105 protein-coding genes and 2 tRNA genes (1 of these 107 only partly in view) are annotated in these 112,545 nt (G+C 65.0%); 41 read left to right on the forward strand and 66 right to left on the reverse strand.

The window, feature by feature from the left end:
- From EYS42_RS00005 to EYS42_RS00015, 3 genes are all read right to left on the reverse strand, one after another.
- The coding region (locus tag EYS42_RS00005) for an Ig-like domain-containing protein (protein ID WP_130965825.1) at nt 1–5,773 on the reverse strand (5,773 nt) is incomplete at its 3' end.
- A 233-nt stretch (nt 5,774–6,006) separates the two neighbouring features.
- Nucleotides 6,007–6,441, reverse strand: coding sequence for a DUF1841 family protein (locus tag EYS42_RS00010; protein ID WP_130965826.1), 435 nt, complete (start codon nt 6,439–6,441; stop codon nt 6,007–6,009).
- A 7-nt stretch (nt 6,442–6,448) separates the two neighbouring features.
- Nucleotides 6,449–6,796 (reverse strand): FKBP-type peptidyl-prolyl cis-trans isomerase, encoded by a 348-nt coding sequence (locus EYS42_RS00015; protein WP_130965828.1) that lies wholly within the window; start codon nt 6,794–6,796, stop codon nt 6,449–6,451.
- A gap of 121 nt (nt 6,797–6,917) precedes the next feature.
- Here EYS42_RS00015 and EYS42_RS00020 point away from each other — a divergent pair, with 121 nt between their 5' ends.
- Nucleotides 6,918–7,559 (forward strand): response regulator, encoded by a 642-nt coding sequence (locus EYS42_RS00020; RefSeq protein ID WP_130965830.1) that lies wholly within the window; start codon nt 6,918–6,920, stop codon nt 7,557–7,559.
- A 35-nt stretch (nt 7,560–7,594) separates the two neighbouring features.
- On the opposite strand, the gene urtE is transcribed toward EYS42_RS00020, so the two are convergent.
- The 5 genes from urtE to urtA form a co-directional block, all read right to left on the reverse strand.
- A complete protein-coding gene (gene urtE / locus EYS42_RS00025) occupies nt 7,595–8,299 on the reverse strand; it encodes an urea ABC transporter ATP-binding subunit UrtE (RefSeq protein ID WP_130965832.1) in 705 nt (234 codons plus the stop codon).
- 9 nt (nt 8,300–8,308) lie between these two features.
- The gene (urtD, locus tag EYS42_RS00030) at nt 8,309–9,205 is read right to left on the reverse strand and encodes an urea ABC transporter ATP-binding protein UrtD (RefSeq protein ID WP_130965833.1); all 897 of its coding nucleotides are present in this window, start codon (nt 9,203–9,205) and stop codon (nt 8,309–8,311) included.
- On the reverse strand, nt 9,202–10,341 hold the full coding sequence (urtC, locus tag EYS42_RS00035) for an urea ABC transporter permease subunit UrtC (RefSeq protein ID WP_130965835.1): 1,140 nt from the start codon (nt 10,339–10,341) through the stop codon (nt 9,202–9,204). The genes urtD and urtC overlap by 4 nt, the downstream gene beginning before the upstream one ends.
- A 10-nt stretch (nt 10,342–10,351) precedes the next feature.
- Nucleotides 10,352–11,893, reverse strand: a complete 1,542-nt coding sequence (urtB, locus tag EYS42_RS00040; protein ID WP_130966480.1) for an urea ABC transporter permease subunit UrtB — start codon at nt 11,891–11,893, stop codon at nt 10,352–10,354.
- A gap of 270 nt (nt 11,894–12,163) precedes the next feature.
- The gene (urtA, locus tag EYS42_RS00045; protein ID WP_207301076.1) at nt 12,164–13,441 is read right to left on the reverse strand and encodes an urea ABC transporter substrate-binding protein; all 1,278 of its coding nucleotides are present in this window, start codon (nt 13,439–13,441) and stop codon (nt 12,164–12,166) included.
- A 226-nt stretch (nt 13,442–13,667) separates the two neighbouring features.
- Between urtA and EYS42_RS00050 the strand changes: the two genes are divergently transcribed.
- From EYS42_RS00050 to EYS42_RS00070, 5 genes are all read left to right on the forward strand, one after another.
- On the forward strand, nt 13,668–14,444 hold the full coding sequence (locus tag EYS42_RS00050; RefSeq protein WP_130965836.1) for a YoaK family protein: 777 nt from the start codon (nt 13,668–13,670) through the stop codon (nt 14,442–14,444).
- A gap of 15 nt (nt 14,445–14,459) precedes the next feature.
- Entirely contained in the window at nt 14,460–15,206 is a 747-nt protein-coding gene (locus EYS42_RS00055; RefSeq protein WP_130965838.1) for a fused MFS/spermidine synthase, read from the forward strand.
- Nucleotides 15,207–15,218: 12 nt separating this feature from the next.
- Nucleotides 15,219–15,581: an SRPBCC family protein gene (locus tag EYS42_RS00060; protein ID WP_130965839.1), complete on the forward strand. Its 363-nt coding sequence runs from the start codon at nt 15,219–15,221 to the stop codon at nt 15,579–15,581.
- A 16-nt stretch (nt 15,582–15,597) separates the two neighbouring features.
- Nucleotides 15,598–16,128, forward strand: coding sequence for an NUDIX domain-containing protein (locus tag EYS42_RS00065; protein ID WP_130965840.1), 531 nt, complete (start codon nt 15,598–15,600; stop codon nt 16,126–16,128).
- A gap of 103 nt (nt 16,129–16,231) precedes the next feature.
- On the forward strand, nt 16,232–17,578 hold the full coding sequence (locus EYS42_RS00070; protein ID WP_130965841.1) for a dicarboxylate/amino acid:cation symporter: 1,347 nt from the start codon (nt 16,232–16,234) through the stop codon (nt 17,576–17,578).
- 71 nt (nt 17,579–17,649) lie between these two features.
- Here EYS42_RS00070 and EYS42_RS00075 read toward each other — a convergent pair whose 3' ends face one another.
- Nucleotides 17,650–18,624 (reverse strand): response regulator transcription factor, encoded by a 975-nt coding sequence (locus EYS42_RS00075; protein WP_130965843.1) that lies wholly within the window; start codon nt 18,622–18,624, stop codon nt 17,650–17,652.
- 81 nt (nt 18,625–18,705) lie between these two features.
- Entirely contained in the window at nt 18,706–22,242 is a 3,537-nt protein-coding gene (locus tag EYS42_RS00080) for a hybrid sensor histidine kinase/response regulator (protein WP_130965845.1), read from the reverse strand.
- A gap of 51 nt (nt 22,243–22,293) precedes the next feature.
- Here EYS42_RS00080 and EYS42_RS00085 point away from each other — a divergent pair, with 51 nt between their 5' ends.
- The 7 genes from EYS42_RS00085 to ureG all read left to right on the forward strand — a co-directional run bounded on the left by EYS42_RS00085 (nt 22,294) and on the right by ureG (nt 27,097).
- Nucleotides 22,294–22,596: an urease subunit gamma gene (locus EYS42_RS00085; protein WP_130965846.1), complete on the forward strand. Its 303-nt coding sequence runs from the start codon at nt 22,294–22,296 to the stop codon at nt 22,594–22,596.
- Nucleotides 22,597–22,698: 102 nt separating this feature from the next.
- Complete coding sequence (locus EYS42_RS17005; RefSeq protein WP_165456582.1) at nt 22,699–22,869, forward strand: hypothetical protein; 171 nt, start codon at nt 22,699–22,701, stop codon at nt 22,867–22,869.
- Entirely contained in the window at nt 22,866–23,183 is a 318-nt protein-coding gene (locus tag EYS42_RS00090; protein ID WP_245503442.1) for an urease subunit beta, read from the forward strand. Before EYS42_RS17005 ends, EYS42_RS00090 begins: the two co-directional genes overlap by 4 nt.
- Nucleotides 23,184–23,214: 31 nt before the next feature.
- Nucleotides 23,215–24,942, forward strand: coding sequence for an urease subunit alpha (gene ureC, locus EYS42_RS00095; RefSeq protein WP_130965848.1), 1,728 nt, complete (start codon nt 23,215–23,217; stop codon nt 24,940–24,942).
- 14 nt (nt 24,943–24,956) lie between these two features.
- The gene (ureE, locus tag EYS42_RS00100) at nt 24,957–25,679 is read left to right on the forward strand and encodes an urease accessory protein UreE (protein WP_130965849.1); all 723 of its coding nucleotides are present in this window, start codon (nt 24,957–24,959) and stop codon (nt 25,677–25,679) included.
- Nucleotides 25,680–25,682: 3 nt separating this feature from the next.
- Nucleotides 25,683–26,453, forward strand: a complete 771-nt coding sequence (locus EYS42_RS00105) for an urease accessory protein UreF (protein ID WP_130965850.1) — start codon at nt 25,683–25,685, stop codon at nt 26,451–26,453.
- Entirely contained in the window at nt 26,450–27,097 is a 648-nt protein-coding gene (ureG, locus tag EYS42_RS00110; protein ID WP_130965851.1) for an urease accessory protein UreG, read from the forward strand. Before EYS42_RS00105 ends, ureG begins: the two co-directional genes overlap by 4 nt.
- On the opposite strand, the gene EYS42_RS00115 is transcribed toward ureG, so the two are convergent.
- Genes EYS42_RS00115 through EYS42_RS00135 form a run of 5 tightly spaced genes read right to left on the reverse strand, consistent with a single transcriptional unit; the run spans nt 27,084 to nt 31,849 of the window.
- Nucleotides 27,084–28,457, reverse strand: a complete 1,374-nt coding sequence (locus EYS42_RS00115; protein WP_130965852.1) for an ATP-binding protein — start codon at nt 28,455–28,457, stop codon at nt 27,084–27,086. The two genes, ureG and EYS42_RS00115, sit on opposite strands and share 14 nt — an antisense overlap.
- The gene (locus tag EYS42_RS00120; RefSeq protein ID WP_130965853.1) at nt 28,454–29,125 is read right to left on the reverse strand and encodes a response regulator; all 672 of its coding nucleotides are present in this window, start codon (nt 29,123–29,125) and stop codon (nt 28,454–28,456) included. The genes EYS42_RS00115 and EYS42_RS00120 overlap by 4 nt, the downstream gene beginning before the upstream one ends.
- A complete protein-coding gene (locus tag EYS42_RS00125) occupies nt 29,097–31,073 on the reverse strand; it encodes an LTA synthase family protein (RefSeq protein ID WP_130965854.1) in 1,977 nt (658 codons plus the stop codon). The genes EYS42_RS00120 and EYS42_RS00125 overlap by 29 nt, the downstream gene beginning before the upstream one ends.
- Nucleotides 31,070–31,576 carry a cytochrome b/b6 domain-containing protein gene (locus EYS42_RS00130; RefSeq protein WP_130965855.1) on the reverse strand — a complete coding sequence of 169 codons (507 nt, stop codon included), beginning with the start codon at nt 31,574–31,576 and terminating at the stop codon, nt 31,070–31,072. Before EYS42_RS00130 ends, EYS42_RS00125 begins: the two co-directional genes overlap by 4 nt.
- Nucleotides 31,577–31,579: 3 nt before the next feature.
- Nucleotides 31,580–31,849 carry a PepSY domain-containing protein gene (locus EYS42_RS00135; protein WP_130965856.1) on the reverse strand — a complete coding sequence of 90 codons (270 nt, stop codon included), beginning with the start codon at nt 31,847–31,849 and terminating at the stop codon, nt 31,580–31,582.
- Between the two features lie 139 nt (nt 31,850–31,988).
- Here EYS42_RS00135 and EYS42_RS00140 point away from each other — a divergent pair.
- Nucleotides 31,989–32,063 (forward strand) — tRNA-Arg (locus tag EYS42_RS00140).
- A gap of 49 nt (nt 32,064–32,112) precedes the next feature.
- Here EYS42_RS00140 and EYS42_RS00145 read toward each other — a convergent pair.
- On the reverse strand, nt 32,113–32,934 hold the full coding sequence (locus tag EYS42_RS00145) for a hypothetical protein (RefSeq protein WP_130965857.1): 822 nt from the start codon (nt 32,932–32,934) through the stop codon (nt 32,113–32,115).
- 161 nt (nt 32,935–33,095) lie between these two features.
- Nucleotides 33,096–33,380 (reverse strand): H-NS histone family protein, encoded by a 285-nt coding sequence (locus EYS42_RS00150; RefSeq protein ID WP_130965858.1) that lies wholly within the window; start codon nt 33,378–33,380, stop codon nt 33,096–33,098.
- Nucleotides 33,381–33,536: 156 nt separating this feature from the next.
- On the opposite strand from EYS42_RS00150, the gene EYS42_RS00155 reads away from it, so the two are divergent.
- Genes EYS42_RS00155 through EYS42_RS00165 form a run of 3 tightly spaced genes read left to right on the forward strand, consistent with a single transcriptional unit; the run spans nt 33,537 to nt 37,466 of the window.
- Nucleotides 33,537–35,252 (forward strand): methyl-accepting chemotaxis protein, encoded by a 1,716-nt coding sequence (locus EYS42_RS00155; RefSeq protein WP_130965859.1) that lies wholly within the window; start codon nt 33,537–33,539, stop codon nt 35,250–35,252.
- Between the two features lie 38 nt (nt 35,253–35,290).
- Nucleotides 35,291–36,034 (forward strand): metallophosphoesterase family protein, encoded by a 744-nt coding sequence (locus tag EYS42_RS00160; protein ID WP_130965860.1) that lies wholly within the window; start codon nt 35,291–35,293, stop codon nt 36,032–36,034.
- Nucleotides 36,024–37,466, forward strand: a complete 1,443-nt coding sequence (locus tag EYS42_RS00165) for a serine/threonine protein kinase (protein WP_130965861.1) — start codon at nt 36,024–36,026, stop codon at nt 37,464–37,466. Before EYS42_RS00160 ends, EYS42_RS00165 begins: the two co-directional genes overlap by 11 nt.
- A gap of 12 nt (nt 37,467–37,478) precedes the next feature.
- On the opposite strand, the gene EYS42_RS00170 is transcribed toward EYS42_RS00165, so the two are convergent.
- The 6 genes from EYS42_RS00170 to EYS42_RS00195 form a co-directional block, all read right to left on the reverse strand.
- Nucleotides 37,479–38,261, reverse strand: a complete 783-nt coding sequence (locus EYS42_RS00170; RefSeq protein WP_130965862.1) for a hypothetical protein — start codon at nt 38,259–38,261, stop codon at nt 37,479–37,481.
- 106 nt (nt 38,262–38,367) lie between these two features.
- Entirely contained in the window at nt 38,368–39,363 is a 996-nt protein-coding gene (locus EYS42_RS00175; RefSeq protein WP_130965863.1) for a PEP-CTERM sorting domain-containing protein, read from the reverse strand.
- Nucleotides 39,364–39,463: 100 nt separating this feature from the next.
- Nucleotides 39,464–41,785: a DNA topoisomerase IV subunit A gene (gene parC / locus EYS42_RS00180; protein ID WP_130966482.1), complete on the reverse strand. Its 2,322-nt coding sequence runs from the start codon at nt 41,783–41,785 to the stop codon at nt 39,464–39,466.
- A 49-nt stretch (nt 41,786–41,834) separates the two neighbouring features.
- On the reverse strand, nt 41,835–42,224 hold the full coding sequence (locus tag EYS42_RS00185) for a DUF2177 family protein (protein WP_130965864.1): 390 nt from the start codon (nt 42,222–42,224) through the stop codon (nt 41,835–41,837).
- A gap of 66 nt (nt 42,225–42,290) precedes the next feature.
- Complete coding sequence (locus EYS42_RS00190) at nt 42,291–43,202, reverse strand: FkbM family methyltransferase (RefSeq protein WP_130965865.1); 912 nt, start codon at nt 43,200–43,202, stop codon at nt 42,291–42,293.
- 106 nt (nt 43,203–43,308) lie between these two features.
- Nucleotides 43,309–43,632 carry a DUF2834 domain-containing protein gene (locus tag EYS42_RS00195; RefSeq protein WP_130965866.1) on the reverse strand — a complete coding sequence of 108 codons (324 nt, stop codon included), beginning with the start codon at nt 43,630–43,632 and terminating at the stop codon, nt 43,309–43,311.
- Nucleotides 43,633–43,794: 162 nt separating this feature from the next.
- Between EYS42_RS00195 and EYS42_RS00200 the strand changes: the two genes are divergently transcribed.
- From EYS42_RS00200 to EYS42_RS00220, 5 genes are all read left to right on the forward strand, one after another.
- Nucleotides 43,795–44,571, forward strand: a complete 777-nt coding sequence (locus EYS42_RS00200) for a fumarylacetoacetate hydrolase family protein (protein WP_165456583.1) — start codon at nt 43,795–43,797, stop codon at nt 44,569–44,571.
- A gap of 85 nt (nt 44,572–44,656) precedes the next feature.
- The gene (locus EYS42_RS00205; RefSeq protein WP_130965868.1) at nt 44,657–44,890 is read left to right on the forward strand and encodes a hypothetical protein; all 234 of its coding nucleotides are present in this window, start codon (nt 44,657–44,659) and stop codon (nt 44,888–44,890) included.
- 67 nt (nt 44,891–44,957) lie between these two features.
- A complete protein-coding gene (dbpA, locus tag EYS42_RS00210; protein ID WP_130965869.1) occupies nt 44,958–46,355 on the forward strand; it encodes an ATP-dependent RNA helicase DbpA in 1,398 nt (465 codons plus the stop codon).
- Nucleotides 46,356–46,357: 2 nt separating this feature from the next.
- On the forward strand, nt 46,358–47,722 hold the full coding sequence (locus tag EYS42_RS00215; protein ID WP_245503443.1) for a DEAD/DEAH box helicase: 1,365 nt from the start codon (nt 46,358–46,360) through the stop codon (nt 47,720–47,722).
- 97 nt (nt 47,723–47,819) lie between these two features.
- Nucleotides 47,820–48,629: a PEP-CTERM sorting domain-containing protein gene (locus EYS42_RS00220; protein ID WP_130965870.1), complete on the forward strand. Its 810-nt coding sequence runs from the start codon at nt 47,820–47,822 to the stop codon at nt 48,627–48,629.
- Between the two features lie 94 nt (nt 48,630–48,723).
- Here the strand turns inward: EYS42_RS00220 and EYS42_RS00225 are convergent, their stop codons facing one another.
- Entirely contained in the window at nt 48,724–50,742 is a 2,019-nt protein-coding gene (locus tag EYS42_RS00225; RefSeq protein ID WP_130965871.1) for a DNA topoisomerase IV subunit B, read from the reverse strand.
- Nucleotides 50,743–50,881: 139 nt separating this feature from the next.
- On the opposite strand from EYS42_RS00225, the gene EYS42_RS17460 reads away from it, so the two are divergent.
- Nucleotides 50,882–51,553, forward strand: coding sequence for a PEP-CTERM sorting domain-containing protein (locus tag EYS42_RS17460; protein WP_425358855.1), 672 nt, complete (start codon nt 50,882–50,884; stop codon nt 51,551–51,553).
- Here EYS42_RS17460 and fliR read toward each other — a convergent pair.
- From fliR to fliF, 13 genes are all read right to left on the reverse strand, one after another.
- Nucleotides 51,453–52,214 (reverse strand): flagellar biosynthetic protein FliR, encoded by a 762-nt coding sequence (gene fliR / locus EYS42_RS00235; protein ID WP_130965873.1) that lies wholly within the window; start codon nt 52,212–52,214, stop codon nt 51,453–51,455. The genes EYS42_RS17460 and fliR overlap by 101 nt on opposite strands.
- A gap of 30 nt (nt 52,215–52,244) precedes the next feature.
- Complete coding sequence (gene fliQ / locus EYS42_RS00240) at nt 52,245–52,514, reverse strand: flagellar biosynthesis protein FliQ (protein ID WP_130965874.1); 270 nt, start codon at nt 52,512–52,514, stop codon at nt 52,245–52,247.
- Nucleotides 52,515–52,530: 16 nt separating this feature from the next.
- Nucleotides 52,531–53,283 carry a flagellar type III secretion system pore protein FliP gene (gene fliP, locus EYS42_RS00245; protein ID WP_130965875.1) on the reverse strand — a complete coding sequence of 251 codons (753 nt, stop codon included), beginning with the start codon at nt 53,281–53,283 and terminating at the stop codon, nt 52,531–52,533.
- Nucleotides 53,280–53,630 (reverse strand): FliO/MopB family protein, encoded by a 351-nt coding sequence (locus tag EYS42_RS00250; protein ID WP_245503444.1) that lies wholly within the window; start codon nt 53,628–53,630, stop codon nt 53,280–53,282. The genes fliP and EYS42_RS00250 overlap by 4 nt, the downstream gene beginning before the upstream one ends.
- A 28-nt stretch (nt 53,631–53,658) precedes the next feature.
- Nucleotides 53,659–54,123 (reverse strand): flagellar motor switch protein FliN, encoded by a 465-nt coding sequence (gene fliN / locus EYS42_RS00255; RefSeq protein WP_130965876.1) that lies wholly within the window; start codon nt 54,121–54,123, stop codon nt 53,659–53,661.
- Complete coding sequence (gene fliM / locus EYS42_RS00260; RefSeq protein ID WP_130965877.1) at nt 54,116–55,120, reverse strand: flagellar motor switch protein FliM; 1,005 nt, start codon at nt 55,118–55,120, stop codon at nt 54,116–54,118. The genes fliN and fliM overlap by 8 nt, the downstream gene beginning before the upstream one ends.
- Nucleotides 55,121–55,155: 35 nt before the next feature.
- Nucleotides 55,156–55,803 (reverse strand): flagellar basal body-associated FliL family protein, encoded by a 648-nt coding sequence (locus EYS42_RS00265; protein WP_130965878.1) that lies wholly within the window; start codon nt 55,801–55,803, stop codon nt 55,156–55,158.
- Between the two features lie 103 nt (nt 55,804–55,906).
- Nucleotides 55,907–57,388 carry a flagellar hook-length control protein FliK gene (locus tag EYS42_RS00270; protein WP_130965879.1) on the reverse strand — a complete coding sequence of 494 codons (1,482 nt, stop codon included), beginning with the start codon at nt 57,386–57,388 and terminating at the stop codon, nt 55,907–55,909.
- A gap of 41 nt (nt 57,389–57,429) precedes the next feature.
- Complete coding sequence (gene fliJ / locus EYS42_RS00275) at nt 57,430–57,897, reverse strand: flagellar export protein FliJ (RefSeq protein WP_130965880.1); 468 nt, start codon at nt 57,895–57,897, stop codon at nt 57,430–57,432.
- 25 nt (nt 57,898–57,922) lie between these two features.
- On the reverse strand, nt 57,923–59,350 hold the full coding sequence (gene fliI, locus EYS42_RS00280; RefSeq protein WP_130965881.1) for a flagellar protein export ATPase FliI: 1,428 nt from the start codon (nt 59,348–59,350) through the stop codon (nt 57,923–57,925).
- Complete coding sequence (locus tag EYS42_RS00285) at nt 59,347–60,486, reverse strand: FliH/SctL family protein (RefSeq protein WP_130965882.1); 1,140 nt, start codon at nt 60,484–60,486, stop codon at nt 59,347–59,349. Before EYS42_RS00285 ends, fliI begins: the two co-directional genes overlap by 4 nt.
- On the reverse strand, nt 60,473–61,468 hold the full coding sequence (gene fliG, locus EYS42_RS00290) for a flagellar motor switch protein FliG (protein WP_130965883.1): 996 nt from the start codon (nt 61,466–61,468) through the stop codon (nt 60,473–60,475). The genes EYS42_RS00285 and fliG overlap by 14 nt, the downstream gene beginning before the upstream one ends.
- A 9-nt stretch (nt 61,469–61,477) precedes the next feature.
- Nucleotides 61,478–63,265: a flagellar basal-body MS-ring/collar protein FliF gene (gene fliF / locus EYS42_RS00295; protein ID WP_130965884.1), complete on the reverse strand. Its 1,788-nt coding sequence runs from the start codon at nt 63,263–63,265 to the stop codon at nt 61,478–61,480.
- A gap of 206 nt (nt 63,266–63,471) precedes the next feature.
- Between fliF and fliE the strand changes: the two genes are divergently transcribed.
- From fliE to bamC, 5 genes are all read left to right on the forward strand, one after another.
- Nucleotides 63,472–63,825, forward strand: coding sequence for a flagellar hook-basal body complex protein FliE (gene fliE / locus EYS42_RS00300; protein WP_130965885.1), 354 nt, complete (start codon nt 63,472–63,474; stop codon nt 63,823–63,825).
- A gap of 51 nt (nt 63,826–63,876) precedes the next feature.
- Nucleotides 63,877–65,169, forward strand: a complete 1,293-nt coding sequence (locus EYS42_RS00305; RefSeq protein ID WP_130966485.1) for an MFS transporter — start codon at nt 63,877–63,879, stop codon at nt 65,167–65,169.
- Between the two features lie 38 nt (nt 65,170–65,207).
- Nucleotides 65,208–65,339, forward strand: coding sequence for a hypothetical protein (locus EYS42_RS17400; RefSeq protein ID WP_280960168.1), 132 nt, complete (start codon nt 65,208–65,210; stop codon nt 65,337–65,339).
- Nucleotides 65,340–65,451: 112 nt separating this feature from the next.
- Nucleotides 65,452–66,333 carry a 4-hydroxy-tetrahydrodipicolinate synthase gene (gene dapA, locus EYS42_RS00310; RefSeq protein WP_130965886.1) on the forward strand — a complete coding sequence of 294 codons (882 nt, stop codon included), beginning with the start codon at nt 65,452–65,454 and terminating at the stop codon, nt 66,331–66,333.
- A 28-nt stretch (nt 66,334–66,361) separates the two neighbouring features.
- On the forward strand, nt 66,362–67,501 hold the full coding sequence (gene bamC, locus EYS42_RS00315; RefSeq protein ID WP_130965887.1) for an NlpB/DapX family lipoprotein: 1,140 nt from the start codon (nt 66,362–66,364) through the stop codon (nt 67,499–67,501).
- Nucleotides 67,502–67,646: 145 nt separating this feature from the next.
- Here the strand turns inward: bamC and EYS42_RS17010 are convergent, their stop codons facing one another.
- From EYS42_RS17010 to EYS42_RS00330, 3 genes are all read right to left on the reverse strand, one after another.
- Nucleotides 67,647–67,871 (reverse strand): hypothetical protein, encoded by a 225-nt coding sequence (locus tag EYS42_RS17010; RefSeq protein WP_165456584.1) that lies wholly within the window; start codon nt 67,869–67,871, stop codon nt 67,647–67,649.
- A 154-nt stretch (nt 67,872–68,025) separates the two neighbouring features.
- Nucleotides 68,026–68,550, reverse strand: a complete 525-nt coding sequence (locus tag EYS42_RS00325; protein ID WP_130965888.1) for a hypothetical protein — start codon at nt 68,548–68,550, stop codon at nt 68,026–68,028.
- A 44-nt stretch (nt 68,551–68,594) separates the two neighbouring features.
- The gene (locus tag EYS42_RS00330; protein ID WP_245503486.1) at nt 68,595–69,701 is read right to left on the reverse strand and encodes a JmjC domain-containing protein; all 1,107 of its coding nucleotides are present in this window, start codon (nt 69,699–69,701) and stop codon (nt 68,595–68,597) included.
- 181 nt (nt 69,702–69,882) lie between these two features.
- On the opposite strand from EYS42_RS00330, the gene EYS42_RS00335 reads away from it, so the two are divergent.
- A complete protein-coding gene (locus EYS42_RS00335) occupies nt 69,883–70,425 on the forward strand; it encodes an FKBP-type peptidyl-prolyl cis-trans isomerase (RefSeq protein ID WP_130965890.1) in 543 nt (180 codons plus the stop codon).
- 85 nt (nt 70,426–70,510) lie between these two features.
- On the opposite strand, the gene dut is transcribed toward EYS42_RS00335, so the two are convergent.
- Both dut and coaBC read right to left on the reverse strand, forming a co-directional pair.
- Nucleotides 70,511–70,960: a dUTP diphosphatase gene (gene dut / locus EYS42_RS00340; protein ID WP_130966486.1), complete on the reverse strand. Its 450-nt coding sequence runs from the start codon at nt 70,958–70,960 to the stop codon at nt 70,511–70,513.
- 25 nt (nt 70,961–70,985) lie between these two features.
- Entirely contained in the window at nt 70,986–72,215 is a 1,230-nt protein-coding gene (gene coaBC, locus EYS42_RS00345; RefSeq protein WP_130965891.1) for a bifunctional phosphopantothenoylcysteine decarboxylase/phosphopantothenate--cysteine ligase CoaBC, read from the reverse strand.
- A gap of 204 nt (nt 72,216–72,419) precedes the next feature.
- Here coaBC and EYS42_RS00350 point away from each other — a divergent pair, with 204 nt between their 5' ends.
- The 3 genes from EYS42_RS00350 to EYS42_RS00360 are packed head-to-tail and all read left to right on the forward strand — an operon-like array spanning nt 72,420 to nt 75,364.
- Entirely contained in the window at nt 72,420–72,977 is a 558-nt protein-coding gene (locus tag EYS42_RS00350; protein WP_130965892.1) for a GbsR/MarR family transcriptional regulator, read from the forward strand.
- Between the two features lie 3 nt (nt 72,978–72,980).
- Nucleotides 72,981–74,351, forward strand: a complete 1,371-nt coding sequence (locus tag EYS42_RS00355; RefSeq protein ID WP_130965893.1) for a cytochrome ubiquinol oxidase subunit I — start codon at nt 72,981–72,983, stop codon at nt 74,349–74,351.
- Nucleotides 74,352–74,356: 5 nt separating this feature from the next.
- Nucleotides 74,357–75,364, forward strand: a complete 1,008-nt coding sequence (locus EYS42_RS00360) for a cytochrome d ubiquinol oxidase subunit II (protein ID WP_130965894.1) — start codon at nt 74,357–74,359, stop codon at nt 75,362–75,364.
- A gap of 11 nt (nt 75,365–75,375) precedes the next feature.
- On the opposite strand, the gene EYS42_RS00365 is transcribed toward EYS42_RS00360, so the two are convergent.
- The 4 genes from EYS42_RS00365 to alaS all read right to left on the reverse strand — a co-directional run bounded on the left by EYS42_RS00365 (nt 75,376) and on the right by alaS (nt 81,401).
- Nucleotides 75,376–76,413, reverse strand: a complete 1,038-nt coding sequence (locus tag EYS42_RS00365) for an AraC family transcriptional regulator (protein ID WP_165456585.1) — start codon at nt 76,411–76,413, stop codon at nt 75,376–75,378.
- A gap of 112 nt (nt 76,414–76,525) precedes the next feature.
- Entirely contained in the window at nt 76,526–77,419 is an 894-nt protein-coding gene (locus tag EYS42_RS00370; RefSeq protein ID WP_165456586.1) for a metal-dependent hydrolase, read from the reverse strand.
- Between the two features lie 238 nt (nt 77,420–77,657).
- Nucleotides 77,658–78,560 (reverse strand): metal-dependent hydrolase, encoded by a 903-nt coding sequence (locus EYS42_RS00375; RefSeq protein ID WP_130965897.1) that lies wholly within the window; start codon nt 78,558–78,560, stop codon nt 77,658–77,660.
- A gap of 213 nt (nt 78,561–78,773) precedes the next feature.
- Entirely contained in the window at nt 78,774–81,401 is a 2,628-nt protein-coding gene (gene alaS, locus EYS42_RS00380) for an alanine--tRNA ligase (protein WP_130965898.1), read from the reverse strand.
- A gap of 229 nt (nt 81,402–81,630) precedes the next feature.
- On the opposite strand from alaS, the gene EYS42_RS00385 reads away from it, so the two are divergent.
- Nucleotides 81,631–83,127, forward strand: a complete 1,497-nt coding sequence (locus tag EYS42_RS00385; RefSeq protein ID WP_130965899.1) for an NAD-dependent succinate-semialdehyde dehydrogenase — start codon at nt 81,631–81,633, stop codon at nt 83,125–83,127.
- A 38-nt stretch (nt 83,128–83,165) separates the two neighbouring features.
- On the opposite strand, the gene dacB is transcribed toward EYS42_RS00385, so the two are convergent.
- The 3 genes from dacB to EYS42_RS00400 form a co-directional block, all read right to left on the reverse strand.
- Nucleotides 83,166–84,608 (reverse strand): D-alanyl-D-alanine carboxypeptidase/D-alanyl-D-alanine endopeptidase, encoded by a 1,443-nt coding sequence (gene dacB, locus EYS42_RS00390; RefSeq protein ID WP_130965900.1) that lies wholly within the window; start codon nt 84,606–84,608, stop codon nt 83,166–83,168.
- Between the two features lie 45 nt (nt 84,609–84,653).
- Nucleotides 84,654–84,727 (reverse strand) — tRNA-Gly (locus EYS42_RS00395).
- A 73-nt stretch (nt 84,728–84,800) separates the two neighbouring features.
- Nucleotides 84,801–85,565: a PEP-CTERM sorting domain-containing protein gene (locus EYS42_RS00400; protein ID WP_165456587.1), complete on the reverse strand. Its 765-nt coding sequence runs from the start codon at nt 85,563–85,565 to the stop codon at nt 84,801–84,803.
- Nucleotides 85,566–85,818: 253 nt separating this feature from the next.
- On the opposite strand from EYS42_RS00400, the gene trmB reads away from it, so the two are divergent.
- Complete coding sequence (gene trmB / locus EYS42_RS00405; RefSeq protein ID WP_130965902.1) at nt 85,819–86,541, forward strand: tRNA (guanosine(46)-N7)-methyltransferase TrmB; 723 nt, start codon at nt 85,819–85,821, stop codon at nt 86,539–86,541.
- Nucleotides 86,542–86,631: 90 nt separating this feature from the next.
- Here the strand turns inward: trmB and EYS42_RS00410 are convergent, their stop codons facing one another.
- From EYS42_RS00410 to EYS42_RS00430, 5 genes are all read right to left on the reverse strand, one after another.
- Entirely contained in the window at nt 86,632–87,435 is an 804-nt protein-coding gene (locus EYS42_RS00410) for a peptidylprolyl isomerase (protein WP_130965903.1), read from the reverse strand.
- Nucleotides 87,436–87,500: 65 nt separating this feature from the next.
- Nucleotides 87,501–87,776, reverse strand: coding sequence for a BolA family protein (locus tag EYS42_RS00415; protein ID WP_130965904.1), 276 nt, complete (start codon nt 87,774–87,776; stop codon nt 87,501–87,503).
- Nucleotides 87,773–88,414 carry a septation protein A gene (locus tag EYS42_RS00420; RefSeq protein WP_130965905.1) on the reverse strand — a complete coding sequence of 214 codons (642 nt, stop codon included), beginning with the start codon at nt 88,412–88,414 and terminating at the stop codon, nt 87,773–87,775. The genes EYS42_RS00415 and EYS42_RS00420 overlap by 4 nt, the downstream gene beginning before the upstream one ends.
- Nucleotides 88,415–88,433: 19 nt before the next feature.
- The gene (msrB, locus tag EYS42_RS00425) at nt 88,434–88,832 is read right to left on the reverse strand and encodes a peptide-methionine (R)-S-oxide reductase MsrB (RefSeq protein WP_130965906.1); all 399 of its coding nucleotides are present in this window, start codon (nt 88,830–88,832) and stop codon (nt 88,434–88,436) included.
- A gap of 35 nt (nt 88,833–88,867) precedes the next feature.
- The gene (locus EYS42_RS00430; protein ID WP_130965907.1) at nt 88,868–90,436 is read right to left on the reverse strand and encodes a protein adenylyltransferase SelO; all 1,569 of its coding nucleotides are present in this window, start codon (nt 90,434–90,436) and stop codon (nt 88,868–88,870) included.
- Nucleotides 90,437–90,571: 135 nt separating this feature from the next.
- Between EYS42_RS00430 and EYS42_RS00435 the strand changes: the two genes are divergently transcribed.
- Together EYS42_RS00435 and EYS42_RS00440 are read left to right on the forward strand one after the other, a co-directional pair.
- Complete coding sequence (locus tag EYS42_RS00435) at nt 90,572–91,414, forward strand: undecaprenyl-diphosphate phosphatase (RefSeq protein WP_130965908.1); 843 nt, start codon at nt 90,572–90,574, stop codon at nt 91,412–91,414.
- A 17-nt stretch (nt 91,415–91,431) separates the two neighbouring features.
- A complete protein-coding gene (locus EYS42_RS00440) occupies nt 91,432–92,277 on the forward strand; it encodes a ferritin-like domain-containing protein (protein WP_342635506.1) in 846 nt (281 codons plus the stop codon).
- A 105-nt stretch (nt 92,278–92,382) separates the two neighbouring features.
- Here the strand turns inward: EYS42_RS00440 and EYS42_RS00445 are convergent, their stop codons facing one another.
- From EYS42_RS00445 to rimP, 10 genes are all read right to left on the reverse strand, one after another.
- Entirely contained in the window at nt 92,383–95,241 is a 2,859-nt protein-coding gene (locus EYS42_RS00445; protein WP_207301077.1) for a YncE family protein, read from the reverse strand.
- Nucleotides 95,242–95,478: 237 nt separating this feature from the next.
- On the reverse strand, nt 95,479–96,381 hold the full coding sequence (xerD, locus tag EYS42_RS00450; protein WP_130965910.1) for a site-specific tyrosine recombinase XerD: 903 nt from the start codon (nt 96,379–96,381) through the stop codon (nt 95,479–95,481).
- Entirely contained in the window at nt 96,368–97,018 is a 651-nt protein-coding gene (locus EYS42_RS00455; RefSeq protein ID WP_130965911.1) for a chalcone isomerase family protein, read from the reverse strand. The genes xerD and EYS42_RS00455 overlap by 14 nt, the downstream gene beginning before the upstream one ends.
- 140 nt (nt 97,019–97,158) lie before the next feature.
- Nucleotides 97,159–98,277 carry an enoyl-CoA hydratase/isomerase family protein gene (locus EYS42_RS00460; protein ID WP_130965912.1) on the reverse strand — a complete coding sequence of 373 codons (1,119 nt, stop codon included), beginning with the start codon at nt 98,275–98,277 and terminating at the stop codon, nt 97,159–97,161.
- 103 nt (nt 98,278–98,380) lie between these two features.
- Nucleotides 98,381–100,213 carry a translational GTPase TypA gene (gene typA / locus EYS42_RS00465; protein WP_130965913.1) on the reverse strand — a complete coding sequence of 611 codons (1,833 nt, stop codon included), beginning with the start codon at nt 100,211–100,213 and terminating at the stop codon, nt 98,381–98,383.
- Nucleotides 100,214–100,267: 54 nt separating this feature from the next.
- A complete protein-coding gene (gene truB, locus EYS42_RS00470; RefSeq protein WP_245503445.1) occupies nt 100,268–101,263 on the reverse strand; it encodes a tRNA pseudouridine(55) synthase TruB in 996 nt (331 codons plus the stop codon).
- Between the two features lie 12 nt (nt 101,264–101,275).
- Nucleotides 101,276–101,641 (reverse strand): 30S ribosome-binding factor RbfA, encoded by a 366-nt coding sequence (gene rbfA, locus EYS42_RS00475; protein WP_130965915.1) that lies wholly within the window; start codon nt 101,639–101,641, stop codon nt 101,276–101,278.
- A 96-nt stretch (nt 101,642–101,737) separates the two neighbouring features.
- Entirely contained in the window at nt 101,738–104,809 is a 3,072-nt protein-coding gene (gene infB / locus EYS42_RS00480) for a translation initiation factor IF-2 (RefSeq protein WP_130965916.1), read from the reverse strand.
- Between the two features lie 65 nt (nt 104,810–104,874).
- Nucleotides 104,875–106,353: a transcription termination factor NusA gene (gene nusA / locus EYS42_RS00485; protein ID WP_130965917.1), complete on the reverse strand. Its 1,479-nt coding sequence runs from the start codon at nt 106,351–106,353 to the stop codon at nt 104,875–104,877.
- Nucleotides 106,350–106,937 (reverse strand): ribosome maturation factor RimP, encoded by a 588-nt coding sequence (rimP, locus tag EYS42_RS00490; protein WP_130965918.1) that lies wholly within the window; start codon nt 106,935–106,937, stop codon nt 106,350–106,352. Before rimP ends, nusA begins: the two co-directional genes overlap by 4 nt.
- Nucleotides 106,938–107,388: 451 nt before the next feature.
- Here rimP and fabI point away from each other — a divergent pair, with 451 nt between their 5' ends.
- Both fabI and infA read left to right on the forward strand, forming a co-directional pair.
- A complete protein-coding gene (gene fabI / locus EYS42_RS00495; protein ID WP_130965919.1) occupies nt 107,389–108,174 on the forward strand; it encodes an enoyl-ACP reductase FabI in 786 nt (261 codons plus the stop codon).
- A gap of 310 nt (nt 108,175–108,484) precedes the next feature.
- Nucleotides 108,485–108,739 carry a translation initiation factor IF-1 gene (infA, locus tag EYS42_RS00500; RefSeq protein ID WP_130965920.1) on the forward strand — a complete coding sequence of 85 codons (255 nt, stop codon included), beginning with the start codon at nt 108,485–108,487 and terminating at the stop codon, nt 108,737–108,739.
- Nucleotides 108,740–108,765: 26 nt separating this feature from the next.
- Here the strand turns inward: infA and EYS42_RS00505 are convergent, their stop codons facing one another.
- Nucleotides 108,766–109,743 (reverse strand): GlxA family transcriptional regulator, encoded by a 978-nt coding sequence (locus tag EYS42_RS00505; RefSeq protein WP_130965921.1) that lies wholly within the window; start codon nt 109,741–109,743, stop codon nt 108,766–108,768.
- Between the two features lie 107 nt (nt 109,744–109,850).
- Between EYS42_RS00505 and EYS42_RS00510 the strand changes: the two genes are divergently transcribed.
- The 3 genes from EYS42_RS00510 to EYS42_RS00520 all read left to right on the forward strand — a co-directional run bounded on the left by EYS42_RS00510 (nt 109,851) and on the right by EYS42_RS00520 (nt 112,014).
- Nucleotides 109,851–110,759: a glutathione S-transferase family protein gene (locus EYS42_RS00510; RefSeq protein ID WP_165456588.1), complete on the forward strand. Its 909-nt coding sequence runs from the start codon at nt 109,851–109,853 to the stop codon at nt 110,757–110,759.
- A 58-nt stretch (nt 110,760–110,817) separates the two neighbouring features.
- Nucleotides 110,818–111,597: a glutathione S-transferase family protein gene (locus EYS42_RS00515; protein ID WP_165456589.1), complete on the forward strand. Its 780-nt coding sequence runs from the start codon at nt 110,818–110,820 to the stop codon at nt 111,595–111,597.
- 150 nt (nt 111,598–111,747) lie between these two features.
- Nucleotides 111,748–112,014 (forward strand): DUF4404 family protein, encoded by a 267-nt coding sequence (locus EYS42_RS00520; protein ID WP_130965924.1) that lies wholly within the window; start codon nt 111,748–111,750, stop codon nt 112,012–112,014.
- Between the two features lie 11 nt (nt 112,015–112,025).
- On the opposite strand, the gene EYS42_RS00525 is transcribed toward EYS42_RS00520, so the two are convergent.
- Nucleotides 112,026–112,545, reverse strand: partial view of an ABC transporter ATP-binding protein gene (locus EYS42_RS00525; RefSeq protein ID WP_130965925.1) — the 3' portion only. Its footprint extends 1,379 nt past the window's final position; 520 of the gene's 1,899 nt are visible here — the last part of the coding sequence; its start codon lies off the right edge, out of view; its stop codon occupies nt 112,026–112,028.

Below are 112,545 nucleotides of genomic sequence, written 5' to 3' on the forward strand. Positions count from 1 at the left end.
TCGGGCTGACTTCGGTCGTGCCGTCGGTGACGGTGTAGGTGAAGCTGACGTCACCGTTGAAGTTCGCCGCGGGCGTGAACGACAGCACCGGCTTGTTCGTGGCCGGATCCAGCACCAGGCTGACCGTACCGTTGGCCACAGCCACCGGCGCACCACCCAGCGTGATGGGCTTGCCATCGACTTCGGTGATGCTCAGCACGTCACCCAGGTCGGCGTCGCGGTCGTTGGCCAGCACGTCGATCAGCACCGGCTGGTCTTCGTTGGTCGTGGCCTGGTCGTTCGAGCCGGCCGGCGAGTCGCTCACCGGCTTGACGTCGATCGTGAAGGTGTTCGGGGTGGCGTCGGCGCCGATCGTGGCGGCCTGGCCGGCCACGCCGGTGATGACCGCAAAGTCGAACTTGGCGTATGCCGTGCCGTTCTCGTCGGCCGCCGGCTTGAACACCAGCTTGCCGGCCGCAATGTCAGCGGCCGAGACTTCCTGGCCAGCCGTCACAGCCACGCCATCGAGCAGCAGTGCGCCCTTGGTCGGCACCGTGGTGATGCGCACGGCCTGCAGGCTGTCGCCTGCGTCCACGTCGGTGGCCTTGAAGTCGCCCGACAGGAACACGTAGCTGCCGTCTTCGTCGATGACACGTGTCTCGTTCTGGCTCTCCGGCAGGTCGTTGACCGGGTTGACCGTCACGCGCACTTGCGTCTCGGTCACGCCACCCTTGCCGTCGTCGATCAGCACGGTGAAGACGTCTTCACCGTTGTAGTTCGGCGCCGGGGTGTAGGTCCAGCTGCCGTCGGTATTGACCGTCACGGTGCCGTGTTGCGGCTGCTTGGCCGCGTCGGTGCTCAGGGCGTAGGTGGGCTTGTCGCCGTCCACATCGGTGGCCGTGACCGTGCCAGACACCGGGGTGTCTTCGTTGGTGGTGGCCACGAACTTGTTGGTCACCGGGTCGAACTCGGGGTCTTCCGGGTTCGGGGTGGGCAGGTCATTCTTCGGTGCAATGGTCACCGTGATGCTGGCCTGCTGCGGCACCGAGCCCGGCTGGCCGTCGCTCACCGTGTACGGCACGTCGAAGCTGCCGTTGAAGTTCGGCTCAGGCTTGAACTCCAGCGAGCCATCGGGCTTCATGCTCACCGTGCCCTTGCCGGCAATCACCACCGGCTGCGTCACGCTGATCGGCTGCCCGTTGACCGTCAGGATGGTCAGCGGGTTGTTCTCCGGGTCGGTGTCGTTGGCACGCGGGTCGAAGCTGAACGGCGTGTCTTCGTCGCCGCCGACCACGTCGTTGCGCGCCACCGGCGCATCGTTCACGCTGTCGACCGTCACGTTCACGTTCGCCACATCGGTGGTGGTGCCGTCGCTGACGGTGTACGTGAAGTTCAGCGGGCCCACGTAGTTGGCCACCGGGTCGATCGTCACACGGCCGTCTTCCGACACCACCGTCAGCGTGGCCACCTTCTGGCCGTTGACCAGCAGGTCCACCGTGTCACCGGCCTTGACGTTCGCGCCGTTGATCTGCGTGAGCTTGAGCGGCTCGCCATCGACATCGCTGTCGGCATCGCCACTGATGTTGTTGTTGGCCTTGTCGGCAATCAGGTTCACCGTGGTCGGCGTGTCTTCCACCACCACGTAGCTGTTGTCCACCGCATCCGGGGCGTCGTTGGCGCCGCCCACGTTGATGGTCAGCGTCGAGCCAGCCGTCAGGCCCGCTGCGTCACGCACGGTGTAGCTGAACACGTCCTTGGCGGTTTCGCCATCGTCGAGCTTTTGCGCTTCGGCGTTCGGGGTGTAGGTGTACGAGCCGTCGGCCTTGAGCGTCAGCGTGCCGTACAGGCCCGCAATCGGCTGGCCCACCGTGCCCACCACCACCGAGCCGTCGGCTCGGGTGAAGCTGATGGCCGAGACGCTGAGCTGGTCGCCCGCGTCGGCATCGCTGTCCTTGCCCGTGGCGGCGTCGCCGCTGCGGATCACGCCGTTGGCCGCCGGGATGTCCAGGCTGCCGTCTTCGCTCACGCTGCGCTCGTCAGGGGCAGCCACCGGGGCGTTGTTGACGTTCGAGACGTTCAGCGTGAAGGTGTTCGGCGCTGCGTCAAAGGCGCCGCTGGTGTCCTGCACCGAGAACGTGAAGCTGCCGTACGGCGCGCCGTTCTCGTTGGCATCGGGCACATAGGCCAGCTTGCCTGCGGCCAGGTCGGCCGCGCTGATCACCTGGCCTGCCGTGACCGGCACGCCATTGAGCTGCAGGCTGCCATCGGTCGGCAGCGTGTCGATGCGCACGGCCTTCAGGGCGTCGCCATCAACATCGGTCAGGCCCAGGTCTTCGCCCTTGACCACGTACGGCACGTCTTCCTGCGTGGCGCGGGTGACGTCGGCGCCTTCCGGCGTGTCCGACACCGGCTTGACCGACACCGACACGGTCGGGCTGACTTCGGTCGTGCCGTCGGTGACGGTGTAGGTGAAGGTGACGTCACCGTTGAAGTTCGCCGCGGGCGTGAACGACAGCACCGGCTTGTTCGTGGCCGGATCCAGCACCAGGCTGACCGTGCCGTTGGCCACAGCCACCGGGGCACCACCCAGCGTGATGGGCTTGCCATCGACTTCCGTGATGCTCAGCACGTCGCCCAGGTCGGCGTCGCGGTCGTTGGCCAGCACGTCGATCAGCACCGGCTGGTCTTCGTTGGTCGTGGCCTGGTCGTTCGAGCCGGCCGGCGAGTCGCTCACCGGCTTGACGTCGATCGTGAAGGTGTTCGGGGTCGCGTCGGCGCCGATCGTGGCGGCCTGGCCGGCCACGCCGGTGATGACCGCAAAGTCGAACTTGGCGTATGCCGTGCCGTTCTCGTCGGCCGCCGGCTTGAACACCAGCTTGCCGGCCGCAATGTCAGCGGCCGAGACTTCCTGGCCAGCCGTCACAGACACGCCATCGAGCAGCAGTGCGCCCTTGGCCGGCACCGTGGTGATGCGCACGGCCTGCAGGCTGTCGCCTGCGTCCACGTCGGTGGCCTTGAAGTCGCCCGACAGGAACACGTAGCTGCCGTCTTCGTCGATGACGCGTGTCTCGTTCTGGCTCTCCGGCAGGTCGTTGACCGGCGTGACGTTCAGGTTCACCACCGTGGTGGTGACGCCGCCCTTGCCGTCATCGATCGTGACCGTGAAGCTGTCCGGGCCGTTGTAGTTCGGCGCCGGGGTGTAGGTCCAGGTGCCGTCACCATTGACCACCACCGTGCCGTGCTTGGGCTGCTGGGCCGGGTTGGTGCTCAGACCATAGGTCAGCGGGTCGCCATCGACGTCGCTGCCCACCACCTTGCCCGACACCGGAGTGTCTTCCGGCGTGGCCTTGTTGTAGTTGTTGACGATCGGGTCGTAAGCATCGGGCTCGTCCGGGTCAGGCTGAGGCACCGGCTTGTCGTTCACGGCCGTCACCGCGATGGTGGTGGTGGCCACGTTCGAATCCGATGTGCCATCATTGACCACGATGGTCAGGTTTCGCGGCGTTTCGCTGGGCCTGTCCGAGGAGTTCGAGAATGTGATGGCCTTGAGTGCCGCCTGGTAGTCGGCCAACGAGGCCACCCCACTGATCTCGATCACGTTGCCCGTGACCGTGAAGCTCAGGCCTGCGGGCAAGGTGCCCACTGAAAGCACATCACCGGCTTGTGGGTTGGTCAGGGTGACGGTGGCCTTGGCCAGGTTGCCTTCGCGGTCGGTGACCTCAACGTCGGCATCGACAATGCCCACGGGAGCGCCCTGCTCGGTATAGCTTTGTGCAAACCCGGTGCCTGCGACACCGGCTGAATCATTCTTGTCGAGGTCGAGGGTGGGCGTGTCGTTCTCGTTGTCGAGGATCTGGCCAGAGCCCTCCACCGGCGAAGCGTTACCGATCGTGCTGACGCTGAGCACCAAAGCCTCTGGGCTCTCAACCAGGGTGTCGTCGGTGGTCGGCACACGCACCAAGAAGGACGTCGCCCCCTCCGGCACAGTCACCGAGAACTCGTTGGGCAACAACGCTGTCGCGCTCACCCAGGTCTGGCCGTTGTCGAAGCTGACCTCCACCACAGGCGCCAGGATGTCGTCGCTGGTGTCTGCCGGGTCTTGCGCATCGAACACCTGCTGCTTCAGGTCAGCGCCCAGATCGGCACTGCCGGAAAGCGCGAAAGACGCCGTCATGCCGCGCGGCGCGGCCGACTCCAGGTTCACGCTGTAGATCAGGTTGCCGCCTTCGACCACCTGCGGCGAAGACACCGTGCTGACCGCTGGCACGTCCACATCGGTGATCACACCGGTGCCAACGCCCTTGCCCACCGCGGCCGGCGGCACCTGGGCGCCCCCCGGCAGCGTGACCGGGTCAATGCTGACGATCTCGACCTGGAAACTCTCGGCACCCTCCGGGATGTCGTCGAAGTACAGGGCAACATCGATCGGGGCACGCGTTTCACCGGCCTTGATGGTGACGGGGAAGCCCTGGAAGCCGCCAAGGTCGTCGGCGTCAGAGGCTGAGCCGCTGACGGTGCGCAGGTACACCGTGATGTCTTGATCGGCCGGGCGGCTGAGTGTGAGCTCAAAACGTGCGTCGCCACCTTCGGCGCCGCTGGCGTCGGAAATGGACAGCACCGGCGGGTTGTCCAGGATGCTGGCCGTGCCCGTGCCGTCGCCGATCACTGCCTGACCGGCAAGCACCGAACCGATGACCACGCTGTAGGTTTCGGTGCTTTCGGTGACCTGGTCCTGGCGCAGGCCGATCTGAACGACCACGCTGGTCTGACCTGCGGGGATGGTGACGTCGAACTCCTGCTGCTGCAGATCTTGCACGCTGTCGGCGGTGCCACTGACCGTGCGCAGACGCAGCACGGTGTCCTGAGCGCTGGGACGATCCAGGCGCAGCGTGAAACTCGACAGCCCCCCTTCGCTGGCGGGTTCGGCATCGGAAATCGACACCACCGAGGCCGGGTCGGCGTCGGTGATGGTGCCCTGGCCTTGCAAGGCCGTGCCTGTGTCGGTACCGGCCGACAGGCTCAGGCCCTCGACACCTTCACCACTGACGCTGTCCAGAACGGTGGGTACGCGCACCACCACACCCGTGGCGCCCACAGGCACCACCACGGAAGCCGCCTGGTTGCCGTCCAGCGCGACGGTCTGGAAAGTGGCACCGTTGTCGAAGCTGACCTCGATGGGTGCGCTGGTGTCCGAGCCCACGGTGGCCGTGCCACTGTTGAGCTGCAGGTTCAGCACGGTGGGGCTGGTGGTGGCGCGGTCCAGTGCAATGTTGAACACCAGACCCTGGCCTTCAACGGCCGTGGCCGGGCTGATGGATTGCACCGCGGCGTCGTCCAGGGGGTTCGGGGCGGCAAACAGCTCGTCTTCCAACGTGCCGTTTTCAGGCACTTCGAAGTTGCCACGGTCGGTGCTGTAGGTGAAGCTCTGCGGAGTCACGTCTTCCTGGACGCGGTCGACACGCAGGCCCGGGCGCAGGCCGCCCCCCCCTTCACCACCCGCCAGACCGGCCGCAGCGGCAGCATCTTCGTCGCCGCGCTCGATGGCCGCCAGGGTCTGCTCCAGGTCATCGCCCTGGGCCAGCACCGGCTTGTCTTTCTGGGGCTCGACCTTCACTGGCTTGCCCTTGGCTGGCGTGATTTCCAGCCCGCCGTTCTTGTCGGTGACGATTTCCTCGCCCTTCTTGATTTCATCCCCCACCTTGACAGGCTTGAGCTTGCCGGAAGGCAGACGCACAAAGGCAGCGCCCCAGACGCCGGTCACGGTACCAGTGGAAGATTTGGCGAGGATAGGCATACGAGTCCCATTACCCAGGAAAACGGAATGGAACCGAGTGTAAACAAGCCCCCTGGCGCGGTGTGCCAAAAGTCATGCAAACCCCGGATTCGGGTGCCATAAGTCACACAAATGAGGAATGCACCTCGCCATAAGGAATGGCATTTTTCGTGCGCAAGGTCACAGCTTGTCCGGAAAAGTCAAAAAGGGCGCCACCAGGGCGCCCTTTTCCGGGGTTGCAACCAATGCCGCGGTCAGCGGGTGGCCCGTGCCAAAACGTTGGCAATGTAGGCCTCCCCGTCGGGCGGTAAGCCACTGCGCTGAGACGCCCAGATCATTTCACCCAGGGCTTCCATGACTTCGTGGTGCGCCTCATGCAGAGACTGCCGTCGAGCCGCGAGTTTCTCGACTGCCGCACGAATGCCTCGGGGCTGGTCGATGCTGACCTGTTCGGTGATCGACAGGTGCATGGACAGGTGCAGGAACGGGTTGGTGCGCCCTTCTTCCACCTGAAACTGTGCCGCCAGGGCCGCCTCCACATCGATCAGATCGATGTGGTACTCGGGATGCTGCTCGATCCAGTCGGCTGCCAGCGTTTCCAGGGGCGTCAGGGGCTGCCCCGCCTGGCGCTTGCCCCAGGTCTCGCAGAAGAACCGCCGGACATCCGACTGGCTGGGCGTGGCAAACATGCGGTGATCAGACTTCCAGCAGTTCGACTTCGAACATCAGGGTGGCGTTGGGGGGGATCACGCCGCCTGCGCCGCGGGCACCATAGCCCAGGGCTGGGGGGATGACCAGCACGCGGGTGCCACCGACTTTCATGCCCTGCACACCTTCGTCCCAACCCCGGATCACGTGACCGGCCGCGAGAGGAAACTCGAAGGGATCGTTGCGGTCCTTGCTGGAATCGAACTTGGCGCCCTTCACCCCGTTCTCATACAACCAGCCGGTGTAATGCACGGTGACATACTGGCCGGCCTTGGCAACGGCGCCGCTGCCTTCCACGGTGTCTTCGTATTGCAGGCCTGAGGGCGTGGTGTTCATGGCGTGACTCTCGCTAGATGGAAACAAAGATGGAAAGGCGCAGAGTCTACGTCAGCCAGAAAAGGGCCGCCAGTGGTGGGCCATCGCCTAAAATCTGTGCAACTGTTCTCAGCCCTCCGCCATGTCCTCTGTGCCCAACGCCCCCGACCGACGCCAGGAAGCCCTGAGCCCTCGCCAGCAGGAAGTCTGTGACCTGATCGTGGAAGGTCTGACCAGCAAGGCCATCGCCGAGCGCCTGGGCACCACTGTGCACACGGTCAAAGCCCACCGCGCCGAGGTGATGCGTCGCATGGGCGTCGATTCGGTGGCCGAACTGGTGAGGGTGTGCCTGGCCGAGCGTGACACCAACGCCCGAGTCAACGTCCTGCCGCCGGCGCAAGCGCCCCAGATCGAAGGCCCGATCCGCGTGCTGGTGGTGGAAGACCAGCCCCTGTTCCGCGACATGCTGACCAGCAGCCTGGCCGCCTTTGGCCATGTGGTGCGCAGCCTGGAAAACGGCCGCGAGCTGGAACGGGTGTTTGACGAGTTCCAGCCACACATCATCTTGCTGGATGTGAACCTGAACGCCGACGAAAACGGCCTGGACCTGGCCGTGCGCATCCGCCGTCGCAGCCGCTGCGGTGTGGTGTTCATGTCGTCCAACGGCCGCGTGGAAGACCGCGTGGCCGCATTGGAGCGTGGCGCCGACGCCTATTTCGTCAAGCCGATCAGCTTCGTCGAGCTGAACATGGCCCTGCGCAACCTGGTTCAGCGCCTGCACTGAGGCACCGGCGCTGAACCTGCCTTTTCACAGCGGCGTCAGATCGACATCAGCTGGCGCACACCATCGGCTTCCATGCTGTCGCCACGACCTCGGCGGATGATTTCGCCGCGCTCCATCACCAGATACTGGTCGGCCAGCTCGGCTGCAAAATCGTAGAACTGCTCGACCAGAACCACCGCCATCTTCTGGCCATTCAGGCCTTCGTCGGCCAGCTTGCGGATGGCCCGCCCGATGTCCTTGATGATGCTGGGCTGAATGCCCTCGGTGGGCTCGTCCAGGATCAGGATCTTGGGGCCTGCGGCCAGGGCTCGGGCAATGGCCAGCTGCTGCTGCTGCCCCCCTGACAAGTCGCCGCCTCGGCGATGCATCATCTGCTTGAGCACCGGGAACAGCTCGAACAGCTGCTCGGGCACCGGCGTGCTGCCCGGCTTGCTGGCCAGGCCCATCTGCAGGTTTTCAGCCACCGTGAGGCGCCCGAAGATTTCCCGCCCCTGGGGCACATAGCCCACGCCCAGGCGCACACGCTCGTAAGGCTTGAGCTTGTCGATGCCCTGCCCGTCCAGGCTGATGCTGCCTGACTTGATGGGCACCAGGCCCATCAGGCTCTTGAGCAAGGTGGTCTTGCCCACGCCATTGCGGCCCAGCACCACCGTGACCTCGCCCACCTTGGCCTCGAAATCCAGGCCACGCAAGATGTGCGAGCCCCCGTAGTACTGGTTGACGGCTTGAACTTTCAGCATGTTGTCTCCTCAGCGGCCCAGGTAAACCTCGACGACCTTGTCATTGGCCTGCACCTCGGCCAGCGTGCCCTCGGCCAGCACCGAACCTTCGTGCAGCACGGTCACCTTCTTCTTGCCGGCGGTGGCACCCTGCGTGGTCAGCTCGTGGATGAACTTCATGTCGTGCTCGACCACCACCAGCGAATGCGCGCCTTCCAGCGACAGGAACAGCTCGGCCGTGCGCTCGGTTTCTTCGTCGGTCATGCCGGCCACAGGTTCGTCCAGCAGCAGCAGCTTGGGGTCCTGCATCAGCAGCATGCCGATCTCGAGCCACTGCTTCTGGCCATGCGACAGCAGACCGGCTGTGCGCTGGGCCTGGTCCTTCAGGTGGATCAGCTGCAGCATGGCCGAGATGCGGTCCAGCTGCTCACCGCTGAGCTTGAAGAACACCGAGGCACGGGCACGGCGGTCGGCCTTGAGGGCCAGCTCCAGGTTCTCGAACACGCTGAGGTGCTCGAACACCGTGGGCTTCTGGAATTTGCGGCCGATGCCCTTTTGGGCGATGTCGTTTTCACGCATGGTCAGCAGGTTCAGCGTGGAGCCGAAAAACGCTGTGCCACTGTCGGGCCGGGTCTTGCCGGTGATGACATCCATCATGGTGGTCTTGCCGGCGCCATTGGGGCCGATGATGCAGCGCATCTCGCCAACCGCGATGTTCAGACAGAGCTTGTTGAGCGCCTTGAAGCCGTCAAAACTCACCTCGATGTCGTCCAGGTAGAGGATGGAGCCGTGGGCCAGGTCCAGCGCCCCAGGTTCCAGCACCCGCCCGTAACTGGCCTCACGCCCGCCCGATTCGCCCGCATTGGTGGGCGTGTTCATGGCCCGCACCAGCGTGCGGGCGCCTTCTTCCATCAGGTCGGGGGTCATGCTTTCACCTCAGCGTTCTTGTTGAAGAGCTTGCGCACGCCGCCCACGATGCCCTGGGGCAGGTACAGGGTCACAGCCACGAACAGCGCGCCCAGGAAATACAGCCAGTACTCGGGGAACTCGACCGTGAACCAGCTCTTGGCGCCGTTCACGAAGAAGGCACCGATGATCGGGCCGATCAGGGTGGCCCGGCCACCCACCGCCGCCCAGATGGCGATTTCGATGGACGCCGCCGCCGACATCTCGCTGGGGTTGATGATGCCCACCTGCGGCACATACAGAGCACCGGCAATGCCGCACATCACGGCCGACAGCGTCCAGATGGCCAGCTTGTAGGCCAGCGGGTTGTAGCCGCAGAACATGACACGGTTTTCGGCGTCGCGGATGGCTTGCAGCACGCGGCCGAACTTGGTGTTCACCAGCCAGCGGGCCATCAGGAAGAAGCCGATCAGCGTCAGGCCCGTGATGACGAACAACACCATGCGGGTAGACGGCTGGGCCAGCGGGATGTCCAGGATGCGCTTGAAGTCGGTGAAGCCGTTGTTGCCGCCGAAACCGGTTTCATTGCGGAAGAACAGCAACATGGCTGCAAACGTCATGGCCTGGGTGATGATCGAGAAATACACCCCCTTGATGCGGCTGCGAAAGGCAAAGAAGCCGAACACGAAGGCCAGCAGGCCAGGCACCAGCACCACCAGCAGCATCTGACCGATGAAGCTTTCGCTCAGGGCCCAGTGCCAGGGCACTTCCTTCCAGTCCAGGAAAACCATGAAGTCGGGCAGGTCACTCTTGTAGCTGCCGTCACGCCCGATCTGGCGCATCAGGTACATGCCCATGGCATAGCCCCCCAGCGCGAAGAACAGGCCATGGCCCAGCGACAGGATGCCGGTGTAGCCCCAGATCAGGTCCATGGCCAGCGCACAAATGGCGTAGCACATGATCTTGCCGATCAGGGCCACGGCAAAGTCCGACAGATGCAAAGGCGAGCCCTCCGGCACCACCAGGTTCAGCAGCGGCACCAGCAAGGTCACGGTGATCACGGCGGCCATCAAAGCCGTCCAGCCCTTGGCGCCCAGGGCGCTGCGGGGGACGGTGATGCCGGCCGTGGGAGAGATGGCATTCAGAACAGCACTCATTTGTGTCTCCTCAGGCTTCGGCACTGCGGCCCTTCATGGCGAACAGACCTTGCGGGCGCTTCTGAATGAAGATCACCACGAAGACCAGCACAAAGATCTTGGCCAGCACGGCGCCGGTCCAGCCCTCCAGGAACTTGTTGATCATGCCCAGGCCGAGGGCTGCGTACACGGTGCCTGCGATCTGGCCCACGCCCCCGGTGACCACCACCATGAACGAGTCGACGATGTAGCCCTGCCCCAGGTCAGGGCCCACGTTGCCGATCTGGGAGAGCGCGCAGCCCGCCAGGCCTGCAATGCCGGCCCCCAGCGAAAAGGCCATGGTGTCGACCCGGGCGGTGTTGACACCCATGCACGAGGCCATGGGGCGGTTCTGGGTGACCGAGCGCACAAACAGGCCCATGCGTGTCTTGTTGATCAGCAAGGTCATGCCCACCAGCACCAGCGCCGCGAACACGATGATGGCCAGGCGGTTGTAGGGCAGCGTGAGGTTGCTGAACAGGTCATATCCGCCCGACATCCAGCTGGGGTTCTCGACCTGCACGTTCTGGGCACCGAACACCGTGCGAACGGCCTGCATCAGGATCAGACTGAGGCCCCACGAGGCCAGCAGCGTTTCCAGGGGGCGACCGTACAGGAAGCGGAACACGGTGCGCTCCAGGGCGGCGCCGACCAGCGCAGAAGCCATGAAGGCACAAGGAATCGCCACCACCAGGTACCAGGCGAACTGGTCGGGCAGGTACTGGCGGAACAGGTTCTGGATCACAAAGGTGGCGTAGGCGCCGATCATGATCAGCTCGCCGTGGGCCATGTTGATCACGCCCATCAGGCCGTAGGTGATGGCCAGACCCAGCGCGGCCAGCAGCAAGATCGATCCCAGGCTGATGCCGGTGAACAAAACACCCACGCGCTCGCCCCAGGCCAGCGTGGCGTTGACCTCTTCAAGGGCCATGCGCAGGGCCTGCTGCACGGCCTTGTCGGCTTCGCCGTCCTCGGCCAGGCGCTCCATCAGCAGGGCGCGAGCACCTGGGGTGCCCTGACCGCCCAGGGCCTGTGCGGCCTCGATGCGGCGCGCAGGATCTGCAGCCTGCAGCAAGGCCTTGGCGCGCACCGTCTCCAGTTGCGCTTTCAGGGCCGGATCCTGCTCGGCCGCCAGGGCCTTGTCGATGATGGGCAGCTTCGATTCATCTGCAGCGGCGGCCAGGGCCTCCACGGCCTCCTGGCGCAGCGCCACGTCGGGTGAGCCCAACTTGCCAGCGGCCAGGGCCGCCTCGATCTCGCTGCTCATCCGGTTGTTGTTGACCACGTCTTCCGCCCCCTCGGGCAGCGGCACGACCTGGCCTGTCACGGCATCCTTGGCGACCTCACCGTCAACGATGAACACCTTCTGGCCGGCCACCTTCACGCTGTCAGCCATCAAGGCCTCCAGCAAGGGGCTCAGGGCCGGGTCATTCTTGGGCAGCAGCTTCTGCAGGGCAGCGATGCGGGCATCGTTGTCGCCGGCAGAAACCGACAAGGCCTCTTCCATCGTCAAGGCGTGTGCGCCAGTGGGCATCAGGGCCCCCAGCAGGCAGCTCAGGCTGCACGACACGCCCAAGGCCCAGCGTCGCCATGCGGCGGGCCGGGCTGCGGTCTCAGCGTTGTATCGGTTCACAGGTCGGTCCTTGTTCGCCATGTTCGAAATTGCAGAAAAAAAACGCCCCTCGGGTGACGCCCGAGGGGCGAACCGCTCTGCTTCATGGTTCATCCCGTCAGGCCTGGCGCCACGTGGCACCAGGCGCGAGGACGGGCACTCGCATCAGGCTGGCCCCAGGCCAGCCGAAGATCACTTGCCTTCCGGCTCGTCCTTCTTCTTGTCGTTGCCAGGGATGTAGGGGCTCCAGGGCTGGGCCTTGACCGGGCCAGGGGTCTTCCAGACCACCTTGAACTGGCCGTCAGCCTTGACCTCGCCAATGAACACCGGCTTGTGCAGGTGGTGGTTCTTCTCGTCCATCTTGGACATGAAGCCGCCCGGGGCCTTGAAGGTCTGACCGGCCATGGCAGCAATGACCTTGTCGGTGTCGGTGCTGCCAGCCTTCTTGACGGCCTGGGCCCACATGTTGATGCCGATGTAGGTGGCTTCCATCGGGTCGTTGGTCAGGGGCTTGTCCTTGTGACCGGCGATGTTCTTGGCCTTGGCGTAAGCCGACCACTTCTTGATGAACTCGTCGTTGGCGGGGCTCTTGACCGACATGAAGTAGTTCCAGGCGGCCAGGTGGCCCACCAGCGGCTTGGTGTCCACACCGCGCAGCTCTTCTTCACCCACCGAGAACGCCACCACCGGCACGTCCTTGGCCTTCAGGCCCTGGTTGCCCAGTTCCTTGTAGAAAGGCACGTTCGAGTCGCCGTTGATGGTCGAGACCACGGCGGTCTTCTTGCCTTCCGAAGCGAACTTCTTGATCTTGCCGATGATGGTCTGGTAGTCGGAGTGACCGAAGGGGGTGTACTCCTCCATGATGTCCTCGTCCTTCACACCCTTGGACTTCAGGAAGGCACGCAGGATCTTGTTGGTGGTGCGGGGGTACACGTAGTCGGTGCCCAGCAGCACGAAGCGCTTGGCCGAACCGCCGTCCTTGCTCATCAGGTACTCGACGGCGGGGATGGCCTGCTGGTTGGGGGCAGCACCGGTGTAGAACACGTTCTTCTCGAGCTCTTCACCTTCGTACTGCACGGGGTAGAACAGCAGGCCGTTGTTTTCCTTGTAAACCGGCAGCACCGACTTGCGCGACACCGAGGTCCAGCAGCCGAAGGTCACGGCCACCTTGTCTTGCGTCAGCAGCTGCTTGGCCTTTTCGGCAAACAGGGGCCAGTTCGAGGCCGGGTCAACCACCACGGGCTCCAGCTTCTTGCCCAGCAGACCACCCTTGGCGTTGATCTCGTCGATGGCCATCAGGACGGTGTCCTTCAGCACGGTTTCCGAGATGGCCATGGTGCCGGACAGCGAGTGCAGCACACCCACCTTGATGGTGTCAGCGGCCTGGGCCATGGTCGAGAAAGCCAGGCCAGCGACGCCCAGGGCGACTGCGGTGAGGGACTGGGCGGCGGCGCGACGGGTGATGTTCATGTGAAAACGCTCCTTGGAAGCGAGTTGGGATCAAGTGGGTTGGCTTGTCTCCCATCAACAACTGCTTTGAAGGCAACTCATTGATCGGATGTGTTCAGTGTGCCGAGCCACCCCGGATCGCGAAATACGCCACATGGCGTATGCGGGCGGCGGCTGGCAGCCAGCTGGATCAGGCATGGACCTTGCCGAGGCAAGGGTTCTAGAATGAACACACACCGCTGAGCCCATGCCCAACAACCTTTACCTCCGTCTGGCCGCCCGTGAGCGCGACCGGCGCACCAACGTGGCGCTGGGCACCATCCTGGCGGCGGTGGCGGGCGCCATCAATGCCGGCGGGTTTCTCGCGGTGCACCGCTATACCTCGCACATGACCGGCATCGTCTCGGAGATTGCCGATTCGCTGGTGCTGGGGCAGATGGCCTACGCCATGGCCGGGCTGTCGTCGCTGATCGCCTTCATGCTGGGCGCCGCCACCACCGCCGCGCTGGTCAACTGGGCGCGCCGGCAAGACCTGCACAGCGAGTACGCCATCGCCCTGCTGGTCGAAGCCCTGCTGCTGGTGCTGTTCGGCCTGCTGGGGGCCAACCTGGAGTTGCTGGTCGATGTGTTTGTGCCCTCGACCGTGCTGCTGCTGTGCTTCCTGATGGGACTGCAGAACGCCATGATCACCAAGGTGTCGAAGGCCGAGATCCGCACCACGCATCTCACGGGCGTGGTCACCGACCTGGGCATCGAGATCGGGCGCATGCTGTACTGGAACCGGCCCGAGCCCGGCCAGAGCCTGCCACCCGTGCAGGCCGACCGCAGCAAGGTGAAACTGCTGTGCCTGATCCTGACAGGCTTCTTCCTGGGCGGGCTGGTGGGAGCCTGGGCCTTCAGCCACATCGGCTTTGCAGCCACCTTGCCCATTGCCGTCCTGCTGGTGGCGCTGGCCCTGCCGCCGCTGTGGCGAGACCTGCTGCGGCTGATGCCAGGCCACCACGGCACCCGCCACCTGCCCTGATCCTGAAAGCCTGGTTTGGATTTCCCCCGCCTGCACCGCAACCGACAGACCCTGTCCTTGACCTTCGGCTCCGACCTGCTGCAAAGCTGCATGAAGGTCGATGCGCCCACCGAACTGGTGCTGGAGTACACCCGCGCCCTGATGGCCTTCTTGCTGGTGCACCCGCAGCCGGCGCGCGTGCTGATGGTGGGCCTGGGCGGGGGCTCGATCGTGCGCTACATGCAGGCCCACCTGCCCGACACCCACCTGACCGTGGTCGAGATATCGCCCGACGTGATCGACCTGCGCGATGAATTCGACGTGCCCGCGGACGGCCCCACCCTGAGCGTGGTGTGTGCCGATGGTGCGCGGTACATGGCCCGAACCGACCTGCTGCCGTTCGATGCCATCCTGATCGATGGGTTCACGGCCGAAGGGCAACCCCCTGCCCTGGCCACACCGGCGTTTTACCGCGCGTGCCGGGCGCGTCTGGCGCCTGACGGCTTGCTGATGATCAACCTGCACGCGGCAGAACCCGCCCTGAGCGAACACCTCAAGCGCCTTCGCAAAGCCTTGGGCAGCGGAGTGTTCGACCAGACGGTGGACGACGGAGACAACCAGGTGGTCATGGCCGCGGCAGAACCTGTGTGGCAGGCCCTGGCGGCCGACTTTCAAACCCGCTGGACGCAGCTGGCCGAGGTGCACCAAAGCACCCTGGGGTCTTCCGCAGGTCGGCTCGAAAGAGCCCTTGTCAGGCGTTATCCTGCGCGGCTCAGCGAATGAAGTTTCAAGACGATGACCGGATCCTGCCTGGGTGATGCACAGACCATCACCGTGACCATCGATTGCGCCGCCCAGACGGTGTACGACGCCGTGCGTGACCCCGTGCGCCTGAGCCAGTGGGCCAGCGGCGTGGAAGCGGCCGTGGTGATCACCTTCGCGCCCGACAACAACCAGGGCGTGCTCGACCATGAGGTCTACCTGCCCGATGGCCGCCGCGTGAAGGTGCCCATGCGCGTGGTGCCCCTGCGCGGCCGCAGCGTGCTCACGCTGACCCTGTTCCGACAGCCCGGCACCAGCGACGATGAGTTCCTCGACGATGTGCAGTGGGCCCAGCGAGACCTGGAAGCCCTGCGCAACCTGCTCGAATCGTACTGACCCTTCAGACCCGGCCATGGCCTTCACCTTCTGCCCCCAATGCGCCACCCCGCTGGTCAACCGGCAAGAAGGTGAGCTGCCCCGGATGGCCTGCCCGGACGACACTTGCGGCTTTGTGCACTGGGACAACCCCACGCCCGTGGTGGCGGCCATCGTGGAGCACGAAGGCGAGCTGATCCTGGCCCGCAACAAGGCCTGGGCCGTGCCCTTCTTTGCCTTGATCACCGGCTTTCTGGAGCGCAGTGACCCCAGCCCGGCCGAAGCCGTGATGCGCGAAGTCAAGGAAGAGCTGGGCCTGGACGCGCAAGGTGCTCATTTCGTGGGGCACTACCGCTTCGAGCGGCAGAACCAGATCATCCTGGCCTACCACGTGCCGGCCACGGGTCAGATCACCCTGGGCGAAGAGCTGGCCGAGTACCGCCGCATTGCACCGGCCAAGGCCCGCTACTGGCCGGTGGCCACCGGGCTGGCGCTGCGCGACTGGCTGATCAGCCAGGGGCATCAGCCACAGGCCTTCGAGGTGCCCGACCCTCGCCCCAAGCCCTGAGGCGCACCGGGCCACACGCCCGGATGTTGGTTCCCACAATAGCGACATCGCACGCTCGTGCGTATCGTGCGGCACTTTCGAAACACCAACGAAAGCGTCCACCATGTCGTCGCCACAAGCGCGCAAGCCTCTCTACCAATCCCTGTACGTCCAGGTGCTGGTTGCCGTCATCATCGGCATCGCCCTGGGTCATTTCGCCCCTGAAACCGGCGCAGCCATGAAGCCGCTGGGCGACGGCTTCATCAAGCTGATCAAGATGATCATCGCGCCCATCATCTTCTGCACGGTGGTGGTGGGCATCGCCGGCATGGAAGACATGAAGCGCGTCGGCAAGACCGGCGGCATGGCCCTGCTGTATTTCGAAGTGGTGTCGACCATCGCGCTGGTGATCGGTCTGGTGGTGGTGAACCTGGTGCAACCGGGCCAGGGCATGCACGTGGACCCCAGCACGCTCGACACCAAGGGCATTGCGGCCTACACCGAGCCCGGCAAGATGAAGGGCACGGTCGACTTCCTGCTGGGCGTGATCCCCACCTCGGTGGTGGATGCGTTCGCCAAGGGCGACATCCTGCAGGTGCTGCTGTTCTCGGTGCTGTTCGGCTTCGCCCTGCACAAGTTCGGCGGTCGCGGCACCATGGTGTTCGATTTCATCGAGAAGCTCTCGCACGTGCTGTTCGACATCGTCGGCATCATCATGAAGGTGGCCCCCATCGGCGCTTTCGGCGCCATGGCCTTCACCATCGGCAAGTACGGCGTCGACTCGCTGGCCTCGCTGGGCAAGCTGATGGGCGTGTTCTACCTGACCTGCCTCGTGTTCATCTTCGGTGTGCTGGGCTTCATCGCCAGGATGCACGGTTTCAGCATCGTCAAGTTCATCCGCTACATCAAGGAAGAACTGCTGATCGTGCTGGGCACCTCGTCGTCTGAATCGGTGCTGCCGCGCATGATGGAAAAGCTGGAAAACCTGGGCGCCCGCAAGTCGGTGGTCGGCCTGGTGATCCCCACGGGCTACTCGTTCAACCTGGATGGCACCTCGATCTACCTGACCATGGCCGCCGTGTTCGTGGCCCAGGCCACCGACACACCCATGACGCTGACGCAGCAACTGACCCTGCTGGCCGTGCTGCTGCTGACCTCCAAGGGCGCCGCCGGCATCACCGGCAGCGGCTTCATCGTGCTGGCCGCCACGTTGTCGGCCGTGGGCCACGTGCCTGTGGCGGGGCTGGCGCTGATCCTGGGCATCGACCGCTTCATGTCGGAAGCCCGCGCCCTGACCAACCTGATCGGCAACGGCGTGGCCACGCTGGTGGTGGCCAAGTGGACGGGTGACCTCGACATGGACAAGCTGAACCAGGGCCTGAACCACCCGACCGAACAGGCCGCCCAGGCCCCGGAAGAGATCCTGGACCAGCAGGTGAGCACCATGCACATCAAGCAGGAAGCCGTCTGAGGAACTTGCTGAAGCTTCGCCGATCTGGCTCCAAGGCGCCCTGCAGGGCGCCTTTTTCATGGCCCTGCGGCTCAGCGCATCTTCAAAGCGGCTACCCGGCTCATGGCCAGGCCGGCCGCGGCGGTGCGCGTTTCAACGCCCAGCTTGGCGAAGATGTGTTCCAGCTGCTTTTTGACGGTGGCCGGGCTGCTGCCCAGGATGTCGCCGATGTCGCGGTTGGTCTTGCCCTTGACCACCCAGTACAGGACTTCACCCTCACGGGCCGTGAGGCGGAACTCCTGGGTGATGGCGTCAATGGCGGCCTGGTCAGAGCTCTCGCGCATGACCAGCAACCATTCGTCGTCGCCCACAGGCTCATGCAAAGCCACGGTCAGGCGCCGTGCGGCCTGGTTCACCACCCACTGCGGAGCGGCGGGCAACACCCCGGCCGCCTCGCCCCCCATGGCGCTCAAGGCTGCGGAAACCTCGGCCACGGCACCTTGCAGCCAGATCACCAGCTCTTCAGGGGCCACCGATTCGGGTGCATCGAACCACGACAGCATCAGCTTGCGCGCCAGCGGGGTCTGCCACAGCACCCGGCCATCGCTGACCCGTACCGTGATCGAGGCATGGCCGAAGGCATCGAGGGCGTTGCGGGCCTGCCGTGCCTGTCGCGCGCTCTGCATGTGGGCTTCGATGCGGGCCAGCACCTCGCGAGGACGCAGCGGCTTGACCACGTAATCGACCCCACCGGCCTGAAAGGCCGCCACCACGTGCTCGGTCTCGGACAGGCCGGTCATGAACACGATGGGGATGTGGGCGGTTTCCCCCTGGGCCTTCAGGCGCCGCGCCACCTCGAAACCGTCAATACCCGGCATGACGGCATCCAGCAAGATGATGTCGGGCACCACTTGCGCCGCGCGCTGCAGCGCGGCTTCCCCGTGCGTGGCGACCAGCACGGTGTAGCCGGCCTCATCGAGGGCGTCGTGCAGCAAGGAGAGATTCTCCGGCACATCGTCCACGATGAGCACGACATCGGTGCGGCTGCGATCGAGGCTCTCAAGCATGGTGGCAGGACAAGGGCAGTTCAGGCACGACAAAGGGTTGCAGCCAGGCCCGGTCAGGCCTGACGAAAGGCATTGTGAGGCTCATGGCGCCTCAGCCGCTTGTTCGGTGCCCCCCGGTTTGGAGGCCTGCTGAGCCAGCGCTGCGCCCACCGCCGAGGCCAGCAGATCAAGCTGAAAGCCTTTGGCCATGAGCCGCAGACGCTGCACAAACGCTTGAGCGCCTGGCTCGGCCGCCGCGATGCGGTCCAGTGCCTTGTGGATGCCGCGCACATAGCCCGTGTGGATCTGCTCTTCCAGCTCGCGCAGGTGGGGCTCGCTGGGCAGGGTTTCGGGCAGATCGGCCTGCATCGGCGTACGCACCGTGCGAGGCTGCACCGGATCGGCCTCGATCCACTGCAGTTGAAGGCGCCGACCCAGCCAGTCGAGCAACTCGCTCACGCGCACCGGCTTGACCAGGAAGTCTTCTGGTGTGATTCCCACATCGTTGTCCAGTCCCTTGTCAAACGCATTGGCCGAGACGATGGCTGCCGGCGCCTGGCTCAAAGCCTCCTGGTGGATGGCCCTCAGGGTGGCCCAACCGTCCAGCCCCGGCATGGCCAGGTCCATGAACAAGGCATCAGGCATCAAGGCCGACGGACCATTGCGCAGGTGCAGCAAGCATTCATCCCCCGAGGCAAAGGTCTGCACCTCGAAACCCAGCGGCGTGAGGATGCGCAACAGCAGGCCGCGGTCGGCCTCCTCGTTGTCGACCACCCACACACGCCGGCGCTCGCCCACATAGCCCGTGCGCTGCCCACGCACGGCCGGTCGCTCGCCCAGGCTGGCACGCACCTGCGGCAGAAACAGCCGGATGCGGAACAAAGTGCCCTGCCCCACCTGGCTGGTCACCGTCATCTCGCCCCCCATCAGGTCGGTCAGCATTTTGGAGATCGTCAGACCCAGCCCTGTGCCGCTGGCCGAGGCTCCGGCGGCCGATGAGCCCCGCGCAAAGGGCTCGAAAATGCGGGCCAGCTCATCGGGCGCAATGCCAGGGCCGGTGTCCGAAATGTCGATCTGCGCCATCTCGCGGGCATAGCGCACCTTGAAGCTCACCTCGCCCTGGCTGGTGAACTTCACGGCGTTGCCCAGCACATTGATGAGGATCTGGCGCACGCGGCGTTCGTCGGCTCGAACTGCCTCCGGCAGGTGGGGGTCGATGTCGGCCACAAAGCGCAAGCCCTTGCTGCGCGCCTCGTGCGCGCTCAGGCTGGTGATCTGGTCCAGCAGGTCGGCCAGACGCACGGGGCGCGGCTCCAGCGTGAGCTTGCCGCTTTCGATGCGGGCAATGTCCAGCGTGCCCTCGATCAGCGAGAGCAGGTGGTCGCCTCCACGCTTGATGATGCCCACCCCGTGTCGCACATGCTCGGGCAAGGCCTGGTCTTCGTCGAGCAGCTGCGCATAGCCCAGGATGGAATTCAAGGGCGTGCGCAACTCGTGGCTGATGGTCGAGATGTAGCGGCTCTTGGCGTGGTTGGCCTGATCGGCCTGCTGCTTGGCCTGCTGCAGCTTTTCGTCGGTGATGCGGTGCGACTCGATCTCGCGCACCAGCAGGTGGGTCTGCCGGTTCGACTCTTCCTGGGCCACCTGCCGGCTTTTGTGGGCCAGCACCAGCCACCAGCCCAGCACCCCGGCCACCAGCAGCAGCACCGAGAACACCTTGAGCAGCGCGCCCTGCAGCCAGTCGGTCATGTCGGTGGCCGACAGCATCATGCCCACATCAAGATCACGCACCTGCTGCTGGTAGACCATGCCGAACAAGCCGCCCAGCAAGGCCGACATCACCACCATCACCAGCAGGAAATGGCCCAGCTCGGTGTCCAGCCGGTGCCACAGACGCTCGGGCAACAGGCGGCGAGCCACGGCGCGCCACTGGTCAGACCACCGAGCCTGCGGCTTGCAAAGGTCTTGGCAGCGCGCATCGAGCGAGCAGCACAAGGAACAGATGTACCCCTGGTAAGCCGGGCAATGGGCGGTGTCGTCGGCTTCGTACTCGCCCTCGCACACCGTGCAGCGGTGCAAGGCCTTGATGCGGATGACCTGGCTGAGCGGCCGACCCTCCGGCCAGGGTGACAAGGGCGCGCGGGCCAGGTAGTAACGCCCCTTGGTTCCCCAGGCCAGCAAAGGCGACACCACCAGCGCCGTGACCAGGGCAATCAACGCCGAAAAAGCCTGGGCCATTTCACCCATCCAGCCCACGTAGGCCACCACCGACAGCAAAGAGGCTGCCCCCATGGCCCCCACCCCCACCGGGTTGATGTCATACAGGTGGGCGCGCTTGAACTCGATGCCTGGCGGCGACCAGCCCATGGGCTTGTTGATGACCAGGTCGGCCACCACGGCCATCATCCAGGCAATGGCCACGTTGGAATACAGGCCCAGCACCTTGCCCAGCGCCTGGAACACGTTCAGCTCCATCAGCATCAGGGCGATGAGGGTGTTGAACACCACCCACACCACCCGGCCCGGGTGGCTGTGAGTGAGGCGCGCAAAGAAGTTCGACCAGGCCAGCGAACCGGCGTAGGCGTTGGTGACATTGATCTTGAGCTGAGAGATCACCACGAACAGGGCCACCGCCGCAATGGCCCAGGTCTGGTTGGGGAAGATCTTTTCCCAGGCCACCAGGTACATCTGATTGGGGTCAAGCGCACGGTCGATCGGCACGGCGAACTGGATAGCCAGGAACGCCAGCAACGCCCCGCCCAGCATCTTCAGCACCCCGGGAATGATCCAGCCTGGCCCGCCCATGAACACGGCGGCGTACCAGCGCACACGCCTGCCGCGGCGTTCCTCCGGCATGAAGCGCAGGTAGTCGGCCTGCTCACCCATTTGCGTGATCAGGGCAATGCCCACCGTCATGGCCGTGCCGAAGCCCAGCCAGTCGAAGCCCGGGTGGTCGCCATCGCCACCGGCATAGGCCGACAGATCACTCCAGATGTTCGGGTGGTCACGGAACACATAGATGAATGGCAGCACCAGCATGACCAGCCAGATCGGCTGAGTGATGAGCTGCAAGCGGCTGATGGTGGTCACACCATGGGTGACCAGCGGGATGACCACCACCGCGCAGATCAGGTAGCCCCAGGCTGGCGGGATGTCGAAGGCCAGCTCCAGGGCATAGGCCATCACGGCCGCCTCCAGCGCAAAGAAGATGAAGGTGAAAGAGGCGTAGATCAGCGAGGTGATGGTCGAGCCGATGTAGCCAAAGCCCGCCCCCCGGGTGAGCAAGTCCATGTCGACCCCATGCCGCGCGGCATAGACGCTGATGGGCCAGCCGGCCAGCAGGATGATCAGGCCGGTGGCCAGGATGGCCCAGAACGCATTGACGAAGCCATGCTCGACCAGCAGCGTGGCCCCCACAGCCTCCAGCACCAGGAAAGAGGCCACCCCGAAGGCGGTGTTGGCCACGCGCCATTCGGTCCAGCGGCGGGCCGAGCGGGGCGTGAAGCGCAGGGCATAGTCTTCCAGGGTCTCGGTGGCGACCCAGCTGTTGTAGTCGCGCCGCACCTTGATGACCCGCTGCAGGGCCTGCCCGCCGGCATCTTCACCGGAAGGCTGTGCATCTTGGTCTGGCTTTTGCATGATGGAGGCTGACACAGCGCCAGGTATCGCAAGTTCGATGCCGCCCACACCATGGAACTCACCCCACGCGAAAAAGACAAGCTGCTGATCTTCACGGCAGCGCTCCTGGCCGAGCGCCGCAAGGCCCGGGGCCTGAAGCTCAATTACCCGGAGGCCGTGGCCCTGATCACGGCCGCCATCATGGAAGGCGCACGAGACGGCAAGACCGTGGCCGCCCTCATGAGCGACGGCAAGACCGTGCTCACCCGCGAAGACGTGATGGACGGCGTGGCCGAGATGATCCCGGAAATCCAGGTGGAAGCCACCTTCCCGGATGGCACCAAGTTGGTGACAGTGCACCAACCCATTGCATGACCGGTCACCGAATCTCCATCACACACCACCTTTGTGCACTTAAGGCGTCTTGACGCCCTATCCTGAAACACATTCGCCGCCCTGAGCATCCGAGGCACCGACATGAAGCACCGCAACCGATTCCTTCTCGCCGCGCTGACAGCACCGGCCCTGGTACACGCCCATGAGGGCCATGGCCTGCCTGGCCTGTCGCACTGGCATTCGACCGACGTGCTGGGTTTTGTGGCCATTGTGGCGGTGGCCTTTCTCGTATGGCACGGGGGGCGCAAGTGAGCGCGGGCCTCGTGCCGGGTGAACTGCTCACCGACGGGCCTGACCACGACCTCAATCTCGGGCGGCGCACGCTGACGCTGGTGGTGGAAAACGGCGGTGACCGCCCCATCCAGGTCGGCTCGCACTACCACTTCGCCGAAACCAACGGCGCACTGAAGTTCGACCGTGACGCCGCCCGCGGCATGCGCCTGAACATCGCATCGGGCACCGCCGTTCGCTTCGAGCCGGGGCAGCAGCGCACCGTTGAACTGGTTGACTACAGCGGCGACCGCACCGTTTACGGCTTCCGCGGCCTCGTCCAGGGCGCGCTCTGAGCCCTGCCGCCACCCACAGCACCCACACACCATGGCAAGCATTCCGCGACGCGCCTATGCCGAGATGTTCGGCCCCACGGTCGGTGACCGTGTCCGTCTGGCCGACACCAACCTGATCATCGAGGTCGAAAAGGACTTCACCCTGGCCGCTGGCGGCTATGGGGAAGAAGTCAAGTTCGGCGGTGGCAAGACCATCCGCGACGGCATGGGCCAGAGCCAGCGGGTCAACGGACCAGGCCCCGGCGACGCCTGCGACTGCGTGCTCACCAACGCCCTGATCATCGACCACTGGGGCATCGTCAAGGCCGACATCGGCATCAAGGCCGGCCGCATCGTCAAGATCGGCAAGGCTGGCAACCCCGATGTGCAACCGGGCATCGACATCGTCATCGGCCCCGGCACCGAGATCATCGCGGCCGAAGGCATGATCGTCACCGCAGGCGGCCTGGACACCCACATCCACTTCATCTGCCCGCAGCAGATCGAAGAAGCCCTGAACAGCGGGGTGACCACCATGATCGGCGGGGGAACCGGCCCGGCCACTGGCACCTTCGCCACCACCTGCACACCTGGCCCGGACAACATCGCCCTGATGCTCAAGGCCGCCGAGGCCTTCCCCATGAACCTGGGCTTCCTGGGCAAGGGCAACGCCAGCCAGCCCGAGGCCTTGCGCCAGCAGGTGAATGCCGGGGTGATTGGCATGAAGCTGCACGAAGACTGGGGCACCACCCCAGCCGCCATCGACTGCTGCCTGAGCGTGGCCGAAGAAACCGACATCCAGGTGGCCATCCACACCGACACGCTGAACGAATCGGGCTTTGTGGAAGACACCGTGGCCGCATTCAAGGGCCGCACCATCCACAGCTTCCACACCGAAGGCGCGGGCGGTGGCCACGCCCCGGACATCATGAAAGTGGTGGGCGAGTTGAACGTGCTGCCATCGTCGACCAACCCCACGCGGCCTTTCACGGTCAACACCATCGACGAGCACCTCGACATGCTCATGGTGTGCCACCACCTCGATGCCAGCATCGCAGAAGACCTGGCCTTTGCCGAAAGCCGCATCCGCCGGGAAACGATTGCCGCCGAAGACATCCTGCACGACCTGGGTGCCATCAGCATGTTCAGCTCCGACTCGCAGGCCATGGGCCGTGTGGGCGAAGTGATCATGCGCACCTGGCAAACCGCCCACAAGATGAAGGCGCAGCGCGGCAAACTGCCCGGTGACACCGACCGCCACGACAACTTCCGCGTGAAGCGCTACGTGGCCAAATACACCATCAACCCGGCACTGGCCCACGGCGTGTCCCACGAAGTGGGCAGCGTGGAAGAAGGCAAATGGGCCGACCTGGTGCTGTGGAAGCCCGCGTTCTTTGGCGTCAAGCCCAGCCTGATCCTCAAGGGTGGCTTCATTGCCGCAGCGGCCATGGGTGACCCGAACGCCTCGATCCCCACACCGCAACCGGTGCATTTCCGCCCCATGTTCGGCAGCTTCGGGGGTGCGCTGCACCGCAGCTCGATCACGTTCATGAGCCAGGCTGGCATCGCCGCGGGCCTGCCTGCGCAACTGGGCCTGAAGAAGCAGATCGTGGGCGTGAAGGGCTGCCGCACCGTCAAGAAGACCGACATGGTGCACAACGCCTACCTGCCCAAAATGGAGATCGACGCCCAGACCTACCAGGTGCGCGCCGACGGCGTGCTGCTGACCTGCGAGCCGGCCACCAGCCTGCCCATGGCCCAACGCTACTTCCTGTTCTGAGCGACACTGGGCGCATGCTGACCGTCAACAAACTCCTTCCGCAAGGCCAGGGCCTGGCCGCCGTGCTGCTCAAGCGTGCAGCCACCGTGCAACTCGACTGGGACGTGCGCCAGAAAAGCCGGTTTGACGCCACCGACAGCCAGGGGCGCACCCTGGGCGTGTTCCTGCCGCGCGGCACCGTGGTGCGTGGCGGCGATGTGCTGGTGGCTGAAGACGGCTCCATGATCCGCGTGGACGCCGCCCCGCAGCCGGTGCTGGTGATCACGCCATGCAGCGCCCACGGCAGCCCCTTCGACCTGACCCGCGCGGCCTACCACCTGGGCAACCGCCATGTGCAGATCGAATTGCGCCCCGACCACCTGAAGATCGAGCCTGACCACGTGCTGGCCGACATGCTGACGGCCATGCACCTGACGGTGGTGGCCCAGGAGGCGCCGTTCGAACCCGAAGCGGGCGCATACGCAGCGGGGCACGGCGGTGGGCACCACCACGGACACAGCCACGGGCACGATCACGACCATGCCCCCCACGCCCACGCCCACGCGCCCGCCAGCGCCCACGTGCACGGTCCCGGTTGTGGGCACGACCACAGCCGCGACCATGAACACGGTCATGAACACGGGCACACGCACGCACCGGCTGCTGCAGCGCCCGTGCGTGGCAAGCCGCTGGGCATCCCGGTCAAAGGTGAGACCAAACCCCACGTTCACGGCCCGGGCTGCGGCCACGACCACTGAGCCATGCCCCAGGTTGTACCCCGCGCGACACCGCTGAGTGCCGCCACCCGCCTGCAGCTGATGTGGCTGGCCAGTCCGGCCCTGCCTGTGGGTGGATTCAGCTACTCCGAAGGCCTGGAAGCCGCGGTGGACACCGGCCGCGTGCACGATGAGGCCTCGGCCCGTGCCTGGCTGGTGGACCAGCTGCACCTGAGCCTGGCGAGGGCCGACCTGGCCGTGATGGCCGCCGCCGTGCCCGCCTGGCAGCGCCAGGACATGGACCGCGTGCGTGAACTCAACGACTGGGTGGTGCACACGCGCGAAACCAGCGAACTGCGCCTGCAAGCCGAGCAGATGGGCCGCTCTCTGGTGGAATGGCTTCGTCAGCGCACGGGCGAGGCCAGGCAAGAGGCCAGCGACACCCGCCTGGCCCAATGCGCGGCCCTCCAGCCCGCCCCCACTTGGCCCGTGGCCTTTGCGCTGGCCGTGGCCCAGTGCCTGCCACCATCGGGTTCGGGCAGCGCGCACGCCACCCAGGGCGCTGCGCAGGTGCACGAGGCCTTGCTGACCTTTGCCTTTGGCTGGGCCGAGAACATGGTGCAGGCCGCCATCAAGTCGGTGCCGCTGGGTCAGACCGCTGGCCAGCGCATCCTTCAATCCCTGATCGAGGCCATTCCCGAGGCCATCGACCATGCCCTGTCGCTGCCTGACAGCCAGCGGCAGGCCTTCACCCCCATGCTGGCCATCCTCAGCAGCCGGCACGAAACCCAGTATTCACGACTGTTCCGATCATGAGCGCACTGCACAACATCCCCGGCCGCACCAAGAAACTGCCCCCGCTGCGCGTGGGCGTCGGCGGCCCCGTGGGCTCAGGCAAGACCACCCTGCTGGAAATGCTCTGCAAGACCATGCGCAACACCTACGACCTGGTGGTCATCACCAACGACATCTACACGAAGGAAGACCAGCGCCTGCTGACCGTGGCCGGCGCGCTCGACCCGGACCGCATCATGGGCGTGGAAACCGGTGGCTGCCCGCACACCGCCATCCGTGAAGACGCTTCCATCAACCTCGAAGCGGTCGACCGCATGCTGGCGCGTTACCCCGATGCCGACATCGTGTTCATCGAGTCGGGCGGGGACAACTTGGCGGCCACCTTCAGCCCTGAACTCAGCGACCTGACGGTCTATGTGATCGACGTGGCCGCAGGCGAAAAGATCCCGCGCAAAGGCGGACCGGGCATCACCAAGAGCGACCTGTTCGTGATCAACAAGACCGACCTGGCACCCCACGTGGGTGCCAACCTCGAGATCATGGAAAGCGACACGAAGCGCATGCGCCCCACCCGCCCCTTCGTGATGACCAATCTGAAGACCCAGTCGGGCCTTCAGGATGTGATCGCCTTCATCGAAACCAAGGGGCTGCTCAAGGCCGCCTGAGCGGCCATCGCAAGGTCACACTCAGGCACGGTCCTTCGCTGAAAGACCAGCTGCCGCCGTGAAGGTCGAGCACGCGTCGCACGATCGACAGGCCCAGTCCCGATCCGGTCCGGCCTTGGGTGTCGGCGGCTCGGGCAAAGCGTTGCCCCAGGTGAGCCCGAATGTCAGGGGCAAGGCCTGGCCCCTGATCCTGCACCGACACCCACAAAGCGTCATCCCGACTCTGCACACACACGAGCACTTCTGTGCCCGCCGGTGCATGGCCCACCGCGTTGTGCACCACATTGCGCAAGGCAGCGCGTATCCACAGGGGCTGTCCACTCATGGGTGGCAAACGCTCACTTGGGCCTGAAGGCTCCAGTGCCAGCCCAACGCCCAGTGCGTGCGCGGATTCAAACTCGTCCGCCACCACATCGCGGCACAGGCCCAGCAGGTCGATGCTGTCCTGCCAGCCTGGCACTGGCACAACGCCACCGCTGTGGTGGTCCAATCGGGCCAGCAGCATCAACTGCCCGGTCAGGTCGGTGGCGCGCCGAAGCGCATCGGCGGCCTTGTCCAGGGCATGCTGACGTTCGGATTCGGAGCTTGCTCCGCGGGCCACCGTCAACTGCGCGACCGCACCCGCCAAGGGCGTGCGCAATTCGTGGGACGCATCGGCTGTGAAACGCTGCTCACGGGTCAGGGCCTCTCGCAAACGCTCCAGCAGCGCGTTGACTTCTTCCACCAGGGGCTCGATGTCTCGCGGCACATCGCCCACATCGATGGCTGAAAGGTCATGCCCGGCGCGCTGCCTGACCGACTGCACCAGCGTCCTCAAGGGTGCCAGCGCACGAGACACCCCCCACCACATCAGCGGCCACAGCAGAAGTGCTGTGACCACCAAGGGCAAGGCCAGCCCGACCCCCATGGCCAGCGCCAGCTCATCGCGTTCTTCGAGGGGAATGCTCACGGCCATCCAGCGCCCGTGCTCTGGCTGGTGCCACCAGCGCACTCGGTGGTGGTCGTCTCCGCCGACATGCCCGACCGAAGCGAGTCTGTCACTCGGTAACCTCTCGCTGAAATGCAAGGCCGGTGCGCCGGGACTGCGGTACAGCAGGGCCCCGGCCTCATCCCAGACCATCACCCCGAAATCCGGATCGTCGTCAACACCCAGCGCGGCTGCTTGCACTTTCTGCATGTCATCGATCAAGGCCGGGGTGGAGAGTGCCCCAAGGGGCCTAACCACATCACGCATCTGGGCGTCGTAGATCTCGTCGAGTTCGTGAAGCACCGACCACCAGCTCACAGAACCGATCGCCACCCACAATGGCAAGGCAATGGTCAACACCGTGCGCGTCAGGCGCGAACGCAAGGTGCTCATGCCTGAGCCTTGTCGGGGTTGAGCACGTAACCCACACCACGAATGGTGCGGATCCAGTCGGGGCCCAGCTTGCGCCGCAGGTGGTGCACATGCACTTCCACGGCATTGCTGCCAATTTCATGCCCCCAGTCGTACAGCGCCTCGGCCAGCTGCTCCTGCGACATCGGGCGCCTAGGCTGACTGATCAGCCGCACCAGCAAGGCGAACTCTTTGGCCGACAGCTGAACAGGCTGCCCGGCTAACGTCACGGCATGCTCAGCCGGATCCACACACAATGCACCCCACTGGTAAGCCGGTGCAGCCTGCCCTGCGGCCCTGCGGATCAGTGCACGCAGGCGCGCACCCAGTTCCTCCAAAGCCACAGGTTTGACCAGGTAATCGTCCGCACCGCTGTCCAGCCCCGAAATGCGATCTTGCAAGGCATCACGCGCCGTCAGCATCAGCACCGGCAACCGGCCATCGCGAGCACGCAAGGCCTGAAGCACTTCCAGGCCCGAACGCCCAGGCAACCCCCAGTCGAGCACCAGCGCATCGAAGGCTGTGTGGCTCAATGCGGCGGCGGCCTGGTCGCCCCTTCGCAACCAGTCCACCACCCAGCCTTGCTGACGAAGACCCTGCTGCAGGCCCTCTCCCAGGTGTTCATCGTCTTCGATCAGCAGTATTCGCATGGGCAACAGTGTTGACAGACAGGGCACGCAATCCGTCGTGATGGTACGCCCAAGCTGCACTCTGGTACCAGCTGATGGCATCGGCCACATCATCCCAATCCATCGCCGCTGGCTCGGGCGTGGCGTGCCCATCGAGCACCTTCACGACATGCGCGCCTTCGCGAGGGTCCAGGCGCAGCAACCGGTCACCCCGGAGCACGCCAAGATCCTGATAGGTGCTGATGAAGGCGCGTTCACGCCCCGGCTCCAGGTCCATCAGGTCATGGCCCATGAACCGGCTGTGGTACCTGAACTTCAGCAGGCCCAGCAGGGTGGGCGCCAGGTCGATCTGACTGGCCAGCCTGCCTTCTTCACGCGGGGCCACCAGGCCGGGAGCAAACACCATCGCCGGAATGTGATAGCGCTCGACAGGCAGGTCGGTCTTGCCTGCACTGGAGGCGCAGTGGTCGGCCACGATCACGAACAAGGTGTGCGCAAACCACGGCTTGTGAGACGCTCGGTCGATGAAATCTCCGATGGCCCAGTCGGTGTACTTCACCCCCCCATCTCGCCCGGTTTTCGAAGGAATGTCGATGCGCCCCTCCGGATAAGTGAACGGGCGGTGGTTGGACGTGGTCATCACGTGCATGAACGAAGGCCGCCCCCTCGCATGGGATGCATCAGCCTGACGCAAGGCCAGCGTGAACAGGTCTTCGTCGGCCACGCCCCAGATGTTCTCGTGGTGCACTTCGGCAGACACCATGGCCCCACGGTCGACCACCTCATAGCCATTGGCGCTGAAAAATGCGTTCATGTTGTCGAAGTAGCCATAGCCGCCATACACATAGCGCGTGTCATACCCTTTGTCATGAAACACCTGCCCGAGTGTGAATAGCCCCTCGTTGTGCGGCCGTTTCACGATCGACTGGCCCGGCGTGGGTGGCACAGCCAGGGACAGGGCCTCCAGGCCACGCACCGTGCGCGTGCCCGTGGCGTACAGGTGGGTGAACAACAAGCTTTGCCTGGCCAGGGCATCCAGCCGGGGCGTGAGGCCCTGGCGGTTGCCGAATCGGGCCATGAAGTCCGCCGACAGGCTCTCGACCGAGATCAGCACCACATTCCAGCGCTTTTCAGCCTCACCGTAATCGACCCGGCGGGTCAGGTCATGCGGATCGTCGCTGGCCAGACGCGCATGAGGCGTCGGCAACTGTTGACGCATGCGTCGAAGCGCCTCTTCGGTCGGCAGGCTCTGGTAGAAATGTTCGTAGTCCAGTTCGTTGTGCCGCAAGGCAGAGAAGAACTCGAACACGCCGTTGCCGCTGAGCGACTGGTCCTGGGGGTGGCTCAGGCTGTGCTTCCACGAGGCCTGCCCCATCCACAATCCCAGGGCACACAATGCCAGCCGCAAGACCATGGGCCACACGCGGTCGCGCATCACACCGCCAGCCGGCGCGGCTCTCTCGGCGAGCCAGACGCGCCGATTCAGGGCCACCAGCCCCATCGCCACCAAGGCCACTGCGCTCAACCAGAGCCCGACCGGGTACGACTCCCGGATGTTGCCGATCACTTCGTGGGTGTACAGCAGGTAATCCACGGCGATGAAATTGAAACGCGTGCCGAACTCTTCCCAGAACACGATTTCAGAAGCCGCCACACACAACAACAGGAAGCACCACAGGACGTAACCGGCCGACAACCAGAAACGTCCCAAAGGGTGGGCATAGGCTCGACGAGGCCACACCGCCAGAAACACCGCCAGCGGGGCGCAAAAGGCCAGCCCGGCGATGACATCAAAGGCCAGCCCGAGGCCCAGCACATGCAGCACCGACCACCAATGGAGGTCCGCCCGATCGCCTGTGTGGAGCAGCAACCCGAGGCGCAGCACGGTGGACAGGGCAATGAAGCCCATCAGCAGGCGCCACCAGGGCGCCCAGATGCCAGGCCGAGGCCTTGCGGAGCAGACGTTCATGGGCGCCCTTTCACCATGGCAACCACCAGGTTGCGACGCACCCGCCAGCCCTCCAGCATGGCACCAGCCACATGCAGGGGCACCAGGGCCCACAGGGTGCTGGCCAGCAGTTCATGGCCATCCTCCAGCCACTCTGCACCCCACCAGGCGTCCTGCTGCATCATCCAGCCACTCAGTCCCAGACCGAGCAGCACCGACCAGAATGCAAGCACCATGCAAGCCCCCAGGGGGTTGTGACCCACCCCGTGGGCTTGCCGGTCACCCGCCAGCAAGAGCCGCACATGCAGCAACACCTGCGACGGGCGCGGCCACCAGGCCGACAGGCGTGCCGGGCTGTGCCGTGGTGCGAGCAGCAGGCCCCAAGCCAGCCTTGCCAGCACCAGCAGAGCCACCGTGTACCCCGCCCAACGGTGCCAGCGAGCGCCCTCTTCATTGAGCAGATTGAACGCCACCAGCAAGGCCACGGCCCAATGCGTGCTCCGGACAAGCCGGTCCCAGGCCATGGCTCAGTCCTTCTCGGTCTTGATGGCCTTGCCGGTCACCGGATCGAAGTAAATCTCGACCCGGTGACCGTCCTTGTCCTTGCCATAGATCTCGTAGCAGGACTTCTCTTCCTTGAACTTCCGGATCTGGTAGCCCTGGGCCTTGAGCTGGGCCTGGAACTTTTCCGCAGGCTGCCACTGTGACTTGGGCGCCTCGGTGCAGGTGGGGGATGCCCAGACGGTGCTGGTCAACAGGCCAGCCAGCAGGGCGGCCGCAATGCGTGAACGGGTCATGTGAAATCTCCTGAGGTCTGAAGGTCAGAGCCCGGATTTCACAACACCCACCTTAAGGCCACCTTAAAGGGCCACAAAGGTGGCTACACTAGCGGCCCAGCAGATGTGGGCAACCCCCATCCGCCTGTCGCCCCGCGCACTCTCCGTAGTTCAATGGATAGAACGGCCGCCTCCTAAGCGGCAAATACAGGTTCGATTCCTGTCGGAGGGACCAACGCATCGCAGCGTTGATCTCTGCCTTGGGGGTCATGCTGGCAGCGAGATCAGTGCTGCAGGTCTGAAGTGGCCACCAGCCAGGCACCCACCAGCTTGGCCTGCTGCTCGGGCGCATGGCGCGCTGCATCCATCAGCTGAGCCTCGCGGTCGCCAAGCTGTCCGAGCTTCATCAAGGTCTGGCGGTATTGCGCCAGGTGAGTCTCGTCGCGGAACACCAGTTCAGGCTGGGGCTGAGTCTCCAACGTCACAGCCGCACCTTGCGCCTCCAGCAGGTCGAGCAACCCAGCCACCTGCGCAATGATGTCGCGCTCGACCTTGAAGAAACTGGTCATCACGTGGGACGCAGGCGTCGAAGCCTGCAACAAGCGCCGGCGGGCATCGTCGGCACGGATGGCTTCGGGTTGATCGCGCAACCAGGTGGACAAGCCCTCATCCAGGTGAGCCTGTACGCTGGCGTCCTGGCGGATCAAGGCTTCAAGGGCCTGGTCAAGCTGCACCAGACGCTGCCGGATGGCCGTCCGGCCTTTGGACGTCACCAGGTTGGGCGGGGTCAACCAGTCTCCCAGGCCGATCACTTCGACCTGCGCCTGGTAAGCACCCAGGGCCTGATCCCGCTGCCTTGCGGCGTCCACCAGAGCCTGAATCAATGGCTGAAACTCTCCGGCGCTGTGCTGATCGAGCAACTCGTCGCTGGGCAACTCGCCCTGATGCAAGCGCAGCAAGACCGGCTCCAGTCGTGCCAGTTGCTCAGAGAAGGCCTGGTTGGCGTCATCGGGAGACCCCTGACGCCACCACAGCAGCACCGACAACAGCACGAGGCCCAGGCCCAAGCCCAGCGCTGCCCACCAGGCCAACGCTGTTCGGTCCATGGGTTGTTCCCGTACTACCACTCGCATGACGCGCAATTCCGATCGACGGCCTCTGATGGCTCGGCCGCAAGGCCGCTATTTCACATCATGCCCGGCCCCGGGAATCTGTAACAGCATGCAAACCCCTTGATCCAAGGGCTGCATCAGACGCTCGTGCCCCGTCACTGAGGGGGCGGCGCGTCCGGGATTCGCAACTCTTCCACCATGTACCCTTCTTTGGTCAGGGCCAGACGCAGCCACTCAGGCTGGCGTCCAACGCCGTCCCAGGTGTCACCTGTCAAGGGGTGTCGGTACTTGTGCGACGCTGGCGGCGGTGGTGCCACGGGTGCCCTGCGCTCGCCCTCGGCCATGGGGACATGCAGTTCATCAGGCGTGATATGCCAGAACGCCATCAGCTTGCGGATGGACAGGATCGCAGCTTCTTGCTCAGGGGTTTTGTCGGCCATGTGCGGAACAGGCGGTCTCAATCCATCCATTGTCGACCCTAATGTTCGCAAGGTTTTGACCGATAGTGCTCAGGAGCCCACAGAACAACTGCTGGACTCTGCAGGTATGCCATGTCGGCGATGCCTGCCCACGCAGCAAGCGAGAGGAGCACGGTCATGCGCCTGAACACCCCAGTGGTCGACAAGGAGTTTCCATTTCCGCCAGGTGAAACATTGGTGTCCACCACCGATCTGAAAGGCCGCATCACCTATTGCAATCCGGCCTTCATCCTGGTCAGCGGCTATCAACGGGAGGAACTGCTGGGCCAGCCGCACAACATGATCCGGCATCCGGACATGCCCGAGGAGGCCTTCCGGGACATGTGGCAGACCATCGAGGCGGGCCTGCCCTGGTCGGCGCTGGTGAAAAACCGCCGCAAAGATGGCACGCACTACTGGGTCAAGGCCAATGTGACGCCGCTGATGGAGGGTGACCAACCCGTGGGCTTCATGTCGGTGCGCACTGCGCCTGAACGGTCCGATGTCGAAGCCGCAGAAAAGCTTTACCGTGACATGCGTGCGGAAGCGCAATCTGGCCGCCGTGTGCACACCCTCTCTGGGGGGCACGTCCACCGCAACGACCTCAGCGGCCGGCTGCAGCGGCTGATGCGGCTGGGCCTGACCGGCAAGGTAGCCGGGCTTTGCATGGCCGCTGCCGGCCTGGGCTTTGCCGCGGGTGCAGGGCTGAGCGCCGACGTGCCCGCCTGGCAATTGGCGCTGGGGTTTCTGGCCAGCGTGGTGCTGCTGGGTGCGCCGGCCGCCTGGGCAGTGACCGAGCTCACGGTGGCCCCCCTGGACCGCCTGCTGGATTTTTCCAACCGGATGGCCGCTGGCGACCTGACGTCCAGCATTGCGGTCTCGCGCAACGACGTGTTCGGCAAGTTCGGCAACGCACTCAACCAGCTCAATGTGAACCTGCGGTCCATCGTCCGTGACGCGCGCACCGAGGTCGAACAGATGCTGCTGGCCACCCGCGAAATCGCAGAAGGCAATCAGGACCTGTCCAGCCGCACCGAATCACAGGCCAGCAGCCTGCAGGAAACGGCCGCCTCCATGGAGCAGATCACCGGCACCGTCAAGACCAGCTCCGACACGGCCAGTCAGGCCGCCAGCCTGGCCCAGCAAACCACGGCGGTGACCCAGCGCACCAGCCATGCCGTCGGCGAGATCACCAGCACGATGCAGGGCATTGAAGAGTCGTCCAGGCGCATCGGCGAAATCATCCAGGTGATCGACAGCATCGCCTTCCAGACCAACATCCTCGCGCTCAATGCCGCAGTGGAAGCCGCTCGCGCAGGCGAACAGGGCCGGGGCTTTGCCGTGGTGGCCGCCGAAGTGCGGGCGCTGGCCAGCCGAACTGCCACAGCCGCCAAAGAGGTCAAGCATCTGATCACCGATTCGGCCGAAAAGGTGGGTGCCGGCAGCCGCATCACCAGCGCCGCGCAGCAGACCATGCAGGAGGCCCTGCAATCGGTACAGGGTGTGAACCACCTGGTCGAATCGATCAGTCACGGCGCCCATGAGCAGCTCAGCGGCATCTCGCAGATCAACTCGGCGGTCGCGCAGCTGGATTCGATCACACAGCAGAACGCTGCCGCCGTGGAGCAGATCGCCGCAGCGTCCATGGCACTGGCCAGCCGGGCCAAGGTCGTGGCCGAGACCGTTCAGGTGTTCCGCCTGGACGACCACCCGCAGCGCACCATGCCCGATGCGGTGGCCCTGCGCAAAGCACACAAACCTGCCATCGCATCCAAGGCATCCGCCCCTGCCCAGGCACGCGCTACCGCACAACCTGCGTTGTCGATGGCCGACGGCGACTGGGAGAGCCACTGACCGCGCGCCTACACTGAGGGGCTCTGAGGGCCCCGCTCATGAAACTCGCGCTGATGTCCGACCTGCACGGCAACCGGCAGGCCACCGAAGCCGTCTGGCAGTTCCTGCTGGAACAGGGCTTTGACCAACTCGCCTTGCTGGGTGACTATGTCGACTACGGCGCAGACCCCGGCTGGGTGTGCGAATTCGTGCAGGCGCGAATGGCCGAGGGTGCGGTGGCCCTGATGGGCAATCACGACGAAGCGATGGTGAGCAGCGGGGCGCAGGGCATGGCAGACCATGTGCTGCCCTCCCTGCAATGGACCCGCACGCAGCTCTCCCCTGCACAACGGCAGTGGCTGGCCAGCTTGCCTCTGACTGCACAGGTGGGGCCTTGTCACCTGGCCCATGCCAACACGCACCGTCCTGGCGACTGGGGCTACATCCTGGGCCGTATGGACGCTGCCGCCAGCCTGCACGCCAGCCCGGCTCCGTACGTGTTCTGTGGCCACATGCACGAGCCGCAGCTTTTCCACCTCACGCCCACGGGGAAAACGGGCGACTTCACGCCGGTGGACGGCGTGCCCATCCCACTGTCACCGGCCCGGCGATGGCTGGCCATACCGGGCTCGGTGGGACAACCCCGTGACGGCAACCCCGCTGCCTGCTGCGCACTGTTTGACACCGATTCAGGCACGCTGACTTTCCACCGCGTACCCTATGACCATGCCGAAGCCAGCCGCCGCATCCAGGCAGCGGGGCTGCCGGCCTTCCTCTCTGAAAGGTTGCTGCATGGCCGATGACACCACCCAGGAACCTGCAGGGCACAAACTGAGCGCTGGCCAGCAGATTGACGGCTTCCTGCTGGGCGAACGGCTGCACCAGGGCGGCATGGCCTCGCTGTGGCAGGTGCACTGGGCCGACCCTTCGCAAGACACCACCGGTGGGATGTCCCTGCTGATGAAGGTGCCTCGCATCAAGGGCGGTGAAGACCCCGCCACCATTGTCGGTTTCGAGGTCGAGCAGATGATCATGCCGCGGCTCAGTGGCCCGCACGTGCCACGGTACGTGGCGCGCGGCGATTTCATCCGCCAGCCTTACATCGTCATGGAACACCTGCCTGGCGAGACGCTCAAGGCAAGGTTCGACAAGGCGCCGCTGCATGTGGACGAAGTGACCGAGATCGGCACGCGGGTGGCGCAGGCCCTGCATGCGTTGCACAACCAGCATGTGGTGCACCTGGACATCAAACCCAGCAACATCATGTTCCGCCCCTCTGGCGAAGCCGTGCTGGTGGATTTCGGACTGTCCCGCCACGACCAGCTGCCCGACCTTCTGGAAGAAGAGTTCAGCCTGCCCATGGGCACCGGGCCCTACATGTCGCCCGAACAGGTGCAGTTCGTGCGCAACGACCCCCGAAGCGATCTGTTCGCGCTGGGGGTGCTCATGTACCACCTGGCCACTGGCGAGCGGCCCTTCGGGCAACCCAGCTCCGTGTCGGGCCTGCGCAAGCGCCTGTACACCGACCCGGTGCCGCCTCGCACGTTGGTGCCCACCCTGCCCCGCTGGTTTCAGGAGGTGGTGCTGAGGTGCCTGGAGGTGGATCCGGCCCAGCGGTACCAGAGCGCAGCACAACTGGCCCTCGACCTGCAGAACCCTGATCAGGTGGCCCTGACCGGTCGGGCCGAAAAACGCAAGACAGCAAGCAGTTTCACCACGCTGGGCCGCTGGTTCAAGGCCATGGGCGCCGAGCCCCAGCACAACGGCACCGCCACCGAGCAGCTCGACAAGAGCCCCATCATCATGGTGGCCGTTGGCGTGAAGTCGAGCACACCCGAACTCGACAACAAGCTGCGCGCGACCGTGCGGCGCATCCTGCAGATCGAACCGGGTGCGCGTCTGGCCTGCGTCAGCGTCATGAAAATCAACCGGGTGGGCATGGACAAGCTGACCGACGAGCAGGGCAACAGCCTGCACGTGACGCAACTGGTCGCCATCAAGCACTGGGCCCGCCCACTGCAGCAAGGTCTCGGCATGAACGATCAGCGACTGACCTTCCATGTGCTGGAAGCGCCAGACACAGCCTCTGCGCTGGTCGAGTTCGCCACCCGCAACCAGGTCGACCACATCGTGATGGGTGCGCGCGGCAACTCTGCCATGCGCCGTTATCTGGGCAGCGTCAGCGCGCAGGTGGTGGCTGAAGCCGAGTGCTCGGTCACGGTGGTTCGTGCATGACCCAAAAGGCGATCACGGGTGAGCGCCCGTCAGGCGCTGCACCCAGGCCAGGCGGGCCAGAGGGCAAGCTGTGGTTGGCTCAGTGGCCCAGCACAGGCCTTCGGCCTGCAGCAGCCGCTCACCGACTGGCCAATGGACAAGGGGCATGCAATCGACCTTCAGCCAGACAGGCACCCCGACTGGAGATGCGTCAAAACGTCTGAGCATTCGGCCTTGCGTGGCCACCAGCGTACCCCGGACCCAGTCGGGACGAACCCAGGCCTCAGGATGTGCATCCATGAACGCCTGAATCCGCTCACGCAGCAAGCGCTCGGGCAAGCCAGCTTCTTCGATCTGGAGAACGTGGCTGCCTGCCACAAAGCTCAGGCCCGGATGGATGCCCAGCACGGGGTCTTCCAGCGGCATCCAGAGGGACACCACACACTCCCCCCAACGGCGCGCACAGCCTCCGCCAGCGAAACCCGCCGGATGGCGCGGTTGCGGCCGACCCACCATCGAATTGAGCACCACCCACTCGTGCTGGCCAGTCAGTTGATGCAAAAGCGCCTGCACAGCCTGCTGACGCAGCACACGACACAAAGCCGCGCTCAGTGCCGGCTCTTCGCCTCGGACAGGACTGTTTCGCACGCTGCCGTGCGTGAGCTTTGATGGCTGCACGGCCAGAAAGCCGGCCAGCAACTGATCGAGCAGACGCGGCTCCAGTGCCTGCTCCTGCACATGCAGCCCTTCCCATGCGAACCGGTCTGCCACCGAGCGCACGCCCTGACGCCGTTGCCGCCACATGAGCTCTCCCATCCATGATTCTTGTGTGTTGTGTGAATCATGGTAACGAGCCCAAGGGGGCTCGTGCGCAGAGAACCCCCGGGATGGGCGGCACCCGAAGGAGGGGACCGCGCAGGAGTCAGCCCTTGCGGACTCGACGGGCAAAGACCGTTGCGACCATCAGGCCGAGTCCAGCCAGCCAAACGCCTGCTGGCTCAGGCACGGCCGCAGCTGTACCCAGGTAGCGATAACCATTGCTCGATGCAAAGCTGTAGCCCTCATCAAGGCGCAAACCAATGTAATCCGAATGGCTGGCATCGGTTGTCAGTGCACAGTTGGCCAGATGAAAGCAGCGAGCGCCGCTGTAGATCGTGAAGGACAGATCAATGTCGACCCCAGTGGGCACCTGAAGCGACAGGAGCACTTGGCCCGTGTAGCGACCGTTGTCCACATCGCCATTGCTGTACACGCCGTTCGGTCCGCCAAGAGCCCACTCCTTGAACAGACCCTTGTCTGCAGACGCAGTGAATGTCAGCTTTTGCTGGGCCTCTGGTGGGCAGAACACGCCGTCCGAGCCAAAGTCCTGGCACTGTGCGTTGGGATCGAAAGCGGGGTTGTCAGTGACATAACTGGCTGTCACGTACCGGGAGGAGTCCACCTGCATGAAGTGGCTGATCTGCCCCACACGCTCAAACGGCGACAAACCCAGGCCGGAAAACGTGGTGTCGTAATCCATGGTCAAGGTCAAGGTGGCCAATGCTCCTGGACCGCTGATCCGGACCGTGTCATTCATGTCCAGTCGGGCATAGGACTCGCTGATGCTGGTGGGCACAGAGCCGGTCATTTGCACCGAGTTGATCGCCTTGAAAACACCAGCGACCGGATCGGCCCAGGCATTGACCGACGCAATCACGCCGTCAGAGTTGATGGACTGTAGACCACCCGTGGTCAGGCCGCCCTGGCTGAAATCAGGCGACTTGTAGTTGAACGTCTGAGTGTTGATGTTTTCGGCCGCGAGCCCCCAAGCGAAAGTCGCAGGGCCAGCGGTGGAGGATGCAAGTGCAGCCTGACCGAGTCCCAAAGTGGCCGAGGTGACCAACAAACCTCGGATGGCCATTTGAACGGGGGATGACATGAGGAATGCTCCTGAATGCTTTGTGGTGAATGATGCGGGTTTATACCAGCGCACCATCACCCATCGACCGTGCGCATGCTCCGAACACCCGCTTGAGGGGTCAGCCGAGCGCCTGCACGCGCAACACCTTCTGGAAGGCGTCGACCGCCTTGCCCTTGCGAGCGCGCTTGCCGACATGGGCCTCGTAGGCGCTGTTGCGCACGTCGTCTTCCTTGGGCTTGGCGCCTCGGCCCAAGCCGATCACCCGCACGCCCTTGAGCACACTGGCCACCGACAGCAGCGGCGCCTTCCTGGCGTCCACTTCCATCAGGGTCAGGCCACGCCCACCATTGGGCTGCTGCTTGAGTTCGTCCAGGCCGAACACCAGCATGCGGCCATCGGCGCACAGGCAGGCCACCTGGGTGTGTTCAGGCTTCACACGCACGGGCGGCAACACGGCATCTCCCTCGTCGAGGGTCAGGAAGCCCTTGCCGCCCTTCTGGCGGGTGGTCAGGTCACCCAGCTTGGCCAGCAGGCCGAAGCCGCCACTGTTGGCCAGCAGCACGACCTGCTCGGGGCTGCCCGCCAGGTAATGCTGGGGCTGGGTGCCACTCTCCAGCTCGATCATGGTGGTGATGGGGGCCCCGTCACCGCGGGCACCCGGCAGGCCGCTGACGGGCACGCTGTACACACGGCCGTTGCTGCCAAAGATGATCAGCGGGTCCACCGTGCGGCATTCGAAGGTGCCGTACAGGCCGTCGCCGGCCTTGAAGGCAAAGCCGGCCGGATCGTGCCCATGGCCGGTGCGCGCACGCACCCAACCCTTTTCAGAAATGACCACCGTGACCGGCTCATCGATCACCTTCACCTCGGCCACGGCACGCTTTTCGGCCTGGATCAGGGTGCGGCGCTCGTCGCCGTACTGCTTGGCGTCGGCTTCGATTTCCTTGACGACGGTGCGGCGCAGGGTGGCCGGGCTGCCCAGGATGTCGTCCAGCTTGGCCTGCTCGGCGCGCAGCTCGGCCAGTTCCTGCTCGATCTTGATGGCCTCCAGACGGGCCAGCTGACGCAGCCGGATTTCGAGGATGTCCTCGGCCTGACGGTCGCTCAGCTTGAACCGCTCGATCAGCGCGGCCTTGGGCTCGTCGCTGTTGCGGATGATCTGGATCACCTCGTCGATGTTCAGCAGCACCAGCTGACGGCCTTCCAGCACGTGGATGCGGTCGAGCACCTTGCCCAGGCGGTGCTGGCTGCGGCGGGTGACGGTTTCCAGGCGGAAGCCGATCCATTCGGTCAGGATCTGGCGCAGGCCCTTCTGGGTGGGCCGGCCGTCGGCGCCCACCATGGTCAGGTTGACCGACGACGAGCTTTCCAGGCTGGTGTGGGCCAGCAGCGTGGTGATCAGTTCCTGCTGGCTGATGGTGCGGCTCTTGGGCTCGAACACCAGGCGCACCGCTGCCTCTTTGCTCGACTCGTCGCGCACGGCATCGAGCACCGACAGCACCGTGGTCTTGAGCTGGGTCTGCTCGGCCGTCAGGGCCTTCTTGCCTGCCTTGACCTTGGGGTTGGTCAGCTCTTCGATCTCTTCCAGCACTTTCTGGGCGCTGGTGCCAGGCGGCAATTCGGTGACCACCAGTTGCCACTGGCCACGGGCCAAGTCTTCGATCTTCCAGCGGGCGCGCACCTTCAGGCTGCCACGGCCGCTGCGGTAGGCATCGGCAATGTCCTGCGGGCTGGAGATGATCTGCCCGCCGCCCGGGAAGTCAGGGCCCGGGATCATCTCGAACAGCTCGTCGTCGGTGAGCTTGTCGTTTTTGATCAGGGCCACGGCCGTGGCCGCCACTTCACGCAGGTTGTGGCTGGGGATCTCGGTGGCCAGACCCACCGCGATGCCGCTGGCGCCATTGAGCAGCACGAAGGGCAGGCGCGCCGGCAACTGGCGAGGCTCTTCGGTCGAACCGTCGTAGTTGGGCACGAAGTCGACCGTGCCCATGTCGATCTCGTCGAGCAGCAGGCGCGCAATGGGGGCCAGGCGGGCTTCGGTGTAGCGCATGGCGGCGGCACCGTCACCGTCGCGGCTGCCAAAGTTGCCCTGGCCGTCGATCAAGGGGTAGCGCAGCGCGAAATCTTGCGCCATGCGCACCATGGCGTCATAGGCGGCCGTGTCACCGTGGGGGTGGTAACGGCCCAGCACATCACCCACCACGCGGGCGCTCTTGACTGGCTTGGCCCCGGTGTTTCCGGAAAAGGCCAGGCCCATGCGGTCCATCGCATACAGGATGCGGCGCTGTACAGGCTTCTGGCCGTCGCACACATCGGGCAGCGCACGGCCCTTGACCACGCTCAGGGCGTACTCCAGGTAGGCGCGCTCGGCGTATTGGGACAACACCAGCGCGTCGGCCGGGTCGGAAGGCGGGTTGAAGTCGATGGTTTGCTGGGTCATCGTCAGGGACAAGGGCGGAACGCCAAGGCGCCCAAGTCTAATCCCACCATCAGGCCTGGCTGTGCACCTTGCCTCGCGCTTTTTGTGCCGCCCAAGCCACCACAGCAGTCAGGCAAGTGCCCCAGACGATGTCCACCACCGTGATCAGCTCGCTCCACCCTTTGAGCACGGCCAGGTTGGTCAGGTCGTAGGTACCGTACACCAACAGGCCCAGCACAGCCCCCCGCGTCAGGGCTGTTCTGGGTGTCACCGCCCCGCCAGTCATCCAGACCACGCCCACAGGGTAGCCCAGGTAAAACAACAACGCGGGGGCCCAGCGCGGTGATTCCAGCAGCAGTGACCCTACTTCACGGGCATACAGGTCTTTGGCTGCGAGACCCAGCCACAGCCCGTCCAGCAAGAGAAACAGTGCAAGGCCTGCCGCATGACTGCGCCACATGTTGATCTCCGGTTGGAATGATGCGCCAGTCTAGCCAGCACAATCGCCTCACACCTGGCGCATGGCTCAAGCCACCAGACGTTCCGGGGGCATCAGCATGCTGCGCGAGTCTCCGCTCCAAAACAACTGCGCAAACTCGTCTGACATGGCCACCAGGTTACCGTCTGGCCAAGACACATCGGGGTGCAGTTCGCGCAAACCATAACCTGGTCGCCGGAACAGCCCCCATCGATGCAAGTCAGGCACAAACTTGAACAATCGGTAACCCTTTGGCAGCAACGACCCCGTGTTCACGCACAACTGTCGCTCGTTGCCGGACCACTCGAAAAACACCACCGGTCGATCGCGGTTCAGGGTGAACTGAAGCCCCTTCAGCACTTCCGGCTCAAACCCCTCGGTGTCAATTTTGATCAGGTGCACGGGATCCGATGTGGACAGCGCTTCATCACCTCGCACAATCGGTAACTTGATCTCAGCACCGCCTTCACCGGCCACGAAACTTCCAGTGCCGGTGTTGTGGTCCCAGGGCTTGAAAAAGTAGCGTGTTTCGGTCTGTTCGCCGAGGGCATGCTCGAACAGCGACACGTTACAGAGTCCGTTCAAATGCACCTTCTCGCGAAATTTGACCAACACCTCCTGAAAGGGCTCGAACGCGAGCACGCGCCGAACCCGTGATGCCACACTCAGCGTGTGGTGGCCAATGTTTGCACCCACATCGACAAAAACCGGTGACTGCATGCACGAAAGGCAGTCGTGAATGAACTTGAGTTCCGATCGCTCATAAGCGCCGAAGTAATAAACATGCCAATCCAGCATGGTGTTGAAATTGCCCCGGTAGCGCATGCCGTAGAAGGGCACCTCAAAAAACTCGGAAGCGTGTGCGTGAGGGGGGTCAAAGGCCCGAATCAAACGATATCGCAAGCCATAGCGCAACCACTGCGCGTGACCAAGCGCGCGCAAAAAGCGTCGAACAAACATGAACGTTCCCTGTGAATGATGTCAACACAGGCTCTGCGGCCTGCCACAAGCACACTATCTCAATGACATCACCAGGCACCGATCGATTTCCCTGCCCCACCCGAATTCAGGGATCAGACTGCATGGACCGCGCGATCAGGTAGAAAGCCAAGCCAGTCGCCACGCCGGGTGCCAGCCCCAGCAACAAGGCGATCCAGCCATGACGCACACCCTTTGCTCGGGCCTCGTGGACCACCCAAACCGCCAGAATCAACCAACAGGTGATGGCATCGAGAGCGTACCCAGCGGCGTAGGGGTTCACAAAGCCGGCCAGCAAGGCGCCTGCCACGTCGGGGTTGACCAGTAACGGAGGCAGCACCATCACGCAGAAAGCGCCCGCAAAGGCACCGCCCAGCAGGGCCACCAGTGTGATGAATGTGGACCGGGACATCGCAGGCTCCAGGGCATGAACGATGCCGCCATGGTGCACCAAGTCGGCACTGCCCACGGGCCGCGAGGCTGCTGGCGTGACAAAAACACCTCAGGCAAGATGTTCACCTTGCTCCCGACTTCACGCCTTCGCCGGCCTCGCACCGTGTCCCGTCACGACGACATGAACCACACCCCAACCGACCGCGTGCAGCGCATGGCCCTTGGCTTGCTCCAAGCGCGCCAGCAGGGCGAACCCTTCACCCCGCCCGCCGATTGCGTCGACCTGAACGTGGACGAAGCCTATGCCGTTCAGGCCCTGGTGGGCGAAGGCATGGGCTGGTTTGCCCAAGGTGTGCCCGCCTGGAAGGCAGGTGGCTCGCCGACAGTGTCGGCGGCGCCCTTGCCAGCCGTTCACCCCAGCCCGGGACGCTGGCAACCCGTCGTGGCCCGCAACACCCGTGAATGGCTCATTGAGGCCGAGGTGGCCTTTCGCCTAGCGCGTGCACCGCAAGGACCCGATCTGGCGACCGATGTGGTGGCCGCCATTGGCACAGTGGCCGTGGCCATCGAGGCGATCGACACCCGGCTCGGCAGTGGTCTGAGCGGCTCACCCAGCAACTGGAAGCTGGCCGATCAGGGGGTGCACGGCGTGCTGGTGATCGGGCCAGAGCAACCCGCACAGCCCTGGCTGCGCTGGGCGCCCGAGGCCTGGGGCCAACTGGCCTGGCAGATCGATGTGAACGGCCACACCGCGCAGCAGGCACAGGGAGGGCTGCCGGCGGTGGAGCCTCTGGGCGCCTTGCGCTGGCTGGCCATGCACGCCGCCGAGCACACCGGAGGGCTGAAAGCGGGTGACGTGGTCACCACAGGCGCCTGGGGCATGGTGCGCGCGCGTCGGGGCGAAGTGGTCGATGTGCGCTTTGGCGGCCTGGGCCAGGCCCGACTCACGCTGGACTGACGGGGCCCATGCGGTGGCCTTCTGTCCATGGCCACCGGAACAGCGAGACAATTCGCGCTGTGTCCCTGACTTTCTGCCCCTGCCCATGAAAACCTACGACCTCGAACTGCAACGCATCAAATCGGCCAAGCATGGCCACGGGCTCATCGAAATCGGCGTGGACATGCTGGTGCTGCCCCGGTCGTCGAAAGACGAGTCGACCGTGAGCAACCTGTCGATGGCGGTGGACGACGCCCGCACCTTGCTGATTCTGTTGAAGCAGCAACTGGCCGAAATCGACGCACTGAACCCGCGCAGCCGCCGTTCGGGCCGCTGCTGAGCCGCTTTTTTCGGGGACGTTTCACCCCGCGGGAACCCAAGTGCCTGCCCAACCGGGATAATCCGGCATGAGCAATGCAATCACTGGCGGCCCTTCGTTCGGCAGCCTGGCGCTTTCCGCCCCCATGCAGGCCAACCTGCAGCGCCTGGGCTACACCGCCATGACCCCCATCCAGGCCGCCAGCCTGCCCCTGGCGCTGGCCGGCCATGACCTGATCGCCCAGGCCCAGACGGGCAGCGGCAAGACGGTGGCCTTCTCGCTGCCCCTGCTGGCCAAGATCGACACCTCGCACTTCGAGGTGCAGGCCCTGGTGCTGTGCCCCACCCGCGAGCTGGCCGACCAGGTCACCACCGAGCTGCGCCGACTGGCCCGCGCCGAAGACAACGTGAAGGTGCTGACGCTGTGCGGTGGCACGCCGGTGCGCCCGCAGATCGAAAGCCTGGCCCACGGCGCACACATCATCGTGGGCACGCCGGGCCGCGTGCTGGACCACCTGGGCCGCGACACGCTGAACCTGGGCGCCCTGCGCACCCTGGTGCTCGACGAAGCCGACCGCATGCTGGACATGGGTTTTTCTGACGACATCGCCCAGGTGGCCTCGCAATGCCCCAAGCAACGCCAGACCTTGATGTTCTCGGCCACCTACCCCGAGGGTGTGTCCGGCCTGGCCAAACGCTTCCTGCGCGAGCCCAAGGAAGTGAAGCTGGCCGACAAGCGCGACCACAGCCAGATCCGGCAGCGCTTTTACGAAGTGACCGATGGCGAGCGCCTGCACGCCGTGGGCTTGCTGCTGGACCACTTCCGCCCGGCCAGCACGCTGGCCTTCTGCAACACCAAGCAGCAGTGCCGCGACCTGGTGGCCGTGCTGCAAGGCCAGGGCTTCGTGGCGCTTGAGCTGCACGGTGACCTCGACCAGCGCGACCGCGACCAGGTGCTGGTGCGCTTTGCCAACGGCAGCTGCAGCGTGCTGGTGGCCACCGATGTGGCCGCCCGCGGCCTGGACATCGCCCAGCTGGAGGCCGTGATCAATGTGGACGTGTCGCCCGACACCGACACGCACACCCACCGCGTGGGCCGCACGGGCCGCGCCGGTGAATCGGGCTGGGCCTTCACCCTGGCCAGCCTGGACGAGATGGGCCGCGTGGGCCGCATCGAAGAAGCACAGGGCCGCCCCAGCGAGTTCCACCCGCTGAGCGAGCTGACGCCCGCGACCGACCCGCAGCCCCTGCGCCCACCCCGTGTGACGCTGCAGATCCTGGGCGGCCGCAAAGAAAAGATCCGCCCCGGCGATGTGCTGGGTGCACTGACCAAGGACATGGGCTTGGCCGGCCCCCAGATCGGTAAGATCAATGTGAACGAGTTTTCCACCTACGTGGCGGTGGACCGGGACATCGCCGCCAAGGCCCTCAAGGGCCTGAACGCGGGCAAGGTCAAGGGCAAGAGCGTGAAGGCACGGGCCCTGTGAGCATGACCGACCTGCCCACCCCCACCATGTCGACCGCCCCGTCGAACACCCAGTCGACCCCATTCGCAGCCCTGGGCCTGTGCGAGGCCCTGCTGCAAGCCGTGACCGACGAAGGCTACGAATCGCCCACGCCCATCCAGCAGCAAGCGATCCCGGAAGCGCTGAAGGGCCGCGACGTACTGGCCACGGCGCAAACGGGCTCGGGCAAGACCGTGGCCTATGTGCTGCCCATCCTGCAGCAGCTGGAAGATGCCTTCCTGCGCTCGCCTCCGCCCGGGCTGCTGGGCCGTGGCCCCCATGCTCGCCACAGTGAGCGCCGCAAGACGCACGCCCTGGTGCTGGTGCCCACGCGCGAGCTGGCCCAGCAGGTGACCGAAACGGTGCAGGCCTTGTCCAACCCGCTGATGACGCCGCTTCGCTGGGGCTGTCTGCACGGCGGCGTCTCGATCAACCCGCAGATGCTGGGTTTGCGCGCCGGTGCTGACATCGTCGTGGCCACGCCAGGACGCCTGCTGGACCTGATCGAACGCAACGCCCTGCGCCTGGACGATGTGAAGACCCTGGTGCTCGACGAGGCCGACCGGCTGCTCGATGGGGGCTTTGCCGACGAACTGGAGCGGGTGCTGGCCCTGCTGCCCCTGCGCAAGCAGACACTGATGTTCTCGGCCACCTTCCCTGCCGCGGCCAAGGACCTGGCCGAGCGCCTGCTGCACCGCCCGGCCCGCATCGACGTGCCCAGCGAACCCGAGCAGGCCCCCGACATCACGCAACGTGCCCTGGTGGTCGACGCCGACAAGCGCCAGCCGCTGCTGCGCCACCTGCTGAAAACCGAGGCCTGGCCCCAGGTGCTTGTGTTCGTGGCCACCCGCCACGGCTGCGAGGTGGTGGCCGACAAGCTGCAGCGCCACGGCTTTGCGGCCGCCGCCTTCCATGCCGACGCCAGCCAGGGCACACGCCGTGAGGTGCTGCAAGCCTTGAAGAACCGCGACCTGCAGGTGGTGGTGGCCACCGACCTCGCCGCCCGTGGCATCGACATCGCGCAACTGCCGGTGGTGGTGAACTTCGACCTGGCCCGCAGTGCCGATGACCATGTGCACCGCATCGGCCGCACCGGCCGTGCCGGGGCCAGCGGGCTGGCCGTGAGCTTTGTGCCGCTCGAGGCCGAAGCGCATTTCAGGCTGATCGAGAAGCGTCAGGGCCAGCGGGTGCCGCGGGAACAGGTGGTGGGGTTTGAACCCAGCACCTCAGGGCACACGCTCGACAGCGGCAAACTGCCCCCAGGCACAGGCGGCATCAAGGGCAAACGCAAGAGCAAAAAAGACAAGCTGCGCGAGGCTGCCGCTGCGACAGAGCGCAAGCTGCTTTGATCCCCCTCAGTCAGGGCCTGTTCAGCCTGGCGCTCGCTTTGACGGGCGTCCTATACTGCCCTGGCAAGCTTTCAACAACACCACACAGGGACAGCCCATGACATTCAAAAAGGCAGTGGTCGCCACGGGGGCCATGGCCATGGCGTGGGCCGCACAAGCTGCCACCGTCGAAGCCTCGTATGTGGGTCAGATCACGGGCACAGCGTCGCTGAACGAGACGGGCACTGTGCTGATCGGCGACCAGACCGTGCAGATCAACGATCTGTTGACCGGCGTGCTGTCATTCGACGACCAATTGCCCCGGGAAGCGCCTTCGTTCTGGGCACCCAATGTGACGACGTATCGCCAGTCGTCATCGATTGCGTCGGTGATCCAAACGGGCGAATCGTTGTTTGCCTCGGCTTCGACCTCCGGAAGTGTGACGATTCCAACCTCGACGATCCCGTTGCCTCCGCCCGTCAACGTGGTCAGCGCATCCCTCAATGCCACATCGATCGTGGGGACACCGAGCCTCAGCTGTCCGGAGGCCTGCAACCTGTTGACGGTCACGCGTGAGAAACTGGCCCAGCCCACGCCGTTCGGCGCGGTCGAGGTGCTCAGTTTCAGCTACGGCGTGAGCTCGTACGGCACGGGAGGGTTGTGCACCACTTCCTTGCCTGCCAACCAGGTGTCGTCGATCCAGTTCAGCTTCTACTACGACCAGCCGCTGCAGGGCACCGGGCTGCCCAATGCCCAAACGCTGGCGGCGTTCAAGCAAGGCGAGATCACCCTGAACATGGGCAATGGCGCGGGCGTGTTCGCGTCGATCCAGTCGCTGTCGCCGGTGCCTGAGCCGTCCACCTGGGCACTCAGCGCTCTGGGTTTGGTCGGTCTGGCGCTGGTGCGCCACCGCAAGGCCCAAGCCTGAACTTCGGACAACCACAAACGGTGCAAAAACAAGGGCCTCTAGAGGCCCTTGTTTCATTCAGCGCCCGGATGCCGAGCGATCGATGGCCGAGTGCTCAGATGTCCACATCCACCGCGTCGCCGTGCAGCTCCATCAGCTCGCGGCGGGCAGCGGCTTCACCCTTGCCCATCAGCTTGTTGAACGAACCTTCGGTGTTCCCAAAGCCTGGCTCGCCGTAGGTGACGGGCAGCAGGCGGCGGGTGTCGGGGTTCAGCGTGGTTTCCCACAGCTGCTCGGCGTTCATTTCGCCCAGACCCTTGAAGCGGCTGATGGTCCAGGCCCCTTCGCGGCAGCCCTCCTTGCGCAACTTGTCGAGGATGGCGGTCAGCTCGCCTTCGTCCAGCGCATACAGCTTGGCCGCAGGCTTCTTGCCACGCGCCGGCGCGTCCACGCGGTACAGCGGCGGGCGCGCGATGTGGATGTTGCCGTTTTCGATCAGCTTGGGGAAATGGCGGAAGAACAGGGTCAGCAGCAGCACCTGGATGTGGGAGCCGTCCACGTCGGCGTCTGACAGGATGCAGATCTTGCCGTAGCGCAGGCCCGACAGGTCGGGGCTGTCATTCGGGCCGTGCGGGTCCACGCCAATGGCCACCGAGATGTCATGGATCTCGTTGTTCTTGAACAGCAGGTCGCGCTCGACCTCCCAGGCGTTGAGCACCTTGCCACGCAGCGGCAGCACGGCCTGGGTTTCCTTGTCGCGACCCATCTTGGCACTGCCACCGGCCGAATCGCCCTCCACCAGGAACACTTCGTTGAAGGCCAGGTCGCGGCTTTCGCAATCGGTCAGCTTGCCGGGCAGCACGGCCACGCCCGAGCCCTTTTTCTTTTCCACCTTCTGGCCGGCACGCTGACGGGCCTGGGCCTGCTTGATGACCAGGTCGGCCAGCTTCTTGCCGTGCTCGACATGCTGGTTCAGCCAGAGTTCCAGCGCAGGCTTGACGAAGGTGGACACCAGGCGCAGCGCGTCGCGGCTGTTCAGGCGCTCTTTGGTCTGGCCCTGGAACTGCGGGTCCAGCACCTTGGCGCTCAGCACGAAGCTGGCGCGGCCGAAGACGTCGTCGGGCATCAGCTTCACACCCTTGGGCAGCAACGAATGCATCTCGATGAAGCCCTTGACGGCATTGAACAGGCCGTCTTTGAGGCCGGCCTCGTGCGTGCCGCCTGCCACCGTGGGAATCAGGTTGACGTAGCTTTCGCGCATGGGCGCGCCTTCTTCGGTGAAGGCCACGCACCAGGCCGCGCCCTCGCCTTCGGCAAAGTTCTCGCTCTCGTTGCCACCGGCATACTGCTCGCCCTCGAACAACGGGATCACGGCCTCGGCATTCAGGGTCTGGGTGAGGTAGTCACGCAGACCGCCCTTGTACAGCCAGGTCTGAACCTCAGGCTCTTTGCCGGTTTTTTCGATGGTCAGCGTGATGGTCACGCCCGGCATCAGCACGGCCTTGCTGCGCAGCATGTGCACCAGCTCGGCGCGGGGCAATTCGGCGCTTTCGAAGTACTTGGGGTCAGGCCAGGCGCGCACGGTGGTGCCGTTTTTCCGGTCACCGCTGGTGGCGGGCCGCACGGCCACGGGCTCGATCACGTCACCACCACTGAACGCGATGCTGGCGAACTGCTTGTCGCGGTAAACACCCACTTGCAGGCGGGTGGACAGTGCGTTGGTCACGCTCACGCCCACACCGTGCAGGCCGCCCGAAAAGCTGTAGGCGCCGCCGGAGCCCTTGTCGAACTTGCCGCCTGCGTGCAGGCGGGTGAAGACAATTTCGACCACCGGCACGCCTTCTTCCGGGTGAATGCCGAACGGGATGCCGCGGCCGTCGTCTTCGACGCTGATGGACGCGTCGGCGTGCAGTGTGACCGCGATGCGCTTGCCGTGCCCCGCCAGGGCCTCATCGGCCGCGTTGTCGATCACCTCCTGGATGATGTGCAGGGGGTTGTCGGTGCGGGTGTACATGCCCGGCCGCTGCTTGACGGGCTCCAGACCCTTGAGCACGCGGATCGAGCCCTCGCCGTAGGCGGCAGGCTGGGTGGCGGTTTTGGCGGCAGGCGCCTTGGCATTCGGCTTCGCAGACATCCCTGAATTCTTCCACGAACTGCCCCCCCTATGCTTTGGGATGGGTGAAAGTGCAGGCGGCGTGATACGGTCCACATCAGTTCAAGAAAACAGGGGAGGCCCTATGCATGTTGTCCGCACTGTGTTGCTGGGAACTGTGATGGCCGTTTGTCAAGCCACGGCAGAGGCCATCACCCTGACACTGAACACGCCAACACCTGCGCCTTATCTGCTGACTGGGCCGGTGGTGCACCCCAACGGACCGTTCGTGGATGTCTTCCAGTTTGAGGTGAACAGCGCAGACGCACTGAGCTTCTTGTGGCTGCTTCCCCAGACACATCTTGCATCCACGCAGGCTCGGCACGGCATCACGGGACTCCAGCTGGCCTTGTATGCCTTGCCCCATGGCGCCGCACCGTCTCTGGTGGGTGCAGGGCAACATCCAGCCATTCTGGGCAACGACCTGTCAGACCCTGTCAGTGCGACCCAGGTGGCCCTGTGGTCCAGCTTGGATTATGACCTGCGTGAATCGCTGTACTGGGAGGGGCGGCTTGCCCCCGGCACTTACGCCGCCACAGTCAGCGGCTGGGCAGGAGGCACCGATGCCGACCTCACTGGTGGTGGGGCCTATTTGCTCAAGTTGAGGGTCAGTTCGGTGCCAGAACCTGCCTCGGTGCCTTTGGCGCTGGCGGGTGCGGGCCTGGCGCTCGCTGTTCGCCGAATGAAGTCTGTCAGCCGAACAGGCCCAGCATGCGCTCGATGGCGGCCGAAAATGGCACCTGCATCATGGGCAGGGTCAACCACAGCCCGGTCAGGCCCACGCCAATGGTGATGGGAAAGCCCACCGAGAAGACATTCATCTGGGGCGCAACACGGGCCACCACGCCCAGCACCAGGTTGACCAGCAGCAGCATGGCCACGATGGGCAGCGACACCCACAGCCCCAGCTTGAACACCTCGGCGCCCCACACCTGGGGTTGGAGTTCTTTCAAGAAAGCCAGGGGCTCGGCGGCCACCGGGAAGGCATGGAAGCTTTGCACCATGGCCGCCGTCAGCAGCAAGTGGCCGTTCATCACCACGAACAGCCAGGCGGCGACCGTGCCGTAAAAGCGGCTGATGCTGGTGCTTTGCGTGGCCATGACCGGGTCGAAGAAGGCCGCGAAGTTCAGGCCCATCTGCAAGCCGACGATTTCACCCGCAAACTCGATGGCTGCGAACACGATGCGGGCCGCAAAGCCCACGGTGAGCCCGATCAGCACCTGCTGCAGCGCCACCGTGAAGGCCATGCGCGAGTTCAGGTCGATGGGCGGCATCTCGGGCATGGAGGGTTGCGCGGCCACCACCACCAGCAGGCTCAGGCCGATCTTCACGCGGCGGGGAATGCCTTTGAGCGACAGCACCGGGGCCGTGGTGAACAGGCCCATCAAACGCAAAAAAGGCCACAGCCAGGGCGTGATCCACGCCATGACCTGGGCTTCGGTGAAGGTGATCATGGGATGAGGCCGATGCGAGGGGCTGCGGGCTCAGCCCACCACGTTCGGGATGTTCATCAGCGTCTGGCGAATGAAGTCGACCAGGGTCTGCAGCATCCAGGGGCCGGCAATGCCCAGCGTGGCAAAGGCCGCCAGCAGCTTGGGCACGAACGACAAGGTCTGTTCATGGATCTGCGTGGCCGCTTGCAGGATGCTGACCACCAGGCCCACACCCAGCACCACCACCAGCAGCGGCGCCACCACGGTCAGCAGCACCAGCAGGCCGTCTCGGGCGATGGTGAGCACTTGTTGATGGTCCATGGGGGCCTCGTGGGGTTCAGGTGGCAAAGCTGGCGGCCAGCGAGCCGAGCAGCAGGTTCCAGCCATCGGCCAGCACGAACAGCATCAGCTTGAAGGGCAAGGCTACCATCACGGGCGAGAGCATCATCATGCCCAGGCTCATGAGCACGCTGGCCACCACCATGTCGATCACCAGAAAGGGAATGAAGATCAGGAAGCCGATCTGGAAGGCCGACTTGAGTTCACTGGTGACGAAGGCGGGCACCAGCACGCGAAAGGGCACAGTCTCGGGCTTGAGTTCACCGGAATGCTTGGCCAGCTTGGCGAACAGCTCCAGGTCGGACTGGCGGGTCTGCTTGCCCATGAAGCTGCGCATGGGCACCTGGCCACGCTCCAGCGCCTCGTTGAAGCTGATCTGGCCGGCCGAGAATGGCTCGTAGGCATCTTTGTAGACCTTGTCGATGGTAGGCCCCATGACAAACAGGGTCAGGAAGAGCGAGAGGCCAATGATGACCTGGTTGGGTGGCGCCGTGGGTGTGCCGATGGCCTGGCGCACCAGACCCAGCACGATCACGATGCGGGTGAAGCCCGTCATCATCAGCAGGATGGCCGGCAGGAAACCCAGGGTCGTGAAGAACAGCAGGGTCTGGATGGGCACCGAATAGCTGCCACCACCCCCCTGCCCCACCAGCAAGGGCAAAGTGGCCGGAGGGCTGGCGGTCTGGGCGGTGGCCAGCAGGGGCAAGGCCATCAAGGCGCCCAGTGTCAGAGCCTGGAGGGGGCGCTTCATGCGGCATCTCCCTGAACAGCAGCAGCCGCCGCTGCATGGTTCACCTGTTGAGCCAGTGCCTGGGCGAAGGCCGGCTGGCCCGCGCCTGCGTGCAGCACATGCAGGGTCTGGATGCTGTGAGCGGTCACGCCGATCACCAGGCGGGTGGCCTCGGCGCCCTGCCCCACCTCGATGGTCATGATCCGCTGGCCCGGGCCCAGGCCCAACTGCGCCAGTGTCTTGATGCTGTGGGCAGCAGGCACTGCACCTTTGGGCTGCCAGCCCGAGCGCTTGAGCAGCCACAGGGTGGCCGGGATCAGCGCCAGCACCACCACGAACCAGAACATCATCAGGCCGGCAGATTGCATGAAATGGGGCTCCAGGGGCCGGTCAGGCTCACATGCCGCGGCTCAGGCGCCGCATGCGTTCGGAAGGGGTCACGATGTCGGTCAGGCGGATGCCGAACTTGTCGTTCACCACCACCACCTCACCCTGGGCGATCAGGAAGCCGTTGACCAGCACGTCCATGGGCTCGCCAGCCAGGGCATCGAGTTCCACCACCGAGCCCTGCGCCAGCTGCAGGATGTTCTTGATGGGGATGCGCGTGCGACCCAGCTCCACCGTGAGCTGCACGGGGATGTCCAGGATCATGTTCAGGTCGTTCTGCGTCTGGGGCGCAGGCGACGAACCGAAATTGGCGAAGGTGGCCGGGGTGACCTGCGGGGCAGCTTCGGTCACTTCCGTGGCCGTGGCGGTGGCTGCACCGCCGGAGGTTTGCTGGGCCAGTGCAGCTTCCCATTCGGCCGCCATGGCGTCTTGCTCGCCGCCGCCGTCGCTTGGGGGGAATTCGTTGTCACTCATGGGTCTGTTCTCCAAGCCAGGTCAGCCCGGTGTTGGTCAGCATGTTTTCCACCCGCAGGGCGTACTTGCCGTTCGAGGTGCCGTAGTAGCACTCCATGATCGGCACGCCGTCGACCTTGGCTTCCACCAGGGGGTTCAGGTCCAGTTCGATGAAGTCGCCAGGCTTGAGCGCCAGCAGCTGCTCGACCGTGGCCGGTGCATGGGCCAGGTCGGCCACCAGGTTCACGGTGGCCGACTGGATCTCGCGGCTCAGCAGCTTCACCCAGCGACGGTCGGGTTCGGTCGAGTCACCCTGGATCGACGAATACAGGATGTCACGGATGGGCTCGAAGGTGGAATAAGGAATGCAGAAGTGGATGGTGCCGCTGGTGTCACCAATTTCGAGCGTGAAAGAAGTGCACACCACGATCTCGCTGGGTGTGGCGATGGTGGCGAACTGCGGCTGCATCTCCGAGCGCTGGTACTCCAGCTCGATCGGGTAGATGCCCTTCCAGGCCTTGGCGTATTCGGCGCTGATGACTTCCACCAGGCGCAGGATGACGCGCTGCTCGGTGGGCGAGAAATCGCGGCCTTCGATGCGGGTGTGGAACTTGCCGGCCCCACCGAACAGCGAATCGATGATGGCGAATACCAGGGTCGGGTCACACACCACCAGACCCGAGCCACGCAGGGGACGCACCGCCATGATGTTGAAGTTGGTGGGCACCACGATCTCGCGCAGGAAGGCACTGTACTTCTGCACCTTGATGCCACCCACCGACACTTCGGGCGACTTGCGGATCAGGTTGAACAGCCCCACCCGGATGTTTCGGGCGAAGCGCTCATTGATGATCTCCATGGTGGGCATGCGCCCACGGACGATCCGTTCCTGATTGGCCAGGTCGTAGTCGCGAATGCCTTCCTTGGGAACATCTTCCTGTTCCAGTTTCTGGCTTTCGCCTGTGATGCCCTGCAACAGGGCATCGACTTCGTCTTGCGACAGGATCTGGTTGCTCATGGCCGTTCACACTGCCTGCTGGCCTGGGGGATTCGTCACTGGATGACGAACGTGGAGTAGTGCACCTGGACGATGGGGTTGTAGGACTCGACCTTCTTGCGCTTCTTCTTTTTCTTCTTGGGGTTTTCTTCCTCTTCTTCTTCGTCGTCCGGGTCTTCGATGACGTAACCCATGGCGCGGGCCGCATCGCGCTTGATCTCGTCGGCCAGCGTTTCCTTGCCTTCCGGGCTGAGCAGCTCTTCCGAGCTCTTGTGCGACAAGATCAGCAGGATGCTGTTGCGGATGGCCGGCATGTACACCTTCATTTCGTCAGCCACCTTGGGGTCATCGACCTGCAGGTTCAGGCCGATCTGGGCATAACGGTCGGTGTCGCGATCGGTCAGGTTGACAATGAACGGGTCCAGCGGCACGAAGGCTGGCGGACTGGCCTTGGCATCCTTGTCGGGCTTGGGCGCGGCTTTCTTGGCCGGCTTGGCGTGCGCCTCTTCGTGGCCACCGTCTTCGCCTTCAGCAGCAGCGGCCTCGGCTTCAGCCGCCTTCTTCTTCATCATGTAGAACGCGCCGCCACCGCCGCCCAGCAGCAGCACAGCCACGGCCGCACCGATGATGACAAGCTTCTTCTTGCCTCCGCCCGCAGGGGCTTCGCCTTGTGCGGCCGGAGCGGGAGCAGGTGCGGCTGACATGGTGATCTCTCCGTCGATGAACTGAGTTCGATTATTCGGAGCCCGGCCTTTTTGCAATGTGCCAATAAGGCCCGCGGAAACCGGGTTGATCGTTCACAGAGGGTCAGGCATAGAGGTCCAGGCCGCCAGGACGACTCGATCCCAGGGGCCGTGCACCCAGGCTTTCAGACACCCCATCGGCCACGCCAGCGCTGACCCAGCGGACTTCGGGCTCACGCCCCTGGCGACCGGATGTGCCCTGGCCACCGTTTGGCTGGCCTGCAGCTGCCTGGGCCCAGGCCTGCTGCTGTGGCGTCTGGTCTGACACGCCGCCGCCCGACAGCTTCAGGCCCGACTCCTCCAGCGCCGAAGACAGCTGGCCCAGGCTGGCCTCGATGGCCTCACGCGTTTCTGCCGCTGCTGCCGCAAAGTCGATGTGGGCGTTCTGGCCGTCCAGTTCGATGCGGATGTGAACCGGGCCCATCTCGGCCGGATTCAGCCGCAGTTCGGCGGTCATGGGGCCATCGGCGGCTGGGCCATTGACCCAGAAAGCAACGCGATCGCTCAGGGCCTGGGTGAAGGCCGGGCTCTCCATGGGCGTGTGCAAGGTGCCGGTGTAATGGCGAGTGGCGCCCTCACTGCGGGGCGCGCTCAGAGGCTGCAGTTCGCGCTGCAAAGCCGAGGCGAAGCTGGCCGCCGCTGCATCACCCGCAGCAGAAGATGTTTCGTCCAGGCCCATCGCACGCAGCGGCAGGGCTCCGCCCTCGTCTGCGGAGGTCCCATTGCCACGGCCATTCCCCGTGTCCGAGTTGCCGCCGGCCTGACCGCGTTGAAGGGCCTGCATCGCGAGCGCTTCTGCACCTGATGCCCCCCTGGGCTGCCAACCCGACGTGTCGCCCTGGGCAGGTGGCAGGCCTGCCGCTCGAGCGCCTGCCTCGGCATCTGTCAACGCCTGGGCGCCCGGCTGTGCCGGGCTTTGCAGTGACGCCAGCCAGGCCAGCATGGCCGCCGGGTCGCTGGCCGCCACGTCATCAGGCACAGGCAGCTCCTTGACCCAGGCCATGGCCTCGCCTTGGGCGGTCTGAAACCGCACGGCCTCTCCAGCATCGCTGGCCTCGCCCGCCTTTTCGGCGCCCTCGGCTGCGGCATTGGCGTTGGGCTTGGATGCGCCATCGGCCTTGGCCGCCTTGCCCTGCTCCGGCGCACGCGCTGTGCTGGTGTTTTTGCGCAGCTCCTTGCTGGCCATGCGACTGGCCTGCCCATTTGCCTGCCCATTGGCCTGCCCATTAACCTGCGCAGGAGATGCAGTTTCGCCAGCGGTGTCCGCCTGGGTGATGTTGGACGGCTGAAGGTCGGCGCCAACGGTCTGCCCGTCACGGACCGATGGCGAACGGCCTGCCACATGGGCCTGCACCACGCGCGCTGCGGGCATGGCCTGGGGTGAAGCCGCCGGTGCATCGGGCTGGCGGTACTGTTGCATCCATCGCTGGAAGGCAGCGGCATCGCCTGACGTGCTGTTGCGGCCTGTGCCCTGGGTCTGCTGCAAGAGGGCCTCCAGGCTGGCGGCGTGGCTGGAAACCTGGCTGTTGGTGCGGGGAGTGGTCATGGTCAACCCTCGGGCTGTGTCCGTCCGGCGGACGTTGGCGTTCAGTTCAGCGGACTGCTGGAGGCACTGCGGGCCGACGCATACAGGCGCGCGGCCATCTCATCGGTGGCTTTCTGGTCACGGCGGTCCTGCTTGAGAGCCTGCTCACGTTCGCGCCGGTCCAGCAACTTGTCAACCGCAGCCACCTTGCGTTCGCGTTCGATCAGCACGGCCTGACAGCGCTCCATGTACACCCTGGCGGCTTCGGTGCGGCGCTGCTGCTCTGACTCTGCGTCGGTCATGCGGGTCATGAAATCCTGGTAGCAGCGCATGATCTCCATGCCGCCACTGTGACTGAATTGCTGTTGCCAGCGGTCCTGGTACTGCTTGCGAAAATCGTGAAGGGACTGCAGTTGTTGCCTTGCGGTGTCATGCGCACGGCGACCACTTTCAAACTGCGCAAACGCCTCGTCTCGGGCGGCCTGGGCCTGCTCCAGCAAGGCGATCAGTGGTTGCTGCGGACTGCTCAAAGTTCACTCCTGTGCTCACGGGACTTCACCCTTGAACGATGTCACGCAGCTGCCCGACGCTGTCGGCCAAAGTGGCCGGGCTATGCATGTCTTGTTGAAGCATTGCCACCATGCGGGAATGCGCGCGCACGGCCATGTCCAGCTCGGGGTCGCTGCCGGGGGTGTAGGCGCCCAACTGGATGAGGTCTTTGGCCTTGCTGTAGCGTGACCACAGCTGGCGGAAGCGCCGTGAGGCATCGATGTGCACGGGGTCGGCCACGTTGTGCATCACGCGCGAAGCCGAGCGTTCGATGTCGATGGCAGGAAAGTGCCCCGCTTCGGCCAATTCACGCGACAGCACGATGTGGCCGTCCAGGATGGCACGGGCCGCATCGGCAATCGGGTCCTGCTGGTCGTCGCCTTCCGACAGTACGGTATAGAAGGCCGTGATCGAGCCATGTCCGTTCAGGCCATTGCCGCTGCGCTCGACCAGCTGGGGCAGCTTGGCAAAGCAGCTGGGCGGGTAGCCTTTGGTGGCGGGCGGCTCCCCAATGGCCAGGGCGATTTCGCGCTGGGCCATGGCATAGCGGGTCAGCGAATCCATGAGCAGAAGCACGTGCAGGCCCTGATCGCGGAAATGCTCGGCAATGGCGGTGGCATAAGCCGCACCCTGCATGCGGGTCAGCGGTGGCGCGTCGGCTGGAGCGGCCACCACCACCGAACGGGCCAGACCCTCTTCGCCCAGGATGTCTTCGATGAATTCCTTGACCTCGCGACCGCGCTCACCGATCAGGCCCACCACGATGACATCGGCCTGCGTGTAGCGGGCCATCATGCCCAGCAGCACCGACTTGCCCACACCGGAACCGGCGAACAGGCCGATGCGCTGCCCACGACCGACGGTCAGCATCGAGTTGATGGCGCGCACGCCCGTGTCCAGCGGCAGGCGCACCGGGTCGCGCTCCATGGCATTGATCGGGCGGCGCACCAACGGTTCGCTGCGCACAAGGTTCAAAGGGCCCTGACGGTCCATGGGCTCGCCCTCGGCGTTGATGACGCGGCCCAGCAGCCCGCTGCCAATCGGCAAATGGCGCGTACGGTCTTCACTGCGGCGCCAGGGGTGGCTGGGGCGGCCCAGCAAAGGTGGGTTGATGGGCAGGCTGCGGGGCACCACGCGTGCACCGCTGGCCAGGCCATGCACCTCGGCCGTGGGCATGAGGTAGGCGCGGTCACCCGTGAAACCCACCACCTCGGCCAGCACCGCGGCCTCGCGGCGCATGTCGGAATGGATCTCGCACACCGCCCCCACGGGCTGACGCACGCCGGCAGCTTCCAGCACCAGGCCGGCCACCTTCACCAGCTTGCCTTCGTTTTCCAGGGGCTGCGGGGCGCTGGCACAGGCATCCAGGTCCTGCAGGAACCGGTGCCAGCGGTCCATGGCCACGTCATGGCCAGCGCGAATGGGCATGTTCATGGCGCGTCTCCGGTGGAAGGCGGTGGGTCGATGGCGTCGAGGTCATCCCAGGTCAAGTCGTCATCGTCGGCAGTGGGTGCTGCAGATGGCGTTGCGGCCGCGGGTGCAGCACGGCTGCCCTGGCGCTCTTCCCAGGGCATGGCACTGCCCATGGCGGCTGCGGCACGGCCCCAGCGGGCCTGCACGCTGGCGTCCACCACCGCAATGTCCGACTCGACCACACAGCCACCGGGGGCCACTTGGGGGTCGGCCACGGCTCGGGCGCCTCGTGTGGCCAGCGCGTCTTCCAGAGAACCCTGCGCCACGCGCAGGTCTTCGGGGTTCATGCGCAAGGTCACGTCGCGGGCACTGGCCAGCAAGGCGGCCATGGCGTCTTCCGCCACCTGCACGATCAGTTCGGGGCGCTGGGTGATTTCGCTGCGCACCACCTGTCGGGCCAGCTCCAGCGCCACCCCGGCAATGCGGCCTGAGAGCTGCGCTTCCAGCTGTTCGAGGCGCTGGTGCAGGTCAGCGACCATGGCGCCCACCTGATCGGACATGAAGGCGGCCATCTGGGCCGATTGCGTGGCCTTGTAGCTTTCCAGCGCGGCCAGGCCATCGCGGTAGCCGTCCTGGTAACCCGACTGACGGGACTCCTTCACCAGCACGTCCACCTGGGCCTGCGGCACGGTGGGTTCGGGTGGTGTGGCGGGCTGAGCAGGTTCAGGCGCGGCTGCAGTGCTGCCGCTGTGTGCACCCGCTTTCGCACTGGGCGCCTGTGCCATGGCAGGCGCAGACGCCGGGCCCGCAGGTCGCGCAGCCGGTTGCGGTGCCGGACTTCCCGCGCGTGTGGGCACCAGGGGCTCCACGTGGCTTCGGGCACCGGCCTGGCCTGCAGCAGAGGCCCCGGCGGGCGCCGCAGCACGGGGCGCCGCTGGCTTGGCTGCCACCGCCGTGTCACCCTCCTGCTGGGCCACACGCGAGGCAAAAGGAGCTTTGTGCACGCCACCACCCGCCGGTGATTCGCCAGGGGCTGGACGGGTGCTGCCCGGGCTTTCCAGCGACGCGGGGTTCCAGGCCGAAAAGCCCTTGAGCTCTTCGCGCGGGATGAACCGCGCGTAGCTGGAACCGCCGGGTGGCTGTTTAGACGTACTCATCGTCTCCTCCGCCGGCCAGCACGATCTGGCCTTCGTCGGCGAGGCGTCTCACGATCTTGAGCATTTCCTTCTGCTCGGACTCGACTTCAGACAACTTCACCGGCCCGCGAGATTCCAGGTCTTCGCGCAGGGTTTCGGCCGCGCGGCTGGACATGTTCTTGAACACCTTCTCGCGGATCTCGGGCGAAGCCCCCTTGAGCGCGATGATGAGCGATTCGGTCTGCACTTCCTTGAGCAGCGACTGGAAGCCCTTGTCGTCGAGCTTGCCCAGGTCGTCGAACACGAACATGTTGTCTTGGATCTTCTGGGCCAGGTCGCCGTCCGATTCTCGGATGTAATCCAGGATGGAGGTCTCCAGTGCCGAGCCCATCATGTTGATGATTTCGGCTGCGGGCTTGACCCCACCCAGCGACTGGCGCTTGACCTGCACGCCTCCAGCCAGCACGCGAGACAGCACCTCATTGAGGTCTTTCAGCGCATTCGGCTGGATGCCGTCCAGCGTGGCGATGCGGATCATCACCTCGTTGCGGTGCCGCTCCGTGAACGACTTCAGCACCGAAGAGGCCTGGTCCGGGTCGAGGTGCACCAGGATGGCGGCCACGATCTGCGGGTGCTCGTTGCGCAGCATTTCGGCCACCGAGGCCGCATCCATCCACTTCAGGCTTTCGATGCCGGTGGTGTCTTCGCCCTGCAGGATGCGGTCGATCAGCAGGTTGGCCTTTTCGTCACCCAGGGCCTTGCGCAACACCGACTTGACGTACTCGTCGGTGTCGGCCACCAGCGCACCCATGTCGGTGGCCTCCCCGGCGAACCGGTCCAGCACCGACTCGACGCGTTCCTTGGACACCGTTTTCAGCTTGGCAATGGTCTCGCCCAGCCCTTGAACCTCTTTCGGGGTGAGCTGTTTGAACACTTCAGCCGCTTCTTCCTCACCCAGCGACATCAGCAGGATGGCGGCGTCTTCCAGTCCTTGTTCGTCCATGCTTGCTCGTCACGCGTCGTTGTTGATCCAGCCACGCATCAGCGTTGCCATGGCCACGGGGTTGTCCTTGGCCAGCTTCCGGGCGCTGACCAGACGGGGGTCGGTGTCGGGGCCTTCCAGGGCAGGCAGGTTCTGGCCCTCGGCCAGGGCGGCTTGAGCAGCCGCGCCTTGCAGCGGTTGTCCGTCGGGGCCCAGGGCGGTCAGCTCGGGCAGGTCGTTGGCGTCGTCCACCACCGCATTCAGGCCAGCTGTCGCCTTCTCGGGCTCGACGGGCGGCAGGGGCTTGGCAGCCTGCAACGCAGGCTTGATGGCGCCAAACACCACGATGCCGGCCAAGCCCATGAAGGCCAGAGGCAGGGCCAAGGTCTTGAGCAGGTCGATCATCTCGGGCTGCTTGTAGAAGGGCACCTCGACCACGTCGTCCTTGACCGGCTGGAAGGGAGCCGCCACCACCTTGACCGAATCACCCCGCTGCTCGTTGAAGCCCACGGTTTCCTTGACCAGGGCCGTCAGCTTGTCGAGCTCTTCCTGAGTGGGCGGCTCGGTGGTGGTCTTGCCCTTCGCGTCGGTCTTGGTGATGTGGTTGACCACCACGGCGGCCGTCAGTCGCCGCACATTGCCCGTGCTGTTGCGGGTGACGCGCACGGTGCGATCGACCTCATAGTTGGTGACGTTGTCACGGCGCATCGTGCCGCCCGCACCATTGGCGCCAGGTGCTCCCTGCAGCGGGGCCGAGGCGCCGTTCACCGGCGCCGTGGCAGGCGTGGGCGGCTGGTTGCTCATCGCCCCCGGCACACCGGTGGCGTTGGCATTGCCGCCAGCGCCCATCTGTTCGCTGCTTTGCTGGCTGCGCACCGCGGCCGTGTTCACGTTCTGATTGGGCTTGTATTCTTCGGCGGTCGACTCGATCTGTGAAAAATCGATGTCGGCGGTGACCTGTGCGCGCAGGTTGTCCTTGCCCACCACAGGCTCCAGCAGCTCTCGCACGCGGTCGGTGAGCTTGTTTTCCATCTGGCGCACATACAGCAGTTGCTGCGCGTCCAGGCCGCTGTTGCTGTTGTCCTGCATGCCCTCGGCCATGCCGGCCAGCAGGCTGCCCGACTGATCGACCACGCTCACGGCCTTGGGCGACATCTCGGGCACGCTGGACGACACCAGGTGCACGATGCCTGCGATCTGGCCCTTGTCGAGCACGCGGCCAGGGTGCAGCGTCAGCACCACCGAGGCCGAGGCCTTTTGCTGTTCCCGGAAAAATCCATTCTGATTGGGCAGCGCCAGGTGCACTCGGGCGCTCTCGACGCCCGACAGCGCCTGGATCGACCGGGTCAGCTCACCTTCCAGGCCGCGCTGGAAATTCAGGCGCTCCTGGAATTGGGTCACGCCGAACTTCTGGGTTTCCATCAACTCGAAGCCCACGACCGAACCCTTGGGGTAGCCGGCCGTGGCCAGCTTCAGGCGCACGTCATGCACCTTGTCGGCCGGCACCAGGATGGCCGCACCGCCATCGGCGTGCTTGTAGGGCACGTTCATCTGCTGCAACTGCGCCAGGATGGCGCCGCCGTCTTTGTCCGACAAGTTGGTGTAGAGCACCTTGTAGTCGGGCTGGTGGCTGTAGACCACCATCATCAACGTCAGGGCCACCAGCGCGGCCAGACCACCGCCCAGCATCATCTTGCGCTGAGGCGACAAGGCCATCACGCGCTGAACGAATCCTTCAGGCGGCGGGGCCTCGACCACGGCCACCGGTGAGGCGGGCGAGGTCGCGAGAGCTTGAGGTTGTGCGAGCGTGACGTCCATGGGCATTCCGGTGCAGCCATGCGCACCGAAACCACACGATGCCGCAAAGCCGCCAAGACGAGCCCATTATTCGGAGAGCAACCGGGCAAAAGTGCCGGGAACAGCCGCCCAAATGCGATCCACTTCCTGCCATCGAGACAGGGTGCTTTTTCGTAGGATGTGGCCACTGCGATGACCTCCATCGCGCCCTGACAGGTATCGGCACCATGGATCTGAAACTGAAGCCCTTTGATTTCGCGAAGGCCGCCTCCAGTGCAGGCATGGCCGACGTGGCCGCCCGCGTGCAGGCCAAGGCCGCTGCAGGCGCCTTGGGCGGCGCAGCCGTGCAGAAGCCGGAAGCCAGCTTCCAGACCACGTTCTCGCAGGCCCTGAAAGACATCAGCAAGGCGCAAGGCACCGCGAGCACCATGCAGCGCGAGGTGCAGTTCGACAACCCCACGGTCAGCCTGGAAGAAACCATGGTGGCCATGCAGAAGGCCCAGCTGGGCTTTCAGTCGGCGGTTCAATTCCGCAACAAACTGGTTCAGGCGTACACGGATATCATGAACATGCAGGTCTGAGACGGGCGCCGGATGGCCGACGCCGTCGTGGCCGTCCTGAAAGACCCGCCCATGAACCCAGGCCCACGCAACGCATCGCTCTCGATTTTTCAGCTCCTGGCATGCGGTGCCCTGATCGTGACGCTGTCCATGGGCATCCGCCATGGCTTCGGCCTGTGGCTGCAACCCATCTGCCTGGAGCGCGGCTGGAGCCGCGAAACCTATTCGCTGGCCATGGCCGTGCAGAACCTGATGTGGGGCGTCGCCGGGCCGCTGGTCGGTTGGTGGGCAGACCGGCAAGGCGCCACCCGCCCGGTGCTGCTGGGCGCCCTGCTCTACCCACTGGGCTTGCTGGGCATGTCGCTGGCCAGCACCACCTGGCAGCTCATGGCCACCACCGGCGTGCTGATCGGTGTGGCGCAGGCCTGCAGCACCTACGCCGTGGTCTACGGGGCCATCGGTCGCCACGTGCCGGCCGAGCAACGCTCCTGGGCCATGGGGATCACGGCCGCCGCGGGCTCTTTCGGGCAGTTCCTGATGGTGCCGGTGTCCAGCACCCTGATCGGTTGGCAAGGCTGGCAGGGGGCACTCTGGAGCCTGGCCCTGGTGGCGCTGAGCCTGGCGCCGCTGGCTTGGCTGCTGCGGCACGACCGCCCGGCCACAGGCCATGGCGTGGCCCCGGCCCTCACCGCGACACATCAGACCGACCGCCGCACCGGCGCACACCCGAACAGAGGCCCCAACGGGGAGCCGTTGCATGCCGGCCTGGCCCTTCGGGAAGCCTTCTCCCACCCGAGCTACCTCCTGCTCACAGCCGGCTACTTCGTGTGCGGCTTCCAGCTGGCCTTCATCGGCGTGCACCTGCCCAGCTACCTGAAAGACCATGCCTTGCCGCCTGGCGTGGCCACCACAGGCCTGGCCCTGATCGGCCTGTTCAACATTTTCGGCAGCTACTTCGTGGGCTGGCTGGGCCAACGGGTGCGCAAGGCCTGGATCCTGGCGGGCATCTACGCCCTGCGCGGTGTGGTGATGCTCGCCTTCATCAGCCAGCCCCCGACCGCACTGAGCGTCGGGCTGTTCGCTGCATGCATGGGCTTTCTGTGGCTTTCCACCGTACCACCCACCAACGCCATCGTGGCGCAGATGCTGGGGGTCCGGTTCCTGTCCATGCTGGGCGCACTGGTGTTCCTGTCCCACCAGATGGGCTCCTTCCTGGGCGTATGGACGGCCGGCAAGCTTTACGACCACACCGGCAGCTACCAGGTGGTGTGGTGGGCCGCCATTGCCCTGAGCTTCGGGGCCGCCCTGCTCAATCTGCCGGTGCGCGAAACCGAAACACCTCGCAGTCGCCTGCAGGCGGTTTGAGCCCATTCGGACACCAGGAAACCAGGCCCGGTCAACCCATGGCACACATCAACCGTTGGCTGTTCAGACTCGTGATCCTGCTGATGCTGGCCGGGGTGTTTGCATGGTACTTTCTGGGCCCCGCTGCCTTCGATCTGCAGGCCCTCTGGGCCTTGTGCAGCAGCGGCTGAACACCTTTCACCTGCCCTTCACGTGCCACTCAACGCCCCGCCGTCTTTGCGCTCGCGCGCGCCATAAAAAGCAGGTGTGCCCCATTAGAATCCTCGAATCAAAGGAAAGTACATGAAACCGATTCTTGGCAGCATCGTTGCGCTGATCACCCCGATGCATGAAGACGGCAGCGTCGATTACGCCGCCCTGCGCAGCCTGATCGACTGGCACATTGCCGAAGGCACCGACGTGATCGGCGTGGTCGGCACCACCGGTGAATCGCCCACGGTCAATGTCGAAGAGCACTGCGAGATCATCCGCGTCGCTGTTGAGCAGGCTGCTGGCCGTGTGCCCATCATGGCAGGCGCCGGCGCCAACTCCACTGCGGAAGCCATCGAGCTGACCCGCTATGCCAAGAAGGTCGGTGCCGACTGCACCCTGCAGGTCGTGCCGTACTACAACAAGCCGACCCAAGAGGGCATCTACCAGCACTTCAAGGCCATCACCGAAGCGGTGGACATCCCCACGATGCTCTACAACGTGCCCGGCCGCAGCGTGGCCGACATGAGCGTCGAGACCATGGTCCGCTGCGCCAGCCTGCCGGGAGTCTTCGGCGTGAAGGAAGCCACCGGCAACATCGAGCGCGCCTGCTGGCTGATCCGCAACGCCCCCAAGGGTTTTGGCATCTATTCGGGCGACGACCCGACCGCCGTGGCCATGATGCTGATGGGCGGCTCGGGCAACGTGTCGGTCACCGCCAACGTGGCGCCCAAGGGCATGGCCCAACTGTGCAAGGCCGCCATGGCCGGTGACGCCAAGCTGGCCCAGGAACTGCATTTCAAACTGCTGCCGCTGCACAAGCAGCTGTTCTGTGAACCCAACCCCATCCCGGTCAAATGGGCCCTGCAGCGCATGGGCAAGGCCGGTGGCGCCCTGCGTCTGCCCCTGACACCGCTCACCGAGTCGGGCCAGGCCCTGGTGGACGCCGCCCTGCGCGAATCGGGCGTGCTCTGAACCCTCCCTCTAGCAACTGATTGCCTCCATGCTGACTGTCAAGAAACCCGGCCGACTGGCCCTGATCGCCTCGGCCTGCGCCCTCAGCCTGCTCCAGGGCTGCTCCACCGTGGGAGACCTCGTCGCCGGTGACAAGGTCGATTACCGCAGCTCGGGCACCAAGACGGTCAACCTGGAAGTGCCGCCTGACCTGAGCCAGCTCTCAGGTCAGGCTCGCTACACGCAGTCGAGCACAGGCGCTGTATCGGCCACGGCGTTCAGCCAGGCCCAGGCCAGTGGCAACGTCGGCAACGCCGAGCAGGTGGCACAGGCTGCAGCCGGGGTGAGCCTGGAGCGCGATGGCCAGACACGCTGGCTGAAAGTGAACCTGCCGGCCGAACAGGTGTGGCCGCTGTTGCGCGAGTTCTGGCAAGACAACGGCTTCGAGTTGCCCCTCGACCAGCCCGCCGCGGGCCTGATGGAAACCAACTGGAAGGAAAACCGCGTCGCAGTCAAGGGCAGCGGCTTGCGTGACCTAGTGGGCCGCGTGTTTGACAACCTCTACGACTCGGGCGAGCGTGACCAGTTCCGCACCCGCGTGGAACGCACGGCCAAGGGCACCGAGATCTACATCAGCCACCGCGGCATGATCGAGATCTACACCGACGCCCGCAAGGAATCGACCACCTGGAAGGCCCGCCCCTCGAGCCGTGAACTCGAAGCCGAAATGCTGTCGCGCCTGGTGGCCAAGCTCGGTGCACCCAAAGACAAGGCCGCCGAGACCAAGACAGCGGCCGCTGCTGCTGCCCCCGCAGCGACCACGCCACGGGCCCGTGTGGTCGACAACGGTCTGGCTGTGGCGTTTGCCGCCGACAACGGCGACCAGGCCTGGCGCCGCGTGGGCCTGGCCCTCGACCGTGGTGGCTTCACGGTGGAAGACCGAGACCGCACGAAAGGCTTTTATGAAGTCCGTCTGGCCGCCAAGGGTTCGGCCGACAAGCCCGGCTTGTTCGAGCGCATGGGCAACTGGTTCAGCAGCAAGCCGACTGACACGGTCTCACGCTACCGCCTCCAGTTGACCACCTCAGACCGCGAGGCCCGCGTGACCGTGCTCAACGGCGAAGGCAAGGCGCTGAGCGATGACAACGCGCGCGAAGTGATCCGGCAGCTGGGCGCCAATCTCGAGTGAGCCGCTGAGCGCCAGACAAAAAACCCGGCCTTGGCCGGGTTTTTTCATGGTGAGGAAGATCGGCGCCAACCGAAGGTGACCCGCTGACCGGCTCCCCATGAAAAAAGCCACCCGAAGGTGGCTTTCGAATCCCTGAGGACAGGAATCAGTTCGAAGCGGCCGAAGCAGCGTCCGAAGCGGCTTCAACAGCAGCCGAAGCGGCTTCCGAAGCGACCGAAGCGGCTTCAACAGCGGCCGAAGCAGCTTCAACAGCGGCCGAAGCAACTTCCGAAGCGGCCGAAGCGGCGTCAGCGGCAGCTTCTTCTTTCTTGCCGCAAGCGGCCAGGGCCATAGCGGCGATCAGCGAAGCCAGCAGGAGCGACTTTTTCATGCTTGTGTCCTCAAAAAGGAGTGTCAAAAGATTGGCGGAACTATGCGTACCCACAGTCCCACTGAAACGAGACTCAAGGGTGTTTCTTGGATAAGGCATCCGTGATGGAACACCTCATACAGACGATTATTATAGGATGCCTTCGGGCTAGTCCCTATAAGCCCAGCATTGACGCGCCCCCCGAGTCAGAGGATCGTTGCAAATTCGCATCAACCTTTTGGGTCATGGTGCGGACGATCTGAGCCGAACGGCTCCAGCCACCACGCCATTGCTCCGGGTCGTCCAGCCACAGGGCCAGGCTGCCACCGAGCACCATGATGGGGCCGAAACCGCCCATTCCGCCCAATTCCTCCTGAGGCAGCACGCGCAAGTGCACGCGGTGGGTCCAGGTGGGCTGCCATCGGAACCACCTTGGGTGAGCCTGCTGCGCCGCGCCCCAATCCAGTGCCAGCAAGTGGGCTTGCGCGCGGCGCTGTGTCACGGCCCAGTCATGCCAGGCCTGCACCGCATCGGTCCACCCCAAAGGCCAGTCGGCAAAGGTGGCGTCTTGCAGCCACATCTCCCCGCCCTGCTGTGCGGCTTCGCGCCAGGCGGCCTGCACCACCTGCTGCCAATGGGGCCAGCCGTCGATGCGACCTGCCTGGGCAGACAGGTCGAACGCGTCGGTGGTGTCGCTCATGGGGCACTCCTGAATCGGTGGGCCGGGCATGGCCATACAAGGTGTCACGCGCTGGGCAACACCCAGCCATCTTCACAGAACTGGTCCAGCAGGTCACGCACGGCCGTGCTGGCCCTGGCCACGTCGGCAGCGCTCAGGGCGCGTTGATCGGCCAGGCGACGCAGCAAACGGGCGTCGGCGCCGGCGGCGCGCCACGACTCGCCGTTGCAGTAAATGCGATGGTCGTCGTACATCATGCGTGTGGCCGGGTGCAGCACCAACCCAGCCCCTTCAGGCAGCACGTCGGCGATGTCGAACCACACCTTGGGCTTGGGTTCGGTCATGACCTCGCCCAGCGCCGCCAGCACCTGGGCCGGGTCTTTCAGGGCTCGGGCCACGGCGTCGGCCGCGAAGGCCTGCAGATCGGCCGGCATGCGGCCGGGTTCGGCGGTGGCGGGTTGTTGCGGGTCTTTGTACAGGCTACGCTGGTCGGTGTCCAGGCCTTCGGCAATGCGCACCAGCAGCTCGGCCGCCAGGCCATGGGCTTCGGGCACCCGAAAGCCGATCGAGCAGGTCATGCACTCGCCCTGGGCGATGCCGTCGTGCGCCCACCGAGGAGGCAGGTACAACATGTCGCCCGGCTCCAGCACCCACTCCTGTTCGCACTCGAAGTTCTGCAGGATCTTGAGCGGCTTGCGGGGCACCAGGGTGTCGTCCTTCAGGCGGCCGATGCGCCACTTGCGCTGGCCATGCACCTGAAGCAGGAACACGTCGTACGAATCGAAATGGGGGCCCACGCCGCCGCCGTCGGTGGCGTACGAGATCATGAGGTCGTCCAGGCGTGCGTCGGGCACGAAACGGAAGCGGCTCAGCAGTTCATGGGCCGCTGGCACGTGCAGGTCCAGCCCCTGCACCAGCAGCGTCCAGTTCGGCTGGGTCATGGGCGGCAGGCTCCGGCGGGCCAGCGGGCCATGCTTGAGGCGCCAGTCGGCCGTGGCCTTGCCTTTGGCCACACCCTGGCCCGCACCTGGGCCAGCCGCCTGCACGATCAGCCGAGACTCCACATCGTCGCGCCCCGCCAGGTCGAACAGGGCCTTGCGGTCGATGGGCGGCTTCACCCCCGGCACGGCCTGACGGATCAGCAAAGGCTTTTTCTGCCAGTGGCGCTTCATGAAGGCCGCGGGCGACAAGCCCCCCAGCAGTTCGGTGGGCTGTTGCAAGGGGTCTTGCGCAGTGGCGGCGGTGCTTCGGGCGGTTGGAACGGATCGGCGCGGGGTGGTGCTCATCTCGAGATGGCTTTCTGGAAGGTCGGGTTGTTCGCAGCCGCCATTGTCGCCGTGAGATGATTCGGGCATGGACATTCGCAACCCCTGTGTGGTGAGCCTGACGTGGCGTCTTGAGGACGCTCAAGGAGTGCTCATCGATGAACTGATGGAGCCGACCGAGTTTTTCTACGGCGGCGAAGACCTGCTGGGCAAGGTCGAAGAGGCCCTGGAAGGCCAGACCACCGGCCATGAGGCCGAGCTGTTCCTGGAGCCCGAACACGCGTTCGGTGACTACGACAGCGCGCTGGTGTTTTTCGAGGCCATCGACATCTTCCCGGACAACGTGGAAGAAGGCATGCAGTTCGAAGGCCCGCCCAAGGGCTCGACCACGCCCGACATGCCGCCCGACGTGATCTACACGGTCACCGAGGTGTACGACACGCACGTGGTGCTCGATGGCAACCACCCGCTGGCCGGCATCGCCCTGAAGATTTCGGTGCGTGTGGCCGACGTGCGCGAAGCCACCGAAGAAGAGATCGCGCAGGGCTCGGTGGCCCAGTCGATCTTCTCGCTGGCCATGGACCGCGATGGCGCCGACGAAGACGTGCCGCCGGGTGCCACGCTGCACTGAGTCTCCAAGGCGGCCCATCTGAAACAGCAAGGCGCACCGAGGTGCGCCTTTTTCATGCCGAGGTGCCTTCCTTCGGCGGCGTCAATCAGCCCTTGCCGGTGGAGCCAAAGCCGCCTTCACCGCGCTGGGTGGCCGCGCCGAAATCGGACACCACGCGGAAATCAGCCTGCACCACAGGCACGATGATCAGCTGCGCGATGCGGTCCATGGGCTGAATGGTGAAGGCTTCCTGGCCACGGTTCCAGCAGCTGACCATCAGCGGGCCCTGGTAGTCGGAATCGATCAGGCCCACCAGGTTGCCCATGACGATGCCATGCTTGTGGCCCAGGCCCGAGCGCGGCAGGATCATGGCCGCCAGCCCGGGGTCGGCCAGGTGCAGCGACAACCCTGTGGGGATGAGCTGGGCCTGGCCCGGTTGCAGCACCAGGGGCGCGTCCACGCAGGCGCGCAGGTCCAGGCCAGCGCTGCCCGGCGTGCCGTAGGCTGGCAGCTGGTCGGCCATGCGGGGGTCGAGGATCTTCAGGTCAACGGTGATGCGGGGCATGGGCGGTCTGGGGTACTCAGATTGAAGACAGGCGCTGCGCCAGGTCGGCCATCAGCTGGCGGGCCAGCGTGAGCTTGTCGGCGCTGCTGCCATCGGCTGGCAGGGGGTAGTGGCGCTGGGCGTCGATCACCAGCAGGGCGTTGTCGTCCTTGCCGAAGGTGGCCGGGCCCAGGTTGCCCACGATCATGGGCAGCTTCTTGCGCACCAGCTTGCTGCGGGCGTGTTCCAGCAGGTTCTCGCTCTCGGCCGCGAAGCCCACGCAGAACGGTGGCTGGGGCAAACCGGCCACCGCGGCCAGGATGTCGGGGTTCTCGGTCAGCTCGAAGGTGGGCGTGGCTTTCTTGTCACCCTCTTTCTTGATCTTCTGCGCGCTGAGGCTGGCCGGGCGCCAGTCGGCCACCGCGGCCGTGGCCACGAACACATCGTGCGCAGCCGCCTGGGGCAGCACGGCGTCGAACATCTGCTGCGCGGTGGTCACGTTCACGCGGCGCACGCCACGCGGCGTGGGCAGGTGCACGGGCCCGGCCACCAGCGTGACCTCGGCGCCCGCTTCGGCCGCGGCGCGGGCCATGGCAAAGCCCATCTTGCCGCTGGAGTGGTTGGTGATGCCGCGCACGGGGTCGATCGGCTCGAAAGTGGGGCCGGCCGTGATCAGCAGCTTGCGGCCTTGGAGCACCTTGGGCTGGAAGAAGGCCACGACCTCGTCGAGCAGTTCAGCGGCCTCCAACATGCGGCCGTCACCGAACTCGCCACAGGCCTGGTCGCCATGCCCCGGGCCCAGCAACTGGGCGCCGTCGGCCTGCAGTTGGGCCACATTGCGCTGGGTGGCCGGGTGCGACCACATTTCGCGGTTCATGGCCGGGGCCACCAGCAAGGGCGCGGTGTCACGCGGGCGCGCCAGGCACAGCAGGCTCAGCAGGTCACCTGCCCTGCCCTGCACCAGCTGGGCGATGAAGTCGGCACTGGCCGGCGCCAGCAGCACCAGCTCGGCCCATCGGCCCAGGTTGATGTGGGCCATGTTGTTGGGTTCGCGGGCATCCCACTGGCTGGTCACCACCGGCTGGCCGGACAAGGCCTGCATCGTCACGGCCGTGATGAAGGCTTCGGCCGCTTCGGTCATGACCACGCGCACTTCGGCGCCATGCCGGGTGAGCAGTCGCACGAGTTCGGCCGACTTGTAGCAGGCGATACCGCCCGACAGGCCCAGCACGATGCGCCGGCCCAGGAGATCTTGGCGTTCAGACATGGGCGGGACTCTAGCACTGGCTGGGCTGGCCGCCTCACGCCAGGTGCGTGACCAACGGCCCCCGGCCCGATGGACGACCCGCCTGTGGCACGCAAAGGCCTGTCGACAACGGTGTCTTTTTCAGTTTTCAGTAATTACTGAAACTTCAGCATAAACTTGACACCGAGCAAAGACACACCACCGCACTGCAACGCAAGGCACGCCATGAGCACCCTCTCCCCCCTGGTCCGCGGTTTCGTTTCCCACTTCGGCGAAATGGGCAGCCGCTGGGGCATCAACCGCACCGTGGGCCAGATTTATGCCCTGATCTACCTGTCACCGCGCCCGGTGAACGCCGACGAGATCGCTGAAGCGCTGGAGTTCAGCCGCTCGAACGTGAGCATGGGCCTCAAAGAGCTGCAGGCCTGGCGCCTGGTGCGCATGCAGCACCAGCCAGGCGACCGCCGCGAATACTTCGACGCGCCCACCGACCCCTGGGAGATCTTCCGCACCCTGGCCGAAGAACGCCGCCGTCGTGAAGTCGAGCCCACATTGACCATGCTGCGCAACGCCCTGCTGGAGCCCGCCGGCACCGACGACGACCGCATTGCCCAGGAACGGATGCAGGGCATGCACGACCTGATCGAGCTGCTGCTGACCTGGCACAACGAAGTCAACCGCATGGACCCGGCCACCCTGGCCAGCCTGATGAAGATGGGGGCCAAGGTGGGCAAGCTGCTGGATTACGCCAGCAAGCTCAAGGTGGTGGGTCGGGAGGGCTGAGCCATGGACACCTTCGACACCCTGCTGCTGTCGCGCATTCAGTTTGCGCTGAACATCACCTTCCACATCCTGTTTCCCACCATCAGCATCGCGCTGGGCTGGGTGCTGCTGTTCATGCGCTGGCGCTGGCTGCGCACGGGCGACCGCGCCTGGCTGGGTGTGTGGCGCTGGTGGACCAAGGTGTTCGCCCTCACCTTCGCACTGGGCGTGGTCAGTGGCGTGACCATGAGCTTCCAGTTCGGCACCAACTGGCCGGGCTTCATGGAGCGCGCAGGCAACATCGCCGGGCCCTTGCTGGGCTACGAAGTGCTGACGGCCTTCTTCCTGGAGGCCACCTTCCTGGGCGTGATGCTGTTCGGCCACGGGCGCGTCAGCGAGCGCACCCACCTGGTGGCCAACTTCCTGGTGGCCTTCGGCACCACCATGAGCGCCTTCTGGATCCTGACCCTGAATTCGTGGATGCAGACCCCGCAAGGCCATGTCGAGATCAACGGCGTGCTGCACGCGGCCGACTGGTGGGCCATTGTGTTCAACCCCAGCTTCCCCTACCGGCTGGCGCACATGCTGCTGGCCTCGGGCCTGACCGTGGCCTTCCTGATGGCCGGGCTGGCCGCCTGGCAGCTGTGGCGTGGTCATGCCCATGCAGGCACAGCCAAGGTGTTGCGCGTGGGGGTGACCCTGGCCGCCATGCTGATCCCGCTGCAGATCGTGGCGGGCGACATGCATGGCTTGAACACGCTGAAGCACCAACCCGCCAAGATCGCGGCCATGGAGGGCGTGTTCGAGACCGAACGTGGCGCGCCCCTGCTGCTGCTGGCCTGGCCCAACGAAGCCGAAGGCCGCCACGACTGGGCCATCGGCATCCCCAAGCTGGCCAGCCTGATCCTGACCCACACACCCGACGGCGAGATCAAGGGCCTCAACGAGTTCAAGGGCGCACACCCGCCGGTCAAGCCTGTGTTTTTCGGCTTTCGCATCATGGTGGGCATGGGCGTGCTGATGCTGCTGACCTCCTGGACCGCTGTGTGGCTGCTGCGGCGCGCCCGGTGGCAGGCTGGCCAGATCAGCCAGCCCTGGCTGTGGCCCCTGCTCAGCGCCATGACCTTTTCCGGCTGGGTGGCCACGGTGGCGGGCTGGTACGTGACCGAAATCGGCCGACAGCCTTATGTGGTGCAAGGCCTGATCCGCACGGCAGACGTGGTCACCACCACGCCAGCGGCCCATGTGGCCTGGACGCTGCTGGGCTATGCCGTGGTCTATGGCGGGCTGTTGGTGGCCTACATGCGGGTGTTGCGCTACATGGCCACCAAGCCGCTCGACACCTCCGATGCGCCCGCTGCCCTGCCCGGCCAGGCGGCACTGCAAGGTCAATGAACACCATGACACTCGACACCTTCTTGCCTCTGCTGTTCTGGCTGCTGATGGGCGTGGCCATGCTGGCCTACGTGGCCCTGGACGGCTACGACCTGGGCGTGGGCATGCTGCTGCCCCTGGCTCGCACCGACACCCACAAGGACCACATGGTCGCGTCCATCGGCCCGTTCTGGGACGCCAACGAAACCTGGCTGGTGATGGGTGTGGGCCTGCTGCTGATCGCCTTCCCGAAGGCCCATGGGGTCATCCTGGGCGCCCTGTACCTGCCGGTGGCCGTGATGCTGATGGGCCTGATCTTGCGTGGCGTGGCTTTCGACTTCCGCGTCAAGGCCCAGGCCCAGCACAAGCCGCTGTGGAATTTCGCCTTCTTCGCGGGCTCGCTGATCACCTCGCTGGCCCAGGGCTGGATGCTGGGCCGCTTCGTGACCGGGCTGGCCGAAACGCCGCCAGCCTACGCGTTTTCAGCCTGGGTGATGCTGGCCTTGCCCGCCGCCTATGTGCTGCTGGGCGCCTGCTGGCTGATCCTGCGCACCGAAGGCGCGTTGCAACAGCGCGCCGTGGCCTGGGCCAAGGCAGCCTGGCCAGGCCTGGTGCTGGCCCTGGCGCTGGTGTCGGTGGCCACGCCTCTGGTGAGCGACACCGTGCGCGAACGCTGGTTCAGCATGCCCAACCTGCTGGCCCTGCTGCCCATTCCGCTGGCCACGGGTCTGGCGCTGGTGGCGTTGCGCGGCTTGCTGAATTCGCACCGCGTGGCAGGCCCCCAAGGCAAGCTGTGCTGGATGCCCATGCTGCTGGCACTGTGCGTGCTGGTGCTGGGTGGCTTCGGTCTGGCCTTCAGCCTGTACCCGTACGTGGTGCTCGACCGCTACACGATGTGGGAGGTGGCCAGCGCCACCGAATCGCTGAAGTTCATTGCGGTGGGGGCGCTGCTGGTGTTGCCCACCATCGCCGGCTACACCGTGTTCGTGTACCGCGTGTTCGGTGGCAAGACCACCGAACTGCGGTACGGCTGACCGGCCGTGCGTCAGGCCTGTGATTCGCGCCACGCCTTGGGCGTGGTGCCCTCCCAGCGCTTGAAGGCTGCCGTGAAGGCGCGGCGATCGGAAAAGCCCAGGCGCGCGCTGATGTCGTCGATCGAGACACTGCCCTGGCGCAGCCACTGACAGGCCAGGCGGTGGCGCATGCGGGCCTGCACATGCAGGTAGGTGTCGCCCTCGTCTTTCAGGCGACGCTGCAAGGTGCGGGCATGCAGGTTGAGCTTGTCGGCCATGTCTTCGATGCCCACGGCCAGCAGGTCGGGCTCACGCAGGATCAGGTCTTCGATCTCGGCGGCCACGCCCTGACGCTTGGCCTCCTTGCCCAGTCGCTGTGCAGCCAGGAAATGGGCTTGCTCGTGCAGGGCCGGGAAGGCGCCTTCCAAGGGCAGGTCGAGAATGCGGCGCTCGAACACCAGTGCATCGAACGGCGCATTGAAGGTGATCGGCCGCTCGAAGAACTGCTCGATCTGCGCCGAGAACTTGCCTGGCCCGCTGCGCAGTTCGACCCCCACAAATCCGTCGTCGGTGCCTTGCAGGTTGCGCCCGAACTTGCGGATCGACGCCATGATGCCCTCAGACACCATGTGCAACGGCAAACCAAAGACATGGATGTTCGGGATGGGCACATCAAAGCCCACCTTCACCTTGGCCAGGTCGCCCTCTTCGATCAGCTCGATGGTGATCCAGGGCAGTACCACGCGACGCGCCAGATCGGCCACTTTCAACGCATCGCGCAGCGTGGGGCTGGTGGTCAGCAGGGTTTCGAACTCCGGCAGCGACTCGAACGCGAAGGTGTCGCCCAGCACCAGCGGGAAGTAGCGGTCGGGCGACATGGCCACGCACTGCTCCAGCACGGAGATCAATTGCAACGGTGACACCCGTGCATCTTCCAGACGGATCAGGTCGATCTTGATGCCCGCCTCCTTGAACAGAGGCTGCACGTTGAACCCGCATTTGGCGGCCGCCTTGATCCAGCTGGACAGCATGAACAGCGGAATCGGCTTGATGCCCAGGGCCTCAAGCATGGCTGGTGGAATCGGTATACGCATGAAAGAAAATCGGCACACCCGAGCGGAGTGTGCCGAAGTCTAACCAACTATCCGGGCAGACGCGCCCCGAATTGTCAGTTTGTCGGGATCAACGCGCGACTGCGCCCAGCAAGGCGCGCATGTGCTCGCTGGCCTCGATGGGGTCGCGGTTCTTGTTGAAACCGGCCAGCCACTCGTCATAACCTGGCTGATCGGTCTCCTGCCAGGGGTGGAAGTCCATCCGGTAGTACGGGAAGTAAGCCTTGATCATCGGCGCCACCAGGCCACCCGGCTTGAAGGCCCACCAGAAACCCTTGACGTGCATCTTGCGGCGCTCCCACCAGCTGAAACCATCGGCCTTCAGCAGCTCGTCGCAGAAGTGGTGAATCACGATCGGGAAGATCAGGCTGGTCTCCAGCATGGCCAGGATGCGCGTGAAGTTGCCCACCTTGGCATAGTCGATCATGACGTCGTAGGCCACGCCCTTGTGCTCAACTTCCTCGATGGCGTGCCAGGCGTACATGGCCCGCACGCGGGGGTCGGCCTCCTTCAGCACATCGCGCTTGTCGAACAGCGAATGGGCGCCGATCGAGGTGAAGTGCTCCAGGCCGCAAGTGATGGCCAGGGTGTAGGCGCGGCTGCGCTTGTTGCGGTACTTGTTGAACAGCAGGTCTTCCAGCCAGCCCATCAGACGATCGACATCGATGCCCTGGGTGCGCAGGCGGTCGTTGTACTGGTTGTGCACCATGCTGTGCTGGGCTTCCTGGCGGTTGAAGCCCTTGATTTCATCCAGCAGCTTGGGGTCGGTGATCTGGTCGCGGTAATCTCGCACGCAGGTCATGAAGAACTTCTCGCCCGGCGGGAAGATCAGCGACAGGGCGTCGAACAGGCGGGTCTTGTAGGCGTCGCCACCGAACCAGTATTTGGGGATGTCGGCGTCTCCGAGATGGAAGTCCAGGCGCTCGCGCGGGACGATGGGATGGGCAGCGTGGTACTGGGTCATGGCGTGTGTCTCCAGATTGTTCTGGTGTGTGAACCTGTGGCATTCACTGTACGAAATCGTTACCCCTTCTGACAGGATGGGAAATGACACCCAGGGTTTCAGACACGACATTGGCCCCTCAGGTTGACCCTGATCAAATGCGGCACCCCAAAAGAAAAAGCCCTCCGAAGAGGGCTTTGGCGGTTGAACCCCAAAGGGCGTCAACCGTGCAACCGAAGCTGTTGACGCCGCACGGCTATCAGAGGGCCAGGGCGGTACGGGTCTGCTCGCTGGCCTTGACCGGGTCACCGCTGGCATTGAAAGCCGCCAGCCACTGCTCGTAGCCGGGCTGTTCGGTTTCCTGCCAGGGGTGGTAGCCCGGCTTGTAGTACAGCCAGTAGGCCTTGGCCATGGGTTGCAGCAGGCCACCCGGCTTGAACATCCACCAGAGGCCGCCGGCGAACAGCTTGGCACGCTGGAAGAAGTTGAACCCGTCGTGCTTGAGCAGTTCGCGATGGATCTTGAAGATGATGGCCGGGAACATGAAGGTGGCGTGGAACAGGGCCGCCACGCGCATCCAGTAACCCACCTTGGCGTAATCTTCCATCACGTCATAGGCCACACCCTTGTGCTCGACCTCTTCGATGGCGTGCCACGAATACATGGCGCGCACGCGGGGGTCCGCTTCCTTCATGACATCACGCTTGTCGAACAGCGTGTGGGCGATGATGGAAGTGAAGTGCTCGAGCGCCGAGGTCACCGCGATGTTGTACTCCTTGGAATACTTCACGCGATAGTGCTTGTTCATCAGGTCCTCAACGAACTGCGTGTGCTTGTCCACGTCAACGCCCTGGCGGCGCAGGCGGTCATTGTCCTGACGGTGCACCATGCTGTGCTGGGCTTCCTGGAGGTTGAAGTCCTTGATGTCCTGCAGCAGCTTGGGGTCGTCGATGCGGTCCTTGAAGTCACGCACGCAGTTCATGAAGTACTTCTCGCCAGGCGGGAAGATCAAGGACAGCGCGTCCCAGAAGCGCGACTTGAACGGGTCCCCCCCCATCCAGTAGGTCGGGATGTCGGGGTGGTCGAGCTGAAACTGCAGCTTCAGGCGCGGCACGATGGGGTGCACGGCTGGGGCCTTTTCGTTCGACTGGGTAGCAGACATCGGTGTCACCTCGTTATCTCTGTTGATGCATGTCAATGTATCGGTCGTCAAGCACCTGAAACAGGATCATGGGTGACAGCGAGGGATTCGTGGCCGACACCCTGGGGCAAGCCCCTGGACACCCTCGTGACAAAGGTCACACACTCAGGCACCCCAAAACAGAAACAGGCCCGAAAGGGCCTGTTCAGCAAGGGTGTCAGGGGTTCGTGCGCGTCACAGGCGCTCGGCCACCCAGGCCTGCACGCCCGCCAGGGCCTGAGGCAGCGCCGCAGCGTCGGTACCGCCGGCCATGGCCATGTCGGGCTTGCCACCACCCTTGCCACCCACCTGCTGAGCCACGAAATTCACCAGCTCGCCGGCCTTGACCTTGGCCGTGGTGTCGGCCGTCACGCCGGCGGCCAGCTGCACCTTGCCACCATCCACCGCCGCCAGCACGATGGCCGCGGTCTTGAGCTTGTTCTTGAGCTGGTCCATGGTGGTGCGCAGCGTGGCCGCATCGGCACCTTCCAGCACGGCGGCCAGCACCTTGATGCCCTTGACATCGGCAGCCTGCGCCACCAGTTCGTCGCCCTGGCTGGACGCCAGCTTGCCCTTGAGCGCGGCAATTTCCTTTTCCAGCGCACGGATCTGGTCTTGTGCTGCGGCCACGCGGGCCGGCACGTCGTGCGGAGTGGCCTTGAGCAGCGCGGCCAGGCCATTCACGGTACCTTCCAGCTTCTGGGTGTAGGCCAGTGCATCGGCACCGGTGATGGCTTCGATGCGGCGCACGCCGGCGGCCACACCACCTTCGGCCACGATCTTGAACAGGCCGATGTCACCCGTGCGCTTGACGTGGGTGCCGCCGCACAACTCCTTGCTGGAGCCGATGGTCAGCACTCGCACGGTGTCGGCGTACTTCTCGCCGAACAGCATCATGGCACCCGTCTTCTGGGCGTCTTCCAGGGCCATGACCTGGGCCGAAGCGTCGGCGTTGGCCAGCACTTCGGCATTGACCAGGGCTTCGATCTGGCGGATCTCGTCGTCGGTCACGGGCTGGCCGTGCGAGAAGTCGAAACGGGTGCGGTCGGGCGTGACCTGCGAGCCCTTTTGCTGCACATGGTCGCCCAGCACTTCGCGCAAGGCCTTGTGCATGAGGTGGGTGGCGCTGTGGTTGCGCACGGTGCGGGCGCGCAGGTCGGCATCGACCTTGGCATTGATCTTGTCGCCCACGCGGATGCCCCCTTCGACCACACGGCCATGGTGACCGAACACATCGGCCTGAATCTTCAGGGTGTCTTCCACCACGAAGCGGCTGGTGCCATTGCGCAGTTCACCGGCATCGCCGCACTGGCCGCCGCTTTCGGCGTAGAACGGGGTGTGGTCCAGCACGATCACGGCGTCGTCACCCGCATTGGCCTGCTGCACCGAGGCGCCATCGACATAGATGGCGGTCACGTTGGCCGCGTCCACCGTCAGGTGCTCGTAGCCGTGGAAGCCGGTGGCCACGCCGCTGTATTCGAGGCCAGCGGCCATCTTGAACTTGCCGGCGGCACGGGCCTGCTCACGCTGGCGAGCCATGGCGGCGTCAAAGCCGTCCTGGTCGACGGTGACGTCACGCTCGCGGCACACGTCGGCGGTCAGGTCGACCGGGAAGCCATACGTGTCGTGCAGCTTGAAGGCGGTTTCGCCATCGATGACCTTGGCACCCGTGGCCAGCGCGCCTTCCAGGATCTCCATGCCGTTGGCAATGGTCTGGAAGAAGCGTTCTTCTTCGGTCTTGAGCACCTCGGTGATGCGCTTTTCATTGGCGCGCAGCTCGGGGTAGGCCTCGCCCATCTCGGCAGTCAGGGCCGCGACCAGCTTGTGGAAGAAGGGGGTGCGGGCACCCAGCTTGTAGCCGTGGCGGATGGCGCGGCGGGTGATGCGGCGCAGCACGTAGCCCCGGCCTTCGTTGCTGGGGATCACGCCGTCGGCCACCGTGAACGAGCAGGCGCGGATGTGGTCGGCGATCACCTTCAGCGAGGGGCTGTTGGCGTCGAAGCCTTCGCCACCGGAAGCCGTGACAGCCGAGCGGGCGGCCGCCAGCAGGTTCTGAAACAGGTCGATCTCGTAGTTGCTGTGCTTGCCCTGCAGCACCGTGGCAATGCGCTCCAGGCCCATGCCGGTGTCGACCGAAGGCTTGGGCAGCGGGTGCATCACGCCGTCTTCGGTGCGGTTGAACTGCATGAAGACGTTGTTCCAGATCTCGATGTAGCGGTCGCCGTCTTCATCGGGGCTGCCCGGAGGGCCGCCAGCGATCTCGGGGCCGTGGTCGTAGAAGATCTCGGTGCAGGGGCCGCAAGGGCCGGTGTCGCCCATCATCCAGAAGTTGTCGGACATGTAGCGGCCACCCTTGTTGTCACCGATGCGCACGATGCGCTCGGCAGGCACGCCCACCACCTTGTTCCAGATCTCGTAGGCCTCGTCGTCTTCCGAGTAGACGGTGACCCACAGCTTTTCCTTGGGTAGCTTGAACTGGGTGGTCAGCAGCTCCCAGGCGTAGCTGATGGCGTCATGCTTGAAGTAATCACCGAACGAGAAGTTGCCCAGCATCTCGAAGAAGGTGTGGTGACGTGCGGTGTAGCCCACGTTGTCCAGGTCGTTGTGCTTGCCGCCCGCGCGGATGCACTTCTGCGAGGTGGTGGCGCGGCTGTAGGGGCGCTTGTCAAAGCCCAGGAACACGTCCTTGAACTGGTTCATGCCCGCGTTGGTGAACAGCAGCGTGGGGTCGTCGCCGGGCACCACCGGGCTGGAGGCGACGATGGTGTGGCCCTTGGACTGGAAGTATTCCAGGAAGGTCTTGCGGATCTCTGCTGCTTTCATGGGGCGGCTCTCGTGGATCGATTCCGTGACGTTGTTCGATGGCGTGTTCGGTGCCCTGCCCTGCTGCACTGGCCGGGTCAGACCGCGGCCGCGTTAGCAGAAGACAGCGCACAGCGTTCATGCAGGCGCATCAGGCATAACCAACAATTATAGGTTTTCGCTGCCCTATCATGGCCAGTTGAAGGGGCCTCGTTTGCCCCCGTGAGACCGACCACACCCCGAGGATGACATGACCCCGCTGAACTCGCCCCTGGCCGCCCTGCAAGACCCCACCCTGCTCAAGACCCAGGCCCTGATCAACGGGCAATGGGTGGATGCGGCCGAGCGCTTCGACGTGACCGACCCGGCCACCGGGCAGGTGCTGGCCCAGGTGCCGAACCTGGGGGCCGCCCACACCGAGCAGGCCATCGCAGCCGCCGCGCAAGCCTGGCCGACGTGGAAGGCCCTGACGGCCAAGGCACGCGCCGGCATCCTGATGAAGTGGTTCCACCTGCTGCACCAGCACGCCGACGACCTGGCCCGCATCATGACCGCCGAGCAAGGCAAACCCCTGGCCGAGGCCAAGGGTGAAGTGGCCTACGGCGCCAGCTTCATCGAGTGGTTCGCAGAAGAGTCTCGCCGCATCTATGGCGAAACCGTGCCCAGCACCGACCCCAGCAAGCGTTTTCTCGTCATCAAGCAGCCCATCGGCGTGTGTGCCGCCATCACGCCCTGGAACTTTCCGATTGCCATGATCACGCGCAAGGTGGCGCCAGCCCTGGCGGCCGGCTGCCCCGTGGTCATCAAGCCTGCCGAGGCCACCCCCCTGTCGGCCCTGGCTGTGGCCGAACTGGCCCAGCGGGCGGGCATGCCCGCCGGTGTGCTGAACATCCTCACGGCCGATGGCCAGCGCTCGATCGAGGTGGGTCAGGTGCTGTGCGGCAGCGACACGGTGCGCCACCTGTCGTTCACCGGTTCGACCGAGGTGGGCCGCATCCTGATGAAGCAGTGTGCCCCCACGGTCAAGAAGCTGTCGCTGGAGCTGGGCGGCAACGCGCCCTTCATCGTGTTCGACGACGCCGACCTGGACGCGGCCGTGGAAGGCGCCCTGATCAGCAAGTACCGCAACGCGGGCCAGACCTGCGTGTGCGCCAACCGCCTGCTGGTGCAGGACGGCGTGTACGAGGCCTTCGTGCAGAAGCTGGCCGACAAGGTGTCAGCCATGAAGGTGGGCAATGGCTTTGAAGCCGGTGTGGTGCAAGGCCCCCTGATCGACGCCGACGCCCTGGCCAAGGTGGAGGAACTGATGGCCGATGCCCTGGCCAAGGGCGCCAAGGTGCTGTGCGGGGGGCAACGCGCCACGGTGGTCGGCAGTGGCCCGTCGGCGTTCTACCAGCCCACTGTGCTGGCGAACGTGAACACCACCATGCGCATGGCACGCGAAGAAATCTTCGGGCCGGTGGCACCGGTGTTCCGCTTCCACACCGAACAGGACGCCATCGACATGGCCAACGACACCGAGTTCGGCCTGGCCAGCTACTTTTACAGCCGCGACGTGGGCCGCATTTTCCGCGTGGGCGAAGCCCTGGAATACGGCATGGTGGGCATCAACACCGGCCTGATCTCGACCTGCGAAGTGCCCTTCGGGGGCGTGAAGCAATCTGGCCTCGGCCGCGAAGGCGCACGGGCGGGCCTGGAAGACTATGTCGAGCAGAAGTACCTGTGCCTGGCCGGGCTGGACCGCTGAAAGCTGAGCCCTGAGCTCTGATCCCTGAGTGTCTGCACTCAGGGCTGAGCCGCCGTCCACTCGATGAGCGCGTCCAGGGCCGCTGCCGCCTTGGGCGCCTGAGGGTCTTGCACCACGCCGACCACCACGAAGGTGCGGCCGCCCTGCCCCTTGACGAACCCGGCCAGCGAGCGCACGTCGTTGAGGGTGCCAGTCTTCAGATGGGCGCGGCCTTTCAGCGCCGTCAGCCGGCCACTGAGCGTGCCATCTTGTCCCGCCACGGGCAGTGAGCCCACCAGCAACTGGCGGTGCGGCCCTTTCCAGGCCTTTTGCAACAACCTGGCCAGGGCGATCGGTCGGGCGCGCTCCCCCCTCGACAGGCCCGAGCCATTGTCGAGCTGCAGATCGGCCGAACCCAGCCCCCGTTGACGCGCCCAGGCCTGAAAACGCTGCCGCGCGGCGGCCATGCGTGCCGGCTGATTCGGGAAACCCGGGCTCCAGGCGAGCATCAGGTGCCGGGCCATCAGGTTGTTGCTCCACTTGTTCATGTCACGCAACCACTGGTGCAGGGGCGGTGAGGTGAACTCGTCCAGCGGGCGTGTGCCAGGGGCCCACACCGGGGGCTCCCAGCTGCGCGCCGGCTGAACGACCAGGCCATCGAGCACGCCGCCCGCATCCTTCCAGGCTGCGGCCACTGCCAGCGCGGCGAAACGGCTGCCAGGGGGCGTCGACAGGCCCAGCCGGGGCAAGGCGCACCCGGGCGCCCAGTCGCCCTCCACCACCACGCGAATGGGCCGGTCCACCTCCTCCAGGCGAATCGACAAGGGCCGCCGCAATGCACCACAGCGACCGGCCTTGCGCTGGGTCAGGTCCTGCACCACCACGCCGTCGAGCGGCGGCTGCATCTGCCAGAGCACACGGTCAGCCTGCGGCTGACCCTCCACCTGAAGCACGCCCTCGTCGACCGTGAAGGCGTCGGGCCACTGGTGATGCGGCCGATCAGACGCCGGCGTCGGCGTGCCCTCGTGGTCGCGCTCGGTCAACTGGAACAGCCCGCGCTGCAGCACGATGTGCCCCTGGATGCGCTGCAGCCCGGCGGCCTGCAGCGAGGCGAACCAGGTGCGCAACTCAGCCGAAGTCAGCCGTGGGTCTCCACCGCCCACCAGCACCAGATCACCGTGCAGCGTGCGGTCGTACAGTGCGCCCTGCGCGTACACCCGCGTGCGCCAGCGGTGTCGAGGCCCCAGCGTGTCGAGCGCCACCATGGAGGTCACCAGCTTGGCCACCGAGGCCATCGGCATGCTCTGCTGGGGGTTGTGCTGACTGATCGGCTCAGCGGCGTCTGTGGGCCAGACCACCCAGGCCACATGATCGGGCGAAACACCCAGCTGAGCAAAGCCCTCCAGCACCGGGTGCGCCTGCCCCAACCCACAGGCACCCACGGCCCAGGCCACCGCCAGGCAGCGGAACATGCGACGGAAGAAGCTCAGGCGAACGGCCATGGTGCGGGCATGAAAAAGGCCAACCGGTTGGTTGGCCTTGCATTTTGGAGCGGGTGATGGGAATCGAACCCACGTATCAAGCTTGGGAAGCTGGCGTTCTACCATTGAACTACACCCGCACACCCCGGATTGTAGGGTGCAAAAAGACCAACGGGCCCGAAGGCCCGCTGGTTCGTCGCTTTCAGGCGTCGATCAGGCAGCGGCCTTTTCAGCTTGCTGCTTGCGGCGGGCCACCAGGGCCACACCGGCCAGACCCAGACCCATCAGGGCGTAGGTCGAGGGCTCGGGCACCAGGTTGGCAGCCGTGAAAGCCTTGGTCGAGACCGGGGTGCGCTTGGTGGACGTGATGTCCATCTTCAGCGTGCCGTAGTCCAGGGCAGCCAGGGTGGTGGCGGCCGCCGAGCTCAGGTTCAGGGCCGAAGCAAAGGTGCTGGCGGCCGAAGACGTGAGCTTCAAGTTCACCAGGCTCTGATTCAGCGTCAAGGTCAGACCCGACAGCTTGGCCGTCAGCGGTGCTTGTTCCTTGAACGTGAACAGGCTCATTTTCTGGGTGTTGCCATTGATGATCACGTCACCCGAGATGGTGCCCGTGCCAGTGCCCGAGCCATACACCACGTCAAAGTTGGCCATGACAGCATTGCGGCTGCCCTTGACCAGCTGCAGGGCGGAACCCACAGCATCACCGCCTTGGGGGGTGATCTTGAACAGGCCCACCTTCAGATCGGCCGAAGTGATCGGCAGATTGAAAACGTTGGTACCTGCCGAGGTGGCGTTGCCCAGAGCACGCATGGAAATGCCATTGGCACTCAGGCTGCTGGCGGCTGTGTTGTTCAGGGTCAGCAAGGCATTGGCCTTGACACCGGCAGTGTTCAGGGTCAGCGCCTGAGCGCTGCCTGCCACCACCATGCCGGCCAGCGCAATGCTGCCGAAGGAGGCGCGAAGGAAGGTTTTGGTCACGTTGTCTACTCCACAGGTTCGTTGGAAAAGCTTCTCTCCGGGCTTCATGATGCCAACGCGCGTGTAAAAAGTCGCGAAGCCAGACCTGTCGTTTGCCCTGAGATCGAACGAGTTCCGTCTTACATTGACAGTTACCCCCCACAGTTGTGGGGTCTGGTTTTCCATAGGTACCCCGCCCGAGGGTGCCTTCGACAGGCCTTCAGGAACCGGCGACAATGCGCGCCTCGCCTTGAGTTTCCACCCCAAAGACGTCATGACAGACGACAACCAGCAAGCCGCACCTTCGAGCGAAAACGCGGCAGACGCTCCTCATCACCGCACCATCAAAAGTTTCGTGATGCGTGCAGGTCGGACCACCGAAGGCCAGGAGCGCGCATTGCGTGAACTGGGGCCGCGCTTTCTGGTGCCCTTCCGCGCCGAAGTGCTGGACACCACTGCCACATTTGGTCGGCAAGCGCCGGTGGTGCTAGAAATCGGCTTCGGCATGGGCGACGCCACGGCTCAGATCGCACAGACCCTGTCCGACACCGATTTCCTGGCTTGCGAAGTGCATGAGCCCGGTGTCGGCGCCCTGCTCAAGAAAATTGGCGAGCACGACATCACGAACATCCGCATCCTTCAGCACGACGCCGTGGAGGTGATGGAACACATGATTGCCGAAGGCAGCCTGGATGGCGTGCACATCTACTTCCCCGACCCGTGGCACAAGAAGCGCCATCACAAACGCCGACTGATCCAGCCGACGTTCGTGGACCAATTGGTGAGCCGACTCAAGCCGGGCGGATACCTGCACCTGGCCACCGACTGGGAGCCCTATGCACAGCAGATGCTGGAAGTGCTGAGCGCCAACACTGCCCTGCGCAACACCGCTGGCAGCTACGCTGACAAGCCGGCCTACCGACCGCTGACCAAATTCGAAAACCGAGGCTTGCGGCTGGGGCACGGTGTGTGGGACTTGGTGTTCCGCAAAGCCTGAGCCCTCTCCCCACGGCACGAAAAAGGCCCCTCACGGGGCCTTCGTTGTTTTTGTCGCCCTGCGCAGCAGAAGGCTGCGCAGGCCTGGGCATCACTTGCCCGGGAACTTGAAGTCCGTTTTAGCGTTCTTGACGAGGTCGTCGCGGAACTTGGCCGCACGCTCTTGTGCGCCACGCTGCATCAGCTGGCCCTTGACTTCGTCGAAGGAGGGGAACTGCGCAGCGCGCATGTCTTCCAGCTTGATGATGTGGAAGCCGAACTGCGACTTGACCGGGGTTTCGGTGAATTCACCCTTCTTGAGCTTGGTCATGGCTTCCGAGAACTCAGGCACGTAGTTGCCCGGCGTCGCCCAGTCCAGATCGCCACCGTTTTCCGCCGAGCCCGGATCCTTCGAAGCCTTCTTGGCCAGGTCTTCGAACTTGGCACCGGCCTTGAGCTGGGCCACCAGGGCCTTGGCTTCTTCTTCCTTCTCGACCAGGATGTGGCGTGCGCGGTACTCGCTCTCGCCATTGGCGGCCTTGAACTTGTCGTACTCGGCCTTGGCGTCGGCTTCGCTGGCGCCATTCTTCTTTTCGAAGTCGGCGAACATCAGCTGGATCAGCACGTTCTGGCGCACGAATTCCATCTGCTCACGGTATTCCTTGCTCTGGGCAACGCCACGGCGCTCGGCTTCCTGGGCAAAGATTTCCATCTTCACCAGTTGCTCCTTGATCTTGCCTTCGATCTCGGGCGTGATCTGCTGACCTTGCTTGGCCACCTGGGCCTTCATGGCCTCGAAGCGTGCGACGGGCACACCCTTGCCGTTGACCACGGCGATGTTCTGGGCCATGGCGGGCGCGATGGCGGCGACAGCGGCGGCCAGCACGGCAACCTGAGCGATGCGTTGGATCTTCATGGAAACGACGGTGTGGGTGATCGGAAGGGCGCCGTGAGCGCCCCTGGTTTGTCTCTGGATTGTTCTCAAAGTTCCTCGGCCTTGATGGCCAGCGCGTGGATCCCCTGGGGGATCAGATCGCGCAGGGCATCATACACAAGGCGATGCCGTTGAACAGGCTTCATTCCCGCAAAGCATGGCCCTTTGATGTGCACCGAGAAATGCTTGCCGGAACGTGCGCCAGCATGGCCGGCGTGCAGATGACTATCGTCTGAAACCTCGATGAACACGGGGGAAAGTGCCTGCTGCAAGGCGTCGCGCACCTTGTCAGCCGTGACGTTGAACGTGGGCTGTTCACTCATGCGCGCTCCTTGGCGGCCTCAGCGGCCTGCATGTGCCGACTCAGGTACAACCCTTGGGCCAGGGTGAACACCAGCATCAGGCCCATGCTGCCCCACATCTTGAAGTTGACCCAGGTGTCGGTGCTGTACTGGTAGGCGACGTACAGGTTCAGCAGGCCCATGCCCACGAAGAACGCGATCCAGGCCCAGCTCAGGCGGCGCCACACGGTGTCAGGAACCGACAGGTCGTGTGCCTGCATGGCCGCGCGCAGCACGAACTTGCCCATGACGATGTCGCTGATCAGCAGGCCGCCGGCCATCACCGCGTAGATGATGGTGGGCTTCCACTTGATGAAGGTTTCGCTGTGGAAGTACAGCGTGAGCGCGCCCAGGCCCACCACCACGACCAGGCTGATCCACAGCATCTTGTCGATGGGCTTGCGCAACAGTTTCATGACCACAACCTGCACCAGCGAAATGGCCACCACCACCAGGGTGGCAAGCATCACGGCGGCTTCGCTGGCCCCCACCACGCCACCGTTGACCATGAAGCCCAGGTGCTGGGTAAGCCACTGGGCCACCGCGTCTTTGTGGCCTTCGCCCCATTTGTAGGTGGCAAAAAATGCCACGATGGGCAGGAAATCGAGCAGCAGCTTCATGGCTAGGGTTTCGGTTCGTTCAACGCGGCTTGAAGTCTATCGCGGCGGAGTTGATGCAAAACCGCTCGCCCGTGGGTGCGGGGCCATCATCGAACACATGGCCCAGGTGCGCACCGCAGTCCTGGCAGCGCACCTCCACACGCACCATGCCATGGCTGTGGTCCATCACGCGCTCGATGATTCCGCCGCGGATGGGCTCGAAATAGCTGGGCCAGCCGCAGCCCGCGTCGAACTTGGTGCGGGCATCGAAGAGCGGCGCGCCACAACAGACGCACTGGTAAGTGCCGTCCTCGAAATGGTCCCAGAACTTGCCCGTGAAAGCCCGCTCGGTGGCCGCATGGCGTGTGACGCGGTACTGCATGTCGTCGAGTTGGGCGCGCCATTCGGCGTCGGGCTTGTGAACCTTGTAGTCGCTCATGGTGGGGGCTCCAATGGATGAAGGCCGGGATGGGCTCAGGACGAACAGGACACGGCAATGGCCGCTGCCCAGTCAGGCGGGAAATCGGCATCACGGACGCCCTCGGGGCGCTCGGTGTAGGGGTCTTGCAGCAAGGTGTGCAGGCGGTGCACTTCGCTGAAATCACCGCGCTGAGCCAGGTCAATGGCCTGCTGGGCCAGGTGGTTGCGCAAGACCACCCAGGGGTTGACAGCGTCCATGCGCGCGGCCCTGAGTGCCTGTGACTCGGCCTGCAAGGCCAGACGGGCGCTGTAGTCGTTCGCCCAGGCGTCAAAAGCGCGGCGGTCCAGGAACAGGTCGCGCACCACCGCGTTGTCGGGTGCATCGGGCGCCAGATCGGGCCGGAACTTCGACAGGCGCCGGAACGCGATGGTGAAGTCCGCCTTCTGCCCGGCCATCAGCTTGAGCCAGCGCTGTGCCAGGTCGGCATCGCCCGGCTGCACGGTGTGAAGGCCCAGCTTGGCACACCAGCGCTCGGTCATGGCTGTTTCATAGACCGCCTCGTAGTGGCGCAGGGCGTCCAGCAGGGCCAGCTGACCGTCGCTCTGGTCTTGGGCTGCATCGGGCACCAGCGCCGCCAAGGCCTGGGCCAGCGCGCCACAGTTCCAGAACCCGATGTCAGGCTGGTAACGCCAGCGATAGCGGCCCGCATGGTCGGAGTGGTTGCAGATGTGGTCGGGGTCGAAGGCGTCCATGAACCCGAACGGGCCGTAGTCGATGGTCAGCCCCAGGATCGACATATTGTCGGTGTTCATCACCCCATGGCAAAAGCCCACCGCCTGCCATTGCGCCATCAAGCGCGCCGTGGATTCGGCGGCGTACCGCAACAGGGCGAGCGGGCGTTCAGGCGACGTGCTGGCTTTTGGCAGGTGAGCCAGCGCGGGAAGGTGCTCCTCGACCACGAAATCGACCAGCGCCGCCAAGGCCGCCAGGTGACCAGGCTGCGGGTGGTGCGCCAGGTGCTCGAAGTGGCCGAAACGCACAAAACTCGGCGCCACCCGCGTGACCACCGCCGCCGTTTCCACGGTTTCACGCGCCACCCGGGTGCTGGCCCCCACCAGGCACAGGGCCCGGCTGGTCGGGATGCCCAGGGCGTGCATCGCCTCGCTGCACAGGAACTCACGGACCGATGAGCGCAGCACCGCGCGGCCATCGCCACGGCGCGAATACGGTGTCTGCCCCGCGCCTTTGAGTTGGATCTCCTGAGGCCCCTGGGGGCTGGCGACCTCACCCAGCAGCAAAGCCCGACCGTCACCGAGCTGGCCGGCCCACTGGCCGAACTGGTGGCCACTGTAAACCGTGGCGCAAGGGGCCATGCCAGGCCAGCAAGCATGCCCGGCGAACACCTCCAGCGCGTGGCGCCCTTCTGGGCCCACAGATTCCCACCAGTCGGCAGGCCACCCCAGGCTGGCCGCGGCATTCGCACTGTGCGCCACCCAATGCAGCCCCTCCAGGGGCTCGCCCCCCTGGCGGTGGATCAGCCGGGGGCCGTGCAGGGCCTGGGCCGTTTCAGCCCACTGCAGATAGCGGTTGGGCCACCGGAGGCCCTCGTGGAATTCAGACATCGTGTACCCAGTGTTGCACCCAGGATCCTGACACAGGGTGCCACCCCCTGCAGATCGAGGGCCTCTGCGGCGGGCATGTCACACAAGCTGCCCTAAGATCCGTGGTTACCAAAGAACCATGCAAAAAGGACTCTCGTGGATCAGGCGCTGTTGTTGAAATCAATGGTCATGGGCGTTGTCGAAGGCCTGACCGAGTTCCTGCCCATCTCCAGCACCGGTCACCTGATCCTGGCTGGCTCGCTGATCGACTTCGGCACCTCGCTGGGACACGAGAAGGCCAAGGTGTTCGACATCGCCATCCAGACCGGCGCCATCTTCGCGGTGGTGCTGGTGTACTGGCAGCGCATCCTGAGCACCGTCAAAGGCATCACCCATGACGCACAGGCGCAGCGCTTCGCGCTGAATGTGCTGGTGGGTTTCCTGCCGGCCGTCGTGCTGGCCCTGATCTTCGGCAAAGCCATCAAGGCCCACCTGTTCACACCCACCGTGGTGGCCACCACGTTCATCATCGGGGGCATCATCATCCTGTGGGCTGAAAAGCGCGCCAAGGCCCAGCCGGTGGCCCGCATCGAAACCATCGACGACATGGGCCCGATGGACGCGCTGAAAGTCGGCCTGCTGCAGTGCCTGGCCCTGGTGCCGGGCACCAGCCGCTCGGGCGCCAGCATCATCGGCGGCATGATGCTGGGGCTGTCGCGCAAGGCGGCCACCGAGTTCAGCTTCTTCCTGGGCATTCCCACGCTGATGGGTGCGGGTGCCTACAGCCTCTACAAGGAACGCGAGATCCTGACCCTGGCCGATGCCCCGGTGTTTCTGACCGGGCTGGTGTTCGCCTTCATCTCGGCCTGGATCTGCGTGCGCTGGCTGCTGAAGTTCGTCTCTACCCACGATTTCGTGCCCTTCGCCTGGTACCGCATCGGCTTCGGCGTGCTGGTGTTGCTGTCGGCCCACCAGGGCTGGATCGTCTGGGCTGAATGAGCGGCTTGGCGCCCAGCATGGTTCTGCCTGAGCCGCCTCTGCGGGCTCAGGCCCTGAGCTTGCTGCAGGAAACCGACCCGCAGGCCAAGGCTCAGTCGGTGCTGGCCTTGTGGCAACGGTTGAGTCAGGCAGCACAAACGGGATCAGGCGGCTGGGAAGGCGCCGGCCAATGGCGCGCTCCGGTCGCGCAAGTGCCGCTCAGCACGCTGCCGGGCCGGCCACCCCGCCCTGCCCTGGTCCCGGCCAAAGACGTGCCGACTCGCTCGCCCTTCACGCTGGAAGGCCGTGCCGCACTGCTGCATGCCATCTGCCACATCGAGTTCAACGCCATCAACCTGGCGCTGGACGCCGTGTGGCGCTTTGACGGCATGCCCGACGCGTTCTACCGAGACTGGCTGCAGGTGGCCCAGGAAGAGGCCTTGCACTTCACCCTGCTGCGCGATCACCTGCGCACACTGGGCTTCGACTATGGTGATTTCGATGCGCACAACGGCCTGTGGGCCATGTGCGAGCGCACGGCGGATGACATCGTGGCGCGCATGGCCCTGGTGCCGCGCACGCTGGAGGCCCGCGGGCTGGACGCCACACCGCCCATCCAGGCCAAGCTGACGAAAGCCGGTGACCTGCAGGCCGTGGCCATCCTCGACATCATCTTGCGCGATGAGGTGGGGCACGTGGCCATCGGCAACCGATGGTTCCACCACCTGTGCGCCACGCGCGGGCTCAACCCCACCACTGTCTACCCGCAACTGGTACAGGCCCATGAGGCCCCACGCCTGCGCCCGCCCTACAACATCGAAGCCCGCAAACGGGCGGGCTTCACCGACGACGAAATGCGCTTCCTGCTGGGCGAATCGGGCTGAACCTTGGCCCTGGCTACGGCGCTTGCTGACCCTGACACAACCGCCCATGAAAAAAGCCCCAGGCCGCGAGGCGCTGGGGCTTTGCCATTCAGGCTGAGGATTCGATCAGCTGCCGAAGGCGATGCGCTTGCCCGAACCCGGGGGGGTGCAGGTGTAGGTCACTTCCTGGCCAGCGGTGGCAGCCAGACCACGCAGGGCTGCGTCGGTGCGGCTGGTGCCGGTGCTGGTCTCGAAGTTGCCCGTGCTCACGTTGAACAGGTAGCTGCGGGCGGTACCGGCTTCCACCACGTTGGCGACCAGGTCACACTCGGTGGTGTTGCCACCCAGTTCCTTCGACACGAAAGCAGCCTTGGCACGGTTCATCAGCAGGGTCACACGCGGGCCGGCGGTGGCGGCGTTCGAAGCCGTCAGGGTCACCTGCTGGCCCACGATGGGTGCCAGGTCGCTGTCCACGGCGTGCATGTAGGCTTCCACGTCGCGGCGGGTGGCGTCCGGGTTGAACAGCGGGAAGCCCGAGTTCAGGGTCGGCGAGAACACACGCACCGTGAAGAAGTGGGCCAGGGTGTCGGCAGAGCCGTCATGCACGAAGCCGTAGCCACGCACCTGGTCACCCAGGAAGCCCGAGCCCTTGGCCGTCGAGAACGGCTGGGCCGGGGCACCGAAGCGACCCACCTTCTGGTACATGTTGCGCACGTGCGGGATCTTGAAGATCTGCGCAATGCCTTCGAACGACTGCATGCCGTTGGAACCGTACTGGCCCTTCGTGGCGTCGATGGTGTGGCAGCCATTGCAGTTGTTGTTGGGCGACAGGGTGCTGCCCAGCAGGCTGATCTTGAAGCCGTCAGACGGACGGGTGCCGAAGTAGAAATCGGAACCGCGCTTCTGAGCAGGCGTCAGCGAGTTGTCCAGGTTGCGAACCGGGTTGGGCGGGTACTGAACGTCGAGGATGAACTTCGCGAAGATGTTCATGCCTTCTTCGCTCATGTGCTCCTTGTTGCCCAGCAGGCCAGCAAAAGCACCTGCGAAGTTCTTGAACGAGATCGTGGTGTCGAACGCATCGGTGCCGAACTCGCCAGTGGCGCGGTCACCACGCCAGTGCATGGCACCCTGGTTGCGCATGCCGCGCAGCGACTGCGTGACCATCGGGCCCTTCATCGGGTGGAAGTCCTTCGGGTCGTCGCTGCCGTTGATCTTGTTCTTCACGTTGAAGATGACCTTGGCCACGGCAAACTGGGTCGGGTCGGTGAACTTGCCGGGGATGGGGCTCTTGGTGACCACATCGTCCGGGTTGCCCAGGTCCCAGGCCAGTGCATCTTCGTCACCGAAGATGTGGCAGGAGGCGCAGGCCGATTCGCCGTTGGCCGATGACAGCTTGGCGTCGTACAGGAAGGGGCGACCCGCCACGATGTGTGCGGGCTCAGGGTTCGGCAGCTTGGCAACGCCTACTTCGGCCTTGCTGCTCAGGTTGATCACCTTCACGGCATTGTCGAAACGGGTCATCACGTACATCTGACCACGGGCCTCGTCCAGCACGATGCCAGCCGGGCCACCGCCGGTGACGTCGATGTAGTTGCTGCTGGCCGTGCGGGGGTTGAAGGTGTCTGCCTCCAGCTCCGAGGTGTTGAACACGCCGATCTTGCTGGAGCCGTAGGCGGTGACATACAGCTTGCGGCCATCTTTGGTCACCGCCATGTCCATCGGGAAGGCCAGCGAATGATTCTTGGCGGTCCAGTCGAACGACGGGTTGTCAGCCAGCTTGCTGTAATCGATGTGCTTGTTCAGGTGGCGGGTGGTGACCTGGCCGTTGTTGACCACGCTGATGCGCGACAGGGCGATCTTGCCCTGCACGGTGGAACCACCGTGCTTGCCGGGGCCTTCGAAACGCACCATGTTGTTCGACTCGGTGTTCGAGACGTACAACTTGCCGGTGGTCGGGTTGACGGCCATGTTGAACAGGGTGGTGCCCAGGCCCGAGAAGAAGCTCTTTTCGGTCAGCGCGTTGGCATCGACGGCGAACACGTCCTTGTCAGGCAGCGTGTACATCACGGCCTTGGTCCAGTCGCGACCCTTCTCGTCCAGCCACTTCTTGCTGGCCTTGTCGTACTTCACCAGCAGGCCGGCCTTGGGTGCGGGCTTGCCTTCGGCATTGGTCTGCGGGCCCAGACGGCCGCCAGGCACCGTGGTTTCCTTGATGGTGCAAGGCTTGTTCAGCTCGAAGCTGTCACACACCAGCTCTTCGTTGACCGAAGTGGTCTGGTTGCCCGACTTGAAGGCCGCCACGTACACCGTGTTCTTGTCGGGGCTCACGGCCAGGGCGCGCGGCGTGTCCGAGAAGAAGTTCATGATCTTCAGCGGCAGACCACCCAGCTGGTTGCCCAGGTTGGCCGGGTCGAACACCCAGACGTCGCTGCGGCCCACACCGGCGGTGGTCAGCTTCGGGTCGCCCGCGCCAGGCACACCGGCGATCGAGGCGTCGGTCAGGTGCTGGCCACGGTGTGCCGTGGTGATGAAAGCCCGTGCGGGGCTGCCGGCGAACACGATGTCACGCGGCTCGTCACCCACCAGCAGGGTGCGCACCACGCGGGGGGTGCCGCTGAGGCTGACCACGCTCACGCTGTCGGACAGGTGGTTGACCACCCACACTTCGTTGTCGTTGCGCAGGGCCACGGCCACGGGCTCCATGCCCACCGGCACGCGCGACTCCAGCTGCAGGCCGGTCGACGTGATGCGGAAAATTTCCAGCGTGTTGTTGGGCGTATTGACCGCGAACAGGCGGGTGCCGTCGGCCGACTGGGCCAGAGGACGCACCTGCCCCGTTTCAAAGGCAATGAAATTGGGCTTGGTCTGGGCCTGGGCGCCCACCGATGCGCCCAAGGCCACGGCCATGGCCGTGAGCTGAAGCGTCTGGCGCGCGACCTTCAGGGCCGACCAGCGGCGCTTGGAGGGTGCAGTGTGAACAGTCATGTGTGTCTCCTGGACGGGAAGATCTGTGTCTGGCATCTGGCTTTCTGATCAGTCAGTTGCTTGAACACTATGTTCACGGTGCTGTTTCTGTGCGTAAACCGCGCCAACCCCCTGCCGGCTGTCATGCGCGGACGCCCACCCCCGTGTTCACGGGGGAAGAAATGACAAGGCTTGTTCAGGTCGGTTCAGGGTAAGTCCCCGAGAACTTCAGGCAGCGCACAACCGGCTGCAGGTGCCTCAGGCCCTGGGGTGATGCGCCGAATGCAGTTGCCTCAAACGCTCGCGGGCCACGTGGGTGTACACCTGGGTGGTCGAGATGTCGGCATGGCCGAGCAGCATCTGCACCACGCGCAGGTCTGCGCCGTGGTTGAGCAGGTGCGTGGCGAAGGCATGCCGCAAGGTGTGCGGCGACAGGTGCTGCGTGATGCCGGCCACCACACTGTATTTGCGAATGAGTTTCCAGAACATCTGTCGGCTCATGCCCTCGGCGCGGGCCGTGACGAACAGCGCATCGCTGCTTTGCCCGCCCAGGATGGCGGGCCGCGCTGTGGCAGCGTAGCGGGTGATCCAGTCGGCGGCTTCGGCGCCGAAGGGCACCAGGCGCTCTTTGCTGCCTTTGCCGGTCACGCGCACCACCCCATCGGCCAAAGACAGGTGCACAGCCTTGAGATCGACCAGTTCGCTCACGCGCAGGCCACTGGCGTACATCAGCTCGATCATGGCCTTGTCACGCAGGCCAATGGGCTCGTTCACATCGGGTGCGTCCAGCAAGGCTTCCACCTGTGCCTCGGTCAGGGTCGAAGGCATGCGCACGGGCTGGCGCGGCGCGTCGAGCTTGACGGTGGGATCGTGCGCCATCAGGTGTTCGCGGATGGCCCACCGGTAAAAGCGCTTGAAGGTGCTCAGGCGCCGGCTGGCCGAACTGGCCTTGGTGCGGGCATGCTGGGCCGCGATGTAGGCCAGCAAGTCGTGCTCGTGCAGGGCGATCAGGGTGGGTGCATTCGGCGCAGCGCCCACCTGCTGACGACACCAGTCGATCAGGCCCTGCAGGTCACGCCGGTAGGCGGCCAGGGTGTTGGCACTCAGGCCGTCTTCCAGCCACAAGGCATCGATGAAGCGATCCAGTTCAGGATCCACCACGCAGCAGGCCTTCCTTCATGCGCTTGTCGACCGGGCGCTCGCCAATGTAGATCTTCAAAATGGTGCGATAGAAGTCTTCACCCTCCACCAGAGGCCCCACCACGCGCTCGTTGTGACGCAACTGTGCGCCTTTGCCCGGCAGCCAGTCAAGATCGACCACGTCGCCCACCTTGAGTGTGCCCAGGCTGTCGATGGCCTGGTTGAAGAGGCTCACGCGCTCGGCCAGCTGGGCCTGGGCACGCTCGTTTTCGTTCTTGGCCACGCCGCGGCGCACCGCCTTCGACAACTCGGCGGCCGGGGCTTCCAGCATGATCTTCATGCGCAAACGTTTGGGGCCCGGCATGGCCATGGCCTGTGCCGCATCACGCGTGGGGGCCGGCAGGTACAAACCGGCCACGAAGGCCTTGACCCAGGCCACGCCGCGCAAGCCCAGCCCGTTGAGGCGCAAGGTGCGGTCGGCAACCTGCTGGGTGTCGTCAAACTGCTGGCCTTCCAGCCTGGCGGCCTGGGCCTCTCCCACATCGGGCAGGCCCACCACGCCAAAGGCGCCAGACACCACGGCCAGCGCGGCCACCACACACAAGCCACGGCCAGCCTGGGCGCAGCCCTTGGCCCACAGGCGAACGGTGTTGAACATGGGCACAGTCTTTCCTTGCTTCACACACAGTGGAACAACGTGTGGGCGAGCCCCATGGACGACAAGAGAGGGTTTGCCCGAGCCGACTTCACAAAAAACCACCAACGGGCTGGCAAGCGTGCTCAGAAGGCCCCAAACGCTCAGGCCGGGTCCAGCAGGTCGCGCAGCGGGTGAGCGTGCGCGGGCCACGGGGGCTCGAAATAGGCCTGCACCTGCTCGGACGTGACGTCGTCCAGGGTGGCGGGCTGCCAGCGGGGCTGGTGGTCCTTGTCCACCGCCAGGGCGCGCACGCCCTCCACGGTTTCGCCCGCGGCCCCCTTGCGCACAGCGAAGCACTGCCGCACCAGGTTGCGCTCCAGACGGAACACTTCGGCCAGCGGCAAGGCACGGGCCTCACGGATCTGCCTCAGCGTCACGGCCATCATCAAGGGAGAGTTGCCCGCCAGGTGCGCCAGGGTCGCCTGGGCCCAGTCGCTGCCGTCGCCTTGCAGGCTGTGCACGATGTCCGCCACGCTGGGCAGGCCGAAGTGGCGGTCGATGGCAGCCTGGTGCAGGCTGAACTGCGGGGCAGGTTCGACCCCGTCGGCGGCCAGCGCGCGTGCACGCGCCACAGCCTCATCGCCAGAAGTCACCGGGCGGGCCTGCAGGCCTTGCAGCCAGACCTGACGGGCCTCGGCCGGCACACGCACATCGGCCAGGCCCCAGTGCAAGGCGTCGTCCACACCAAAGGCCTGCCCCACCACACCCAGGTACTCGCCCGTGGCCCCCTGCAAACGCGAGAGAAAGTAGCCGCCGGCCACATCGGGGAACAGCCCGATGCGGGTTTCAGGCATGGCCATCTTGATGCCGTCGGTGGCCACGCGCAGGGTGGCGCCCTGCGCCAGGCCCATGCCGCCGCCCATGACGATGCCCTCCAGCCAGGCGATCAGCGGCTTGGGGTACACATGGATCACGTGGTCCAGCGCGTACTCTTCGGTGAAGAAATCGTCCAGGGTCAGGTCGGCGGTGATGGCCGCCTCGTGCATGAACCGGATGTCACCGCCCGCGCAGAAATGCCGAGCGGCCGAGGTGCCGTCGGGCAGCGTGCGGGCCGAGCCTTGCAGCATCACGGCGTGCACCCGGGCATCGTGCCGCCAGGCCTCCAGCACATCGCGCAGCTCGCGCACCATGGCCAGGTTCAGCGCGTTGAGCGCCTTCGGGCGGTTCAGGGTGATCACCCCCACCCCCCCCACGATCTCGGTCAGCACCAGGCCCTGCATCGACACTCCTCAGGCAAAAACGGACACCCCGAAAGGAACAAGGGCCGCCCCCTTTTGGAAGCGGCCCTTGCATCCTAAACGCTGGCCGGTGTGGCCGCAGCGATCAGGCTTGTGCTTCGCGCGAAGCGCGCTTGCGATCGTGCTCCTTCAGGTGACGCTTGCGCAGACGCACGCTCTTGGGCGTGATCTCGACCAGTTCGTCGTCGTCGATGAAGTCGACACCGTATTCCAGGGTCAGGTCGATCGGGGGCGTGATCTTGATGGCGTCTTCCTTGCCCGACACGCGGAAGTTGGTCAGCTGCTTGGTGCGCGTGGCGTTGACCACCAGGTCGTTGTCGCGGCTGTGGATGCCGACGATCATGCCCTCGTACACCGGGTCGTTCGGCTTGACGAACATGCGGCCGCGGTCGTCCAGCTTGCCCAGGGCGTAGGTGAAGATTTCACCGTCGTCCATCGAGATCAGCACGCCGTTCTTGCGGCCACCGATCTCACCCTTGTGGGCTTCATAGCCGTCGAAGATCGACGAGATCAGGCCCGAACCACGGGTCAGGTTCATGAACTCGTTGCTGAAACCGATCAGGCCACGGGCCGGGATGCGGTATTCCAGGCGCACACGGCCATGGCCGTCCGGCTCCATGTTGATCATTTCGCCCTTGCGCAGGCCCAGGGCCTGCATCACGCCGCCTTGGTGGATTTCTTCCACGTCGGCGGTGACCAGCTCCATCGGCTCGCTCTTCACACCGTCGATGTCCTTGAACATCACGCGGGGCTTGGACACGGCCAGTTCGTAGCCTTCACGGCGCATGTTTTCCAGCAGGATGGTCAGGTGCAGTTCGCCGCGACCGCATACCTCGAAGATGCCGTCTTCGTCGGTTTCCTTCACGCGCAGGGCCACGTTGTGCTGCAGTTCCTTTTGCAGGCGGTCCCAGATCTGGCGCGAGGTCACGAACTTGCCTTCGCGGCCAGCCAGTGGCGAGGTGTTCACGCAGAAGTTCATGGTCAGGGTGGGCTCGTCCACCTTGAGCATGGGCAGCGGGGCCGGGTTGGCCGGATCGGTCACGGTCACGCCGATGCCGATTTCTTCGATGCCGTTGATCAGCACGATTTCACCGGGGCCGGCTTCGGTCACTTGCACGCGGTCCAGACCCTGGAAGGTCAGCACCTGGTTGATGCGGCCCTTGACGGTCTTGCCGCCGGGGCCTTCCATCACGACCACATCTTGGCCGGGCTTGGCACGGCCCTGGCTGATGCGGCCCACGCCGATGCGGCCCACGAAGGTGGAGAAGTCCAGCGCCGAGATCTGCAGCTGCAGCGGGGCGTTGGGGTCACCCTTTTGCGGCGGCACGTGCTTGAGGATGGTGTTGAACAGGGCCGACATGTCGGGGCCCCACTGGGCACCCGGCTCGCCTTCTTCCAGCGAGGTCCAGCCGTTGATGCCCGAGGCGTACACCACAGGGAAGTCCAGCTGCTCGTCGGTGGCGCCCAGCTTGTCGAACAGGTCGAAAGCGGCGTTGATCACGGCGTCGGGCTTGGCACCGGGCTTGTCCACCTTGTTGACCACCACGATGGGTTTGAGGCCCAGGGCCAGGGCCTTCTTGGTCACGAAGCGCGTTTGCGGCATCGGGCCTTCTTGCGCGTCGATCAGCAGCACCACGCCGTCGACCATCGACAGGGCGCGTTCGACTTCACCACCGAAGTCCGCGTGGCCCGGGGTGTCGACGATGTTGATGTGGGTGCCTTCCCAGCTCACGGCGCAGTTCTTGGCCAGGATGGTGATGCCGCGCTCACGTTCGATGGCGTTGTTGTCCATCACGGTGTCGACGACCTTTTCGTGGTCGGCGAAGGTGCCGCTCTGGCGCAGCAGTTGGTCCACCATGGTCGTCTTGCCATGGTCCACGTGGGCGATGATCGCGATGTTGCGGATTTGGGTGCTCATGAAAGGCTCTTTGCGTGAAGACTTCGATTCGGAATGCGGGGCTGGCAGGCTGGCTCAGGGCAGAAGGATCTGGCTCTGCACCTCGGCCGGGCTCAGCAGCCTCGACGGGATCAGTTCACCGGCCGTGACATGCGCACTGCCGAGGAAGATCCGCGGGCGTTGCTCGCGGGTCAGGGTCGGGTTGGGGCCATACACACGCATGGCCAGGGCATCGGGCAGCTCCAGACGGCGGCGCATGCCTGACAGGAAACGGCCGGCATCTTCGTGCGACAGCAGCACGTCGGGCCAGTCGGACACCAGCACGTCCACCGGGCAGATCAGCGCATCGCGCTCGGCCTCGGTCATGGCCTGCAACGCCTCCAGCGTGACCGCCTGGCCAATGGCCACCGGGCCACAGGCCGTGCGGCGCAAGGCCGTGAGGTGGGCGCCGCAGCCCAGGTGGCGGCCGATGTCTTCGGCCAGCGTGCGGATGTAGGTGCCCTTCGAGCAACGCACATCGATCACCAAGGTCTCATTTTGCCAGCTCAGGATGTCAAGCTGGTGAATGGTGATGCGGCGCGGCTCGCGGGCGATCTCGATGCCCTGGCGGGCGTATTCGTACAGCGCCTTGCCCTCGTGCTTGAGCGCCGAGTGCATGGGTGGCACCTGGTCGATCGGGCCCAGGAAGGCGGCGCAGGCGGCTTCCACGGCCTCACGGGTCAGGTTCACGGGCACATCGGTCACCACCTGGCCTTCGAGGTCACCGGTGGTGGTGGTCTGGCCCAGACGCAGGGTGGCGGTGTAGCGCTTGTCGGAATCGAGCGAAACTTGCGAGAACTTGGTGGCAGCGCCCAAACACAGAGGCAGCAGGCCGGTGGCCAGCGGGTCGAGCGTGCCGGTGTGGCCAGCCTTTTCGGCGCGGAACAGGCGCTTGACCTTCTGCAAAGCGTCGTTGCTGGACAGGCCCAGCGGCTTGTCGAGCAGCACCACACCGTGCAAGGCGCGGCGCGGCAGTTTCACCCGCACCGGCTTGTCGGCTTCGGGGGTGATGACAGACTCAGGAACGCTCACGGCTGACATCACTCACTCGTCTTTGGCCTTGTCGGCCACGGCGCGGCTGATCAACTGCGACATCTCGGACGCGCGCTCGGTGGTGCGGTCGAAATGGAAATGCAGCGTCGGCACGGTGTGGATCTGCAGGCGCTTGAACAGGCTGTTGCGCAGGAAGCCCGCAGACTCGTTCAGGCCGTCTTCGCAGTCTTGCGGGTTGCCGATCAGCACCGAGAAAAACACCTTGGCATGGGCGTAGTCGGGCGTGACCTCGACCGCGCTGATGGTGACCATGCCGATGCGGGGGTCTTTGAGCGAACGGATCAGTTCGGCCACATCGCGCTGGATCTGGTCGGCAACCCGGTTGCTTCGATTGGGGGTGGAGCGTTTATGGCGCATGGTGAATTCCATCCTGTGCGGTGGGGCCCCTCTCTCAAGCACAAACCCCGCCTGGGCCTCAGGCGGGGTTGCGGGGGGAGAAGCCCGGCTCGCTTTTTACAGGGTGCGGGCCACTTCCTTGATTTCGAAGAACTCGAGGATGTCGCCTTCCTTGATGTCGTTGTAGCCCTTGATGTTGAGACCACACTCGAAGCCCTCGCGGACTTCCTTGGCATCGTCCTTGAAGCGCTTGAGGCCTTCGAGTTCGCCGGTGTAGATGACGACGTTCTCGCGCAGCAAGCGCAGCTTGGCGTTGCGACGGACCACACCACTGGTGACCATGGAGCCACCGATCGTGCCGATCTTCGAGGCAATGAAGACCTGACGGATTTCGGCGGTGCCGATGATCTCTTCGCGCTGCTCGGGGGCCAGCATGCCGCCCATGGCTGCCTTCACATCATCGACCGCGTCGTAAATGATGTTGTAGTAGCGCAGGTCGACACCGTTGTGGTCGGCCACCTTGCGGGCGTTGGCGTCCGCACGGGTGTTGAAGCCGATGACCACGGCCTTCGAAGCGATGGCCAGGTTGACGTCCGACTCGGAGATGCCACCCACGGCGGCGTGCACGATCTGCACACGCACTTCGTCGGTCGACAGCTTGAGCAGCGAAGCAGCCAGGGCTTCTTGCGAGCCTTGCACGTCGGCCTTGATGATGATCGGCAGGCTTTGAACCTCGCCTTGACCCATCTGCTCGAACACGCTTTCCAGCTTGGCGGCCTGGCGCTTGTTCAGCGTCACTTCGCGGTACTTGCCCTGGCGGAAGGTGGCGATTTCACGGGCGCGACGTTCGTCGGACAGCACCATGAACTCATCACCGGCCGACGGCACTTCCGTCAGACCCTGGATTTCCACGGGAATGGACGGGCCTGCCTCGGTGGCCGGCTTGCCGTCTTCGTCCAGCATGGCGCGCACGCGGCCGAAGGAAGCGCCCGCCAGCACGACGTCGCCGCGCTTGAGGGTGCCCGACTGCACCAGCACGGTCGCCACAGGGCCGCGGCCCTTGTCCAGACGCGCTTCGATCACCAGGCCCTTGGCCTGCGATTCGATCGGGGCGGTCAGCTCCAGCACTTCGGCTTGCAGCAGCACGTTTTCCAGCAGGGCATCGATGCCCTCGCCGGTCTTGGCCGACACCGGGCAGAACGGTGCGTCACCGCCGTAGGCTTCGGGCACCACTTGCTCGGACACCAGCTCGGTGGTCACGCGCTCGAGGTTGGTACCCGGCTTGTCGATCTTGTTGATCGCGACCACGATGGGCACGCCAGCGGCCTTCGCGTGGTGGATGGCTTCCTTGGTCTGGGGCATGACGCCGTCGTCAGCCGCCACCACCAGGATGACGATGTCGGTGGCCTTGGCGCCGCGAGCACGCATGGCCGTGAAGGCCTCGTGACCCGGAGTGTCCAGGAAGGTGATCATGCCGCGCGGGGTGTCCACGTGGTAGGCGCCGATGTGCTGCGTGATGCCACCAGCTTCGCCAGCGGCCACACGGCTGCGGCGGATGTAGTCCAGCAGCGAGGTCTTGCCGTGGTCGACGTGGCCCATGACGGTGACCACGGGTGCACGAGGCATGGCCGTGGCGGCCTGGTCTTCGTGTTCTTCTTCCAGGAAGGCATCCGGATCGTCCAGCTTGGCTGCGAATGCCTTGTGGCCCATTTCTTCCACCACGATCATGGCGGTTTCCTGGTCCAGGTGCTGGTTGATGGTGACCATCTGGCCAAGCTTCATCATCTGCTTGATGACTTCGGTGGCCTTGACCGACATCTTGTGGGCCAGGTCGGACACCGAGATGGTCTCGGGGATGTGAACCTCGATGATCTGGGGTTCGGTCGGCGCCACGAAGTTGGAGCCACTGTCACGGTCACCGCGACGACCGCCCTTGCCACCCGGGGCTTTCCAGCCACCGCGTGCATTGTTCAAAGAGTCGCCACGGCCCTTGGAGGGAGCGCCACGGGGCTTCTTGTCATCATTGGCCCAGGAAGACGACAGCTTCTCGGACTTGACCGACTTCTTGTCGCCTGGCTTGGCGGCGCCCGGAGCGGCCGGTGCGGCAGCACCGGGGGCACCCTTGGGCTTGTGGATGGTGCCCTTGATGCCTTCCTTGGCACCAGCGGCCGCAGCCGGGGCTGCAGGTTCGGGCTTCTTGGCAGTCAGCACCTTTTTGGGTGCGGCCATCATGGCGCGGATGGCTGCCGCTTCGGCCTCGGCGGCCTTGCGGCGGCGCTCCAGATCTGACAGGCGCTTTTGTTCCTCGGCTTCCACGTCTGCAGCCTTGACCACGCGCACGGCCGGGGCAGGTGCAGCCGGGGCAACGGGGGCGGTGGGCGCAGCGGCTGCAGCCACCACGGGCGCATCGGCCACAGGTGCGGGTGCCACCGGCTCGGCCGGTGCAGCCGCAGCGGCTTCTGCAGCGGCCTTCGCGTCGGCGCGGGCCTGCTTGGCAGCGCGCGCTGCCGCATTGATGGCTTCGGCTTCCGCGCGGGCTGCGGCCTGGGCGGCAGCGCGGCGGGCTGCAGCCTCTGCCTGGGCAGCGGCGGCATCGGCCGCGGGGGCATTGGCAGCGGCAGCTTCGGCCTTGGCCGCTTCTTCGGAGGCACGCACAGCGGCCTCGTGGGCTGCGGCTTCGGCCTTGGCGGCCTCTTCGCGGGCACGGGCGGCCGCTTCGGCGGCTTCGCGGTCGGCTCGCTCCTGTGCTTCACGCTGGCGGCGCTGTTCGGCCAGAGCCTCCTCCTGGCGGCGCAGCTCTTCGGCCTGGGCGCGAACCTCTTCCTCGCGGCGGGCCAGGTCGGCGGCTTCGGCCGCGGCTTGAGCCTCACCACCGTCGTCACTCACGTCATCGCGCTTGACGAACACTCGCTTCTTCTTGACCTCGACCTGGATGGTGCGGGCTTTGCCAGAGGCGTCAGCCTGCTTGATTTCGGTGGAGGTCTTGCGGGTCAGCGTGATCTTCTTGCGGTCAGCGCCATGGGTGCCATGGGCCGAACGCAGGTGATCGAGCAAGCGTTCCTTGTCGGCTTCCGTGAGCACGTCATCCGGGGCGCGCTTGGGCACGCCTGCCGATTGAAGCTGCTCCAGCAGTGTCGCAGCCGGGCGATTGAGCTCCGCGGCGAATTGTGCGACGGTGGTCACGGCCATTGTGTTAATCCTTGCGATGCGGGTAGCGAGTAAGAGGTCGGTTCGTTGGCGGTGTCAGAAAGCCATCAGTTGACAAACCAGTGTTCACGGGCCTTGAGGATCAGGGCCTTGGCGGCGTCGGACGAAATGTCGGTGAGTTCCACCAGTTCGTCGACGGCCAGGTCGGCCAGATCATCGCGGGTGTGGATGCCACCCTCGGCCAGTTTGGCGATCAGCTCAGGCGTCAGACCATCGAGGTCCTTGAGGTTCTCCGACAGGGCTTCAACCTCTTCTTCCTTGGCGATTTCCATGGTCAGCAGAGCGTCCTTGGCGCGGTTGCGCAGCTCATTGACCGTGTCTTCGTCGAAGGACTCGATCTCCAGCATTTCCTGCAGCGGCACATAGGCCACTTCTTCCAGGCTGGTGAACCCCTCGGCGATCAGGATGTCGGCGACTTCTTCGTCGACATCGAGTTTTTCAACGAACAGCTTGCGGATGCTGTCGCTTTCGACCGCTTGCTTCTGGGCAGACTCTTCGGCGGTCATGATGTTGATGCGCCAGCCGGTCAGGTCGGAGGCCAGGCGCACGTTCTGGCCACCACGGCCGATGGCGATGGCCAGGTTTTCCTCGTCGACCACCACGTCCATGCCGTGCTGCTCTTCGTCCACGAAGATGGACTGCACGTTGGCAGGGGCCAGGGCACCAATCACGAACTGGGCGGGGTCTTCCGACCACAGCACGATGTCGACGCGCTCGCCGGCCAGTTCGTTGGTGACGGCGGTGACGCGCGAACCGCGCACACCCACGCAGGTGCCGATCGGATCGACACGCTTGTCATGAGACTGCACGGCGATCTTGGCGCGCGAGCCCGGGTCACGGGCGCAGCTCTTGATGTCGAGCAAGCCTTGCTCGATTTCGGGCACTTCCTGGCGGAACAGCTCGACCATGAAGTCAGGCGACGAACGCGACAGCATGATCTGCGGGCCACGGGCAGCGGTGTCGATGCCGGCCAGGAAAGCACGCACGCGGTCACCGGTGCGCAGGTTTTCCTTGGGGATCATTTCGCCACGCTTGAGGCGGCCTTCGACACGGCCCGACTCGACGATGATGTCGCCCTTGTCCAGGCGCTTGACGGTGCCGACGAAGATCTTTTCGCCGCGGGCCAGGAAGTCGTTCAGCAACTGCTCACGCTCGGCATCACGGATCTTCTGCAGGATGACCTGCTTGGCTGCCTGAGCGCCGATGCGACCGATGGGCACGGATTCGATCGACTCTTCGATGAAATCGCCCACCTCGATGTCGGCGATGCGGTCCAGCGCATCGGACAGCATTTCTTCGGCCTCAGGGTTCTGCAGGCCGGCCTCATCGGGCACGACGACCCAACGGCGGAAGGTTTCATATTCGCCGGTGTCGCGGTTGATGGACACGCGAATGTCCACTTCACCTGAATAAAGCTTTTTGGTGGCCGAGGCCAGCGCAGATTCGACAGCACCGAACACCACATCACGCTCGACGCTCTTTTCGCGCGAGATGGCATCCACCAACAACAACAGTTCACGGTTCATTTGTTTTGATCTCCGAGTTCCTGAGCCTCATCGACAGCAGCTTGGTCATCACCGGCTGCGGGCCGGCGACCGCGTCCTTTGAAGTCGACCACGGGCACCAGACAGGCCTCGCGCACTTCATCGAACGTGAATCCGAGGGCCTGCTCGACGGCCTTCTTGCCTTCCCCGACCTTGTAGACAAGCTGCCAGCTGGGCTCGGCACCTTCCACACCTTCGGGGGCGGGCACGCTCTCGAGCACGCCTTTGTATTTTTTGCGGCCCTGAAAGGCCAGCTTCAACGTGATCTCGACTTCCTGCCCCGCGAACCGCGCGTATTGCTCGGGCGTTTTCAGCGGGCGATCGAGCCCCGGCGAGGACACCTCGAGCCGGGCGTAATCGACGTTGGCCACTTCCAGCGTGTACTGCAGCTGGCGGGTGACCTTCTCACAATCTTCGACGGTGACGAACTCGCCGGGCTGGTCGTAGACGCCTTCCGGCAGCCGATCGATGTAGACACGCAGAAGACCCTGGGCACTGCGCTCGCAGTCCACGACCTCGTAACCCAGACCGGTCACTGTTTCTTCAACGCGCTTGAGCCAGCTCATCCAGTTCCATCACCTTTCAGCGCCCCGCAGGGCTGAGCCAAACCACACCTCTGATCAGCACACACTGCACCGCCTGAGCGATGGGCCATGTGCACCACGACCAAAAGGCGAATGATTTCGCCAATGCAAAAAAAATGGGCTGGATTGCTCCGCCCATGCGAGAGTGCCGAGGAGCTGACAGGGTGCAGGCCATCAAGGAACGCACCCCTTCGTTCAGGACTGCGCCGAGGCGCCGCTATGAACAGCTCTTCGAACCAACGCAGCATTTTACCCTGAGGAACGCGCCCCGGCAAGCGCCGTGCAGACAATTTGATGCATCAGGGCGTGCTCATGCCAGAATCCCGCCCTGCCGGCGCCCACGACAGCCCGGCACCGGGCCTTGCCGGCGCACGATCTGCCGCCGTGTTCAGGCCCATCCCTGTTGACCCTGTTTTGTTGCACTGGAGACCCCATGGGCTTTCTCGCTGGCAAGCGCCTGCTGATCACCGGACTGCTGTCCAACCGTTCCATCGCCTACGGCATCGCCAAGGCGTGCCACCGCGAGGGTGCCGAACTGGCCTTCAGCTACGTGGGCGAGCGCTTCAAGGACCGCATCACCGAGTTTGCGAAGGAGTTCAATTCCGAATTGATCTTCGACTGCGACGTGGGCAGTGACGAACAGATCGACGCCATGTTCGCCGACCTGAGCAAGGCCTGGCCGCAGTTCGACGGCTTCGTGCACTCCATCGGTTTTGCGCCGCGTGAAGCGATTGCCGGAGATTTCTTGGAAGGCCTGTCGCGCGAATCGTTCCGCATCGCCCATGACATCTCGGCCTACAGCTTCCCGGCCATGGCCAAAGCCGCCCTGCCCTACCTGCGCGAGCGCTCGGCCCTGCTGACGCTGTCGTACCTGGGCGCCGAGCGCATCGTGCCGGCTTACAACACCATGGGCCTGGCCAAGGCCTCGCTCGAAGCCAGCGTGCGCTACACCGCCGCCAGCCTGGGCCCCAAGGGCATCCGCGTCAACGGCATTTCGGCCGGGCCGATCAAGACACTGGCCGCTTCGGGCATCAAGGGTTTCGGCAAGATCCTGAGCGTGGTGGAAGAAAACGCCCCGCTGCGCCGCAACGTCACCATCGAAGACGTGGGCAACGTGGCCGCTTTCATGCTGTCCGACCTGGCCGCAGGCGTGAGCGCTGAAATCACCTATGTGGACGGCGGCTTCAACAAGGTGATGGGTGGCCTCGACGAGGCCTGAACCCCAGGAACACCCCGTGGCGCCAGGGGCAGACAGCCCGGGCGCGCGCGCGTTAGAATAGTGGGCTGCGCGTGCACCTTGCCCGCAACGCACGCCCCCAGGACGCCACAGGACACCCCTGTGGCCTGAGGCGTGCGGCCACGCGAGGCAGCGCACGTGATGCCTGTGCTTGTGGTCCGGCTGGAACGCCGGCTGGCAAGTCGGGTGCTTGTTTTGTTTGTTTGTCTTGTGGTGACAGCCCCTCCGATGGGCTGGCAGGGCTGTAAAGGTTCGCTGGCCAAAGGGCCGGCAAGGATGCAAGGTTTCTCAGATGGCCAAAGAAGAACTGATCGAGATGCAAGGGGTGGTCAACGAAGTGCTGCCCGATTCGCGTTTTCGCGTCACGCTGGACAACGGGCACCAGCTGGTGGCTTACACCTCCGGCAAGATGAAAAAGCACCACATCCGCATCCTGGCCGGCGACAAGGTCAGCCTCGAGCTGTCGCCCTACGACCTGAACAAGGGCCGCATCACGTTCCGCCACATCGAAACACGCGGCCCGGTGGGCGAAAACCGCCGCCGCTGAGCCAGCGTGCCCGGTGTGGAGGCCGCTCACTGAGCGCTTTCCCGCTGCCGCCACGCCGCGGGCGTGAGCCCTGTGTGGCGCTTGAACAGCCGACCGAACGCCACCCGGTCGGTGTACCCCACCTCCGAGGCCACGGCCTCCACCGACAGGCGCCCTTGCGCCAGCAAATCCATGGCAGTGTCCAGCCGCACGGCCTGTTGATACGCCATGGGCGTCATGTTCAGTGCCGCCTGAAAGCGCCGCTGCAGCGTCCGCACCGTGAGGTGCGCGCTGTCGGCCAAGGCATGCAGACTCAAAGTTTCTGCATGACGTGCCTCGATCAGACGCTGCACCTGCGCCACCACGTCATCCTGGTGCCTGCGCCCTGCGCCTGGCGGAGTGAAGCGCGACTGCGGTCCACGGCTGACATCGGTCACCAGCAAACGAGACACAGCCTGCACGACAGCTCGCCCAGCCAGGGCTTCCAGGGCCGCCAGACAGCCATCGATGGCCGCCAGGGAGCCGCCTGAGCAGATCACCTCACCGTCGATCACCAGATTGGCCTGCGGATCAACTTGCACCTGTGGGTAGCGCCGCGCCAGCCCGTCGGCCAGCGCCCAGTGCGTTGTGGCCCGCCGCCCGTCAAGGCGCCCAGCAGCTGCCAGCAAGTAGGCCCCTGAGCACAGCGACGCCAAGCGTGTGCGTGCCGGCAGGGCCGCCAGCGCCGCCACCAGTTGGGGAGATGCCTTCACCGCCTGTGGTCCCTGGTCCCACAAGGACGGAACCACCACCAGGTCGGCACCGGCCAGGCATGCAGGGCCGCCATCGACGGCCAGCTGCCCGTCGGCATGCTGCACCGCCCGCCCGTCTTCGCTGACACGGCACACCTCGAAGCGATGCGGCTGCCCCGCATGGTTGGCCATGCGGAACACATCGACCACCAGAGCCACGCTGGCCAGGCTGTGCTGGGGACAGATCAGCACCGCCACGCGGTGCGCAGAGACCAGGGGGGCGCACTTGTCCATTTCAGCATCATTTTTGTCATTTGCGACAATGGCATTGTCCGGGCCACTTCCCAAGAATGCAAGGTGGGCGCTGTTGCCCTGGCTTCATCGGTCGACCACCCTGCCCCATGCGCATCATTTTTCACCACTACAAAGAATCGCCCTACGCCGAGAAGATCCGCACCCTGCTCGGCCACAAGCAGATGCACTGGTGCTCGGTGACGGTGCCGCGCGTGGCTCCCAAGCCGGATCTGGCCGCTCTGACGGGTGGCTACCGCAAGGTGCCCGTGCTGCAACTGGGCGCAGACGTGGTCTGCGACACCCGGCTGATCGCACACGAAATCGAAGCCCTGACACCCCTGCCCTCTCTGGCCGTGCTCCCAGGCAACCTCGGCAACGTGCTGGAGAGCTGGGTGGACCAGCACCTGTTCGGCCGCGTGGTGGCCTTCACTTTCGGCAGCCTGGCCGATTTCCTGCCCGATGAACTCCTGGCCGACCGCGCCGCATTGCGCGGGGCCCCGCTGGACCGCACGGCCCTCAAGGCTGCCGTGCCGCTGGCCACCCAGGAACTGCACGCCCAGATGACGTGGCTGGAACATGCTCTGGCCGACCGCCCCTTCTTCAATGGCCCGCACCCCGCTTGCGGTGACTTCACGCTGTACGCCACCCTGTGGTTTGCGGCCAATGGGCGCTTCGACTTCAGCGCCTACCCGCGCCTGACCACCTGGATGCATCTGATGAAGGCCTTCGGCCATGGCACCAGCACGCCCATGACGGCGGCAGAGGCCCTGGAGGAGGCCAAGACCAGCGAGCCACGCGCGCTCCCCGACAGCTCGGCAGACAGCCTGGCGGCCTGCGGCCTTCGGCTTGGGCAACAGGTGCGCATCACGCCGGAACTGCTGGGTCACGGCACCGACGTGGTGGGCGAACTGATGACCCTGAACACCGAACGCACTGTCGTGCGCCACCACCACGAACATTGCGGCACGGTGCATGTGCACCTGCCCCGCCTGGGCTACCGCGTGTGCGCCGCCTGACCCCGCAGCCGCGCTCCAACCGTCGCTCAGCTTTTGCACCTTTGCCATGCGCAACACCATGCCCTTCACTCTCTACACCTTCGCGATGTCGCACTACAGCGAGAAGATTCGCTGGACCCTGGACACCGCCGGCGTGCCTTACCAAGAATCGGTGATGACACCGGTGTTCCACATGCTGCCGGCCCTGCGCATGGGCCGTCGCGGCCAGACCACCCTGCCCGTGCTGGAAGGTCGAGGCCAGCGTGTACAGGACAGCCCCCGCATCCTGGACTGGCTGAACCGAGAAGGGTTGCTCAGCGACCTGATTCCCAACGCCCATGTGGCCGAGGTGCGCGCCATCGAAGACCGCTTCAATCGCATCGGCAAAGACGTCGCTCGCCTGCTGTACGCACGCAGTTTCGGGAAGGCCGACGAACACATCGTGCGCCTGTGGGTGGAACACGCCTCGCCCCTTCAGGCGGCTGTGATCAAGGCCTTCTACCCGGTAATCCGCTGGGGCTTTCGCCGCAAGCTCAACATCACCGAAGCCGCCGCGCGTCGCGCCGAACAACGCATCGGGCAGGAGGTGGCCTGGCTGGAGAGCCGACTGACCGATGGCCGCACCTACCTGGTGGGTGAACAGCTCACAGTGGCCGACATCACGGCAGCCTCGTTGCTGGCACCGATCGCCTGCCCCACTGAACACCCGGTGTATGGCGACTCAGCATTCCGCGAGGCCATGACGGAGGCCACGGCGCCGTGGCGCCACAGCGCGGCCATGGCCTGGGTGCGTGCGATGTACCAGCATCGCCGAGGTGCCATGCAGGGTGGCGTGAACCTGATGCGCCAGGCGGCCTGAACTAGTTCACATCTTGGGCCTGAGCGTGGCCTGCCCCTGGGTCAAACCCCGAGACGTTTCTCATCGGTGGCCCTTTGCAGGGTAGGCCGTCACGCGCACAATGGTCTGGCAGTTCCCGTGTTCCACCACCGCTTCCCGAGGGGAGTTGCCATGCACACCACCGAACTCAAGGCCTTGCTGCGACGCGTCCAGCACGAACTCGACCAGATGCCCGACGTCGATCCTTCCCTCCAAGGGCAGCTGTCGGCCCTGGAAGAATCGATCCACTCGGCGCTGCGCAGGGTCACGCCGCTGGATGCAGAAGATGCACTGCACGACCCGGCACTGGCCATTGAAGCCCGCCTGGAGGCTGACCATCCGATGCTGGTGCACAGCATGCGCCAGATGATGGACAGCCTGGGCAAGATGGGGATCTGACCCCACCGCGCTCAACGCGGCGGCCGAGGCACCGCCGCCAGCAGACTCTGCGTGTAGGCCTGCGCGGGTGATTCGAGCACCTGAACGGCAGGCCCCTGCTCGACGATGACGCCGCCCTTCATCACGGCCACCTGGTCGGCCAGGTAGCTGACCACGCCCATGTTGTGGGTGATGAACACCATGGCCAGGCCCAGTTGCTGCTGCAGCTCGCGCAGCAGGTTCAGGATCTGCGCCTGCACCGACACATCAAGAGCCGAAGTGGGCTCGTCGCACACCAGCACCGAGGGCTCGACGGCCAGCGCACGCGCAATGGCCAGGCGCTGACGCTGCCCGCCTGAAAACTCGTGCGGGAAACGCGGCAAGGCGTCGGCGCGCAGGCCGACCTGGTCCATCAGTTGCCGAATGCGGGCCAGGCGCTGCTCGGACGACCACTCGGGCCGCAGGATGCACAGCCCCTCTTCGAGGATGTCCTGCACGCGCATGCGCGGGTTGAGCGACGCAAACGGGTCCTGAAACACCATCTGCACGGCC

Origin of the sequence: Aquabacterium lacunae, assembly GCF_004310865.1 — a bacterium.
Lineage (GTDB): Bacteria > Pseudomonadota > Gammaproteobacteria > Burkholderiales > Burkholderiaceae_C > Aquabacterium > Aquabacterium lacunae.

Excerpts from the sequence above, each read along its gene's own strand:
- fliR (WP_130965873.1), bottom strand. The coding sequence starts at position 52,214 with ATGATCACCTTCACCGAAGCCCAGGTCATGGCGTGGATCACGCCCTGG.
- EYS42_RS00165 (WP_130965861.1), top strand. The coding sequence starts at position 36,024 with ATGGCCGATGACACCACCCAGGAACCTGCAGGGCACAAACTGAGCGCT.
- EYS42_RS00160 (WP_130965860.1), top strand. The coding sequence starts at position 35,291 with ATGAAACTCGCGCTGATGTCCGACCTGCACGGCAACCGGCAGGCCACC.
- rbfA (WP_130965915.1), bottom strand. The coding sequence starts at position 101,641 with ATGCGCCATAAACGCTCCACCCCCAATCGAAGCAACCGGGTTGCCGAC.
- dacB (WP_130965900.1), bottom strand. The coding sequence starts at position 84,608 with ATGGCCGTTCGCCTGAGCTTCTTCCGTCGCATGTTCCGCTGCCTGGCG.
- EYS42_RS00440 (WP_342635506.1), top strand. The coding sequence starts at position 91,432 with ATGGTTCTGCCTGAGCCGCCTCTGCGGGCTCAGGCCCTGAGCTTGCTG.
- msrB (WP_130965906.1), bottom strand. The coding sequence starts at position 88,832 with ATGAGCGACTACAAGGTTCACAAGCCCGACGCCGAATGGCGCGCCCAA.
- EYS42_RS00445 (WP_207301077.1), bottom strand. The coding sequence starts at position 95,241 with ATGACTGTTCACACTGCACCCTCCAAGCGCCGCTGGTCGGCCCTGAAG.
- EYS42_RS00015 (WP_130965828.1), bottom strand. The coding sequence starts at position 6,796 with ATGAACACCACGCCCTCAGGCCTGCAATACGAAGACACCGTGGAAGGC.
- EYS42_RS00190 (WP_130965865.1), bottom strand. The coding sequence starts at position 43,202 with ATGTTTGTTCGACGCTTTTTGCGCGCGCTTGGTCACGCGCAGTGGTTG.
- EYS42_RS00145 (WP_130965857.1), bottom strand. The coding sequence starts at position 32,934 with ATGGACCGAACAGCGTTGGCCTGGTGGGCAGCGCTGGGCTTGGGCCTG.
- fliN (WP_130965876.1), bottom strand. The coding sequence starts at position 54,123 with ATGAGTGACAACGAATTCCCCCCAAGCGACGGCGGCGGCGAGCAAGAC.
- EYS42_RS00010 (WP_130965826.1), bottom strand. The coding sequence starts at position 6,441 with ATGTTTGCCACGCCCAGCCAGTCGGATGTCCGGCGGTTCTTCTGCGAG.
- urtE (WP_130965832.1), bottom strand. The coding sequence starts at position 8,299 with ATGCTGAAAGTTCAAGCCGTCAACCAGTACTACGGGGGCTCGCACATC.
- EYS42_RS00250 (WP_245503444.1), bottom strand. The coding sequence starts at position 53,630 with ATGCAATCTGCCGGCCTGATGATGTTCTGGTTCGTGGTGGTGCTGGCG.
- fliI (WP_130965881.1), bottom strand. The coding sequence starts at position 59,350 with ATGAACATGCCCATTCGCGCTGGCCATGACGTGGCCATGGACCGCTGG.
- EYS42_RS00200 (WP_165456583.1), top strand. The coding sequence starts at position 43,795 with ATGAACCACACCCCAACCGACCGCGTGCAGCGCATGGCCCTTGGCTTG.
- EYS42_RS17460 (WP_425358855.1), top strand. The coding sequence starts at position 50,882 with ATGGCCGTTTGTCAAGCCACGGCAGAGGCCATCACCCTGACACTGAAC.
- EYS42_RS00155 (WP_130965859.1), top strand. The coding sequence starts at position 33,537 with ATGCGCCTGAACACCCCAGTGGTCGACAAGGAGTTTCCATTTCCGCCA.
- EYS42_RS00060 (WP_130965839.1), top strand. The coding sequence starts at position 15,219 with ATGACCGGATCCTGCCTGGGTGATGCACAGACCATCACCGTGACCATC.
- ureE (WP_130965849.1), top strand. The coding sequence starts at position 24,957 with ATGCTGACCGTCAACAAACTCCTTCCGCAAGGCCAGGGCCTGGCCGCC.
- EYS42_RS00220 (WP_130965870.1), top strand. The coding sequence starts at position 47,820 with ATGACATTCAAAAAGGCAGTGGTCGCCACGGGGGCCATGGCCATGGCG.
- EYS42_RS00305 (WP_130966485.1), top strand. The coding sequence starts at position 63,877 with ATGAACCCAGGCCCACGCAACGCATCGCTCTCGATTTTTCAGCTCCTG.
- EYS42_RS00050 (WP_130965836.1), top strand. The coding sequence starts at position 13,668 with ATGCCCAACAACCTTTACCTCCGTCTGGCCGCCCGTGAGCGCGACCGG.
- alaS (WP_130965898.1), bottom strand. The coding sequence starts at position 81,401 with ATGAAAGCAGCAGAGATCCGCAAGACCTTCCTGGAATACTTCCAGTCC.
- urtC (WP_130965835.1), bottom strand. The coding sequence starts at position 10,341 with ATGAGTGCTGTTCTGAATGCCATCTCTCCCACGGCCGGCATCACCGTC.
- EYS42_RS17005 (WP_165456582.1), top strand. The coding sequence starts at position 22,699 with ATGAAGCACCGCAACCGATTCCTTCTCGCCGCGCTGACAGCACCGGCC.
- fliM (WP_130965877.1), bottom strand. The coding sequence starts at position 55,120 with ATGAGCAACCAGATCCTGTCGCAAGACGAAGTCGATGCCCTGTTGCAG.
- fliE (WP_130965885.1), top strand. The coding sequence starts at position 63,472 with ATGGATCTGAAACTGAAGCCCTTTGATTTCGCGAAGGCCGCCTCCAGT.
- dapA (WP_130965886.1), top strand. The coding sequence starts at position 65,452 with ATGAAACCGATTCTTGGCAGCATCGTTGCGCTGATCACCCCGATGCAT.
- EYS42_RS00075 (WP_130965843.1), bottom strand. The coding sequence starts at position 18,624 with ATGCTTGAGAGCCTCGATCGCAGCCGCACCGATGTCGTGCTCATCGTG.
- EYS42_RS00285 (WP_130965882.1), bottom strand. The coding sequence starts at position 60,486 with ATGAGTACGTCTAAACAGCCACCCGGCGGTTCCAGCTACGCGCGGTTC.
- EYS42_RS00020 (WP_130965830.1), top strand. The coding sequence starts at position 6,918 with ATGTCCTCTGTGCCCAACGCCCCCGACCGACGCCAGGAAGCCCTGAGC.
- EYS42_RS00175 (WP_130965863.1), bottom strand. The coding sequence starts at position 39,363 with ATGTCATCCCCCGTTCAAATGGCCATCCGAGGTTTGTTGGTCACCTCG.
- EYS42_RS17010 (WP_165456584.1), bottom strand. The coding sequence starts at position 67,871 with ATGAAAAAGTCGCTCCTGCTGGCTTCGCTGATCGCCGCTATGGCCCTG.
- EYS42_RS17400 (WP_280960168.1), top strand. The coding sequence starts at position 65,208 with ATGGCACACATCAACCGTTGGCTGTTCAGACTCGTGATCCTGCTGATG.
- trmB (WP_130965902.1), top strand. The coding sequence starts at position 85,819 with ATGACAGACGACAACCAGCAAGCCGCACCTTCGAGCGAAAACGCGGCA.
- EYS42_RS00105 (WP_130965850.1), top strand. The coding sequence starts at position 25,683 with ATGCCCCAGGTTGTACCCCGCGCGACACCGCTGAGTGCCGCCACCCGC.
- EYS42_RS00150 (WP_130965858.1), bottom strand. The coding sequence starts at position 33,380 with ATGGCCGACAAAACCCCTGAGCAAGAAGCTGCGATCCTGTCCATCCGC.
- EYS42_RS00510 (WP_165456588.1), top strand. The coding sequence starts at position 109,851 with ATGCGCATCATTTTTCACCACTACAAAGAATCGCCCTACGCCGAGAAG.
- EYS42_RS00265 (WP_130965878.1), bottom strand. The coding sequence starts at position 55,803 with ATGTCAGCCGCACCTGCTCCCGCTCCGGCCGCACAAGGCGAAGCCCCT.
- EYS42_RS00460 (WP_130965912.1), bottom strand. The coding sequence starts at position 98,277 with ATGCAGGGCCTGGTGCTGACCGAGATCGTGGGGGGGGTGGGGGTGATC.
- nusA (WP_130965917.1), bottom strand. The coding sequence starts at position 106,353 with ATGAACCGTGAACTGTTGTTGTTGGTGGATGCCATCTCGCGCGAAAAG.
- ureG (WP_130965851.1), top strand. The coding sequence starts at position 26,450 with ATGAGCGCACTGCACAACATCCCCGGCCGCACCAAGAAACTGCCCCCG.
- bamC (WP_130965887.1), top strand. The coding sequence starts at position 66,362 with ATGCTGACTGTCAAGAAACCCGGCCGACTGGCCCTGATCGCCTCGGCC.
- EYS42_RS00185 (WP_130965864.1), bottom strand. The coding sequence starts at position 42,224 with ATGTGGCGCAGTCATGCGGCAGGCCTTGCACTGTTTCTCTTGCTGGAC.
- EYS42_RS00410 (WP_130965903.1), bottom strand. The coding sequence starts at position 87,435 with ATGAAGATCCAACGCATCGCTCAGGTTGCCGTGCTGGCCGCCGCTGTC.
- fabI (WP_130965919.1), top strand. The coding sequence starts at position 107,389 with ATGGGCTTTCTCGCTGGCAAGCGCCTGCTGATCACCGGACTGCTGTCC.
- typA (WP_130965913.1), bottom strand. The coding sequence starts at position 100,213 with ATGAGCACCCAAATCCGCAACATCGCGATCATCGCCCACGTGGACCAT.
- rimP (WP_130965918.1), bottom strand. The coding sequence starts at position 106,937 with ATGAGCTGGCTCAAGCGCGTTGAAGAAACAGTGACCGGTCTGGGTTAC.
- EYS42_RS00195 (WP_130965866.1), bottom strand. The coding sequence starts at position 43,632 with ATGTCCCGGTCCACATTCATCACACTGGTGGCCCTGCTGGGCGGTGCC.
- EYS42_RS00215 (WP_245503443.1), top strand. The coding sequence starts at position 46,358 with ATGACCGACCTGCCCACCCCCACCATGTCGACCGCCCCGTCGAACACC.
- EYS42_RS00385 (WP_130965899.1), top strand. The coding sequence starts at position 81,631 with ATGACCCCGCTGAACTCGCCCCTGGCCGCCCTGCAAGACCCCACCCTG.
- fliF (WP_130965884.1), bottom strand. The coding sequence starts at position 63,265 with ATGGACGTCACGCTCGCACAACCTCAAGCTCTCGCGACCTCGCCCGCC.
- parC (WP_130966482.1), bottom strand. The coding sequence starts at position 41,785 with ATGACCCAGCAAACCATCGACTTCAACCCGCCTTCCGACCCGGCCGAC.
- EYS42_RS00070 (WP_130965841.1), top strand. The coding sequence starts at position 16,232 with ATGTCGTCGCCACAAGCGCGCAAGCCTCTCTACCAATCCCTGTACGTC.
- EYS42_RS00515 (WP_165456589.1), top strand. The coding sequence starts at position 110,818 with ATGCCCTTCACTCTCTACACCTTCGCGATGTCGCACTACAGCGAGAAG.
- EYS42_RS00520 (WP_130965924.1), top strand. The coding sequence starts at position 111,748 with ATGCACACCACCGAACTCAAGGCCTTGCTGCGACGCGTCCAGCACGAA.
- EYS42_RS00355 (WP_130965893.1), top strand. The coding sequence starts at position 72,981 with ATGGACACCTTCGACACCCTGCTGCTGTCGCGCATTCAGTTTGCGCTG.
- fliP (WP_130965875.1), bottom strand. The coding sequence starts at position 53,283 with ATGAAGCGCCCCCTCCAGGCTCTGACACTGGGCGCCTTGATGGCCTTG.
- EYS42_RS00420 (WP_130965905.1), bottom strand. The coding sequence starts at position 88,414 with ATGAAGCTGCTGCTCGATTTCCTGCCCATCGTGGCATTTTTTGCCACC.
- fliQ (WP_130965874.1), bottom strand. The coding sequence starts at position 52,514 with ATGGACCATCAACAAGTGCTCACCATCGCCCGAGACGGCCTGCTGGTG.
- EYS42_RS00350 (WP_130965892.1), top strand. The coding sequence starts at position 72,420 with ATGAGCACCCTCTCCCCCCTGGTCCGCGGTTTCGTTTCCCACTTCGGC.
- fliG (WP_130965883.1), bottom strand. The coding sequence starts at position 61,468 with ATGGACGAACAAGGACTGGAAGACGCCGCCATCCTGCTGATGTCGCTG.
- EYS42_RS00270 (WP_130965879.1), bottom strand. The coding sequence starts at position 57,388 with ATGACCACTCCCCGCACCAACAGCCAGGTTTCCAGCCACGCCGCCAGC.
- dbpA (WP_130965869.1), top strand. The coding sequence starts at position 44,958 with ATGAGCAATGCAATCACTGGCGGCCCTTCGTTCGGCAGCCTGGCGCTT.
- EYS42_RS00065 (WP_130965840.1), top strand. The coding sequence starts at position 15,598 with ATGGCCTTCACCTTCTGCCCCCAATGCGCCACCCCGCTGGTCAACCGG.
- EYS42_RS00120 (WP_130965853.1), bottom strand. The coding sequence starts at position 29,125 with ATGCGAATACTGCTGATCGAAGACGATGAACACCTGGGAGAGGGCCTG.
- EYS42_RS00085 (WP_130965846.1), top strand. The coding sequence starts at position 22,294 with ATGGAACTCACCCCACGCGAAAAAGACAAGCTGCTGATCTTCACGGCA.
- EYS42_RS00360 (WP_130965894.1), top strand. The coding sequence starts at position 74,357 with ATGACACTCGACACCTTCTTGCCTCTGCTGTTCTGGCTGCTGATGGGC.
- urtD (WP_130965833.1), bottom strand. The coding sequence starts at position 9,205 with ATGACCCCCGACCTGATGGAAGAAGGCGCCCGCACGCTGGTGCGGGCC.
- EYS42_RS00080 (WP_130965845.1), bottom strand. The coding sequence starts at position 22,242 with ATGCAAAAGCCAGACCAAGATGCACAGCCTTCCGGTGAAGATGCCGGC.
- ureC (WP_130965848.1), top strand. The coding sequence starts at position 23,215 with ATGGCAAGCATTCCGCGACGCGCCTATGCCGAGATGTTCGGCCCCACG.
- urtA (WP_207301076.1), bottom strand. The coding sequence starts at position 13,441 with ATGAACATCACCCGTCGCGCCGCCGCCCAGTCCCTCACCGCAGTCGCC.
- EYS42_RS00430 (WP_130965907.1), bottom strand. The coding sequence starts at position 90,436 with ATGTCTGAATTCCACGAGGGCCTCCGGTGGCCCAACCGCTATCTGCAG.
- EYS42_RS00125 (WP_130965854.1), bottom strand. The coding sequence starts at position 31,073 with ATGAACGTCTGCTCCGCAAGGCCTCGGCCTGGCATCTGGGCGCCCTGG.
- EYS42_RS00330 (WP_245503486.1), bottom strand. The coding sequence starts at position 69,701 with ATGAAGCGCCACTGGCAGAAAAAGCCTTTGCTGATCCGTCAGGCCGTG.
- EYS42_RS00455 (WP_130965911.1), bottom strand. The coding sequence starts at position 97,018 with ATGTTCAACACCGTTCGCCTGTGGGCCAAGGGCTGCGCCCAGGCTGGC.
- EYS42_RS00115 (WP_130965852.1), bottom strand. The coding sequence starts at position 28,457 with ATGAGCACCTTGCGTTCGCGCCTGACGCGCACGGTGTTGACCATTGCC.
- EYS42_RS00375 (WP_130965897.1), bottom strand. The coding sequence starts at position 78,560 with ATGTCTGCTACCCAGTCGAACGAAAAGGCCCCAGCCGTGCACCCCATC.
- infA (WP_130965920.1), top strand. The coding sequence starts at position 108,485 with ATGGCCAAAGAAGAACTGATCGAGATGCAAGGGGTGGTCAACGAAGTG.
- EYS42_RS00370 (WP_165456586.1), bottom strand. The coding sequence starts at position 77,419 with ATGACCCAGTACCACGCTGCCCATCCCATCGTCCCGCGCGAGCGCCTG.
- EYS42_RS00505 (WP_130965921.1), bottom strand. The coding sequence starts at position 109,743 with ATGGACAAGTGCGCCCCCCTGGTCTCTGCGCACCGCGTGGCGGTGCTG.
- EYS42_RS00415 (WP_130965904.1), bottom strand. The coding sequence starts at position 87,776 with ATGAGTGAACAGCCCACGTTCAACGTCACGGCTGACAAGGTGCGCGAC.
- EYS42_RS00135 (WP_130965856.1), bottom strand. The coding sequence starts at position 31,849 with ATGACCCGTTCACGCATTGCGGCCGCCCTGCTGGCTGGCCTGTTGACC.
- EYS42_RS00170 (WP_130965862.1), bottom strand. The coding sequence starts at position 38,261 with ATGGGAGAGCTCATGTGGCGGCAACGGCGTCAGGGCGTGCGCTCGGTG.
- EYS42_RS00130 (WP_130965855.1), bottom strand. The coding sequence starts at position 31,576 with ATGGCCTGGGACCGGCTTGTCCGGAGCACGCATTGGGCCGTGGCCTTG.
- EYS42_RS00225 (WP_130965871.1), bottom strand. The coding sequence starts at position 50,742 with ATGTCTGCGAAGCCGAATGCCAAGGCGCCTGCCGCCAAAACCGCCACC.
- EYS42_RS00335 (WP_130965890.1), top strand. The coding sequence starts at position 69,883 with ATGGACATTCGCAACCCCTGTGTGGTGAGCCTGACGTGGCGTCTTGAG.
- EYS42_RS00365 (WP_165456585.1), bottom strand. The coding sequence starts at position 76,413 with ATGCTTGAGGCCCTGGGCATCAAGCCGATTCCGCTGTTCATGCTGTCC.
- EYS42_RS00325 (WP_130965888.1), bottom strand. The coding sequence starts at position 68,550 with ATGAGCGACACCACCGACGCGTTCGACCTGTCTGCCCAGGCAGGTCGC.
- infB (WP_130965916.1), bottom strand. The coding sequence starts at position 104,809 with ATGGCCGTGACCACCGTCGCACAATTCGCCGCGGAGCTCAATCGCCCG.
- urtB (WP_130966480.1), bottom strand. The coding sequence starts at position 11,893 with ATGCCCACTGGCGCACACGCCTTGACGATGGAAGAGGCCTTGTCGGTT.
- coaBC (WP_130965891.1), bottom strand. The coding sequence starts at position 72,215 with ATGTCTGAACGCCAAGATCTCCTGGGCCGGCGCATCGTGCTGGGCCTG.
- EYS42_RS00205 (WP_130965868.1), top strand. The coding sequence starts at position 44,657 with ATGAAAACCTACGACCTCGAACTGCAACGCATCAAATCGGCCAAGCAT.